This window comes from Pseudomonas sp. RIT-PI-r, assembly GCF_001297015.1.
Taxonomy (GTDB): Bacteria; Pseudomonadota; Gammaproteobacteria; order Pseudomonadales; family Pseudomonadaceae; genus Aquipseudomonas.
Map to the genome: position 1 here is coordinate 230,687 of NZ_LIGE01000023.1, position 115,343 is coordinate 346,029.

Sequence of the window (115,343 nt, forward strand, 5' to 3'; positions counted from 1 at the left end):
GCAGCGGCCGCACTCGCTCGGTTCCGCCACGCGCGCGTTAAACCTGGCGGCCGTTTTACGGTCGATAATCGTCCCAAGTGTCTGATCGAGAGCTGTCCCATGAACACGCCCAACGTTGAAGCGGTGAAACTGGATGAACTGAACTGCTGGCGCATCCGCCACGGTCAGGCCGAAGTGCTGGTGGCCCAGCAAGGCGCGCACATCCTCAGTTATCAGATCGATGGGCAACCACCGATCATCTGGCTCAACGACAAGGCCGACTTCAAGACTGGCAAAAGCATTCGCGCCGGTGTGCCGGTGTGCTGGCCGTGGTTCGGCAAGTTCGAACGCAACCCGCAGAGCGTGCAGGCCATGTACACCGGTGCGCAACCGGCGCCCGCGCACGGTCTGGTGCGGGCGATGGATTGGCAACTGGGCGGCATCGAATCAGAGGCTGACGGCATCAAGGTCGAGTTCAAACTGCCCTACCCCGAGGGTGGCCTGCCGGGCTGGCCGCATCAGGTCGATCTGACCCTGACCCTGCATTTGTCCGAGCAACTGAGCTTCAGCCTCACCAGCCACAACCGCGGCAGTGAAACCGTCAGCCTGAGTCAGGCGCTGCACACTTATTTCGCGGTCAGTGATGTGCGCCATGTGCACGTCGACGGTGTCGATGGTTTGAATTACATCGAAACGCTGGATGACTGGAAAACCAACAGTCAGCAAGGCGATCTGCATTTTGCCGGTGAGACCGACCGCATCTACCTCGATGCGCCGCCACAGCTGAGCATTGTCGATCCAACGTGGGAACGACGCATTGTGCTGACGGCTACCGGCTCACGCACGGCGGTGATCTGGAACCCGTGGATCGATCGCGCGGCGGCATTGGCCGACATGGACAACGATGGCTGGCAGCGCATGTTGTGCATCGAGACGGCGAACGTGATGGATGACATCGTCACGCTCGCACCAGGGGCGAGCCATACCATGGGTGTTAGCGTCGACAGCAAAGCGCTTTAAGATCAAAAGATCGCAGCCTGCGGCAGCTCCTACATTGGAATGCATTTCCCTGTAGGAGCTGCCGCAGGCTGCGATCTTTTGCTTTAGAGATCAGACTCCTGCACCACCCGCACTTTGTCCGCTTCCAGCGCATACGCCGCGTCCGCCAGGTCATTGCTGACCTTCTCGACTTTCAGCGTGCCGGTCACCCACAGCGGCGTGTAGATATCGTCCAGTTTCAAACCCTTCGGATACCGCACCAGCACCAGTTGATTTGGCGGCGGTGGCGGCACGTGGATGCACGCGCCCGGGTACGGCACGAGGAAGAACAGCGTGCTGCGGCCCTTGGCGTCGGACTCCAGCGGCACCGGATAACCACCAATGCGGATGTGTTTGTCGTTCATCGACGCCACGGTTTTGGTCGAATACATCACCGCCGGCAGACCTTTGGCCTGTTTCATCCCGCCCTTCTCGGTGAAGGTGCCGGTGGCTTCCGGGGAGTTGTGGTCGATTTCAGGCATGGCCTCGAGGGCCTTTTGGTCCGACTTGGGCATCAGTTCGAGCCAGTCGGTTTCCGGCAGTTCGCCGGCGTGGGCCAAACCGCTGCCCAGGAAGAGGAGAGTCAACAGAAGACGGCGCATGAAAGTGCTCGGTATAGAAAGGAAGGAACAGTGAATCGCCGAGCATTCTAGCCCTCCCGGCCACTTTGGCAGAGAGGGCTTTGTCGCTTTGGATCAGTTCTTTTTGATCAGGCCGTAGATCACCAGCAACACGATTGCGCCAACCAGTGCGCCGATGAAACCTGCGCCCTCGCCCGCGTGGTAGATGCCCAGAGCCTGGCCGCCGTAAGTGGCCGCCAGCGAACCGCCGATACCGAGCAGGATGGTCATGATCCAGCCCATGCTGTCATCGCCCGGTTTCAGGAACCGTGCCAGCAGGCCGACGATCAAGCCGATAAAGATGGTTCCGATAATTCCCATGGCAATTCCCTCTCAAAGATAGATATGCGAAGCCTAGTCAGACTTTGGCATCCTGCCATGAGAGAACGGCGGCCCCTGAATGGTTCCGCCGCTGCCACATGAAACTGTTTTACTCGGCGATCAGCGCTTCGACCTTGACGATCTGAGCCTGCAGCGTGGCCATGTCGGCGCAGCGCAGATTGGCGTGACCGACCTTGCGCCCGGCCTTGAAGGCTTTGCCGTAGTGATGCAGGTGGCAATCGTCGATGGCGATGACCTTCTCAACCGGCGGAACGACGCCGATGAAGTTGAGCATTGCGCTCTCGCCAACCTTGGCCGTCGAACCCAACGGCAGGCCGGCAACGGCGCGCAGGTGGTTTTCGAACTGGCTGCACTCGGCGCCTTCGGTGGTCCAGTGCCCGGAGTTGTGCACACGTGGGGCGATTTCGTTGGCCTTGAGGCCACCGTCGACTTCAAAGAACTCGAACGCCATGACGCCGACGTAGTCGAGTTGCTTGAGCACCCGGCTCGAGTAGTCTTCGGCCAACGCCTGCAACGGGTGATCGGTGCTGGCCACCGACAGCTTGAGGATGCCGCTGTCGTGGGTGTTGTGTACCAACGGATAGAACCTGGTTTCGCCATCGCGGGCACGCACGGCGATCAGCGAGACCTCACCGGTGAACGGCACAAAGCCTTCCAGCAGGCAGGACACGCTGCCCAGTTCGGCGAAAGTACCTACCACGTCTTCCGGCTTGCGCAGGACTTTCTGGCCCTTGCCGTCATAACCCAGGGTACGGGTTTTCAGCACGGCCGGCAGACCGATCGAAGCCACGGCAGCATCCAGATCGGCTTGCGATTGAATGTCGGCGAAGGCCGGCGTCGGGATGCCCAGGTCCTTGAACATGCTCTTTTCGAACCAGCGATCACGAGCGATGCGCAGGGCTTCGGCGCTCGGATAAACCGGCACAAACTGCGAGAGGAATGCCACGGTTTCGGCCGGGACGCTTTCGAACTCGAAGGTCACCAGATCGACTTCATCGGCCAGTTGGCGCAGATGATCCTGATCGCCGTAATCGGCCCGCAGGTGTTCGCCCAGCGCGGCCGCACAGGCGTCCGGCGCAGGGTCGAGGAAAGCGAAGTTCATGCCCAGCGGAGTGCCCGCCAGGGCCAACATGCGACCCAACTGGCCGCCACCGATTACACCGATCTTCATCTCAACAACCTCAGGCAATACGTGGGTCTGGATTGTCCAGGACGCTGTCTGTCTGCTCGGCACGGAAGGTTTTCAGTACCGCGTGGAACTGTGGATGCTTGGCGCCGAGGATGCTCGCCGAGAGCAGCGCGGCGTTGATCGCACCGGCCTTGCCGATGGCCAGGGTGGCGACCGGAATGCCCGCTGGCATCTGCACGATCGACAGCAGCGAGTCGACGCCCGAGAGCATGGCCGACTGCACTGGCACGCCCAGCACCGGCAGGTGGGTCTTGGCCGCACACATGCCTGGCAAGTGGGCTGCGCCACCGGCACCGGCGATAATCACCTCGATGCCGCGGCCTTCAGCCTCTTCGGCGTACTGGAACAGCAGATCCGGGGTGCGATGGGCAGAGACCACCTTGACCTCGTACGGGATGCCGAGCTTTTCCAGCATATCGGCGGTGTGGCTAAGGGTGGACCAATCGGACTTGGAGCCCATGATCACGCCAACCAGTGCACTCATCGTCGCGCCTCTTCTCTCTGGAGCGCCCGCAGGCGCGTCATAAAACAACAAGCCACGCAGGTTGCGTGGCTTGATTGTACGAAAAATGGCCGGACGTGCCGGCCGAAGGCCGCGCAGTATACCGCAAAGAAAGCAATAAACAGCCCCCGAAACGACCATCTGTCAAATGAGCGAAAGGCCCGGTTTTATTGACCTGAAGGTCAGCGCCGCAACACCACAAATCCCTGTAGGAGTGAGCCTGCTCGCGATGGCGGTGTGTCAGTCACATCATCGTTGAATGTGCAGACGCTATCGCGAGCAGGCTCACTCCTACAAGGGGTCCGCGTAGGGTCAGGAAGCTTGCGCGGCGCCGCCTTCAAGCTTGCGCCACAACAATCGCACGTTGGCTTTGCGTACCAAGGCGCAGCGGTAGAGGCGAATCTCCAGCGGCACATGCCATTGCGGGCCGCCGCAGACCACCAGTTCGCCACGCGCCAGCTCGGCCCGCACGCTCAGTTGCGGCACCCAGGCAATGCCGAGTCCTTCCAGCGCCATGCTCTTCAAGCTGTCAGCCATCGCGGTTTCGTAAATAGTGGTGAAGCGCAACTGACGCTGACGCAGCAAGCCATTCACCGAACGCCCGAGAAACGCCCCGGCGCTATAAGCCAGCAACGGCACGCTCGCTTCTCCTTCCAGATCGAACAGCGGCTTGCCCTCCGCATCCGCCGCACACACCGGCAGCATCTCGGTCTGGCCCAAATGCAGCGAGGGGAAAATCTCCGGGTCCATCTGCATCGCCGCGTCCGGGTCATAGAACGCCAGCATCAGATCGCAGCCGCCTTCACGCAACGCATGCACCGCGTCACCCACGTTAGTTGCGACCAGCCGAGTGGCGATGTTCAAGCCTTCATTACGCAGTTGCGCGATCCAGCGCGGGAAGAAACCCAGCGCCAGCGAGTGAGCGGCAGCGACTTGCATCACTTCGCCCTGCCCGCCTTCCAGATGATGCAAATGACGCAGCACTTCACCGAGCTGTTCGACCACGGTGCGTGCGGTCACCAGAAACAGCTGCCCCGCCGCCGTCAGCTCGATCGGCGTGCGCGAGCGGTTGACCAGGGTCAGCCCCAATGCGGCTTCCAGACTGCGGATCCGCCGACTGAACGCCGGCTGAGTCACGAAGCGCCGTTCGGCTGCCTGCGAGAAGCTGCGGGTGGCGGCCAGAGCACTGAAGTCCTCGAGCCATTTGCTTTCCAGATTCATCACGTCCTCCCGGACACGCACCAAAACAGGTCACACGTCTGCCGCACACGCGGCGTCACACGGGCATTATGCCGAATGTGCATAGGGCAGTGCTTAACAGCATTGGCCCAAAATTTCCCACAAGCCTAGCATTCGCAGCGTTCCGGCACAGACCGGGTCCATATCGAGATGATTTCTATCATGTCCTCCGCTGCATCTTTCCGCACAGAAAACGACCTGCTTGGCGCCCTCGAAGTACCGGCTCAAGCGTATTACGGCATCCAGACCCTGCGAGCGGTGAACAACTTCCGCCTCTCGGGCGTTCCGATTTCGCATTACCCGAAACTGGTTGTCGGCCTGGCAATGGTCAAACAGGCCGCTGCTGACGCCAACCGCGAGTTGGGTCACCTGAGCGAAGCCAAGCACGCTGCCATCAGCGAAGCCTGTGCCCGATTGATCCGCGGTGATTTCCACGAAGAGTTCGTGGTCGACATGATTCAAGGTGGCGCCGGTACTTCCACCAACATGAACGCCAACGAAGTGATCGCCAACATTGCGCTCGAAGCAATGGGTCACCAGAAAGGCGAGTACCAGTACTTGCACCCGAACGACGACGTCAACATGGCGCAGTCGACCAACGACGCTTACCCAACGGCAATCCGCCTGGGTCTGTTGCTCGGTCACGACACCTTGCTGGCCAGTCTCGACAGCCTGATTCAGGCATTCGCGGCCAAGGGCAAAGAATTCGATCACGTCCTGAAAATGGGCCGTACCCAGCTGCAAGACGCCGTGCCGATGACCCTCGGCCAGGAATTCCGTGCCTTCGCCACCACCATGGGCGAAGACTTGGCCCGTCTGAAGACGCTGGCTCCTGAACTGCTGACTGAAGTGAACCTGGGCGGCACCGCGATCGGTACCGGCATCAACGCCGACCCGCGTTATCAAGCGCTGGCGGTACAGCGTCTGGCCCTGATCAGCGGTCAACCGCTGGTTCCAGCCGCCGACCTGATCGAAGCGACTTCCGACATGGGCGCCTTCGTGCTGTTCTCCGGCATGCTCAAGCGTACTGCGGTGAAGCTGTCGAAGATCTGCAACGACTTGCGCCTGCTGTCCAGCGGCCCACGCACCGGCATCAACGAAATCAACCTGCCAGCGCGTCAGCCAGGCAGCTCGATCATGCCTGGCAAGGTCAACCCGGTCATCCCGGAAGCCGTTAACCAAGTAGCGTTCCAAGTGATCGGTAACGATCTGGCGCTGACCATGGCAGCCGAAGGCGGCCAACTGCAGCTGAACGTGATGGAACCGCTGATCGCTTTCAAGATCTTCGACTCGATCCGCCTGCTGCAACGCGCCATGGACATGCTGCGCGAGCACTGCATCGTCGGCATCACCGCCAACGAAGCGCGCTGCCGCGAACTGGTCGAGCACTCGATCGGTCTGGTCACCGCACTGAACCCGTACATCGGCTACAAAAACGCCACCCGTATCGCCGGCCTCGCCCTTGAAAGCGGCCGCGGCGTGCTGGAACTGGTGCGCGAAGAGGGTCTGCTCGACGAAGCCATGCTCGCCGACATCCTGCGCCCGGAAAACATGATTGCTCCGCGTCTGGTTCCGCTCAAAGGCTGAACCGACACGTTACTTGTAGCACCGCTCACCAGGTCGAGGGACTAGACACCTCTCACCTTTTGAGGGCTTGGGGATTTAGTCCCCAAGCCCTTTTTTTTAACTTCTTTGCGGGCAGGACGTTAAATGTTTTGTGTATTTGATACCGCCAAGATCGCAGCCTTCGGCAGCTCCTACATGGATGACGTAAACCTGTAGGAGCTGCCGAAGGCTGCGATCTTTTGATCTTGCAGCACCCTCGTTTCGTCGCTTGCACCACTACCGTGCAGACGGGCGCGCCACTGATCGGTATAGTGCCGCCCCTCTTCGCGTGAGCGGTCGTCGGTAACGAGGCCATAACCCATGCGAAACCCGAACTAATAACAAACCCGCGAAATGGACCGGGACGAAACCTTCGCCTCACCCGTCGTGCCGCGCGCACACCGGTGTAACACGATGTTTCTTCCATCCAGCATTTGCTTACACAATAAACAGCGAGGAAAAATCCATGCTCGAAGTCATTAACGACTTCCTCTCAGGGAAAGTACTGATCGTGCTCATTGTCGGGCTCGGTAGCTACTTCACGATTCGCTCGCGTTTCGTTCAATTGCGTCATTTCTTCCACATGTTCGCGGTGTTCCGCGACAGCCTCAAAGGCAGCGCCGGGCAACTCAGCTCGTTCCAGGCCCTGATGCTCAGCCTTGCCGGCCGTGTCGGTGCAGGCAACATCGCCGGTGTCGGCATCGCCGTGACCCTCGGTGGTCCAGGTGCAGTGTTCTGGATGTGGGTGACCGCTCTGGTCGGCATGTCCAGCAGCTTCTTTGAGTGCACCCTGGCCCAAGTCTACAAGCGCGCCGATGGCGACGGCTTGTACCGTGGCGGCCCGGCCTACTACATCCAGCACGGCCTGAAGCTCAAAGGCATGGCTGTAGTGTTCTCCGTCCTGCTGCTGGTCACCTACGGCTTCGCCTTCATTGGCCTGCAGTCCTACACCGTGACCCACTCGCTGCAGAACGCCTTTGAGTTCAACCCACAACACACCGGTATCGTTCTGGCAGTGCTGCTGGCCATCACCTTCATCGGCGGCATCAAGCGTATCGCCTCGGTGTCCGACCTGCTGGTACCGGTCAAGACCCTGGCCTATATCGGCGTGACCTTGTACGTGATCGGTACTCAGATCGAACACGTGCCGGCCATGCTGGAAACCATCTTCAAGAGCGCCTTCGGCCTCGACCCGGCCTTTGGTGGCCTGCTCGGCAGCGCCATCGTCATGGGCGTGAAGCGTGGCGTGTTCGCCAACGAAGCGGGTCTGGGCAGTGCGCCGAACGTCGCCGCCGTGGCCGCTGTGAAGCACCCGGGCGCGCAAGGCGTGGTTCAGGCCTTCAGCGTGTTCCTCGATACCTTCGTGATCTGCACCTGCACCGCGCTGCTGATCCTGTTGTCGGGCTTCTACACCCCGGGCTTCGAAGGTGACGGCATCGTCCTCACCCAGAACTCGCTGGCCGCTGTGGTTGGTGACTGGGGCCGTATGTTCGTCAGCGTCGCGCTGTCGCTGTTCGTCTTTACCTGCATCCTCTACAACTACTACCTGGGCGAAAACAGCCTGCAGTTCCTTACCCGCAATCGCGCTGCGCTGATGATTTTCCGCGGTCTGGTGCTGGCGCTGGTGGTATGGGGTTCGATGCAGGACCTGTCGACCGTGTTCGCCTTCGCCGACATCACCATGACCTGCCTGGCCTTCGTCAACCTGGTGGCCCTGGCCATGCTGTTCAAGGTCGGCATGCGCGTGATGCGCGACTACGACGCGCAGCGCCGCGCCGGCGTCAAACAGCCGGTGTTCGACTCGAGCAAATTTGCCGATCTGGATCTGGACCTGAAGGCCTGGCCGACCAACCCGTCTGCCGCTGCCGGCCAGACCGATGCCGAGCCGCAAGGCGTGCCTGCAGCGCAACGCTGACAGGTAAATGACGGGCGCATCCCCTGCGCCCGTCAGTTATTGTGATGCAATAACCTGTAGGAGTGAGCCTGCTCGCGATAGCGGTTCATCATTCAACATTTATGTTGGCTGAAAGACCGCTATCGCGAGCAGGCTCACTCCTACAGGAACTCATCGTTTCGGAGAATCCTATGAACCCTTCGACTTATCCCGCCGCCCAACACGTCATGGTGCTCTACACCGGTGGCACCATCGGCATGCAGGCCAGCGCCAACGGTCTGGCCCCGGCGTCCGGTTTCGAGGCGCGGATGCGCGACTACCTGCACAGCCAGCCTGAACTCGTCGTGCCGCAGTGGCGCTTCCGTGAGATGTCGCCGCTGATCGACAGCGCCAACATGACTCCGGCCTACTGGCAGCAACTGCGTGAAGCAGTGGTCGATGCCGTTGACGTGCAAGGCTGCGACAGCGTGCTGATCCTGCACGGCACCGACACCCTGGCCTACAGCGCCGCAGCGATGAGCTTCCAGTTGCTCGGCCTGCACGCCCGTGTGTGCTTCACCGGCTCCATGCTGCCGGCTGGCGTGACCGATAGTGATGCCTGGGAAAACCTCGGCGGCGCACTGGTCGCGCTCGGCCAAGGCCTGGCGCCACGCGTGCATCTGTACTTCCATGGTGAACTGCTGGACCCGACCCGTTGCGCGAAAGTGCGCAGCTTTGGCCGTCATCCGTTCAAGCGGCTGGAGCGTCAGGGCGGCGGCGTGAAAGCCACCTCGATTCCTGCGTCATTGAACTACAACCAGCCGAAACAGCTGGCCAAGGTTGGCGTGCTGCCACTGTTCCCGGGCATAGGCGCCGAGGTTGTCGATGGCCTGCTCGACAGCGGCATTCAAGGTCTGGTGCTGGAGTGCTACGGCAGTGGCACCGGACCGAGTGATAACGCCGAATTTCTCGCCAGCCTCGGCCGCGCGCGCGACAACGGCGTGGTGGTGGTGGCGGTGACGCAGTGCCATGAAGGCGGCGTCGAGCTGGATGTGTATGAAGCCGGCAGTCGGCTGCGTAGCGTCGGCGTGCTGTCGGGCGGCGGCATGACCCGTGAAGCGGCGTTCGGCAAATTGCATGGTTTGCTCGGCGCCGGCCTGGAAAACGCCGAAATACGTCGCCTGATCGAACTCGACCTGTGTGGCGAACTGAGCTGATCGCTCCGACTATCAGGATTAAAACCGCACAGCATATATATCTACCACCATCGCTCGATTGTGCCCCCCTAGCATGAAGCAACCCCGAGGCCTGGCCTCGGGAAGCTCCATCACCAATGCAGGGATGCACGATGATTTCATCCAGCTCAAGCTCCACTCCACAAGCCGTCAGCGACGCCAACCCTATTGAAACGCTGATCACTCAACTCAGTGTCGGACCCAACTTGCGCGATGTCGCGGCCGTCCTGCTGCGCCAGCATTTGCGCGAAATGTATCCCGCGCTGGATCTGGATCCCGGCAGCACAATGGTCGGCAGCCCGGCCTGGGCGCTGAACGACGACCAGATAGTGGCCGGACCTACGGCTTATCAGGCACTCACTGAAATTCTCGCCAACCAGGTCGTGCACGGCATCCCGGCCCTGTATATCGAAGGCGAGCACTTCCTTGCGCAACAACCGATCAGCGAACCTGCGGTACATTTGCCAGTGCGAATCGACGAAATCGCCAACCTGCTCAATTTGCTGGCGCCGATAATGCTCACGGCCTTCCAGGAACAGCAGCTGGCGTTCTGGAACAGCACCGGCGACAGCTCCGGGCCACGCTGGCAGGCGTTGTCCGACACCCTGCGCAAGCTCTGGAACGTCAATCAGATAAAAGGCTGGAGTGATGCTGACTGCGCGATGGCACGCGCGCTTTATCAAACACCGGCGCAAGTCGACAGAAAACCCGACGATCTCTACCAGCTCAACGCATACCTGATCGCCATCAACCTGATCGATGGCGACAACGTCAAGCATCTGAACGAAGTTTCGATGGTCGTGTTGATCGGCAAACAGAAGACCGAGACGGTCATCCTTGCCCATTCATTACTTAACGGTTACCAGAAATTCGACTCTCTGGAAAAGCTCGGAGCAACCTTGCCCGAGCATATCAGTGCCGCCGAAACCTACCGAGATGTGCAATGGCGGTTGCTCGAACCCCCTTGCAGCATTTTCGACTACCAGGCCTGTGCGTTGGTCTCCGTTCAAATCGATGTGATCGGTTCACTGGACTTCTCCGACAGTGTTCCGACTCAGGGCGAGAAACCGTTATCCACGTCGACACCTGAAGTGCATGAGTCCGCGAAGAACAAAAGCCCGGGCCTGGACTGGTTCAGAGACGCCCTTCCCGACTGGCTGAATGACGCTTCCCTGCCGGACCTGAACAACTACTCTCGCCACCTGAAAGATCTGGCCGCGCTTAACAGTCAAAACACGGGAAAGTCCTATCTGGATGGCATCCTGCCGATCAGCGAATACGCGCTGGCCGAACTGAATGCCCTGCATGCAAAAACCCTGCTCGAGCACGCGGAACAATTGCGCACCGCACCGGAACTGGAAACGGCGCTGGAGTCACTCCAGTTGCAGGTAAAAAGTCCGGTGATCTGGGGCACGTTCACCGTTCCGGGAAAGATCGACACCTACAACTTCAGCGTCGTCGATCTGGCATTGCAGAATCTGATCGCGGTTCCTCCTCTGGGCGACAAGACCCTTGTTTCAACGCGTGGCAAGACACTGCCTGCATGGCTGACCGTGGATTATCTGGAAGGTCTCGTCACCCGCGCGGACATCGGTACGACTTACCCGGCCCTGATCAAAAAACAACTGCTCGACAGCACGCCGGCGTCGGCAGCCCGGCAGGCTCTGTTTGCCCGACACTTGCGCATCCAGCTACCGTTGCTGGCCCTGCAGTGCAAGATCCGCAGTGAGGCGGGCATTGATGCGCGTGGATACCGTTACGTCATGGCCGTGCTGGAACCCGACAGTAAAAAACGTCTAGTCGAGAACCAGACCATCGTCATGCGTCCGCTGGCCTTTATCCCCAAACGCAGGACTGACGGCAGCAAGGACGAGGTCGCCAACATGTTCGTGATCGGCCCCGAGGATCCTAGCGCCGGGCCATGCCTGTTGTACCGCCCGATGCTCGACCAACCCCTGAGCCAATATCCGTCAACCAGCAATTTGCTTTACGCCATCCAGCAATCGTTCAGCCTGCGCGACTCGGTGCTGGCCTGGTTGCCGGACAACGCCCGTAGCGACTACGCCAACTATGTTTTCCCCGGCACCTTGCCGTCGCCCTGGACGGTCACCGAGTTTCTGATCGATTCCAGCAAGTTCACTGTCATGAGCGGACCGATCGGTTTGAGCTCGACAAAGCTCGACGGCGACCTCCCCAACGCGCTGTTCAAAGCCAACGCGCAGGCAATGGTCACGCTTGCCGACCGCCAGTCGGTATCCAACAGCGAAAATCGCTGGGCCAGCTTCAAGCGGGCGGGCTGGATACTGTTCAACGGCATCCTGCCGTTTCTCGGGCGCGTCGCCGGCGCTGCCACGTGGATCTGGCAAATCATGGATCAATTGCAGGCACTGAAAGAGGCCCATGAGCAAGACGACAAACCCGCGCAATGGGCAGCGCTCACCGATACGATGCTCAATCTGGCCATGGCGATCACTCTGCATATCGCCGCCCGCAGTCCAAAAAACCCACGACCCCGCCAGGAACCAGCCACTTCAAAACCGACAATAGATCCGCTGCCTTCAGTGCCGACCCGCACCCTCAAGCAACTCGCCAAGGGCGCCCCTCACGAAGTGACAGACTTGCAGCAAACACTGAACATCAGCGGAGCGGTGAATCACAAACCGACAAGCCTGAGCGTGGTGCTGAACCACTTCAAGATCGAGCGTCCACAAGGACTGGGGGCCGCCAGTACGGAAGCAGGTCTCTATCTTCATCTCTATCGCCAGGGTAAAAAATACTACGCACCCGTAGGCAAGGACTGGTACGAAGTCACCGTAGACGATAACGGCACCGTGATCATCATCGATGCGCAAACAGCCGCACGCTCAGGTCCGGCGCTTATCAGCAATCTGCGCGGAGACTGGTTCGTCGATACCCGTTTACGCTTGCTTGGCGGCGGTTCAACAAGCCTGACGCGGGCGGCTGAGGCGGAAGGGCAACGGCAGGCAGACAAACTGCGCACCCGTCTGACAGCCTTCGAAAATCGCAAGGCAACTGCGCAACAAGAACTGGAACAAGCCCATCAGACGATGAGTACGGCCACCACCGAAACGGCGGCGGCTCAGCGCGAGCAATTTCTCAAGACGCTGGAAACACAACGAGCCGCCTATGGCCAGGCCTTGAGTGATCTCCGGGCATTGCATGTGTTTTCGCCAACAGCCGACTATCAGCAAAGATCTCTCGGCTACCTCAAGGCTCAACTTGAACTCACGCATGCCGGTATTCGTGAAGCACTGACCGTGTTCACACCCAAATTGCGCAGCATCCTCGATCATCTCGAGCGTCAGGCCGAAGTCCGCGAAGATCGGCAAATTGCCGAAGCGCAACAGATGGTCGTGCTCAATCAGGACATGATTGCGCGACTCGAGAACATCCAAGCGCGGATGCAAGAACTGAAAACATTCAAAAGGGATGGCTTGCGCCTGATGCAACACACGCGCAGAACACTTCCTGCGTATTCGATCGACGACCTCAAAGCATTGCAGGTGACGCTGGCGCGCAACACGTGCCTGGCCGAGCACTCAGTGAACAGCGCCGCCGATGCCTGGCGTAACCTCGACCATATCGTCGACACCGCCGACATTGCCGTGCAGGCCTTGCGCGACACACTGGGGGAGCGCAGCGTCGCACGGCTCGACGAGCGTATCGACAGCCTCAACGACCTCATCGAGCAATTCAACGTACTCGATGAACGCCTTGCCGACTTGCATACCACCTACGCCGAACAAGTGCTCGAAGCGCCCTTTGCAAGGTTGCGCGGCCAACTCGACCAGTTCAACCGCCACGCCCAACGCAATCTGGTGCTGGTGCTTGAAGAGCGGGACACCTTGAGAACTCAGCCGGTACCACACCCACAACCGCCACGGCCGAAGAAGAAGTTTATCCACACACGCTATAACGGCGTGCTGATCGGCGAGCCACGCCTGACTGAACAGGGGCTGGAAACCGATCTGGTCGACATCAAGTCGCCTCTCACCAACAAGGTGATCGCCACATTCCATCAGAAGCCACCGGGAACCTGGGTTGAACGTTTGAGCAGCGAGTCACCCAAGATCCCGAACCCGGTACTTGAAACCAGTCTGAATAACGGGCAAACCTTGCTCGATACGCTGGCAGCGTTTACTACGCGCATGAATGAGCTCATCAAACAGCCAGGGCGCTCGCCAGTCGGCGTCGAGTTTCTGTTTCATCAACAGGCCCTGCAACTGGAACACATCAGCAGCGCCATTGAGCAGGCACTGACGGACAGCAACGCCACCGAGAGCACCCAGCGTTCGGCTGCAGTTATCAATAAAAAGCTCAGCGATGCCGTCGCAGATCTTTACCAACAGGCCAGCACGGCCTTGCTGAAAATGACCAAGGAGCAACCACCCACGCCAGCGGCTGTTCTCCGACTGCAGGAAAACAACGCGATCACTATCGCGAAGACCGTCAGCCGGCGGCGTCTCAAGGGTAGCAAGACACTCTATCTGGACGAATACACCATCACCGACCGGACTACGCGCAAAGTGCTCTGGTATGCACATTTCCTTTATTCCACCGCATGGGTGCCAAACAAAGCGTTCCTTTATGCGCGCCTCAAGACACCGCAGGAGCAGCAACTGGGGCAGGAAGCCAATAGTATTCGCGGACTGAACGGTGCACAGCGACTGGCCTACTATCGCAGCATGATCGGCCTGGATAAGGCGCAAACGTTGTTTTTCAACAGCGACTGAGTAGCCCGACCAGCCTTGCGAACGCCTGCCAACAAGCGGGCGTCTCGCGCGGCACGCTACTTGCTCGCTTCCTGCAAACCCGAACGGAGGCCCCCATGCTGCACTCCCACCTCACGACTCTCAACGCCGTTTCGCTGATACTCAACACCTTCAAGGCCGAAGGCTTGTCGAGCGACGCGCTACTGGCCGGCAGCGGCATCAGTGCGGCAGATTTGCACCGGGCCGACACACGCATCACCACCAATCAGGAGATGCAGGTCTGCGCCAATGCGGTCGCGCTCAAGCACGATATCGGCCTTGAACTGGGCCGGCGCATGCACGTTTCCTGCTACGGCATTCTCGGTTACGCGCTGCTGACCTGTGCCACCTTCGGTGACGCTTTGCGCCTGGCGATCCGATATCCGGCGTTGCTGGGAACACTTTTCGAACTGAGCCTGGAAGACGATGGCGAGCGCGTCTGGTTCGTCGCGGCGGATTATCGCGAGAGCCCGGCGATGGCGGTGTTCAATGCCGAGTTCTGTCTGGTCTCACTGAAAGTGATTTGCGACGATTTGCTTGGTCATCCCCTGCCGCTACTGGCCACACGATTCGAACACACCGCCCCCGATTACCGCGACAGCTATGCCGAACACTTCGACAGCCCTCTGCACTTCGCGACCAAGGACAACGCGTTCGCCTTCGACCGACGCTGGCTCGATCAGCCGTTGCCGCTGGCCGATGCCATCACTCACCAGGCCATGGAAGAGCGCTGCCGCAAGCAGAATCTGGAGTTCACCGGGCGTCAGGCCTGGCTCGGACGCATCCGTCGGTTACTCAGTGCGCAGTTGAACGCTGCGCCGGGCCTGGAGGGTCTGGCGCAGCAGATGAACTGTTCGCCGCGCACGTTGCGCCGTCACCTCAAGGACATGGGCAGCAGTTACCAGGAACTGCTCGATGAACTGCGCTTTGAACGGGCCAAGCAGATGCTGTGTGAGGATCAACTGCCGATTTACCGTATCGCCGAAACCCTTGGCTTCAGCGAAACCGCGAGTTTTCGCCACGCCTTCGTGCGCTGGAGCGGTGTCGCCCCCAGCCAATTCAGGGCTTGAAAGTCAAAAGATCGCAGCCTTCGGCAGCTCCTACAGGGATCGGTGCAGGAGCTGCCGAAGGCTGCGATCTTTTGATCCTCAGGGGGCGAATTGTGGTCAGTATTTTTGGCCATATCGATCCCATTTTGGCCTTTCCTGCCGTTCTCCGATTCGCTGTGCGCCGCAACACTGGGGGCAACCGAATCAGCCCTGCGGAGAACAACAAATGCTGACGATCTACTCAGACGATCACCACCTGCACCATGGCCGCTGCGAACTCATCGATGGCCAGCTCAAACCGTGCTTCGAAATGCCGTCGCGCGCCGACCACGTCTTGCAGCGCGTACAAAACCAGAACCTCGGCGCGGTCGAGGCGCCGAAGGACTTCGGACTGGAGCCCATCGCGCGCATCCACAGCCGCGACTATCTCGACTTCTTCAAGGGGGCATGGGATCGCTGGACCGAATTCAACACCGACGGTGATCTGCTGCCCTACACCTGGCCGGCACGAACCCTTCGCGCAATCAAACCGACCAGCCTGCATGGCCAGCTCGGCTATTACAGCTTCGATGGCGGCGCACCGATCACCGCCGGCACCTGGCAAGCGGCCTACAGCGCGGCGCAAGTGGCCCTCACCGCCCAGGCGGAAATCCAGCGCGGCGCACGCAGCGCTTTCGCCCTGTGCCGTCCACCGGGACACCACGCCGCCAGCGACTTGATGGGTGGTTATTGCTACCTCAACAACGCCGCCATCGCCGCACAAGCGTTCCTCGATCAGGGCCACAAAAAGGTCGCGATCCTCGACGTCGACTATCACCACGGTAACGGCACGCAGTCGATTTTCTACGAGCGCAGCGACGTGCTGTTCACCTCGATCCACGGTCACCCGGAAGCGGAATTCCCGTTCTTCCTCGGCTATGACGACGAACGCGGAGAAGGCGCCGGTGAAGGCTTCAATTTCAACTACCCGCTGCCGGCCGGTTCTGGCTGGGACGTGTGGAGCGCAGCGCTGGATCAAGCCTGCGAGGAGATCGACCGCTACGGCGCCGACATCATTGTCGTGTCGCTCGGCGTCGACACCTTCAAGGACGATCCAATCTCGCAATTCAAACTCGACAGCCCGGATTATCTGGCGATGGGCAAGCGTATTGCCGCCCTCGGCAAACCGACCCTGTTCGTCATGGAAGGCGGTTACGCTGTGGAAGAAATCGGCATCAACGCGGTAAACGTGCTGGAAGGTTTTGAGCAATGAAAACCCTCACACACCTCATCGCGCCAGCCCTGTGCGCCGCACTCCTGAGCACGGCCGCCCACGCTGAAGAACGCACGTTGCGCGTCTACAACTGGTTCGACTACATCACGCCCAAGGCACTCGAAGACTTCAAAGCGCAGAACACCCAGACCAAACTGGTCTACGACATCTTCGACACCAACGAAGCGCTGGAGGCCAAGCTGCTCACCGGCAACTCCGGCTACGACGTGGTGGTACCGTCCAACGTGTTTCTCGCCAAGCAGATCGAGGCCGGGGTATTCCAGCCGCTGGATCGCAGCAAGCTGCCGAACTGGAACCACCTCGATCCGAAACTGATGAAGCTGATCGAAGCCAACGATGCGGGCAACAAATTCGCCGTGCCGTACATGTACGGCACCATCCTGATCGGTTTCAATCCGGCGAAGGTCAAGGCGGCGCTGGGCGACAATGCGCCGGTGGACAGTTGGGACCTGATCTTCAAGGAAGAGAACATCAGCAAACTCAAGCAGTGCGGTGTCGCCCTGCTCGACTCGCCGTCGGAGATTCTGCCGCTGGCCCTGCAACACTTGGGTCTCGATCCGAACAGCAAGAAGCCGGCGGATTACGCCAAGGCTGAAGCGCTGTTGATGAAGATCCGTCCGTACGTGACTTATTTCCATTCGTCCAAGTACATGGCCGATATCGCCAACGGCGACATCTGCGTGGCAGTCGGCTATTCCGGCAGCTTCTCGCAAGCCGCCAACCGCGCCAGGGAAGCCAAGAACGGTGTGGTGGTCGATATGCGCCTGCCCAAGGAAGGTGCTCCGATCTGGTTCGACATGCTCGCGATTCCCAAGGGCGCGAAGAACACCGAGGACGCCTACACCTTCATCAACTACCTCCTGCAGCCAGCGGTGATTGCACCGGTCAGCGACTTTGTCGGTTATCCGAATCCGAACAAGGACGCCACGGAACTTGTCGACCCGGCGATCCGCAACAATCCCAACCTGTACCCGACGGATGCGGCGATGGGCACGCTGTACACCCTGCAACCGTTGCCCCGTGATGCCGAGCGGGCACGCACCCGGGCCTGGACCAAAATCAAATCAGGGACTTGAGAGCTCTGCCAGAAAAGACCCGCGCACCTGCGGGTCTTTTTTTGCCTGCGATAACTATGTACCACCTGCCGCCACGGCCACTGACCTAACGTGCTGTCGTCCGGCGCTGCGCATCGCAGCGGCCGCAAACGTCAGCCAAGGATATGGTCATGTCAGAGAAACCGGCGCCCAGCGCCATCGATGTACTCAGCCAACTGGTGAGTGGCCCGTCGCTCAGTGAAGTGGCAGCGAACGCCTTGCTTCCTGCCCTAGTAAAGTTATACCCGCAACAGGTCATCGATCCGACATTGGCCATTGTTGCCACGCCGTCCTGGCACTCCGATGGCCGGCAAATCGTCGCGGGGCCTTACCATTTCGAGTCGCTCACCGATGCACTGGTACGGCTGGCCCTGTCTGGCACCGCGATCACGCTCATTGACGGCGAACATTTTCTTACCGAACAACCGGACGTCATGCCTTGTGTCCAGTTACCCGTAGACATCGAAGCGGTTGGCGCCTTGCTCAACGAACTCGCCCCGCTGCTGCTCACGGCGCTGGAAGAACAGCAGATCGACTACTGGAACGAAACCATCAGCCCTTCCGTACCGCGCTGGCACCAACTTTCAGAGACCTTGCAGCAGGTCTGGAACGTCAGCGCCGACAACGGTTGGGATGCCGATCAACGGGCAATGGCGCTAGGCGTTTTCAAGAACCCGGACAAAACCGAACGAGCGCTCGAGGACACCTATCAGACTCGTACCTGTCTGATCGATCTTGATCTGGGCGATACCACCGACCGTAGCCATCTCAATGTCCTCGACACGGCTGTTCTGCTCGGCAGCAAAGGCGAACGGACCATCATCCTCACGCATTCGGTTCCTCAGGGATTCCAGTGCTTCGACAGCTTCACCGACCTGGAAAAGTCCTTGCAGTGGCCTCTGCAGCCCGGCGCCGATGCGCTTCAAGTGCAATGGCGGCTATTCGAGCCAACAGGCAATTTTTTCGATCAGCAAGCCTGCGCGCTGATTGCGCTGGAAGCCCAGGCGATCGGCGAGGTCGACTTTTTCAAAAGTCGAAATGACTCGATTGCTCTCGCCCATCTGGGCAGCGGTGCCAGCCCGGCCGCCGAGTCAAACCTGTCCCGTCGCTTCACCCACACCGAACACGCCCTGCCGTCCTGGCTGGACAATGCCTCGCCCGCAGACCAGACCCGGTATAGCCGGCACCTGCTGGATCTGGTGGCCGTGCAGCAGCAGAATTCGGGCAAGAGTTTTCAGAGCGAAATCCCCGATATCCAGGCCTTTACCCTCGACAAGCTGAAAAAGGCGATCGATCGCACACCGACCCAGGACTTCAAGCTGCAAGACGTGGAAATAACCGATACCAGCGTTGTGGTCTGGGGCACGTTTGTCGCACCGGAGCAACCGCAGACCCTGACCTTGTCCCTGGTTGATCTGGCGCTGCAGAATCTCGCCGGCCTGCCACTGGGCGACCTGTCGGTGCGCTACCGCAACAGTTCGACACCGGTGCCGACATGGATGACCGCCACCTACCTGAAAAACCTGGTCACGTCGGTCGATATCGGCAAGACCTATCCGCAGTTGCTCGAGCAGCGCCTGGTCGAAGACAAAACCCAGGCTGCACGCCTGCAGCAGCTCTACAGTCGTCAATTGCCCGTTGAATTGTCGTTGCTGGCGCTGCAACACAAGATCCGCGGCGAAGCAGGTATCGATGAACAAGGTTATCGCTACGTCGTGGCGGCGCTGGCTGTGGAACCAACGGACAGGCGTGTCGATGGCGAGGATATCGTCGTGCGCCCGCTGGCGTTCGTCAAAAGTGATAAGGCCAGCGATAGCGCAGACGAAGTGCTCAACATGTTCGTGATCGGCCCACGCGATGCGGACAAGGGGCCCTGTCTGCTCTATCGTCCGCTGTTCGATGTACCGCTGCTGCAATACCCGTCAAGGACAAATCTGCTGTATGCGATCAAGCATTCGACCACACTGCGCCAGTCGGTACTGGCCTGGTTGCCGGACAAGGTACGCTTCGATTATTCGCAATACGTTTTTCCCGGAACCCTGCCTTCGGTGTGGACCATTCCGCAACTGTTGATCGATCCAGGCTCGGCAGATGACCGTGCAAACGTGACTATGTCTGGCCAGGTGATCGAGCCGGAAGTATTGGCAAGCCTGTTCAAAACCAACGCCGAGGCACTGATCACTTTGGCCGATCGCGTGTCGGTGTCGAATGTCGAAGCCCGCTGGGCCACACTCAAGCGCGGTGGCTGGGCACTGTTCAATGCGGCGCTGCCGTTTCTGGGGCGTAGCGTCGGTACTGCGGCGTGGATCTGGCAAATAATGGACGACCTGCAAGAGGTCACCGATGCACAAAACCAGCAGCAACCCGTGCCCTGGACCGCGCTGACCGACATCCTGCTGTCGCTGGGCATGGCGCTCGCGCATCGAGCGGCGACACGCAAGCAACCGCAGCGAGCGCCATCCGGCGTTCTCCCCGAGAAAACCCCTCCAGCCAGCAAACCCGCAGCGCCCGCGAGCATTCGCTTCAATCGTCTTGCGGACATCAGTGGCGCTGAACTGCCGGGCAATCACGAGCTGTCGCTGCACGTGCTCGGAGCCCTGGAACAATCGTCTTCGAACCTGGGCACGGTACTCGACAGCCTGAAGGTGAACCGACCGGAACCACTGGCAACAGCCGCGACCGAAGGCCCGTACCGCCATCTTCGCAGCGCCGGGCAAAAGTGGTACGCCAAGGTCGGCGAACGCTGGTTCGAAGTCGGTCTCAATGACAATGAAGATGTGCAGATCATCGACACGCGCCAGCAACCCATGCGCACCGGTCCGCTGTTGCTCGCCAATGCGCGTGGGCAATGGTTTGTCGATTTACGCCTGCGCCTGCGCGCCGGCGGCCTCAACAGTCAACGCCAAAAATTGTTGAAACATAATGCGAAGAAGTTAGAGCAGAAAAAACGCGACATTGCTGTATTCGACGCCGGCCTGGCTGGCAAGCGCAGCGAGTTGGTCAACGTTCGACGCGCCATGCTGGAGGCCACCGAACAAAATGCTGAAAGTGCCCGGCAGACGTTTCTCGATACGCTCGACGCTCAAGCAAAGGAATACAGCGCTAACATCGACAGCCTGAAAGCGCTGAATCTGCTTGAGGCGATACCCAACTACCGCAGCGCAATGCTCGAACGCCTTTCCCTGCAATTGTTCCTCATGCAAGGCTGGATCGACGAGACCTACACGGCATTTCGCGAAAGCCTTGCGCAGACACTGGTGCTGCTTGACGAGGACGCCAGCGAGGCTGCTGCAGACCGCTCCGAACCTTTCGCAAAGATGGCTGAGCTGACGCAGGGCATCATCGACAAAATAGAATTTGCCCACAGCCGTTTCGCCGAGTTGAACCTGCTCGGCAAAGAAGCCGTCGATGTCGCCCGTCAGTACAAAGCCAGGCTGCCCAGTTTCTCGCTGGAAGATTTGAAGATGCTGCAAATCACGTTGGGCCAGGAACTGTGTCTGTCGGCCGAAGCGGGAGAGTTTCGCGAGGGTGCACGTGCCGCCCTGGAAAGCCTCGTCGAGGATGCCTCTCTGAACATTCAGAGCGTAATCGACCTGAGCGCCGAAGAAAGTTTCAATCAGCTCGGTGAGCGCGTTGAGGCGATGAACAATCTGGTGGAACAGTTCGACGTCATCGATCAGAGGTTCGGCGATCTGGTCAGTGAATATCCACAGTACGTGATCAGCGAACGACTGGAGCAAGTGAAGCGCCACGTCGGCGAATTCCATCAGAATGCCGTACAGCACCTGTCCAATCTGTTGCGCGAGCAACGTTTGGTGGAGCCGGTCGCCGGACCATCGAAATCGTCACAGCCCCCCGCGCGTAAAATCATCAAGACCCGCTACAAAGGCACACTGGTCGGTCAGCCAAGGCGCAGTGACGGCGGGCAGGACGGCGATCTGGTCGATGTGGTGGCGCCATTGACCGGTAAAGTGATTGCCACTTTTCACGAAAAAACCCCGGGCAACTGGGTCGAGAGAGTACCTGCCAAACCGGTCGGATTGCCAAGGCCAGGCCCCGGGCTTTCGAAGAGCCTGCAGAGCGCCAGGGAATTGCTCGACGAACTGCCAGCCTTCAGGCAGCGCACCCAGTCACACATGGCACGGGCGCAACGCAATCCCACGGAGATAGAGGAGATCTATTATCTGCACGCCACGCGCCTGCGCGATGCCATGGACAAGATCGACAAAGCACTCACCTCTGGCAATCACGTCGAAAGCAAAACCGCTTCCGCTACCGAAGTGCGTCAGCAACTCGAAAGCGAAGCCACAGCCCTTTATGCCAGGGGTCGAACCGCAAGGATTGAACTTACCAAACAGCAGCCACCGACTGCGGCGCGAGTCGAATGGTTGTACAGCAAGCAAGAAGTGACGATTACTCGATCCACCGAACGCCGCCGGCTCAAAGGCCCACGCAAAGACTATCTGCTCGAATACCCGATTCTCGACAAGCAGGGCGGTAAAGTCCTGTGGTACGCCCATTTCCACTACGCAAACCTTGACGACCCGTTGCCGTCATTCACCGCCGCGCATTTGAAAACCGTCGAGCAGCGTCGGCTGGGCGGTGCCTATGTCGAGCGTGAGGGCCGCAGTAATCAGGAACTGATCGCCATCCACCGCAGCGTCATAAGCCATGCCCAGGCCGCTTCATTGTTCTTTTCCTGATCACTCAACCGGATCAATTGCCCGCCATGTGCGGGCTTTTTTTTCATCCTATATATATCTACCACCCGTGCTGTTGGACGCCTCGCTAATGTCCGTGGCAGGCGGCATTTGCCGCACCGTCCACCTTCTAACCGGTGTCTACCCAATGAGTGAATCTACCCGAACGATCATCGCCCCGCCGCTGCTCAAAAAAAGCCGACTGGTGGAACAGACCAGCGGTGGACCGACCTTGCAAGAGGCTGCTGTAGAGATGCTGCGCAAAGCCCTGAAGAAAAACTTTGCGCAATTGCAGGTCGCTCCGGACGACATCATGTTAATGACTCCTGTCTGGCACCAGCAAGGGCAGAAAATGCTCAGTCACAGCAGCCGATTCGAATCCCTGCCCCACGTATTGGCGCGCTTGGCGTTTACCGGCGAGACTGCCAACTACATAGAAGGTGAACACTTTCTGACGTTGGCGCCCGAGATGGAAGACCCGGTCCATTTACCCGTCGGTATGGATGCGATCAGTGAAATGCTCAACGAAAATGCGCCGGCATTGTTTCTTGCTTTCGCCCAAAACCAGTTGGATTACTGGAACGCCACCGAAGAAGAAATACCGCGCTGGCAACAGCTGGCTGACACCCTGAAAGAAACCCTTGATGTGCAGTCGATCAAAGGCTGGGATACCAACGAATGCAGCCTGGCACGCCATGTCTCGGCATTTCCGGAAAAAGCCTCGCGCGCAACAACCCACGCAGGCCTGTCTGATGTGCGTGCCAGCCTGATCGATCTCGACCTCGCCTTCGAACTCGCGGAGGCCAATCGGACCCGGCATCTGATGGTCGCCGGCGCGCTGGTGTTGACGGCGAAGCTGGGCAGCCGGGAGCTGGTCACGATGTACACCATCGATGAAGGCTTTGAATCGTTCAGCTCGCTGGCGGAGCTGGGCGCCACCCTGCCTGAGCGAATCGACATGGAGCTGAGCGGTCAGACCTTGAAATGGCGACTGTATGAACCCGATGGCAATATCTTTGATGCCTTGGTTCGGGCACTGGTGAGCTGCCAGATCGATTCGATCGACGCACTTGACCCGATGAGCCGCTCGCCGCTGATCAGGTTCATTTCGCCTCAAGAGCACAGTAGCCGTGAGGAGATAGCCGGCGATGGACGCGTTGGACTTCTCGACGAGGCCATCCCCGACTGGCTGATTGCCGGATCACTGGACGATATCCAGACCTACAGCGGATACCTGACGGAATTGGGCAGGCTCAGAGACGCCGACAGCGATGCATTCGACGTCAACAAGATTGCACTTATCGCCGACTATGCCCAACAGCAGATGCGCGAAGCCATTACTGCCGCCAGGCCCGCCAAAGAAACAGCACTACTGCGTCCGGATCAAGTACGGATCACCGTCACCCAGAGCTTTGAGGCCGGCGGATTGACCCTGCCCGATCCCTTCAGCACTCGCGTGCAGACACTTGGCGAATTCGCTCTGCATAACATCCGGCCCTACCTCGCCAAGATCGCCTACGCTGATGCGACGCCCACACCGGGCTGGCTGACCGTGGATCTGCTGGTGCGTCTGGCAGACAAGGTCAACATCGGCGAAAATTATCCGAAACTGATCAAAACCAGTTTGATCGACGATGCGCCACAGTCGCGTCTTTACCAGACCCGCTACTGCCGGCAGTTACCACTGCTGCTGCCGCTGCTGGCGCTGGAATGCAAACTCAAGCGCCAGGGCGATGTCGACGAGCGGGGTTACCGCCAGGTTCGCCAGTTGGTCAAATCGATTGCCGATAACAGCGCCGTCGCTGACTGGCCCGTGCAGATCCGCCCCTTGGCGTTCATGCCGCGCTTTCGTTTGGGCAGCACCCCCGACACCGTCGCGAACATGTATATCATCGGCCCACCTGCGGGTAAGGACGGCCCTTGCCTGCTTTATCGGCCACTGCTGGAACAACCGTTGCGGCAATTCCCCTCTGCGCAGAACATGCTGTATGCGCTCTACCAACCCGGCGAACTGCGCGACTCGGTACTGGCCTGGCTGCCCAACCGATCCTTGAGTTTCGACTACGCCCAATACGTTTTTTCGAGCGGCCTGCCCTCGCCGTGGACCATTACCGAGCTGGCTTTCGAACCCTTCATCCACCTCGATCTGACGGCCGCCGTAAACCTCGCGGACACGCCGCTGAGCGCTGACATTTACACAACCCTGTTCACCAGCCACAGCCAGGCGCTGGCTGATCTTGCCGATCGCCAGTCTACCTCCAATGCCGAGCGCCGCTGGGCGATCCTGGCAGACAGCAGTTGGGCGATTTTTAGCGTCGCTGCCAATTTTCTCAGCGGCCCGGCAGGCACCGCTGTCTGGGTCTGGCAAACCATCGCCCAGATCCAGCAGGCGCAGGATGCCCACGAGCAGGGTGATACGTCTGCTCAATGGTCATCGATCGGTGATGTTCTGCTGACGCTGGGCATTCTGCTTGGGCAACGCATCGCTGTTCGCCGGCTTCGGCTTTCCAGCCCGCGGAGTGAAAAAACAGCGCTCAAGCATGCGTCGGGCACAGAATTGCCCCCTCCTGCGCCGCTGCTACGCAAGGAACCGAAGATTACGCATGACAACACGCCCATCACGACTCCACTGCCCGAGGCTCATCTTTCCCTGTTGGCGCCGGCGAAACTGACGCGCATCGACTCGCAAAGCGCCTTTTTGAAAACCATCGATCATATGAAGGTGACCAAACCCTCCCTCCCCGAAGGAGCGCGTCCCAACGCCGATCATCTCTATGCATCCGAAGGCAAGCTCTATGCCCAGGTTGGCGAGCGCTGGTTTCAAGTCAGCGCACAAGTCGACGAGCCTGTATTCGCCCTTGATCCCGCCGACCCTGCTCATCCGGGTTTGAGCATCCGTTTCGACACGCAAGCTGCTCGCTGGCACTGGGAACTGAGGTTGCGCTTGCGCGGCGGTGGTCCGACCGGGAGGATCGAGGCGTTACGCCGCGAAAAGGCCAAGCGCAAGGCTGACACGTGGCAGGTACTGCATCGGTTCATCGAACAGGAAGCCGGACGCAAGGCCGACCTGAGCGAAGCCTTGGAGCCCCTGAACGAAGCTGACGAGCAAGCACCGCTGTCCGAGGCTGAAATCACGCTCTACATCACCAAGGCCGATGAGCTCGCCAGCTCCTACACCGGGGCGCTGGCGACACTGGAGCAGTGGCGTGAAGCCGGCGGTGCCGGGGGGTTTTATCAATCGCAACTGATGCGCATGACCGTCGAACAGCATCGCTTCCTCAGCGGCTGGATGCGCATGAAGCTGCGCGAATACGCAAAAATCGTCTTGCCACAGATCAACCCGGCAGAGCCAGCGCAAACCCGTTCACGCCAGACCCAGATGACCGCGGGGCGCAACGCCATTGCCGTGAGCGACGAAATGGTCGAACGCCTCGATCAACTGCACGCTTCGCTCGAAAGGCTCAACCATCACTCCGGTGCAACCCAGAACGTCGCGGGTGACCTCAGGAGGCTGCTGCCTTCATTCTCGCGTCGAGATCTGCACGCCAATGAAATCGGTATGTCCATCGAGCTGTCATTGCGCGATGCACCGGACAGCACTCTGGATCCGCTACGGCAACTGATTGTGCCGATTTTCGAGGGCGCCGCCGACGCCGGGCATGGTTTGGCCGAGCGCCGCAACAGGGCACAACCTGCCGAGACACAAGCCGTGGCGGTCGTGAGGCTCAGTGCGCTGGTCGACCGTCTGGCCGATGCCAAACGGCGCCTGCAAGAAGTGTTCGACAGCTCCGCCGCGCAACTGCAAACCGAACGCTTCCTGCGGGTTCAGCAGTTGGTGGAAGGGTTTCATGAGATGGCACGTGAGGCCCTGCTCAAGGCATTGCCGGAACCTGAAGAGCTTCCGCTTGCGGCGATGGCCAGACTCGAACCGACCCCCGCGGCTTCGCGCGCGGTCGGGCGGGTCAACCGGGCACGGCCACAGGTCATCGAACCTCGCAGGGCTGCTCCAGAACCCGCGCCGGTAGTCGAGCAAATGCCTATCGTGCGCGCTCCGGCCAGGCGCATGTTACCTGTAACGGCTCTGGGCGACGAACCGCTGGTGGACAACGCCATGTCGATGATCGCCGGACTCGAAGCGTTCATCAAACGCCTGCGCATCGATGCGCAACGACCCTCGCGAATTCCGGCAGACATGAAAGATCTGTTCGATCAACAGGCCACTCGCCTCGATCAGGCGGCGGTGAGTGTCGATGAAATATTTGCGCGCAGAAGTGCCGATTTTCCGATTGCAACTTTGGCTAGCGAACTGCGCACGGCCGCGACACGTTTGCGCGGCGAAGGCATCAGTATCTACGGCAGTATGCTTACCGGCCGCAGGCCGCGAGAAAGCTATCTGCAGTGGTTACACGAGCACAATCTGGTGCAGATCGTCAAAGACGAGCGTGGCCGCATTCGCACGAAACAACGCAAAGATTTTTTTCAGGAATATCGGATCCTCGATATCAGCCGCCAGAACAAAACCCTTTGGGTCGCACACTTCCATTACGACAAACTGGCTGATCCGGATGAGCACTTCACTGCCGCGCACCTGAAGTTTGCCGACAGTTATCTGCAAAATCTGCCGAGCAAATCACGCCAGGAGCTGGAGCACTTCGATGCGGTGGATAATCTGCTGCGCCGGATCGTCACTCCAGCGGTACGGGATCTGTTTCTTCATCCTCAACAGGCGGGCCCCGCCGAAGCGTAAAACCCTGATGCGGTCACTCACACCAGACACTGCGCAAGCGTGCCAGAGCCGCTTCAATTTGCGGCTCCGGCACCGCGGCGAAGCCCAGTACCAACCCGGCGCACTGCTGCGCCGGCCGAGGTGAGTCGGGTAACCAATAGCTACTCAGGCCATTGACCTCGACACCCACTTGTTCGGCCAGGGCAATCAACTCACCTTCGCGGGCGACGTTCGCCACCGGTACCGTCAGGTGCAAGCCTGCGGCTACCGCCGGCAAGCTGCCAACGTCGGCAATATCTCCCGGCCAATGCGCCAGCAAGCAGTCGCGCCGGCTCAGGGCAGCACGACGCATGCGCCGGATGTGCCGTTGAAAGTGCCCAGCGGCCATGAATTCAGCCATCACCGCCTGAGTGCTCACCTCGGAATGGCGCACATCCACCGCTCGCCGCCTGGCGAAAGCTTCGACCAGCCCAACCGGCAACACCAGATACCCCAGGCGCAATGCCGGAAATGCCACCTTGCCGAATGTCCCGACGTAAATCACACGGCCCTGACGATCCAGCGCCGCCAGCGGGGCCAGTGGTGCGCCGCTGTAACGATACTCGCCGTCGTAGTCGTCTTCGATGATCCAGCCTTGGCTGCGCTCAGCCCAGGCGAGCAGCTCCAGCCTGCGCGCCAGGCTCATCACAACTCCGGTCGGGTACTGGTGGGAGGGGGTGACATAGGCCAGCCGACAATCGGCAACTTCAGCCAATGCGCGACAATTGATGCCCTCTTCATCCACCGGCACGCCATGCAAGCGACCGCCCGCTACCGCAAAGGCGTGACCGGCGGCCCGGTACCCCGGATTTTCGATCCCGACCACATCGCCGGGTTGCACCAGCAGCTGTGCACAAAGGCTAATGCCCTGTTGCGCACCACTGGTGATCAGAATTTGCTCAGCAGAACACTGCATGCCGCGCGAACTACGCAAATAGGCGGCGATCATGCCGCGCAATCGCGCATCGCCTGCCGGATCGCCGTAACACAGTTGCTGTAAATCCGGTTTACGCCAGAAAGCCGCGTTGAGCTTGGCCCATACCTCAAAAGGAAACAGATCAAACGCGGGCACACCGACGCGAAAAGCACGTGGCGGACCACTCGGAGGCAGGGCCAAATGGTTCTTTTCTATACGTGCGAACGTATCGCTGTGGATAACTTTACTGGATGAAAAAACAGGTAAATCCAGCCAATTTGTGGATAAGGCTGTGGGTAAGCCTGTTGAAAACCCTGTGGATACTTTTGTGGATAGTTTTTCCGTCGAGCTTGGCGCTTGGGGTAATTGCGCAACGTAAGTGCCGTCCCCTACTCGCCCCTCGATGAACCCCTCGGCATACAACTGATCGTAGGCGCGCACCACGCTATTGCGAGAGATGGCCAATGCCTTCGCCAGATCGCGACTGGCCGGCAAACGCGTACCGCTGACCAGACGTCCATCCAGCACGCGCAGGCGCAAAGCCTGATAGAGCTGACGACTCAAGCCCTGACGGCGATCGAGCTCGATTCCGGCCGGATTGAATGGCATCGAAAGGGCAGTTTGCTCAGGCATGGCAATGGACCTATGAAATTGGTCATCAATGGCTCTTACAACAGACCAATAGCCTGCCTAGGATGCAGGCATTCGCCAAGGAAAATCTGTCCATGTACACGCCACGCGCCTTTGCCATCGAAGAACTGTCCCAACTGCACGAACTGATCCTCGCCACTCGCCTCGCGATTCTGGTCACCCACGGCGAAAACGGTCTGCAAGCCAGCCATGTGCCGGTGCTGCTGCATTGCAAGCAAGGCGAGTACGGCACGTTGTACGGGCACCTGGCCCGCGCCAACCCACAGTGGAAAGACCTGCGCGACGGCGCCGAAGCCATGCTGATTTTTGCTGGCGCCGACGCCTACATCAGCCCGGGCTTTTACCCGAGCAAAGCCGAACACGGCAAAGTCGTGCCGACCTGGAACTACATCGCCGTGCATGCTTATGGCCACGCCGAAACCTTCAGCGATGGCGGGCGTCTGCTCGACATCGTCAGCACCCTCACCGACCGTCACGAGGCCGGCCGCGCCCAGCCGTGGTCAGTCGACGACGCGCCTGCCGATTACATCGACGGCATGCTCAAAGCCATTGTCGGATTCGCGATTCCTATCGACCGTCTCGAGGGCAAGCGCAAACTCAGCCAGAACCGCAGCGCCGAGGACATTGCCGGCGTGCGCGAAGGCCTCGCTGCCAGCCCCGAAATCAACGACCAAACCCTCGCCCGCTTGATGCGCTAAGGAAATCACCATGAGTCAGATCGAGATTCGCCAGGTCAGCGCCGCCGACCGCGCCGCTTGGTTGCCGCTGTGGCAGGCCTACCTGCGGTTCTACAACACCGAACTGCCGGACGCGGTCACCGACAGCACCTGGCAACGCTTTCTCGACCCGAGCGAACCGACCCACGCGGCATTGGCCTGGGCCGATGGCAAAGCCGTGGGCATGGTGCATTACATCTATCATCGCTCGAACTGGAGCATCGAAAACTCCTGCTACCTGCAAGATTTGCTGGTCGCTCCAGAAACTCGAGGCACCGGCGTAGGCCGTCTGCTGATCGAACATGTTTACGCCACCGCCAAGGCTGACGGCTGCGGCAAAGTGCACTGGCTGACCCACGAAACCAACGCTACCGCGATCCAGCTCTACGAGCGTATCGCCGAACGCCCGGGTTTCATCCAGTTTCGCAAAGCCATTTAAGGAGACGCACGCATGAGCATTTCACCGGCCGACTGGAAAGGCGTCCCCGCCCCCACCGCCCCCCTGCTTGAAGGACGCTTCATCCGTCTGGAACGACTCGACCCGGCGCGTCACGCCGACGAGCTGTTCGCCGCACTCGAAGGCCCCGGTGCCGATCCGAAGCTGTGGGATTATTTGCCCTATGGCCCCTTCCCGGAACGCAACGTTTTCAACACTTGGCTCAACAACCACGCGGCTGCCAGCGACCCGTATTTTTTCGCTGTCATCGACCGCGCCAGCGCTCAGGTGCAAGGCATCCTCAGCCTGATGTCGATCGTCCCGGCCCAAGGTCGCATCGAGATCGGCCACGTCACCTTCGGCGCGCCGATGCAGCGCTCGCCGAAAAGCACGGAGGCGGTTTACCTGCTGGCCAAGCACTCCTTCGATCTTGGCTACCGCCGCCTCGAATGGAAATGCAACAACGGCAACGCCCGCTCCAAGTACGCCGCCGAGCGCTTGGGTTTCAGCTTTGAGGGGGTGTTCCGCCAGCACATGGTGGTCAAGGGCCAGAACCGCGATACCGCGTGGTACTCGATTCTGGATGGCGAGTGGCCGGCGATTGCGGCAGGGTTCGAGCAGTGGTTGTCCGACGAAAATCAGACACCCGACGGGCAGGTGAAAGGCTTGGTTGAGTGCCGTTCCTGATTATCTGAAAGCAAAAGATCGTCCGAACGCGGCCCGAGCCTGCGGCAGCTCCTACACGGGATTGACGTTCACCCTGTAGGAGCTGCCGCAGGCTGAGATCTTTTGATCTGTTTTCAGCCCAGCTTTTGTGCGAGCACCGCAATATGTTCCGGCCCGATCCCGCAGCAACCGCCCAAATGGCTGGCACCGCGCTGTTGCCAATCAATCGCCCAGTGCAAGTAACCCGGTGGATCGAGGTCTTCGCGCAACGGATCGAGTCCGTCATTGGCAGTGGCCTCTTTGGGCTGCGGCGGAAATGCATTGGCGTAAGCGCCAATATGAATGTTCACCCCCAGACGCTCGAAGGTTTCACGTGCCGCGTCGATCGCTGCGCCAATCACTTCCGGCTGACTGCAATTGAACAACAACGTCTCGACGCCCAACTCAGTCGCCACCGCCGCCGCTTCGGCGACCGGCTCACCAGAGCGCAGGCGCGGCACTTCATCGGTGTCTTCATCCTTCAAAGTGAACGACAACCAGAACGGTTTGCCATCCTTCGGCAACCCCGCATGAATGGCTCGCGCCTCGATGATCGAACTCTGGGTTTCCGCCAGCCACAGATCAACATGCGGTGCCAGGCCATTGACCAAGGGCGCCAGCAACTCGTTCACTCGGTCGGCGTTGAACAGATCCGGACGATAGGAGCCAAACAGCGGCGGCAATGAGCCGGCCACCCGCACGGACTTTCCCGATGTCTGCACCGCACGCCGCGCCAGCTCACCGGCCAACGCTGCCAGCGCCTGCCCTTCAGCGGCGAAACGCTCTTCACCAATATGGAACGGCACCACGGCATAACTGTTGGTGGTAATCACATTGGCGCCACTGGCGATGTAAGCCGCGTGTACCGCCTCGACCGCTTGCGGTGCTTCGCTCAATGCCAGCGCCGACCACTCCGGCTGACGAAATGGCGCTCCGGCGCGCTGCAACTCACGGCCCATGCCGCCATCGAGAATAATCGTGCTGCCTGCGCCCATATGCTTTTCACTCATATGCTTATGAAAATAACTCACTATCAGAGTCGTTCTTATAACTATTTAATACGCACCATTCCGTTAAAAACAACCTCTTTTTTACCCAGGGATCGACTGTGAAATTTCAACCGCTACTGGCCCTGGGCCTGACGATTCTGGCCGCCTCCACGCAAGCCTTTGGTGGCACGACGCTGGACCGTATCGAGCAAAAGAAAGAACTGGTCGGGGTGCTGATGGAAAGCTATCCACCGTTCTCGTTTCTCAATGACCAGAATCAACTGGATGGCTTCGACGTGGATGTCGCCAAAGCCGTGGCTGACAAGTTAGGTGTCAAGCTGCGACTGGAAACGCCGTCCTGGGACGTCATTGCGGCCGGCCGCTGGAGCGGACGCTACGACATCTGCATCTGCTCGATGACGCCGAGCAAGGCCCGCGCCGAGGTATTCGACTTCCCGGTCGAGTACTACGCTTCGCCGGCAGTGATCGTGGTCAATGCCAAGGATGAGCGGATCCACGCTGCCAAGGATTTGAGTGGCAAAAAAGTCGGCCTCACCAGCGCGTCCAGTTACGAAAGCTATCTGAACAAGAACCTGGTCATCGAAGGCGCTGAAGACACGCAGTTGCAGTACCCGTTCGACGATGTGCAGATCGCTCCGTACGATACTGACAACGTCGCCTTCCAGGATCTGGGCCTGGGCGCCGGCGTGCGCCTGGATGCCATCCTCACTAACCTCGTCACCGCGCAGCCACGCCTGAACGAAGACAAGCGCTTCAAACTGGCCGGCGCGCCGCTGTATTCGGAGCCGAACTCGGTGGCCATCGAAAAGGGCGATGCGCAATGGGACGCCAAGGTGCGTGAAGTCTTCGCGCAACTGAAACAGGACGGCACCCTGAGCAAGCTGTCGCAAAAATGGATCGGCGCTGATATCAGCCAATGACTTCTTTCCCGACACCGCCACAGCCGCCGCAACCGGTGGCTGAATCACGCCTGCAACGCTTGTTTGGTTTTCGTACGCGGCTGTACCTGACCTGGGCAGCGTTGGTCTGCCTGTTCGCCGGGTTCTTCCTGAGCTTCGACCTGAAGTTCTCGATCATCCTCGACAAGCTGCCCAATCTGGTCGGCTTGCATCTGGCGCCCAACGGCTTTCTGCAGGGTGCGGCGCTGACGCTTTTCCTGTGTCTGTGCTCGATTGTTGCCTCGTCCCTGCTCGGCTTCATCACGGCATTGGCACGCCTGTCGAAAAGCGCGGTGGCATTCGGCATCGCCAGTTTTTACACCTCGTTCTTTCGCGGTACGCCACTGCTCATCCAGATCTTGCTCATCTACCTGGGTTTGCCGCAATTGGGCATCGTGCCCGGCGCCATCGTCGCCGGCATAATCGCCTTGTCATTGAACTACGGCGCCTATCTCAGTGAAATCTTTCGCGCCGGCATCCTCGGGGTCGACTACGGCCAACGCGAAGCATCGCTGGCATTGGGGATGCGCGAGACGGTGATTTTCTGGCGCATCACCCTGCCGCAAGCCATGCGCACGATCATCCCGCCCACGACCAACCAGTTCATTTCGATGCTCAAGGACTCGTCGCTGATTTCGGTGATGGGCGTCTGGGAAGTGATGTTTCTCGCGCAGTCATACGGGCGCTCAAGCTACCGCTATATCGAAATGCTGACGACGGCGGCGATCATCTACTGGCTGATGTCGATTGGACTGGAATTGATTCAGGCACGCATGGAGCGCCACTACGGCAAGGCTTACGAGCGGCGGAGCTAGGGCGATTGGCGCATTGCGGGCGGCTTCGGGTTTTAATGGGGCTCTCGGCGTACCCGCACCACGCCCATTTTCATCCCAAACAATCGGAATATCGAGTCCAACGACCTCAACGTCTGATTACCCTCAGCGTGCTCTATGTGTATCAACGTGCGGACCGAAATTTTGCACATCTTAGCGAATTGGATTTGATGCAGCCCTGTCACCTCCACTCGTAAACGGCGGACGGCTTCGCTGATTTCCAATGTCCCGTCGGCTAGCGCCTCTTGAATGCTTTCGATGAGCGCCATGCGTTCGAGAACTGTCATTACCATTTTCCTCTCCAATCTTCGAGCGCCGCAAAAGGCTCAATAAACATTAATGGCGTGGGGATTCATTGATGTGAGTGCTTCGGCGTTTGAATCAAAACTTACTGCACCTGATGAGAGGAACAGGCAAAAAAACTGCAACAAAATGCAGAAATTAATATGTTTCAGCGCTGAAGATGCAAAACAATGCAGATCAACCACCGACATCATTCTGTAAAAACCCTTCGCTATACAGGACGGCCCGCTTATAACAAAAAGGCCGTCGACCCATGCCGTTCCCGCCCCAGCGTCTGTCCCTCGCCATTGCCCTGTTGGTCACCGCCACAGCAGCCCACGGCAAAACCGTGCAGATCGACACCGCCACCACGGCAGCGCAAGCACTGGGTGGCAGCGACACGCTAACGATTTCGGCGCCGGGCAGTATCACCAACAGCGGCAAGGCCGTGAGCCTGAAAGACAAGACCAGCGATGCGGGTGTGGTGATCGATAACGCCGGCAAAATCGTTTCCACCGGCGGCCGGGCCATCGACAGCAGCGGCGACCTGACCCAGGCGCGCAACTACACAATCTACAACCGCAGTGGCGGGCAGATTCTCGGCGCCAACGACGCCTTGCGCATCGACAGCAACTTCGTCAGCGGCAGCCTGTTGATCGACAACAGCGGCATCATTCGTTCGACCACCGGCCAGGGGCTGGACCTCGATGCGCTGCGCAGTGACGGCGTGAAGACCACGATTATCAACCGCGCCGGCGGGCTGATTCGCGGCGACGCCAGTGACGGCATGAAGACCGGCGCCAACGCGAGCATTTCCAACTACGGCGAGATTTCCACCGGCGATTCGCACAATGCCGACGAGAAGTTCGACGGCATTGATATCGACTCCGCCAGCGGTGTCAGCGTGACCAATTACGGAGTGATTTCCGGTGGCCGTCACGGCATCACTACCGATCTCGGCGCGACGCTGGTCAACTACGGGGAAATCACTGGCCGCAATGGTTCCGGGTTCGGTTCCGACGGCGATGGCACCGTGATCAACCACGGCACCATCACTGGCGCTTACTCAGGCTTGCAAGCGAACGGTGACGGCGATGGCGTGGACATCGACAAGATCGCCCACATTGAAAACTACGGGACCATTCAGGGCATCGGTGCAGGCGGTGTGGACAAGGGCGGTTTCGCCAACGGCAGCGAAGGTATCGCGCTGGGCGGCGGTTACATTCTCAACACCAGCGGCGCGCTGATCAGCGGTGCCGACAGCGCCATTCTGGTTGACGATGGCAGTGGCGGCTCGGGACTGGCGGCGACCACTCTGGAGAACTTCGGCACCATTCAAGGCCTCAACGGTTTCGGCGTGAAGCTGGTCGGCGAATTTGCCGACAACGTGATCAACGGCGGCACCATCAGAGGCAGCAACGGCCTGGCGCTGGACCTGGGCGGCGGCAACGACAGCCTGACTTTGCGCAATGGCAGCCGTTTCGTCGGCATGGTCGATGGCGGCAGCGGTTACGACCGCGTGGTGATGGACGACGCGGCCGGCGGCAGTTTCGGCGCCAGTCGCAACTTCGAATGGCTGGAGGTCAAGCAAGGCGCGTGGACACTCACAGGCAGTGGTGATTTCAGCGACGGCGGCACGGTGCGCAACGGCGCGACACTGATCAACCAGGGTGGTATTGCCGGCAGCCTGACCATCGACGCGGGCGGCGTGTATGCCGGTGGCGGTTCGGTGGGCAGCCTCAACGTCAACGGCACCTTGCGCACCGATACCGGCCTTGGCCGCGCGACCATCATTCACGACTTGAACATGGGCAGCGCGTCCACGCTCGCCTACGGCGTCAATGCCGATGGCAGCAGCGCGCCGCTGCAGGTCGGCGGCATCGCCAATCTGAACGGTGCGACTCTCGCGGTAAATCCCGGCGCCGGTACTTATCCGTGGCAGAGCCAATACACCGTGTTGCAGGCCGCGCAGGTCAACGGCACGTTCGGCAAGGTCACCAGCGATTACGCGTTTCTCACGCCGACGCTTGCCTACACGCCGACCCAGGTTGATCTGACATACACCCGCAACGACGTCGCCTTCAATCAATTCGCGGTCACCGGCAACGGCAGCAACGCCGCCAACAGCCTCGCCTCCATGGGTAAAAACAATGCGCTGTACAACGCGTTGCTCAACACCACTCAAAGCAGCGCCGGCGCGGCCATCGAGCAACTGGCCGGCGCCAGCAACGCCAGCCTGACCAGCGCCACCCTCGGCGCCAGTAGCCAGGTCGGCAGCAGCATGCTCTCGGCCATGCAACAAATGGGCGGCAGTCCGGGTTTGCTGGTCGGTCTCGATCAACGCGAGACGCCCGTGTTGGCAGCCAATGGCGTGCCCTCGGAAGCGCGCAACCTGAACGACCCGAATGCGCGCGGTCGCCTCTGGCTGCAAGGCATCGGCGGCTACGGCAAGCTCGATGGCGAACACGGCAGCAGCGGTCTCGAACAACGCACCAAGGGCAGTGTGCTCGGTGCTGACTGGGCACTGGATTCGGCATGGCGTCTGGGCGTGCTCGGCGGTTATTCGAAAACCGAGCTCGACGCGACCGGCGTCGATGGCAACGTCGAGAGCTGGCATGCCGGTGTTTACGCACTGCATCAGAACGGCCCGATTTCCCTGCGTCTGGGCGCGGCGTACAGCGGCCATCAAGGTGAAAGCAAACGGACCATCGCCTTCAATGGTTTCAGCGACCGACCGAAAGGCGATTACGACGCCGACAGCCAGCAAGCCTTCGCCGAACTGGGTTACGCCATGGGCAGCGGCCGCTTCAGCGCCGAGCCCTTCGCCAGCCTCGGCTACCAGCGCTACCACCGCGACAGCTACCAGGAAAAGGGAGGCGCCGCCGCCCTGCAGGTCGACAGTCAGACGCAAGACAACTTCAGCAGCACCTTCGGCCTGCGACTGGCGCGCCTGAGCAGCCTCGACAATGGTATGAGCGTGACGCCGCGCATGGCCGCCGGATGGAAACACACCTATGGCGATGTCAGCAGTTCGACGCGACAGGCGTTTGTGGTCGGTGGCACGGCGTTCAGTGTCGATGGCAGCTCGCTGGATCGGGACAGTCTGGTGCTCGAGGCTGGACTGGATGTGGGCATTTCCGCGCGGCATACGCTGGGGGTCGGGTACAGCGGCGAGATTGGCAGCGACAGCCGTAACCACGGCTTGATTGGTAATTGGCAGATGAGTTTCTGATGATGAATAGTCGGCGCTGTCTTGGTTGGTTGTAAGAAAAGTCACCGAGCAAACCATGTAAAAACATCCCTTGCGTTTCTGGTGGGAGATTTCTACAAAACCATCCGAAGCTGCCCGCGGAGCTGCGGGAAGTAGCTGACATCGTTTTTTTTGCCAGGCTCCTAGAGTCGAGTCTTCTGTCTAAAGAGGCTCGACTCGATGTTCGCTCAACATACATTCCGCCCTCACCATCTTGCATTGGCAATTGCACTAACCATGGCATGGACCGAAATTTCCATCGCACAACAGCAAGATACTCAGGTCGTCGAAAGCATTATTGAAGACACACCCAAAAAGCCTCGCAAGAGAACGCCAAAACCTGCCACCGATACATCGGCAGCTCCCACAGTGGTGGAGGCGATCGATCAGAAAACGACACCGGCCAGCCCTCCACCACCCGGCACGCCAACGCCAACGCCGGACCGTGTATCGCTTACAGAAGCGCAGATGAGCCAAACGGGTCAGGCGCTCCTCAACAGCATCGAGCAAAAACATTCACCATTGTCAGAACCTCAACCAGGTCAGAATCCTCAGGCACCTGCCCAACTGGAAAAACCCACTCTTCCTGCCACGCCCTCAAACGCCGCGATCACTGCCCTGCTCGACGCCAACCACGCAACGTCCGGTTTGGCCCTCGAACAACTCGCCGCCGGCAGCAATGCCAACCTCGCCAAAGCCACATTGAGCAGCGTCACCCCGGTGAGCGCGAGCATGCTGTCGGCCATGCGCCAATTGGATAACCGCAGCGGCGCCGCTTACAACTACGGCAACTCACCACGCCAGGCCAGCAAAGGTGCGCAAGGCGGGCGGGTGTGGATTCAGGCGCTCGGGCATGGCGGCAGTGTCGACCGCGAGTTCGACAGCACCTTGAAACACGCCACCCAAGGTTTGGTGATGGGCGCCGACTGGCGTCTGAACGAGCAATGGCACTTCGGCTTGCTTGGCGGAAAATCCCAGACCCGCCTCGACGCCCGTCAATACGACGGCGACCTCGACAGCTGGCACCTCGGGGCCTACGCCGTACGTCAGGACGGGCCGCTGGCACTGCGCTTCGGCGCCACCTATGGCAGCCACGACGGCAGCAGCAAACGCCGGGTCGCATTCAACGGCTTCAGTGACCGCCTCAAGGGCAGCTACGACGCGAATACCCAACAAGCCTTTGCCGAAATCGGTTTCAACATCGGTCGCCAGAACCTGACCTTCGAACCCTTCGCCAGTCTTGGGTATCAACGCTATCAACGCGACAGCTACACGGAAAAAGGTGGCGATGCGGCACTGAAAGTATTCGGGCAAACCCGGGACAACCTCAGCACCACGCTGGGCTTTCGCGCAGCGAAAACCGGCCAGTTGAATAACGGCATGAGCCTGACCCCAAGATTCAGTGCGGGCTGGAAACACCTGTACGGCGAGCTCGAGAGTGACACGAGTCAGCAACTGGTCAAAGGTGGCAAGCGCTTCGCGGTGACGGGGGCGGAACTGGATCGCAACAGTCTGGCCGTGGACGCAGGATTGGATCTTGGCCTATCGTCCAACCACACCCTCGGCGTGGGCGTGACCGGTGACTTCGGCACCGAGAGCCGCTCTCACGGCGTGATGGGCCAATGGCGCATGGCGTTCTAACAGACACAACGCTCACTGTAGGAGCTGCCGAAGACTGCGATTTTTTGATGTTGTTTTGGATTAATAAAAACCTAGATCAAGAGATCACAGCCTGCGGCAGCTCCCATAGGGCAAAAATCCAGGCAAAAAAAAGGGGAGCACATGCCCCCCCGAGGTTTAAAGCGTTGGATCGCGGCCGTTATCTCAGCCTTCGATCTCGATCAGAATTTCGCCCGGATTGACTCGATCGCCCTTGGCCACATGAATCGCGGTGACCTTGCCGGCAATCGCCGCCTGGACTTCGGTTTCCATTTTCATCGCTTCGGTGATCAGCACAGCCTGACCGGCCTTGACGGTGTCGCCCTCCTTGACCAGCACATCGACGATGTTGCCGGGCATGGTGGTGCTGACATGGCCCGGTGCCGAAGCTTGCTTGCGCTTGCTGCTGCCACCGCCGACGAATTCGTTGAGCGGTTCGAACACCACTTCTTCCGGCATGCCGTCGATGGACAGGTAGAAGTGACGCTTGCCTTCGGCCTTGACGCCGACACCGGTGATGTCGACGCGGTAGGTTTCACCGTGCACGTCGATGACGAACTCGGTCGGCACGCCTTCGCCCCCCGCCGACGCAACGCTGCCAGCCTCCGGGATCGGCAGCAGCACTTCCGGCGTGAGGGTGCCGGCGGCACGCTCTTCGAGGAACTTGCGGCCGATGTCCGGGAACATGGCGAAGGTCAGCACGTCTTCTTCCGACTTGGCCAATGCGCCGATATCGGCACGCAGCTTGGTCATTTCCGGCTTGAGCAGGTCGGCCGGACGCACATCGATGACTTCTTCGCTGCCGATCGCTTGGCGACGCAGTTTCTCGTTGACCACGCCCGGCGCCTTGCCGTAGCCGCCCTGCAGGTACAGCTTCACTTCGTTGGTGATGGTCTTGTAACGCTCGCCGGCCAAGACGTTGAAGAACGCCTGGGTGCCGACGATCTGCGAAGTCGGGGTCACCAGCGGCGGGAAGCCGAGGTCTTCACGCACGCGCGGGATTTCCGCCAGCACTTCGCCCATGCGATTGAGGGCGCCCTGCTCTTTCAACTGGTTGGCAAGGTTGGAAATCATCCCGCCCGGCACCTGGTTGACTTGCACACGGGTATCGACGGCGGTGAATTCGCTTTCAAACTGGTGGTACTTCTTGCGCACGGCGTAGAAGTACAGGCCGATCTCTTGCAGCAGTTCGAGGTTCAGACCGGTGTCGTACTCGGTGCCCTTGAGCGCGGCGACCATCGACTCGGTGCCCGGGTGGCTGGTGCCCGAAGCGAAGCTGGAGATCGCGGTGTCGATATGGTCGGCGCCGTTTTCGATAGCCTTGAGCTGGCACATGGTCGCCAGACCAGCCGTATCGTGGGAGTGGATGAACACCGGCAGCGATTGCTCGGCTTTCAACGCGCGAACCAGTTCACCGGTAGCGTAAGGGGTCAGCAGACCGGCCATGTCCTTGATCGCCACCGAGTCGCACCCCATGGCTTCCATCTGCTTGGCTTGCGCCACGAACGCATCGATGGTGTGCACCGGGCTGGTGGTGTAGGCGATGGTGCCTTGGGCATGTTTGCCAGCCGCTTTCACCGCTTCGATGGCCACGCGCAGGTTACGCACGTCGTTCATCGCGTCGAAGATACGGAACACGTCGATGCCATTCACCGCAGCCTTGGCGACGAAGGCTTTGACCACGTCGTCGCTGTAGTGGCGGTAGCCGAGCAGGTTCTGCCCGCGCAGGAGCATTTGCAGGCGGGTGTTAGGCAGCGCCGCGCGCAGTTGGCGCAGACGCTCCCACGGGTCTTCTTTCAGAAAGCGAACACAGGCGTCGAACGTCGCGCCGCCCCAGCATTCCAGCGACCAGTAGCCGACTTTGTCGAGCTTGTCGCAGATCGGCAGCATGTCTTCGGTGCGCATGCGGGTGGCGAGCAGCGATTGGTGAGCGTCGCGCAGGATGGTATCGGTTACGAAGATCTTCTTGGACATTGTTGTATTCCTCACAGGCCTGCGTGGGCGGCGATGGCGGCGGCGATGGCCAGGGCCAGCTCTTCGGGTTTGCGCTTGATCGAGTAGTTGGTCAGTTCCGGGTGGCTTTCAACGAAGCTGGTATTGAACTGGCCGCTACGGAATTCCGGGTTGCGCAGGATTTCCTGGTAATACGCGGCGGTGGTCTTCACGCCTTGCAGACGCATGTCGTCCAGCGCGCGCAGGCCACGGTCCATCGCCTCTTCCCAGGTCAGCGCCCAGACCACCAGTTTCAGGCACATCGAGTCGTAGAACGGCGGAATGGTGTAGCCGGTGTAGATTGCCGTGTCGGTGCGCACGCCCGGGCCACCGGGGGCGTAATAACGGGTGATCTTGCCGAAGCTCGGCAGAAAGTTGTTCTTCGGGTCTTCGGCGTTGATGCGGAACTGCAACGCGAAACCCCGGTGCTGAATGTCTTCCTGCTTCACCGACAGCGGCAGGCCGGAGGCGATGCGGATCTGCTCGCGGACGATGTCGATCCCGGTGATTTCTTCGGTGATGGTGTGTTCCACCTGCACCCGGGTGTTCATCTCCATGAAGTACACCTCGCCCTCGGCGAGCAGGAACTCCACGGTACCGGCGTTCTCGTAACCCACCGCCTTGGCCGCACGCACCGACAGGTCGCCGATGTAGGCACGCTGTTCTGGAGTCAGTTGCGGGCTCGGGGCGATTTCGATGAGCTTCTGGTTGCGACGCTGGATCGAGCAGTCGCGCTCGAACAGGTGCACGACGTTGCCGAAGCTGTCGCCGAGAATCTGCGCTTCGATGTGCTTGGGGTTAACGATGCATTTTTCCAGGAACACTTCGGCAGAACCGAAGGCCTTGGTCGCTTCGGAAATCACCCGAGGGAAATTCTGTTCGAGCTCTTCGCGACTGTTGCAGCGACGGATGCCGCGCCCGCCACCACCGGAGGTGGCTTTGAGCATGACCGGGTAACCAATGCGGTCGCCCTCGGCCAAGGCTTCTTCGATGTCGGCGACATTGCCTTCGGTGCCCGGCGTGACCGGCACACCGGCCTTGATCATGCTGCGGCGCGCTTCGGTCTTGTCGCCCATGCGGCGAATGACTTCTGCCGACGGGCCGATGAATTTGATTCCGCGTTCAGCGCAGATGTCTGCCAGTTCGGCGTTCTCCGAGAGGAAACCGTAACCCGGGTGCAGTGCATCACAGCCGGTTTCAACCGCCAGGTTCACCAGCTTGCGCGGGTTCAGGTAACCGGCCAGTGGCTCGGCACCGATGCTGTGGGCCTCGTCCGCACGCTTCACATGCAAGGCATGGCGGTCGGCGTCGGAAAAAATCGCAACCGAGCGAATGCCCATTTCGGCGCAGGCTCGCACGATTCGTACGGCAATCTCACCACGGTTGGCGATCAGGATCTTTGTTATCACTTGGAGGTTCCCTTGAGCCGGTGGCACCACGACCTGCTAGACCCAGGTCGACGCGTGACCAAATGTTTCAATTTAGTCGCAGGTCCACACTAGCGCTCATGAGGGATTAACAAAAATGAATAAAAATTGGGTCATGCATAAGTAAAGACTTATAGTTGAAACATTCGCCAGCCGTCAGAGCCGATAAAAAATGCGTAAGTCCTTGATGCGTATGACATTGCGTCAATTGCAGATCTTCAATGAAGTGTGTGATTTACGCTCTTACAGCCGCGCAGCCGAGGAAATGTCCCTCACGCAACCTGCCGTGAGCCTGCAGATTCGTCAGCTGGAAGAGCTGATCGGCCAGCCATTATTCGATTATGTCGGCAAAAAACTCTACATGACCGAAGCCGCTGAAGCACTTCAGCGCGCCAGCCGGGACATTTTCGGGCGCCTGGAAAACCTCGATATGCAGCTCTCGGACATGCAGGGATCGCTGCAAGGTCAGCTGAAACTGGCGGTGGAGTCCAGCGCCAAATATTTCGTCCCGCACCTGTTCGCCGCGTTCAAACGCCAGCATCCGGAAGTGAATCTGCAACTGACCGTGGTCAACCGTGGCCAAGTGATCCGCCGACTTTCCGATAACCGCGATGACTTGGTAATCATGTCGATGGTGCCCCAGGACATGGGCCTGGAATTTCTGCCGTTTCTCAACAATCCGATTGTTGCCGTGGCGCGCCCGGATCACCCGTTGGCGCACATGGGCCCGCTGCGCTTGCAGGACCTTGAGCCTTACACGCTGCTGATCCGCGAACCCGGCTCGGGCACACGCCTGGCCTGCGAAGAGTATTTCAAAGAGAAGCGCGTGCACTTCACTCAGACTCAGGAAGTCGCTTCGGCCGAAGCACAGCGCGAATGCGTGCAGGCGGGTCTGGGCCTGGCGCTGTTGACGCGCCACGCCCTGAACCTGGAGCTGGCGACCGGCGGACTCGTCGAGTTGCCGGTCGAGGAACTGCCGCTGCTGCGTAGCTGGTGCCTGGTGCAAGCGAAAGCCAAACGCTTGTCACCGGTGGCGCACGCCTTCCTGGCGTTCATCCGCAGCGAACGCGTGCAGATCAGCGCGCTGGTTGAGCGCTTCGACGGGAAGCTGCGGGTGCTGCCTGCCAGTGAGTGATGTCGGGAAAGTCGCCGATTTCAGCTTGAAGCTGGCGCAGCTCGAAGCGATCTTCGATAGCGCGGCGAAATTCCATGCGGCGCTGGTCTTCCTGCTGACGACGGGTTTTCGCGGCGCTGTTGCGTTCTTCGTAAGGCTGAGCCATTTCGAGTCTCCCAAGGCGATTACGGGAGTTTCACGATAGGCGGGAGGGATGACGGTTTGATGAAAGCTGCCGTCAAAAAAGCAAAAGATCGCAGCCTCCGGCAGCTCCTACATTGATCCGTGTAGGAGCTGCCGAAGGCTGCGATCTTTTGATCTTAATCATCCAGGGCTTTGGCGGCTTTTGGCGACAAGCGCAGGCTGCGCAGACTGCGCTTGACGCTCTTGAGGTGATTGACCAGGCTCGGCCCGCGCGCCATGGCCACGCCCATCGCCAGCACATCGATCACCACCAGGTGGGCGATACGCGAAGTCAGCGGCGTATAGATTTCGGTGTCTTCATGCACATCGATCGCCAGATTGACGGTCGACAATTCGGCCAACGGCGTCTGGCTCGGGCACAGGGTGATCAGCGACGCACCGCTCTCACGAACAAGGTTGGCGGTGATCAGCAAATCCTTGGAACGCCCGGACTGCGAAATACAAATCGCCACATCGGTCGGCTTCAGGGTTACCGCCGACATCGCCTGCATGTGCGGATCGGAATACGCCGCTGCGGTCAGCAGCAATCGGAAAAACTTGTGCTGCGCGTCCGCCGCTACTGCGCCGGAAGCACCAAAGCCGTAGAACTCGACCCGCTGCGCCTGCGACATCAGCGTCACCGCGCGCTGCAACTCAATCGGATCGAGCTTCTCGCGAACTTCCATCAGCGTGTGCAACGTGGTGTCGAAAATCTTCAGGCTGTAGTCGGCGACCGAGTCGTCTTCGTGGATCGCGAACTGGCCGAAGCTGGCACCGGCGGCCAGGCTTTGCGCCAGTTTGAGTTTCAGATCCTGGAAGCCGGAGCAACCGATGGCGCGACAGAAGCGCACAATGGTCGGCTCACTGATGCCGACGCTGTGGGCCAGATCGGCCATGGAACTGTGCATCACCGCCGCAGGGTCAAGCAGCACGTGGTCGGCGACCTTGAGCTCCGACTTGCGTAACAGGTGACGTGACTGGGCAATGTGTTGCAGCAGATTCAAGGGGCTGGACTCTTCTTATGGGCAAGGATGTAGCACGCTTGTAGTTATACTACATGAATTGGCTTTTTGCCTGCTCAATGCGTAACTCCATGTCCCCATATCAGGCGCGATGAGCTGCATGTAGCCCTTAAAACGGTTTTTCCTGCTCGCGCAAAAGCCCGGCCAGCGCGGCAGCCTCCACCGGACGGCTGATCAGATAGCCTTGTACTTCATCGCAACGCTCGACGCGTAAAAACTCCAGCTGATCCTGGCGCTCGACACCTTCCGCCACCACCTTCAGCGACAAGCCATGGGCCATGGCGATGATCGCCCGGGTAATCGCCGCATCCTCGCTGCCCTCGCCCAATCCACGAATGAACGCCTGATCGATCTTCACGTAATCCACCGGAATGCGCTTGAGGTAACTCAGCGACGAATAGCCGGTGCCGAAGTCGTCGATGGCCAGTTTCACCCCCAGATCACGCAACTGCTGGAAAGTGGCGATGATGTGTTCAACGCTGTCGAGCAACTGGCTTTCGGTCAGTTCCAGCTCAAGGTAGTGCGGCGCCAGCCCGGTTTCCTCCAACACCTGGCGCACCAGACTGACCAGTTTGCCCTGACGCAGCTGATGCACCGACAGATTCACCGAAACGCGGATCGGCGCAAGCCCCTGACGTTGCCATTCGCACGCCTGCCAACACGCCTGGCGCAGGACAAACTCGCCGATCGGCCCGATCAGTCCGGTTTCCTCGGCCAGCCCGATGAAATCTCCCGGTGGTACTCGGCCCATGGTCGGATGATCCCAACGCACCAGCGCTTCGGCGGCATTCAGCCGTCCCGATTCCAGACACAGTTTGGGCTGATAGAACACCTTCAGCTGCTTTTCCTCGATGGCTTTGCGCAACTGATTTTCCAGCTGCAAGCGCTCAAGGGTGCTGGCCTGCAAGCTGTCGGTGTAAAACTGGAAGTTGTTACCGCCCAAGTGTTTGGCGTGTTGCATGGCCATGTTCGACTGGCTGACCAGCGCGGAAATTTCTCGGGCATTGTCCGGCAGCATGCTGATGCCCATTGAGGCGCTGACCACCAACTCATGCCCTTCGACCGTCAGTGGCAGGCGCAACTTGCTCGACAACCGCGTGGCGACCCGGGCCAGACTCGACAGGTTGCCGTAGGCATCGAACAGCACCGCAAACTCATCACCGGACAATCGGGCAATGGTGTCGGCTTCCGGTAAAGCGTTGACCAGCCGTCGCGCCATTTTCTGCAGCAACTGGTCGGCAATCTCATGGCCGAGGCTGTCGTTGAGCAGTTTGAAGCGATCCAGATTGATGTGCAGCAGCGCCAGACTGCGACGGCCCTGACGCGAACGCTGATGCGCTTCATGCAAGCGTTCGCGGAACAGTGAGCGGTTGGCCAGACCGGTGAGTTCGTCGTAATGGGTCAGATAGCGCATGCGCTCTTCGGATTCGCGTCGTGCCGACAGATCGGCGAAGAAGCCAACGATATGACTGACATTTCCCCGACCGTCACGCACCGCGTTCAACTGCAGCAATTGCGGATACAGTTCGCCGTTCTTGCGCGTTTCCACCAACTCGCCCTGCCAACTGCCGTGCTGCTCCAAGGCATGACGGATTGCCACGTAATGGCGGCGGGCATCGCGACTGCACGGCAATTCGACGACGTTGCGCCCGAGCATGTCTTCGATGTCATAACCGGTGACACGACTGAAGGCCTGGTTGATCGCGATCAGCGCATAGTTCGGATCGAGGATCACGATGCCTTCGCTGGCCGCCTCGAACACCGTCGCCGCCAGGCGCTGCTGTTCTTCCAGGCTTTTGTTGGCGCTGATGTCGCGCCGGGTACCAACCATGCGGATCACTCGACCGCTGTCGCTGCGCTCAACCGCACGGCCACGGTCTTCGATCCACACCCAATGGCCATCGCTGTGACGCACACGGTATTCGATCTGATAGTCCTCGGTACGCCCTTTCAAATGTTCTATCAGCGCGTATTTCAGCGTCGGGACATCGTCGGGATGCAGACGTGGCTTGAGGTCGCGCAACAGCGCCGTGACGTATTCCGGAGCGAGGCCGAACAGTTCCTGAATCTGCGTGTGGTGGACTTCGTCGGTTTGCAGGTTCCAGTCCCACAGCCCCAACTCACTGGCCTTCAACGCCAGCGCCAGCCGCGCTTCGCTTTTACTCAGGGCCTGATTGGCTGCGTCCAGTTCACGGCTGCGCTGGGCGACGCGGTCTTCGAGCTCTACCTGAGCTTCACGCAGCTTGCCCTCGGCACAGCGTCGATGTTCGATTTCCCTGGCGAGTTCCTGGTTGAGTTGCTCGCTGCGTGACTGGGTCTGCTGCAAGTGTTCGATCAGGTGCTGGTTCTGGAAACGTCGCAGTAAACCGCGATCGATCAGCCGATTGACCTGCCATGCGACCACGCTCAGCGAGCCGAGCAGGATCAAGCCGAGCCAGCCCCAACCGCGTGCCTGTTCGTCGCCACCCCAGAACAGGTAGCCGATCGCCGGCAACAGACAGGGCAAGGTAAAGGAGAGAAACGCTGGCAGGCTCACCGCGTAGGCAACGCTGGCCGACAGGGTTGCGGCGCCAATCAGGCCGAACACCCAAGCCTGTTGGATGAAGTTGTCGGCCGGCACCAAGGCGATGCCGGCACCGGCCAGGGTCAGGCCGGTCATGGTCGAACCCAGCAGAAACATCCGCCGCCAGATCGGTTGTGCCTGCCGGTCAGGGATTGCCGAGTCGAATGCCGCCACCTGAATCACCCGCAACGCCACCAGCGAAAGCAACCACACCAGCCAGACGCTGACCACGAAGTAGCGCTGCGGGCTCCAGAGCAAAGCGGCGCAGACCAGACCATTGATCAACATGAACAGAGTGGGCAACAACGAGCCCTGATACAGCAGGCGCGTGCGCTCGACCGCGATTTCGACGGCATAGTGCTTGCGGATAACCCGGGGTTCCACAGAGGGGCCCGACAGTTCGGCGCTGAGGGTCATGGGCAACGTTCTTGTTCTTATAAGGAGGGCGTGCGCCCGAAACGTGGACGGAGCATACACAAGCCGATCCCGTTGCCAAACTGCTCCTGATCATAATTTCAGCGAAACTTTTCCGCCCTTTACCACCTGCGAAACCCTTGGAGCTCGGCGGGCCGATGCCTGTAGGCAGTGACCGACCGGTCGTCATCGACAGGAGTTTCATCGGCTAATGCAAAGCTCGGTTTGCCCGGGCCTGCGGCGCACCCTAGAATGCCCCGATGCGCGATGATCTCTCCCTTCTGCTGAACTCCCTCAACGATGCCCAACGCCAGGCCGTAGCGGCCCCCGTTGGCCGTCAGTTGGTCCTGGCCGGTGCTGGCTCCGGTAAAACCCGAGTGCTGGTGCACCGTATCGCCTGGTTGATCCAGGTCGAAAACGCCTCGCCCCACTCCATCCTGTCGGTGACCTTCACCAACAAGGCCGCTGCCGAGATGCGTCACCGCATCGAGCAGTTGCTGGGCATCAACCCGGCTGGCATGTGGGTCGGCACCTTCCACGGCCTCGCGCACCGCTTGCTGCGGGCGCACTGGCAGGAAGCGGGCCTGAGCCAGACTTTCCAGATTCTCGACAGCGACGATCAGCAACGGCTGGTCAAGCGGGTGATCCGCGAACTGGGCCTGGACGAGCAACGCTGGCCAGCCCGTCAGGCACAGTGGTTCATCAACGGCCAGAAAGACGAAGGCCTGCGTCCACAACACATTCAGGCCAGCGGTGATTTGTACCTGGCGACCATGCGCGGCATTTACGAAGCCTACGAGGCAGCGTGTCTGCGTGCCGGCGTGATCGATTTCTCCGAACTGCTGCTGCGCGCCCTCGACTTGTGGCGCGACCATCCGGGCCTGTTGGCGCACTACCAGAAGCGCTTCCGCCATATTCTGGTGGACGAGTTCCAGGACACCAACGCCGTGCAGTACGCCTGGTTGCGCCTGCTCGGCAAGGGCGGCGACAGTCTGATGGTGGTCGGCGACGACGACCAGTCGATTTACGGCTGGCGTGGCGCGAAGATCGAAAACATTCATCAGTATTCTTCCGACTTCGCCGACTCGGTGACCATTCGTCTGGAGCAGAATTACCGCTCCACCGCTGGCATCCTCAAGGCTGCCAACGCCCTGATTGCCAACAACACCGGCCGCCTCGGTAAAGAGCTGTGGACCGACGGCGGCGACGGCGAAGCAATCAATCTGTACGCCGCGTTCAACGAACACGACGAAGCACGCTACGTTGTCGAAACCATCGAAAGCGCGCTGAAAACCGGCTTGGCGCGCAGCGATATCGCGATCCTGTACCGATCCAACGCCCAATCACGCGTTCTGGAAGAAGCGTTGCTGCGTGAGCGTATTCCGTATCGAATCTATGGTGGTCAGCGCTTCTTCGAGCGTGCGGAAATCAAGAACGCCATGGCCTACCTGCGTTTGCTCGAAGGTCGCGGCAACGATGCAGCGCTGGAACGGGTGATCAACGTGCCGGCCCGTGGCATCGGCGAGAAAACTGTCGAAGCGATCCGCGATCACGCCCGCCACAGCGATGTGTCGATGTGGGAAGCGATGCGTCAACTGGTCGCCAACAAAGGCCTGACCGGTCGCGCGGCCGGTGCGTTGGGTGCGTTTATCGAACTGATCGAAAACCTCGCCGCCAAGTGCATGGAAATGCCGCTGCATTTGATGACGCAAACCGTCATCGAGCAGTCGGGCCTCATTGCCTACCATGAAGCGGAAAAAGGCGAGAAAGGCCAGGCCCGGGTGGAAAACCTTGAGGAACTGGTCAGCGCCGCGCGCAACTTCGAGAACACCGAAGAAGACGAAGAGCTGACGCCACTGGCGGCGTTCCTCGGCCACGCTTCGCTGGAGGCTGGTGACACTCAGGCCGACGAGCACGAAGACAGCATTCAGCTGATGACCCTGCACAGCGCCAAAGGCCTGGAATTCCCTTACGTGTTCCTTGTGGGCATGGAAGAAGGCCTGTTCCCGCACAAGATGAGCCTGGAAGAACCGGGGCGTCTTGAGGAAGAACGCCGTCTGGCTTACGTCGGCATCACCCGGGCGATGCAGAATCTGGTGATGACCTATGCGGAAACCCGTCGCCTTTATGGCAGCGAAACCTACAACAAGGTCTCGCGTTTCGTACGCGAGGTACCGAAAGGCCTGATTCAGGAAGTGCGTTTGTCGAACAGCGTCAGCCGTCCGTTCGGCGGTAACCAGTCGATGAGCGGCAGCAACCTGTTCAGCGGCAGCGAAATTCCGGAAACGGGTTTCAGTCTTGGTCAGGCGGTACGCCATTCGATCTTTGGTGATGGCGTGATTCTCAACTTCGAAGGTGCCGGTGCGCAGGCACGCGTGCAGGTGAACTTCAGCGAAGGCAGCAAGTGGCTGATGCTGGGTTATGCCAAGCTGGAAGCGATCTGACGCCGATTCAGCTTTTCTGTGGGAGCGAGCCTGCTCGCGAATGAAGTCACCGCGGTTGATCTGCCAGACCGCGATGGGGCTTTCGCGAGCAGGCTCGCTCCCACAGGGTTCGGTGCTCTGAGCCAATAATCCCGCTGAACCAATCCCCTTTTCCTACAGACAAAAGTACATAGGCTGATTGCCTCGCGAAGCTGAACGCAACCTGTCAGGCAAAAGCCCGAAACACTCTCTCGCTAGCCAGTAACACTTCAGCTGTGCAACATGGCGCGCGTGTCTCCACAAACGGGAATTCCCTTTATGAAACGTTTTCTTAGCATCGCCATGGCGTTGTGCATCGGCCTGACGATGAGCCTCGACGCCAACGCCAAGCGCTTTGGTGGTGGCAAAAGCGCCGGCGCTGCGCCGACGCACCAGACCAGCCAGATGGCTCCTTCTTCTCCAGGCGTGGGCGGCGCCGCTGCAACGGCGGGTGCTGCCGGTGCCGCAGGCGCTGCAGCCAAGGCCGGCGGTGCTTCGAAATGGCTCGGCCCTCTGGCCGGTATCGCTGCGGGTGGCCTGCTCGCATCCATGTTCATGGGCGGCGGCTTCCAGGGGATGCAGATCTTCGACATCCTGATCATGGCTGTGATCGCGTTCGTGATCTTCCGCTTCATCGCCGCACGTCGACGCAAGCAGCAGGAGCAATTCGCTCCGGCCGGCGCGCCGATGCAGCGTGAAGTGTTCGAGCAGAAGCCTGCTGCCATGGGTTCGATCTTCGGCGGTTCGGCTGCGCCTGCTGCCGCTCGTCCGGTGATCAACGCGCCGGCCTGGTTCAACGAGCAGAGCTTCCTAGAAGCTGCGCGTAGCCACTTCCAGTCGCTGCAGCAGCACTGGGACGCCAACGAGATGGACAAGATCGCCGAGTTCGTGACCCCGCAAATGCTCGAGTTCCTCAAGCGTGAGCGTGCGGATCTGGGCGACGCGTTCCAGTCGACCTACATCGACAACCTCCAGGTGCAACTGGATGGCGTGGATGACCGTGCCGACAAGACCATCGCCACCCTGACCTTCAACGGTGTGTCGAAGTCTTCGCGCTTCGACCAGGGCGAAGTGTTCAGCGAAAGCTGGAACATGGAACGTCCGCAGGGCGAGAACCAGCCTTGGCTGGTCGCCGGTATCCGCCAGAACGGCTGATCCCCTCGCACGCTTTACTTGCTGTCATAAAAAACCCCAGCTTCGGCTGGGGTTTTCTATTTCGCGGTTGCATCTATAGCGAGCTACTGTATAAACCGGCCCATATAAACCGCGCCATTCAAGCAAGAGGATCCCGGACGTGGAAGAAATCATCGAACAACTGCGTGAAGCCAACGAACCCGTGCCGGTTCCTTTGGAACTGCCTGACGAAGACCAATTGGTGGAAGTCGAAGAAGAACTCTTCATCAACATTCCCTTCGTCTTCAAAGAGTTTTTGCTGACCGTCAGCGACGTGGTGTACGGCAGCCTGGAGCCGGTGACCGTCACCGACCCGCAATCGCACACCTATCTGCCGGACGTTGCGGCCAATGCGTGGGACATCGGCGTACCGCGTGACCTGATCCCGATCTGCCAGGACGGTGAAAACTACTACTGCGTCGAAGAAGACGGCACCGTGGTGCTGTGGTCCGGCGAAGAAGAGCTGATAACCGAAGAATCCTGGGAATCGGTATGGCACTGGGCGCGGGACGTCTGGCTGGAAAGCTGATCGGCCAAACGCCCCGGCGGGTCAATGCCCCGACGACTCCTTGTGGTTGTCGAGGGTTTCCAGCAGCGCTACCTGCATCCGCGTGTGCACGCGGATGAACCAGCGCCAGAGCAGCGCCGCCACGGCGGCCGCCACCACGGCGATCAGCATCAGCAACTTGTTGGTCGGCAAGATACTGGCCGACAGGGCTGCCAACAGCAGGAAAATCACCAGCAGCGAGAGAATCGGGATCACCTCGGAGATCACCCGGCGCACTCGCTGCGTGTGCCGCCCCGCCATCTCCGGCTTTACGCCCATCTCTGCCAGAAGCATCGACAGCGCCTTGAGCTTGCGATACGCCGCTATCAAAAACGGCAACGACAGCAGCAACGCTCCGCCCCAGATCAACGCCTTCTGCCAGCTCGGATCGCTGATCCAGTCCTGCAGCCACAGTGAAATGCGCTCGGCGAAATACGCCCCGGCGAAGAAGATCGCAATCACCAGCGCCAGATTCACCCCGACCTGCAGCAGGATCTTGCGGATAATCGACGCCAGCATCGCGCCCTCACCTTGCGGCTGGATGCTGCGCAGCCATTCGCCGTACATGCCGAGGACTCGACCGAGAGGCTTGGGCACTGCCGCCGACAGCTTGATCGACAGCGGATCTGCCGCACGGATCAGGTACGGCGTCAGCAGCGTGGTAATTACCGAAACCGCCACGGCCACGGGATAAAGGAAGTTACTGGTGACCTGCAAAGTCATGCCCAGCGCGGCGATGATGAAGGAAAATTCGCCAATCTGTGACAGTCCCATCCCGACGCGCAGTGAGGTACGTCCGTCATTGCCGGCGATAAACGCCCCAAGGCCGCAGGACAACATCTTGCCGAGTACCACGGCGACGGTGATCACCGCGATCGGCCACGCGTATTCGAGCAGAATCATCGGGTCGAGCATCAGGCCGATGGCAACGAAGAAGATCGCGCTGAACAAGTCGCGAACCGGCTCGATCAGACGTTCGATCTTCAGCAGTTGCCGCGACTCGGCCATGATTGCACCGATCAGGAACGCGCCGAGCACCATGCTGTATTCAAGCTTGACCACCAGCAGGCAAAAGCCGAAACACAGGCCCAGCACAGTGATCAGCAACATCTCGTTGCTTTCGAATTTGGCCACGTAAGCCAGCAGACGCGGCACCAGCAGGATGCCGATGACCAACGCAACGATCATGAACAGCGACAGCTTGCCGACCGTGGAGAACACCTCGCCGGAGCTGACCGTACCGCTGACGGCGATGCTTGAGAGCAGCGCGATGATGCCGATGCCGAGGATGTCTTCGACGATCAGCACGCCGAAAATCAGCTGCGCAAAACGCTCGTTCTTCATCTTCAGGTCATTGAGTGCCTTGACGATGATGGTGGTCGAGGAAATCGCCAGAATCGCGCCGAGGAACAGCGAGTCCATGGTGTTCCAGTCGAACCAACGGCCTATTTCGTAGCCGATCCAGATCATCAGGACGATCTCGAGGAACGCCGCGATAAACGCCGTCGCGCCGACCTTGAACAGCTTGCGCAGGCTGAACTCCAGCCCCAGACAGAACATCAGGAAAATCACCCCCAGCTCGGCGAGGGTCTTGATGGTTTCTTCGTCGTGGATCAGGCCGAACGGCGGCGTGTGCGGACCGATAATGAAACCGGCGACGATATAGCCAAGCACCACCGGCTGTTTGAAGCGGTGGAACAACACGGTCACCACACCCGCGACCAACATGATCACTGCCAGATCCTGAATAAAACTGATGGCATGCATGGCGTGGGCTCCTTGAATGACGAGGCTCGCAGTCAGACGTCAGAAAAGTCTGAGCGAGCGAAGTAAAAATCCGCTTTTCGTGTGGGAATTGCCCTTGAGAGGGGCTTTTGCAGGTTAACACCGCGACTTCCGCCTGGAAGGCGGTGCAATATATGGAAACAGATCGATTCCGGCGTGACGGCGGCCAGTCGCCCGGCGTCCCGATAACGGTGCTTTCGAAAAGCGACCAGGCACCCGTAGAGGTGCTTCCAGAAATCAGCCTTGATCCGTGAGAACGTTATGGAACCCGGAAACGCCCAGCTGTCGATGACGGTACTGATGACCCCCGACATGGCCAACTTCTCTGGCAATGTCCACGGCGGCACCCTGCTCAAATACCTCGACGAAGTGGCCTACGCCTGTGCGAGCCGTTACGCCGGCCGCTATGTGGTGACCCTGTCGGTGGATCAGGTGATTTTCCGCGAGCCGATTCATGTCGGCGAACTGGTGACCTTCCTCGCTTCGGTCAACTACACCGGCAACACGTCGATGGAAGTCGGCATCAAAGTGGTGACCGAGAACATCCGTGAGCGCTCGGTGCGCCACACCAACAGCTGCTTCTTCACCATGGTCGCGGTGGATGACCAGCGCAAGCCGGCCCCCGTGCCGCCGCTGCAACCGCAGAACAGCGAAGACAAGCGTCGTTATATGCAGGCGCAGCAGCGTCGGCAGATTCGTCAGGAGCTGGAGAAGCGGTATCAGGAGATCAAGGGCGACGCCTGAGAATTGTAGCGTTAAGAAATCGCTATCGCGAGCAGGCTCACTCCTACATTGGAATGCGTTTCCCTGTAGGAGTGAGCCTGCTCGCGATTGGATTCAACGCGGTATTACAAACTGATTGCAGTAGCTTCGAACTTCACCCGCGGATGCGCAATCCGATCCTGCGCTCGCACCAGCTGCAGCTCATAACTGGCACAGGCCTGAGTCTCCAGCAACACCTCGTGCACCGCCGCCGCCGTGAATTCGAACGCCGCCACCAAACTGTCGCCCAGCAGCACCCGCGCCAGGAACAGGCCAGAGGTCAGATCGCCCACACCCACCGGCTGACGCGGAAAAGCCAGCAGCGGACGGCGCAGATGCCAGCTGCCTTCAGCCGTTACCAACAACATCTCGAAACCATCTGCCGGTTTACCCGGGTAATCCAGATGCTTGACCAGCACCGCTTTCGGCCCACGCGCCAGCAGCGCCCGCGCCATCGCCAGGCAATCGAACAGCGACTGCGGTTTGCGCCCGGAGAAGCTGTCCAGCTCCAACTGGTTCGGGCACATGATGTCCGCCACGGCCGCCGCTTCTTCCAGCAGGAAATCACTGACTTCGGTCGGTACGCTGCAGCCTTTCTCCGGATGGCCCATCACCGGATCGCACAGATAAAGTGCTTTGGGATTGACCGACTTGATGCGCTGCACGCCACTGAGAATCGCCCGGCCCTGCGCCGCGCTGCCGAGGTAACCGGACAGCACCGCATCGCAGTTGCCCAGCTCGCCAATTGCCGCGATGCCTTCGACCAGTTCGGGAATCTGCTGCGGTGCCAGAACTTCGCCAGCCCACTGGCCGTATTGGGTGTGGTTGGAAAACTGCACGGTATTGAGCGGCCAGACATTGACCCCGACCCGCTGCATCGGAAAAACCGCCGCGCTGTTGCCGGCGTGGCCGAACACGACGTGGGACTGAATGGCGAGCAGATGAGGCGTACGTTTCATTCGGGGCATTCCGTAAAACGATTGAAATTCAAGCCGCGCAGTATGCGACGAAACGCAGCCTGTACGACAGACCGGCGACGCAGTTAAGCTGACGTTATCTTTTGGAGTTTGATGTTGATGCTGACCCTCGAAAACATCTTTGTGTTGATGCTGTTCGCCGCTGCCGGCGCGTGGCTATGGCACAACCACGGCTTGCGCGAGCGGGCGCTGGAGCGGGTCAAACAGCATTGTCTGAACGTGCGCGTGGAGTTACTCGACGGCAACGTTGCACTGAAGAAGATCGGTTTCATCAAGGACGCCAATGGCCGCCGGCGACTGGCGCGGGTGTACAACTTCGAATTCACCGTGACCGGCGAAACCCGACATAACGGCACCATCACCCAGTTTGGCGCGCACAGTGCGCAGATCGAACTGGCGCCCTACCCGGCTCCGTTTGACGATACGCCGCCGGTGGTTGAAGTGCACAAGCCGCGCGCCGAAGTCATTGAGCTGAGTCAGTGGCGGCAGGAACATACCAAGTGGAAGCCTTGAAGGATCAAAAGATCGCAGGCTGCGATCTTTTGCTCTAACTTTCCCGACACCCCGACAAACCCGGCTGCAGCTCATCGATGTTTTGCGGATCGACGAAGATAAGCTCAATCCGCGAATCCTTTCGCCATTCGCTCGCCTGCCAACTCAACTCGGCATTATCCAGGGCATTCGCAGACACCCAGCCCTTCGCGCTGTGGATAACCAGTTTCGCCCGCTGCCAATTGAGGCTGGTCAGCCAGTCAGCAATGCGTTGCTTGTCGAATATCTGCTCCGGATGCCAACGCCAACCAATGCTCCAGCCACCCTCCTGCGCCTGACTCAGGCAGATCGGCAACGTCGGATCGCTCCAGACAGCGGGCATTTGTCCTAAGCCCCTGGGCACGGCCAGGTTATCCACACCGCTGACCGCTTTTGCGGCGAGGCCCGGCAGTTCGCTGAGCGATAGCTGCGCCTGTTGCGTCCAGATCAGCGGAACTGCCGGCAACTGGCTGGCGATTTTTGCCCGGGTCGTGTCATCAAGATTTTCAGCCTTGTTCAACAACATCAGGCCAGCGGTTTCCAAGGCTTCCCGCTGTGCTGCCGGCAGCGCTTTCCCCGCCTGAAGCGCCTGAGCATCCAGCACCAGGACACACGGCTGCACTGCCAGTACACCCAGCCATGGCGCCTCACTCAACTGTTTGAGCAACTGCGCCGGGTGCCCCAGCCCGGACGGTTCGATGAACAGCCGATCGGGTCTCGCCTTGCGCAGCAAACGCCCAAGGCCGATCTGAAACGGCGCGCCATTGACGCAACACAAGCAGCCCCCGGCCACTTCGCCCAGTGCGATACCATCGGCGTCACTGGTCAGCAGCGCGGCGTCGAGGCCGATCTGGCCGAATTCATTGATCAGCACCGCCCAGCGCTCACCTTCTGGCCGCTGGGCCATGAGCTGGCGAATCAGGCTGGTCTTGCCGGCGCCCAAAGGGCCAGCAATGACATGGGTAGGAATGTTCTGCAACATGGCCGGGAGCTTTCTTGGGAGATTCGAAGATGCGTTGGATGGGATGGTCGTTGCTGTTGACGCTGCTGTCGAGTGAAGCGTGGGCACAGGCTTGCGTGGTGCACAGTCAGGGCGAGCGGCTCGACGTCAAAGTCTGTCAGCAGAACCGCAATATTCCGCAGAAACTGTTCAACGACGGCTTCTGCCAGCCAACGCTGGCCGGGCAGAAAGTCGAGGTGCAATACGTCGATAAGTGCCCCAGCGGTGCGTTTGGCGTGTGCAGCAACGCGCAAGTCGCCAATATGCCTTATCGCCAGGACATCCACTACTACGGCGTCGCCACCGATGCGGCGTATTTGCAGCCGTATTGTGAAGGCCAGAGTCAGGGTTCGTGGCTCAAGCCTTGAGACGCTAGCCAAGCCAGTCGAGGGTCAGTATCAAACGACGTTGGCCCGCGGCCGGTTGTGGCGAACGGTGGATCAGACCGAAACCCTCATTTCCGTGCCATTTTTCGCCTTTCAACAGCGCGACATCGCCACTGCCGAGTTGCTGAATTTGCGCGTGGGGCTCAGCGTTGGTCTGCCCCAGTTGCTGGCGATCCATCACGCCTTCCTTGAGCCATTGGCTGCCGACGCCGGCGTACGTGGTGATCAGCCGAACGGGCACGTGATCGACATGGAAACGCGGACACATGGCTTTATCGAGCACCCGCAGGCGCAGGCCGATCCGCTTGGCTCCCAGCAAACAGGCAAAGGCGCTGACCAGCCATTTCAGGTCGGCAATAAAGCCTTCATAGCCTTCCAGATCACGGAAGCCTGAAGCCAACCCGGTCAGGTCCGGTTCGGCGTCCTCGCTCACCAACTCCAGGCATAACGATTCCGCCAAGGGTTCGTTGAGCGACAGCAATAACTGAGCGAATTCGCTGATGTGCAACGGCAGTTGCCGCTGCCACACGGCAAGGTTGGTGTCGTCGTCCAGAATTCGCGTCAACGTCTTTGGCGTCGGCCCTTGGTGCTGATAACGCGTGCGGTTTTGCAGCAGTTTGAGGGCTAGCATCAGGCAGCCTCTTCATGCCAAGGGCCGAACGGATCCACCAGCAATCGCCAACCCTCTACGCCGAGCGCCATTTCTTCATCGGTGAGCAGGCAGTCATCCAGTTCGTCGGAGAGCTGTAGGAAATCGATGTTTTGCCCGATGAAAATCAGCTCCTGACGGCAGTCTCCTACGCTCGGCGTCCAGTTCTCCATGATCGCAGCAGTGCTTTCCTGATCCTGAGGCCACTGGATCTTCGGCACGAAACGCCACCAGCGCCCTGCAAAACCGTGGCGCATCAAGCCGCCGGCCTGCGACCAGCTACCAGCGTCGCTAGGTTTGCTCGCCAGCCAGAAGAAACCTTTGGAGCGCAGCAGCTTGCCGTTCAGCCATGGGCGATCGATGAAGTTGAAGAAACGTTGCGGATGAAACGGGCGGCGCGCACGGTAGGCCGTCGAGGCGATGCCGTATTCGTCGGTTTCCGGTACGTGCTCACCGCGCAACTCCTGCAGCCAGCCCGGTGCTTGCGCGGCTTTCTCGAAGTTGAAACGACCGGTATTGAGGATCTTCTCCAGCGGCACCTCGCCCATCACCATCGGAATGATTTCGGCTTGAGCGTTGAGGCGTTTGAGGATGGCGATCAACTCTTCACGCTCGGGCTGGCTGATCAGGTCGATCTTGCTGATCAACAGCACGTCGGCGAACTCGATCTGTTCGATCAACAGGTCGGTGATGGAGCGCTCGTCTTCCTCGCCAAGCATCTCGCCTCGGGAGGCCAGGCTTTCCGCCGCCTGGTAGTCCGGCAGGAAGTTCACACCGTCGACTACAGTAACCATGGTGTCGAGACGTGCGATGTCAGAGAGGCTTTGGCCGTGTTCATCGCGGAAGGTAAAGGTTTCTGCAACGGGCAGCGGTTCGGAAATCCCGGTGGATTCGATGAGCAAATAGTCGAAACGACCTTCACGGGCGAGTTTGCTGACTTCTTCGAGTAAGTCCTCACGTAACGTACAGCAGATACAGCCGTTGCTCATTTCGACGATTTTTTCTTCTGCGCGGTTCAAGCTGACATCGCGCTGGACTTCGCGGCTATCGATGTTGATCTCACTCATATCATTAACGATGACCGCTACGCGAAGACGTTGGCGATTACGTAGTACGTAATTCAAAAGTGTACTTTTTCCGGCACCCAAAAATCCTGAAAGTACGGTCACAGGCAATTCGGCTGACATTGGATAATCCTCTTGAAAGGGCAGCCGATTGGCGCTTTTACTAGCGCTTGGCGTTTATGCGCTTCTCACGAGGCTTCGCTGAAGGAAAACGCTGAAAATCGGCCCGCTCAGGCTTGGTTAAGTTTTATGTTATAGTATAACAGTATAAATAAACCAGCCCTTCCCTTGTCCTGAGCGACAAACCGCAGGAGGCTGAGCCAACTCCACCTCGGAAATCGTGATGAAAACTGCGCTGAAATGCTCCCTGCTGGGCCTCGGCATGTTGATGTTCGGCAACGCATGGGCGCAGCTACCGCCACTCGCGACCTGCACCCGCAGCGCCAACCTGCTCGCGTGTGTGGATGCCGATGGCAATGCATACAGCGTCAACACCGTCGGCACCACCCTTTACCTGCGTGGATTTGAAAAGAATGCTCAGCGTTATTGGGCACAAACCAACAGCCGTTTCGGTCAACTGACGTTTTTCACGGGCATCGCTTCGGACGGTGAAGCCTGGGTTGGCTATACCCGACGCGTGGGCTGGACAACCATTAACCGCTTTTCCAGCTCGGGCGGCGGCAGCGCGAAGTTCACTTGTAGCCGCCTGACCGGATGCTAGACCCGCGCCATCTGCTGCTCCTGCTGCCAAGCCAGATAGCTGTCGATCGGTGGATTTTTTTCGAAATACCGCTGCAGACCTTCGAATAAGCCGTTTGCCACGGCTTGTTGATGTCGAGCAGTAACTAGTCGCTGACTGTCGCGCACGTTGGAAATGAAGCCGGTTTCCACCAGAATCGACGGTACGTCTGGCGACTTCAACACTGCAAATCCAGCTTGTTCCACGCGTTTCTGGTGCAGGGTGGTGATGCCAGCCAGACTTCCCAATACCGTGTTACCAAGCTGCAAACTCGCAGCAATTGTCGCGTTCATCGACATATCGAGGATCACCCCGGCAAGCATCGGATCCTTATCCTTGAGATTGAGCAGACTGGTAGCACCGAGCAGATCCGCGCCGTTTTCTCGTTGGGCCATAAAACGCGCCGTGGCCGATGTCGCGCCACCTTCAGACAGGCAATACACCGAGGCTCCCGAAGCCGTCAGCCGTGGCGCCGCGTCGGCATGCACCGAGATGAACATGTCCGCCTTGTGCTGACGGGCAATCTCCACACGCTTGCGCAAAGGGACAAAAAAATCGTCATTGCGCACCAGTTTCACGTCGAATCCTTTCTCTTTTTTCAGGCGCTTGGCGAGTAGCTGAGCGATGGCAAGCACCACATCCTTTTCTCGTTCGCCCTTGGCGCCGACTGCGCCAGGATCCTTTCCGCCATGCCCTGGGTCGACGACAACGATGATGTCGCGCTTCGGATGAATGCCGATTTTGGGTGTTTCACGTGGAACCATTGGCGCAGTCGGTGCGGATTTTTCGCTGACCAGATCCAGAACCAAACGATGACTTTGGCCATCCTGCGGCGCCAAAAGGAAGCTGTTCAGCAGTACCGGATCGCTCAGGTCGAGCACAATCCGCGTATCTCCTTGACCAAAAGGCCCGGATCGAATTGAACGAATGACTGTGCCATTAAGCGCCAAGTGACTGAAATCACCGTTCAAGCTTGCACCTGACACATCAATGATCAGCCGCTCTGGAGCACTGAGGGTGAAGATTTTGTAGTGCACGGGCCCAGTCAAATCGAAGACCAGTCGTAGCTTTTTATCTGAGCGCCAAAGTCGTGCGCTGCGAATTTGCGTGGCGCAAGCACTGAAGGGAAGAGTAAAAGCCGCGCTGGCCAAAATCAGGTTGAGCAAATGACGTCTGTGCATATGAAAGCCTGTTCATGAAAAAGGCATCGTGGTCTGAATTGTTATAATGTAACATCCAATTCAATCAACACGATGGTCCCGAACATGAATTCGCTGACACTCCCGGATATCGCCGCGCAGTCCGCTCGCCAAGCCCTACCACTCGAATGGGTGGGCATGCATGGCATTGCATTGCCTGTTTTGTTGGAAGGACAACGTTTGACTGCCAAGGCTGATGCGGGGGTTAGTCTTGATAACGGTGAGGCACGGGGCATTCATATGTCGCGACTTTATCTGGCATTGGAAGCGCTTGAACAACAGAGCCTTTCCCCTGCTCTACTGCACCAGGTCCTCAAGCGTTTTCTGGACAGCCATGAAGATCTATCCAACTGTGCCTATCTGAATATTCACACCGATCTGCTGCTCAAAAGACCTGCATTGATCAGTCCATTGTCGGGTTGGAAGTCCTACCCCACGACCATTTCGGCCAGCCTGAAAAACAAGATGTTCCACGTGGAACTCAAAATCGAAGTGCGCTATTCCTCAACTTGCCCCTGCTCCGCTGCCTTGGCGCGACAGTTGATCCAGCAACAATTCATCGACGACTTCGCCAACAAAGACCTTCAACATGCGGACGTTCTGGCTTGGCTCGGCTCCACTCAAGGCATCGTCGCTACGCCTCACAGCCAACGCAGCACCGCTGAGCTGCATCTACACCTCGACGAGTTCGTCGACGAGTTACCACTGAGCGTAATCATCAATGACGCCGAAGCGGCACTCGGCACCGCCGTTCAAACCGCCGTGAAACGTGCGGATGAGCAAGCCTTCGCCCTCGCCAACGGGCAAAACCTGATGTTCTGCGAAGATGCCGCCCGACGGTTAAATCTCGCACTTCGCCGCACACCCGGAGTGAATCAATTCCACCTGCGAGTTATCCACGCCGAAAGTCTGCACGCCCACGACGCCGTCGCCGAAAGCCATTGGCAGCGTGAGCAAGCATGATCCGCTGCCAATCCCTGAGCTGGGGCGCCCCGGGCCAACCGCTCACTGCCACCCTGAATCTTGAGTTAGAAAGCGGCAGCCTCACGGCCATCATCGGCGCCAACGGCTGCGGCAAGAGCAGTCTTTTGAAAGTCATTGCAGGGCTGCAAAAGCCTTTGGCGGGCAGAGTCAGTCTGAGTGTTCCACGCCAAAGCGGATTGTCATTCCTCCCCCAGCAACAGCATCTCGACCGCCAATTCCCCATCAGCCTTGAAGAGTTGATCGCTGCCGGTTTCTGGGGACGCCGACTCTCAACTCAACTGCGCGCACAACGCCTCAAAAACGCACTGGATAATTGGCACCTGAGCGGTCTCGAACGACGCCCACTCATGGCCCTCTCAGGCGGCGAGTTACAACGCGCCCTGCTCGCTCGCTTGAGTCTGACCGACGCCCCCGTCCTGCTTCTTGACGAACCCCACGCCGCCCTCGACGAACTTGGCCAGCAACTGCTCTGGCAACACCTCCACGCCTGGCACAACGAAGGCCGAACACTCGTCGTCGTCTGCCACGACCTCGCTGCCGTGCGCCAACACATTCCACAAACCTTGCTGATCAAAAACCGCGAATGCGTGTACGGCGCCAGCGTTGAATTGATCCAGCAAACCTCACACACAAAGGTCGCCTGATGCTCGCCGCCGTCCACTTATGGCAACCGTTCAACGAGTTCGTGTTCATGCGCCGCGCCCTGCTGGGTGGTTTGGTATTGGCCTGCAGCACGGCGCCATTGGGTGTGTTTTTAATCCTGCGACGGATGAGCCTGATTGGAGACGCAGTGGCCCACGGCATCCTCCCGGGCGCCGCATTGGGATTCTGGTTTGCTGGTCTGAGTCTCCCCGCATTGACATTCGGCGGTCTCGGCGCCGGCCTGAGCATGGCTGGTCTTGCTGCCTGGATTACCCGCCGCACCGGTCTGCGCGAAGACGCGAGCCTCGCTGCGATCTACCCGATCTCCCTCGCCAGCGGCGTGCTGATTCTGGGTATCGCCGGCAAACGCCTCGACCTTCTCCATCTGCTATTTGGCTCGGCATTGGCTGTCGACGGCCCGACGCTCACCGGCATGTTGTGGGTTTCGGGATTCAGTCTGATCGCCATGACGCTGATCTACAAACCACTGTTACTGGACACTCTCGACCCGCTGTTCCTGCGAACCGTCAGCCGCCTCGGCCCAATTGCCCACGGCGTATTCCTGACTTTGGTGGTGCTCAATCTGGTGATCGGTTTCCAGGCCATCGGCGCGCTGATGGTGGTTGGACTGATGATGCTCCCCGCTGCCGCTTCGCGATTCTGGAGCCGTCGTCTGCCGATGCTGATCGCGATTTCCACGGTCATCGGTTCTCTCTCGGTCTGGTTCGGCTTGCTGCTGTCGTTCTATTACTCGCTGCCAAGCGGCCCGGCCATCGTGCTGGTCGCGGGCGTGGGTTATCTGCTGTCGGTGGTGTTCGGGCCGGTTCACGGTTTGTTACGCCGCCCGCCTTTGCTCACATCCCAATGAGGTGTTTCCCGATGCGCGCTCTACTCGTGTTGTTCAGCTTGATGCTGTCGATGTCATTGTCGGCGGCGGAAAAATTACCGGTGGTGACCAGCTTCAGCATCCTCGCCGACATGGTGCATCAAGTCGGCGGTGAGCATATTCAGATCACCAACATGGTCGGCCCGGACGCTGACGCTCACACCTACGAGCCGACACCGGACGATGCCAAAGCGTTGCTTGGCGCAAAATTGATCATCAAGAACGGTCTCGGTTTCGAGCCCTGGCTGGATCGACTGGTGACCAGCACCGAGACCAAAGCCACCGTCATCAGTGCCAGCCATGGCGTGATTCCCCGATCACTGGATGAGGACGGCGAAACCGTTCCCGACCCGCACGCCTGGCACAACCTGGCGAATGCCGAGTTGTACGTCGCCAACATCACCAAGGCACTGACCGCTGCCGACCCGGCGAACAAGGCCGACTACGAACGTAACAGCAAAGCCTATCTGAAGCAGATCTACGCCTTGCTCGCCGAAGCCAAAACCAAACTCGGTTCGTTGCCACCGGGCAACCGCAAGATCGTCACCAGCCATGATGCGTTTGGTTACCTCGGTCAGGCCTATGGCATTGACTTCATGGCGCCCCAAGGTTTGTCCACCGAGCGCGAACCCTCGGCCGCCGAAGTCGCTGCGCTGATCACGCAGATTCGCCAGGCCAAGGTCAAAGCGGTGTTCATGGAAAACATCAAGGATGCGCGTCTGCTCAAACAGATTGCCGATGAAAGCGGCGCACACATCGGCGGTACGCTGTACTCGGATGCCCTCGCCACGAATGGTCCGGCCAGTACTTTCACTGGCCTGTTCGAATACAACCTCGACACCCTATACGACGCGCTGAGCCGACCATGATCCGCAAGAATCCTTCAGGCGATTTACCGCAAATTGCCGAGTCGGCCTACGTCGATAAAACCGCAATCATCTGCGGCAAAGTGGTGATTGGCGAGAACGTCTTCGTCGGCCCCTACGCAGTCATTCGCGCAGACGAAGTGGACGCCACGGGTGAAATGGAGCCGATCACCGTTGGCGCCAATTCGAACATCCAGGACGGCGTGGTGATTCACTCCAAATCCGGCGCGGCAGTCACCATCGGCGAATTCACATCCATCGCGCACCGCTCGATCGTGCATGGCCCGTGCGTGGTCGGCGATCGCGTGTTCATCGGTTTCAACAGCGTGTTGTTCAACTGCGTGGTCGGTGACGGCTGTGTAGTGCGGCACAACTCGGTGGTCGATGGCAGGGATTTGCCCGACGCGTTTTACGTGCCCTCCACCACCCGTATCGGCCCGAACACCGACCTCTCGCAATTCCCGCCAGTGAGCGTCAGCGCCTCGGAGTTTTCCGAAGACGTGGCGCGCACCAATGTCGATCTGGTGCGTGGCTACAAAGCCTTGCAGAACGAGTTCTGAACCATGAGCAGCGTACTGATTCGCAACGCCAGGCTGATCAACGAAGGGTGCGAATTCGACGCTGATCTATTGGTCAGCAACGGGCGCATCGTCAAGATCGCGCGCAGTATCGAAGGCGAAAACGCCACGGTGGAAATCGACGCGAAAGGCCAATGGCTGCTGCCGGGGATGATTGATGACCAGGTGCATTTTCGTGAGCCGGGTGCTCCGGCCAAGGGCAGCATTCACACCGAGTCGCGCGCGGCAGTTGTCGGCGGCATTACCAGTTTCATGGACATGCCCAACACAAACCCGGCCACTCTCACCCTCGAAGCATTGGCGGATAAAAAGCGCCGGGCGGCGATCAACTCAGTGGCCAATTACGGCTTTCACTTTGGCGTAAGTCGAGACAACCTCGACACGGTAGCCGCACTCAATCCGTGCGAAGTGGCCGGCGTGAAAGTGTTCATGGGCGCCTCGACCGGCAACATGCTGGTAGATGATCCGCAGATCCTTGAGCGACTGTTTGCCGGGGTGCCGACCATTCTGTTGGCTCACTGCGAACACACACCGAGCATCGACGCCAACGCCGCCAATCTGCGCGAGCTGTTCGGTGAGCGCATCCCGCCCGCCGCTCACCCGATGATCCGCAATGCCGAGGCGTGTTATCGCTCCTCTTCATTGGCGGTGGAACTCGCCAAACGTCACGGCACGCGCCTGCATGTATTGCACCTCACCACTGAGCGCGAATTGGCATTGTTCGAGGACAAACCGTTGGCGCAAAAACGCATTACCGCTGAAGTCTGCCTGCACCATTTGCTGTTCGATGATCGCGACTATCCAAGCCTCGGCAACCTGATCAAATGCAATCCGGCGATCAAGAGCCAAGCTGATCGCGATGCCCTGCGTGAAGCATTGAACAGCAACCGGCTGGATGTCATCGGCAGCGATCACGCGCCGCATACCCGGGAAGAAAAGCAGCGCCCTTATTCGCAGGCGCCTTCTGGGTTGCCACTGGTGCAGCATGCTTTGCCGGCATTAATGGAGCTGGTCGCAGACGGTGTTCTGCCAATCACGACGCTGGTGGCAAAGACCAGCCATCGCGTCGCGGATCTGTTTGCAATTCCGGATCGGGGTTATTTGCGCGAAGGGTATTGGGCGGATCTGGTGTTGGTCGAGCCGCAGACAATGAAAGTTGATCGGCAACCGATTCTGTCGCAGTGCGGATGGACGCCGTTTGCCGGGCGCAGCTTTCGGCATCGGGTGAGTGTGACAATTGTGTCGGGGCAGATTGCCTGGCGGGAGGGTCGGGTGAACGAGGGGTGTCGCGGGCTGGCGCTAAGATTTATGCGCTGATTCAAAAACCCTGTAGGAGCTGACGAGTGCAACGAGGCTGCGATCTTTTGATCTTGTTTTTACCATCAAGATCAAAGGATCGCAGCGTGCCGCAGCTCCTACAGGGGATGTTTTAGGCGCGGGGTTTAACGGCGCCGCAATCCTGGCCCAGCCAGACAGCACGGGTTTCCAGGCTGCCCTTCTGATTGATCCCGATCGCGTTGAACGTGCCGTTGGCCACGGTGGTGAACTCGCGATCACTGAGGAACGTCGCCACCCCGGTGCCCTGCGCTTTCGGGCAACTGAAGCGGAATTTCCACTGGTTGCCGGTGCGGTCGGTGATCTGCTGTTTGCAGCCCGATTGCGGATCGGCCAGCGGGATATCGTTGGTCGCCACCTGTTCGGGCGTCAGACACGCGCGAATACCTTTGCCGCCGATATTGATCCCGTTCTTCTCCAGCGCCGCGCGCTGTTGCGGGGTCATCTGCCCTTGCAGCTGACCGAGGATCGATTGCACATCCATCGGCTGGTCATCGACCTTGACGTTGCTCGATGTCATTTCCCACAGCCCCGGCTGCAGCATCTGCGCCTGCGCAACCACCGGCAATGCCAAACCCAGGCCCAGCGCCAAACCCAGCAGACGAACGTTCATCGAAAAACTCCTGATCAGTAGTGGCCGTTAGACGTCGGCCGGTTGCTTCGGTTCATGCACCAATTAAATAGCGACATTCGCGACAGAACATGGTCTGTTAAGCATTGAATCTTCCGGAGCAAGGCTGCCCCATGGATTATTTTGGACCGCACATTTTCGGTTATCTGATCGCCCTGATACACACCCTCGGCTTGATCGCCGCCGTTCATGCGGTGCTCACCGTGCGCACAGCTCAAGGCTCGATCGCCTGGGCATTGTCGCTGATCTTCATTCCCTACCTCACGCTAATTCCGTATCTGGTGTTCGGTCGCAGTACCTTCGATGGTTATATCAAGGCGCGGCGCCAGGCCAACGAACAGATGCGTCAGGCGATCTCCGAACTGAACTGGCGCCCATGGGTGGAAGAAGCCCTCACCGCGCGCGCCTCCAGTGCCTACGCCTCGTTACGCGCAATGCCCAAACTGGGGCGTATGCCGTGCCTGGCCAACAATGAAGTGCAGCTATTGGTGAACGGCACCGCCACGTTCGATGCGATTTTTCAGGCGATCGATCAGGCGAAAGAAGCCGTGCTGATCCAGTTTTTCATCATCCACGACGATCGACTTGGCCAACGCCTGCGCGATTTGCTGCTGAAGAAAGCCGCCGCAGGCGTCTCGATTCACTTGCTCTACGACGGCATCGGCAGCCACGCCCTGCCCCATAGTTATGTGCAGACACTGCGCGATGGCGGCGTCGAAGTGAAAGCCTTCGCTACACGCAGCGGCTGGCTCAATCGCTTTCAGGTCAATTTCCGTAATCACCGCAAAATCGTCGTGGTCGATGGCGTGGTGGGATTTGTCGGCGGGCATAACGTCGGCGACGAATACCTGGGCGAGAAACCACCGCTGGCTCCGTGGCGCGATACCCACGTCAAAGTCCGTGGCCCGGTGGTGGCGTGCATGCAGGAGTCGTTCGCCGAAGACTGGTTCTGGGCCGCACGCACCCTGCCGCCGCTGATCCTGCCTGATGAATACCCTGACGACGGCGTGCTCTGCCAACTGCTTGCCAGCGGCCCGGCAGACGCCTACGAAACCTGCTCGCTGTTCTTCGTCGAGGCGATCCATGCGGCGACCGAACGGGTGTGGATCACCAGCCCGTATTTCATCCCCGATGAAGCGGTGTTCGCCGCGCTGAGACTGGCGGTACTGCGCGGCGTCGATGTGCGGTTGCTGCTGCCGTCGCGCCCCGATCACCGCATCGTCTATGCCGCCTCCAGCCTTTATGCCTTTGAAGCGGTGCGTGCAGGCGTGCGCGTGTTCCGCTATGAACCTGGGTTCCTGCATCAGAAAGTGGTGTTGATCGACAGCGAAATCAGCGCCATCGGCAGCGCAAATCTGGATAACCGCTCGTTCCGCCTGAACTTCGAAGTGATGCTGCTGACGGTCGACAGCGACTTTGCTGCCAGCGTGGAACAGATGCTCAATCAGGATTTCGAGCAGTCCTACGAAATCGCCAAAGAAGAAAGCCGGGAGATCCACCGCCTGCAACAACTCGGCATGCGGATCGCCCGGCTGATTTCACCGATTCTCTGAACCCCCTCTCCCACACGGAGAGGGAAGCCGCTTATGGGTTATAGATGTCGTCCCGTGTCCATGGCAGTTCATGGCTGCCATCCGCGTGCGCCTTGACCGCGAGGATCTGGTGCAGATTGATCCAGCCGCGCGCAAACGCGTAGGCGCAACCAGCCAGATACAAACGCCAGATGCGCAGGGCCTGATCCGGCACCAGTTTGCCCGCGGCTTCAAGGTTGTCCTCCAGCCGCTCGCTCCAGTGATCCAGCGTGCGCGCGTAGTGCAGGCGCAGACTTTCGACGTCGACAATCTCCAGCCCCGCTTCGCTGATCTCCGCTGAAATCATCGACAGGTGCGGCAACTCGCCGTTGGGGAACACATACTTCTCGATGAATTCCCCGGCACCGCGTCCCACCGGACGGCCATCGGTGTGCTTGGCGGTGATGCCGTGGTTCATCACCAGCCCGCCCTCCTTCACCGCGCCGAACAGGGTCTTGCAGTACTCGGCCAGATTGGCGTGACCGACGTGTTCGAACATGCCGACGCTAACCACCTTGTCGAAGCGCCCGTCTTGGGGCAGATCACGATAGTCGAGCAGTTGCAGTTCGATCTGGTCTTCCAGGCCCTCGGCTTTGACTCGCTCGCGCGCCAGTTCCAGTTGTTCCTTGCTCAGGGTGATGCCGAAGACTTTCGCCCCGAACTCTCGCGCGGCATACCGCGCCAGCCCGCCCCAACCGCAACCGACATCCAACAGGTATTCGCCCGGCTGCAAACGCAGCTTGCGGCATAAATGACGGAATTTGGCTTGTTGCGCCTGCTCGAGGGATTCGCTGCCCGTTTCGAAATACGCGCAGGAATACGCCATGTCGCTGTCCAGCCAGAGCTGGTAGAACGCGTTGGACAGGTCGTAGTGGTAGGAAATGGCTTTGGCGTCGGTTTCCTTGTCGTGCAAGGCCCGCACCGGCTGATTGTCGTCATCGTCGCCGAGCAATGCATTACTCAATTCGTCGCAGACCCGGATGACTTCGCTGATCGAGCCCTCCAGTTCAAGCTTGCCTTCGACGAATGCCGCTCCCAGCGCATCAAGGCTTGGGTGGGTGAACTGGGTGACCATCTGCGGGTCCTTGACCACGATGGTGACGCTGGGCGTCGGCCCCAGATTGAACTCATGGCCGTCCCAGAGTCGCAGGCGAAGCGGCAGCTGCAGATTCTGTAAGGCCGGTGGAAGTTGCGCGAGCATGGAAAATCCCCCTTGTTTCAGACCGTCAGATCTGAGGCTAGACCATCCTGGAAAAATAGCAGGCTATCGATTTGATTAGCCAAAACTATCGTTGCAGACGCTCCAGCAAGCCTTCCTGAAACTACTGTTTCAACCCGCTAACAGCTTGCAGCGGCGCGCCCTCACCCTAAATGACTGCTAACGCGGCGCACAGTTCAGCCAATGCAGCGTAGGGGTCGAAGAGTTCAAACGATTTCCTCCTTGAGCTTGAGCAGCGGCTCCTGAAAACGCAGCAATCGCCCGGCGTTGCCGAGTACCAGCAACGTACTGAGGTTATGCAACAACGCAGCGATCATCGCCCCGGCAGCACCGAGCCAGCCAAATGCCGCAAACACGACGATCACCAGCGTCCAGCCCAGACCGATGATGACGTTGACCTGCAGCGTCCTCCGGCATTGACGGCTGAGGCGTACGCAGGTGCCGAGGCGGCGCAGGTCGCTGCCGATCAGCACAATGTCCGCCGAGGCCAGTGCGATGTCCGCCCCGCCCGCGCCCATTGCCACGCCGACCACGCCTGCCTTTAACGCCAGCGAGTCATTGATGCCGTCACCGACCACCATCGGCCGGAAGCCGTTGTCGATTTCCTTGAGCACCCGATTGAGTTTGTCTTCCGGCAAGGCTTGCGCTTCGATCTCGTGCAAACCGACGTCCCGTGCCAGCGACTGAGCCACGCTGTGCCGATCCCCCGTCAGCAACAGTTGTCGACCCAGCCCCAGTTCACGCAACTCAGCAAGGGCAAAGCGGGCTTCCGGTTTGACGCTATCGGCCAGCAGCAGCCAGGCCAGGAACTCACCGTTCAGGGCCAGTCCGGCAATCGGCCCGTCGTGTTCGGGCACCGTGGTGGTGGTGACGCCAAGTTGCGCGAACAGTTCCGGTCGCCCGAGCGCCGCTTCGCCCTGCCCGGTCATGGCAACGACACCGAGGCCCTGGCGCTCGTGAATGTCGGCTAAAGGCACACAGTGCTCCGGGCTGACCAACCCGACCAATGCGCGACTGACCGGATGACTGCTGGCCGCGCCGAGGCTGGCGGCCAGCGCCATCACGGTAGCGTTGTCCGCTTGAGCACTGTTGATCGATTGCAGGCGCAAAGTGCCGTAAGTCAGCGTGCCAGTCTTGTCGACCACCAGCGACGTGAGGTCAGCCAGTTCCTCAAGAAACGCCGAGCTGCGGATCAGAATCCCATGCCGCGCCGCGACCGCCACACCGGCAATCGCCGTGGCCGGTGCCGACAACACCAGCGCACACGGGCACGCCGCGACCAACACCGCGAGCATCGCTTGTGCGTCGTTGGTGACGAACCAGGTCACCGCAGCGAGCAGCAACACCAGCACCATGTAGCTACCGGCATAACGTTCGAGCAAACGGGTGATCGGCGGTTTCGAGCGTTCGGCGTTTTGCATCAGCGCGATGACTTTGCCCAGGGTCGATTCATCACCCGTGCGGGTCACTTCGATGCGCAGCAGGCCATCAAGGTTGATCGCACCGCCGAACACCGTCATGCCGACGCTCGCCTCGACGGGCACTGATTCGCCGGTAATCGAAGCCGTGTCGAGACTCGCCTGACCGGACAACACCCGCCCATCTGCCGGCACCCGATCACCTGCGCGCACCTCGACGCAATCGCCGGACTTCAGTGTGCCGTTGTCTACTTCGATGATCGAACCATCCGCCTGAACTCTGCGCGCGTGGCTGCGCGTCAGTTGGCCGAGCGCATGAATCGCCTCCTGCGAACCGATGACGCTGCGCTCCTCCAGCACGTGGCCGAAGATCATGATGATCGGCAACAACGCCGCCGTCAGCAGATCGCCGGTCGCCCAGGCACCAAGCATGGCCAAGGCAATCAGTTGGTCGGTGATGCCGTGCAGGCTCGGATAGCGCAGGCTGTACCACGCCGAGCGCATTACCGGCACGGCGACTAATAAAGAAGCAAAACCCAGCAGCAATTGGCTGACACCGGTTTGCTCCGGCACCAGCCAACGCCAGATCAAACCCAGACCCAACAGGCCCAACGCAAGCATGGCGAGTGTCAGTTGCCGAGCGGCGCGGCGTTGTTCGGCCGAGGACAACAGGCTCGGTGCGGCGGTGGTCGCAGTCATTGACTGGCTCCCTGAATGATCAAACGGGAATCGTCTTTCGGATCGACCGTGGTCACTGATCCGGCCTGGCCGAGAATCTTCGGCATGCGCTCGCGATAAAGGCGCAGGAGCATTTGCGCATCGGTGCTGCCGGCCAGACTCGACACCGTGGCCGTATCAGCCGAGGCTTTGGCCAAGCGTTCACCGGCTTGCGCGTGAGCCACCTGCAGCGTGCGGTCGGCTTGTTCATTCGCCGTCTGAGTGAGTTTCTCGGCGTCGGTGCGCGCGTTGGCCACGGCTTTGTCGGCTTGCTGGCTGGCGGTCAACACTGCGTTGAACGCGCTTACGGCAGGGTCAGGCAGACTCGATTGCACATCGACCCGCGCCACTTCGATGCCGATGCCCTGCCCGCTCGCCTTCAACTCGGCGAGGCGTTTGTTGATGCCTTGCACCAGATCACCGCGCAACCTTTCACGGCGTTCCGCCGCTTGATTATCTGCGCCGATCAATTCCGGGCGAGCGACCAGAATGGTGTCCAGATCCCGTGCCGCCGTCAGTGCCACGGTGCTGCGGGTGACCAATCGATCCAGTGCTGGCAGCACATGATCGGCCTGCAAGACGAAGTCGTAAGGGTCGGTGACTTTGTAAAAGACCCGCACATCCAGTTGCACCACGCCGGCATCACCGGTCAATAAATAACCAGATCCGGCCAGCGCATCGCTCAACGGTGTGGCGAACGAAGCGACGCGATCAGCCTTCAGCGCCTCATCGCTGCGCAACAGGTTTTCCACTCGGCGTTCTATCACTCGATCCGCTGCTGGGAGCAAAACCACCTGTTCAAAGGGCTGCGGCCACGCCAACAGCAGACCGGCGTTTTGCACGCGATCGAGTGCGCCAAAGTGCAAAACCAAGGCGCGATTTTGCGGGTCGATCTGCCGCACATTGGAGAATGCCCACGCGAGCGCGGCCAGCACCGTCACTGCGTACAGGGCAAAAAACGCTAAACGACCAGCCTGAATCCACGGACTGTTCAGCGCATGTGTTCCACGTGGAACTTCTTCACTCATGGCTGCGATCCGGGTTTGCTGTCGAGTGTCGGCGGGCCGTCGACCAGCACGCGGAATGGCGCGGCGTCGGTGCGCAGAATTAGTTTGGTGTCTGGCGTGACAATGGTGCCGAGGGTGTCCAGCGAGCGCAGCAAGTTGTACAGCTGCGGAGAACTGGCGTAGGCACGGCCGTAAATCTGCGCGGCTTCAACGCGAGATTGCGCTTCGATTTCGGCAGCTTTCACCGTGGCATCGGCTTGCACAATTCGCGCATCGCGTTCGGCTGCGGAGCGGATTTGTGCCGCCTCACGTTTGCCGATCGCCGTGCGTTCGGTGGCGATGGTTTCACGCTCGGCGCGCATGCGATCGACCGTGGCTGTGAGCGTCACTGACGGCAAGGTCAACCGTTCGATACCGACTTGCACAACACGTACGCCATAGGTCGCGAGCAATTGCTGATCGATCTGTTGGCGCAACTGCGCTTCGAAATCAGCGATGCGCACCTGGCTGGCATCGGTATTGACCAGATTCGCCAAATCGAAACTGCTCGCCGTGGTTTCCAGTGCCGAGCCGACAAAGGTGCGAATCTGCCGTGCCGCTTCGTCAGGCTGGTTCTGCACCGCGCGCATAAAACGCTGCACGTTGTCCGGATCCCCCTGCACCTGCCACGCCACGTAAGCCTGAACGATGATGCGCAAACCGTCGCGGGTGCCGACATCCTGCAAGCCGCTGGACGTCGTACGCAGACGCAAATCGACCGGGATCGCCGCCTCGAACGGCGCCGGCCAGCGCCAGCTCAAACCCGGATCAAGCAGGACCCGCGACGGATTACCGAAGCGGGTAATGACCGTCGCCTCGCCGGAACGCACTTGCACCAGGCTCGCCGCTGCGATGGCGAACGCCACCAGCAACACCGCCCAGCCCATGCGCCGCCACGGGAAAGGCCCCGCCTCCTCCGGCGCGCCGTGGTGATGGTGCCCATGATGGTGATGATGTCCGCCGTGGCCATGATCGTGGCCGCTGTGATCATGCGATTCGTGTGGATGCGACTGGCTCAATGGGCGACTCCTGGTTGAGCGGTGGTGCGCGCGGGCGTCGGGTCAGCCGGCAGCGTGAAGGTCCGCAGGTCGATGGTCGGCGCATTGCTGCTGCCGCCGAGACGATGATCGAGTACCAGCAATTTGGCTTTGCTTAGGCCTTGGCTGAGCTGACCGAGGTATTGCTCCAGCACGAAGGCCTGACCGGCACTGGCGTAGGCTTTTTGTTCGGCGCTGAATTTCAGATCCGCCGCCTGCGCCGTGGCACTGGTTTCGCGGGCATTGGCGCTGGCCTGATCGCGAGCGAGGCTGGCCTGCAATTGCGCCTGATTACTGGCTTCGGCCGCTGCGCCCCGCTCGCGGGAGATCACCGCCTGCGCGCCGATCTGCGCCGCCTGCACCGCGTGATAAGCATTGGCGGCACCGGCCGGCGGGTGAATGGCTTCGACGACCGTGGCGAGTATTTCCACGCCACTGTTGAGTTGCTGCAGATCACGTTGCACCGCACGACCAATCTCCTCGCCCAACCCTACCCGGTCTTCACCGAGCAAACCGTCGAGCGTGCGCGAGGCAAAGTCGTGCACCAGAATCCGGCTGGCGGTGCTGCGGATTAGTGTTGGTACATCGGCACTGTTGTAGGTTGCGGCCAGCGCCGCCTGATCAGTCAGGCCGATGCGATAGACGAAGCGCACGTCCATGTTGACGATCTGAAAGCTCTGCTGATCGCCACGGCTGCTGGCGATGACTTGCGACTTGTCATTGACGTGACTGGCATCCCACAAGCGATTAGCGGTGAACGGCGCCGGGCCTTCAGCAGGATCGACTTGTGGCGGGACTGGATTTTCGCCGACGCTGGTTGCCAGGTCATGCACCACGCCGGTTTCGACGATCAACACGCGGCCCAGCGGCCACGGCAAACCCGTATGCAACCCGGGGCCGAACACCTGCACCGGTTTGCCGAATCGCTCATAAATGCCGCGACCCTGCAGGGGGATTTCATGGATGCCGGTGAGCAACCAGCCCACCGCTGCGACAAACGCCAGCACCGGCAAAAATGCTCGGCGCATGTAACTGAACGCCCAGATCTGCCGCAAATCGATGCCAAAGCGGTTGTGCAATTCATGCTGCAACGCGAGCAAAGGTTGTGGCGGCCAGCGCAGCATATCGGCAACAAAACTGCGCGCCAGCAGGGTCGGTTCAAGCTGTTCGCGGCGCGGACTGAAGATAGAAAGAACGGCGCGCAATAGCAGCTCGATCGCTACCAGTCCCGGCAAGATACCCATCAAACCAGCGACACGAACCGGCCACACGGCGTTCTCACCGGCGAACAACAAACACAACGCGCCGAGCACCAGACTGATGATCGCCACGCGCGTCAGTTGCGCCAATGCACCCGATTCCGGCCATTGCGCAGGATTTTCCTGAGCGAGTTGGCGCTCCAGCACCAGTAAGCCGAACGCCAGCAGTAATGCCAGCGCCGCCCCCACCGTGGCGGACAATCCAACCGCAGCGGCAGGCAATGACAGGTTCCACACCTGTTCAATACTCAGCGACACCAGTACGGCCCAACCGCCCAACCACAGCGTCGCAGCACCGATCTGGCCGAGCACGTGCAAACTGCGCTGACTGAGATGATCCAAGAGCCGCTCGTACCAACCTTCAGGCGCAGACTGTTGATCTTCGCCAATCGGTGTCAGCCCGACAGGATTTATCACCCGCGCACGCCACTGCGTCACCCACCACGCCGATTGCAGCCCGGCGACCAGCACCAGCAACGCCGCGCTCTGATTGACCAACAGCGGCAGCCACAATGATTGCGGCGCAAACAACCCGACAAAAAACGCCAACATCCAGCCCGCCCCGGCCAATCCACCAAGGGCAAACGCCCAGCGCCGTAGTCGTCTGCCCTGCGTGGCCGCCTGCTGAAAGCGCGGCAGTCCGGTCACTTGCGTGCCTTCTACCTCCAGATCAACTTGCATATCACCCCAATGTCTTTAGCTCGCTGTGCATAGCGTTACGATATAACGAAAAGCGTGAAATATTCGTACACAATTACGCGTATTCAAAGACGCGCAACCTGTCGCTTGCCTGAAGCCTTGACCGAAATGTCCGGGAGCGCACATATTACGTTCGTAATTTTTATCGACAGCTACTTTTAGCGATCCGCATCCATCAATCAGGAGCAAGCGCATGAGCAACTATGACGTAGTGATTCTGGGCGGCGGTCCCGGTGGTTATAACGCGGCGATTCGCGCCGGCCAGTTGGGCCTCAAGGCCGCCTGCGTGGAAGGCCGGGCGACCCTCGGCGGCACCTGCCTGAACGTCGGTTGCATGCCGTCCAAAGCCCTGTTGCATGCGTCAGAGCTGTACGACGCGGCCATGGGTGCAGAGTTCGCCAACCTCGGCATCGAGGTCAAACCGACGCTGAACCTCGCGCAAATGATGAAACAGAAAGACGAGAGCGTGAGCGGCCTGACCAAAGGCATCGAGTTTCTCTTTCGCAAGAACAAGGTCGACTGGATCAAGGGCTGGGGCCACATCGATGGGCCGGGCAAAGTCACGGTCACTGACGCTCAAGGCAGCAAAGTCGAGCTGACCGCCAAAGACATCATCATCGCCACTGGCTCCGAGCCCACTCCTCTGCCCGGCGTCGAGATCGACAACCAACGCATCCTCGACTCCACCGGCGCGCTGTCGCTGAGTGAGGTGCCCAAGCATCTGGTGGTGATCGGTGCCGGCGTGATCGGCCTGGAGTTGGGTTCGGTATGGCGCCGCCTCGGCGCGCAGGTGACCGTGGTCGAATACCTTGACCGCATCTGCCCCGGCGTCGATGGCGAGGCAGGCAAAACCCTGCAACGCTCGCTGAGCAAACAGGGCATCGCCTTCAGGTTGAGTTCGAAAGTCACCAGCGCAACAGCTTCGGCCAACGGCGTGCAGCTCAGCGTCGAGCCCGCAGCAGGCGGAACTGCTGAACTGATCGAAGCGGATTACGTGCTGGTGGCCATCGGTCGTCGCCCGTACACCCAAGGCTTGGGCCTGGAGAACGTTGGCTTGAGCACCGACAAGCGCGGGATGCTTGCCAACAAACAGCATCGCACCGAAGCCGCTGGCGTCTGGGTGATCGGCGATGTGACGTCCGGGCCAATGCTTGCGCACAAGGCGGAAGATGAAGCGATGGCCTGCGTCGAGCAGATCCACGGCAAGGCCGGCGAGGTCAATTACGACCTGATCCCCAACGTCATCTATACCAAACCGGAATTGGCCAGCGTTGGTAAAACCGAAGAGCAGCTCAAGGCCGAGGGCCGCGCGTATAAGGTCGGCAAGTTTCCGTTCACCGCCAACAGCCGGGCGAAGATCAACCATGAAACCGAGGGCTTTGCCAAAGTCCTCGCCGACGAGCGCACGGATGAAGTACTCGGCGTGCATCTTGTGGGACCGAGCGTGAGTGAAATGATTGGCGAATATTGTGTGGCGATGGAGTTCAGTGCGTCGGCGGAGGACATTGCGCTGACGTGCCACCCGCATCCGACACGCTCGGAAGCGTTGCGCCAGGCGGCGATGAATGTCGAGGGGATGGCGACGCAGATGTAGAAAATCAAAAGATTGCAGCCTTCGGCGGCTCCTACATGGAATGCGCCCCCCTGTAGGAGCTGCCGAAGGCTGCGATCTTTGCTTGTCAGGCCGGAAGATGTCCGAGCGGCAACGCCCCCGGCGTCTTCACCGTATGAATCGCAAAGTTGCTGCGAATGTCGCTCACCCCCGGCAACTTCAACAGGCAGCCACTGAGAAAGCGGTCATACGCGCGCAAATCCGGCACCACCACTTGCAGCAGAAAATCCGATTCACCCGACACCAGAAACGCTGAAATCACCTCCGGCAATGCCGTCACCGCTGCGTAAAAAGCCTCGGCCTGTTCATCGTTGTGGCGCTCGACCTTGACCCCGACAAACACCGTCAGCCCCAAACCGACTTCGTCACGATCCAGATTGGCCTGATAGCCGCGAATCACCCCCGCCTCTTCCAGCATCCGCACCCGGCGCAAACACGGTGAAGCCGACAAGCCGATTTCATCCGCCAGTTCGACGTTGCTCAGGCGCCCGTCCCGTTGCAGGGCGGCGAGGATTTTGCGGTCGAAGGCGTCCAGTTTCATGGTTGGCAGATCTCGATAGTATCGTGCGGAAAACCAGCAGGTTATGCCAAATCCAACAGCTTTTGAAGCCGACTACGCAAGCACCTGCCCTACCCTTCAGCCCTAGACTGGCCCTACCGAATCGACAACGAAAGGACTGACCCGTGGCGAGTCTCTGGCTGTTTTTCCTGGCATTGGCGGTGGTTTTTCTGCTGCCCGGCCCAGACATGATCCTGCTCCTGCAAACCGGTGCGCGTCAGGGCCGCGGTGCGGCATTGGCCACCGCGATAGGGCTGGCGGTTGCCCGGGGTTGTCATGTGGCGTTAGCGGCGTTGGGGTTGGCGGCGTTGTTCAAAGCAGCGCCGTGGACGTTCGAAGTGGTGCGGCTGGCAGGGGCGGCGTACCTGCTGTGGATCGGCATTCAATGCCTGCGCAGCACACTGTTGCCGGACCTGACCACAGCCGATGTCGCCGATACCCATGACCAATGGCGCGAAGCGATCCGTCGCGGTTTGCTGACCAACCTTCTCAACCCCAAAGCCCTGCTGTTCTGCTCGGTGCTGCTGCCACAGTTCATCGTCGCCAACGGCGCACCGGTGCTGAGCCAGTTTGCCATGCTCGGCGCTCTGCTGGTCGGCATCGGTCTGTTGTTCGATTGCGCTTACGCCTTGACCGGTGCAGCGCTGGGCCGTTGGCTGCAACACAGTCCAACGGCGCAACGGGTTCAACAATGGCTGTTCGGCAGCCTGTTGATCGGCTTTGCGGTGCGCCTGACCTTCGTCCAGCAGGCTTAGCCTTTACGGGCCTTGCGCTGGCGACGCGTGATCAATAGCAACGTAGCAGCGCTGACCAACACCATCGCGCCGATCTGCACTGGCCACTTGTACGGCCGTAGCGAGGAGCGCGCGGCATCGGTGACCTGGGTGACGTAGCGCTTATCGGCGTTTTCGAAATCCGGATACGGGCATTGATTACCGAAATCCACCGCCCACGGCACGAACGGGCCTTCCTTGACGTAACGCTGATACAGCGCACTTTGATCTTCCAGGCTGCTGTTCCAGCCCGCTGCGTTGCACAGCACGGCGGCAAACGCCTGACTGGTGTGCGGCAGATTGTCGGCGGCGCGACTGGCGAGTTCGGTGGTGACAAAACGATAGTGATAACGCTGATCCGGTTTCGCTTCGCTGGCCTGCTGACGTTTTACTTCGGACTCAGAAACCAGCGGGCCGACTTTCAGCTCGGCGCCTTCCAGTGAATAGTTGCCACCAAACGTGGCGTAGTCCGGCGCCATCTCGTAACCGAGAATGTCCATGCCCCACTCCCGCGCCGTCCACGCCGCGTTATACAGCGCACCGGCGCGTTTGGTCGGCCACCACGCCGAGTCGGCTTTCAAGCGTTGCTGACCGTAAAGCCGAGCCTTGTTTTGCAGGTCTGGATTATCGAAATAGCCGACCGCATCGGCGTAATGCCCTTCGCGCAGCAAGCGCCGACCGAGCAAATTGCGCAAGCTGGCAGCGACGGGCAACGGCACGTAGTTATCGCGCTCCTGCTGAGTCAGCGCAGGTGGCGCCGGCACGTTATCGTCGACGTATTTTTTCAGCTCATCGACGGTCAACACGCGCTCGGCCACCGTCGCTGCATCGAACCAGTAAGTGCTGTTGCTGCGATACAGCTGCACGAACGCTTGCAGGTATTCGCCGCGCTGCAGGGCGAGAATCGCGCTTTCACCTTCGACCCGGCATTTCGGCTGCAGGCTCTCGTAGGCCCAGTCCGGAGTGCGGCGATAACCCCAATCTTCTTTCTGCGGGAAGGCTTGCGCGGCTTTCGAGTAGGCAGCAGCAGCGCCATTTTTATCGCCGTCACGCACCGCCAGTTTCGCTCGCAGCCACCACGCGAGTCCGCCGTCGCCGGCGTTTTCGAGGAAGGCCTTGGCGCCCACGTAATCGCCCTGTTGATAACTCATCGCCGCCAGACGATCAGCATTTTCCAGGCTGCCACGGGTGCTGTTTTGCAGCAGCTTCACCAGTTTCTTTTCGTTCGGCGGTTCGTCGCCAAACGACCAGCCCTGGCGACTGACCAAGGACGCCGTGACCAGTTGCTGCACCGATTTGTGCTGAAGCAATTCGGCCAGTTCGGCCTCGGGCAATTCCGCCAGTTCATTCATCAATTGCTTGAGCGAGGTGTAACCCACGGCGGAACCGTGCAGATTCTGCGCTTCATACAATTCGATGGCGCCGTTCCAGTCGCCCGCAGCGCGCACCACCCGCGCTTCTTCGCCGAGACTGGCGACGCCCAATTCCAGCGGATCGCTGAAACCGTCGATGCTCAGTTGCCGGGCCTGACGGAACGCATCACGCGATCGCTCCAGCGCAACCACCTTATCTCCGGCCTCGCTGCTCATGGCGAACAACGTACGCCCGAGAGAATACGCAGCCCAGGTGCTGCGAAGCGGACGCTGATCAGCCGGCAGCGCCAGCAGCTTGTTGAAATATTCGACGGCGAGTTGATGATTGCCCGTGGCAAACGCGACTGCGCCGGCCACGTACAAACGGATTTCCGCCGGCAGGCTCGCGCCCTGCACCTCGACCTGATGCGCATCGGTCAGCCCGCGCAGTTGCTTGACCAGCACTTGCTGCTCGGCGCTCAAACCCAGCTGTTCGGCTTTCTCCCGCGCCTCGGCAGCTTCGTTTTCTTCGCCGTACATATCGTTGGGATTGTGCGTCGCAGCCGTAACGTTCTTCAGCCCGGCAATGGCTTTGCCGAGGCGACTGAGTTCGAAATTGAAGTTGCCCTCCGGCAGATCGGCCAGGGTTTGCCCGCGATTGTCGAGCAGGCGCATCGGGAAGTCGGGGCCGCAGGCCAGCGCCGACCCCAGCGGCACGCAGAGGCTCAGACAGAGCAGATGGCGGGGCCAGTTACGGGTCAACATGCGAACCTCCTTGATCAATATGTGCACAGCGCGCCCAACCGATGGCGCGTTGTCCGCCCGCTGGCAAGCGGCCGTCGCGCAGGCGGGTGAAGGTAAGCAGATCCGGGCCTTGTTGCAATGCATAACCGGCGAGCGCATCGGCGCCTTCACAGCTTTTCGCCTTCAACGTTATTTTCGCCGGCCAGGCACTGTCGAGGTTACCGGGGTTGTCGAGTTTGATGTCGTAGAGACCGTTGTGTTCGCTGAATGTCACGCCGAGCCGGCTGACCAATTGTTCGCCCCGTGCCACGGCGCGCAACGTGGTCAGGCTCCAGGCGCGACGATCATTGGCCAGCGGCAGGCGAAACCAGATCAACCCGGCCAGATGCGCTGGCGGCTCGTTTCGCAAGGTCTTGCCCAGTTGCCGCAATTGCAGGGGATCGGCGAGCAGCTCCCGACGCTCGCCACCGCGCTCGAGCTGCACTTCGCTTTCCACCAGCGGCGCCCCCCCGTCATCCGGCAACAGCGCCACACCGTAGGCCGGCAGCGCGAGATAAAACGGTTTATCGGTGATTCGCGCCCAGGCCTTGGCCCACTTCAACGCCTGATCAGGATCAAACAGGCCCCGGCGCGGATCGCTGACGGCGTGGACTTGCAGCACGCTGCTGTCGACGGTTTGCAGAAGTGCAGGCAGTTGCGCACTGTCGAGCCAGGCCGGCAGTGCAGTGATGCTCAGTGGCAGGGTCGTCGGCAATGCCGAGCGCAGATGTTTGAGGAATTCGGCGTAATCCGGCAAACGGGCGTTACCGGCATCGTGATCGATTTCGACGCCACTCAGCGTCAGACCCAGGGCCTGCCAATCGGCGAGCAGTTGAAGGATGTGCGTGGTGAGTTGATCCTGATCCAGCGACTTGAGCTGGCCGTCGAGACGGATCACCGCAATCAGCGGACGGCCATCGGCTTTCAATAGCGGTGCGTCTATCAGCGCCCTGCTCCATCCGGCATTCGGGAAGGCTTGCAGCGCGAGCACGCGCAGTGTCGAGAAGTCAGCATGGCTGTCGCGCAATGCGGCCTCATGGGCCGGCATCCATTGGCGTTGCCAGATGTAGAGTTGTTGGTCGAGGGGTGGCGCGTCGTGCTGCTCGCAACCCGAAAGCAACAATCCCAAAAGCAGCCCGACAATAAAGCGCATACCTTCCCAACCCCTGACACCACCAGGCTGCAAGGTTACACAAAAACCCCGTAGGAGCTGTCGAGTGAAACGAGGCTGCGATCGTTTGATCTTGTTTATAGAATCAAGACCAAAAGATCGCAGCGTGCCGCAGCTCCTACAGAGCTGTCGCAGGTTTACGCGCGATGATCACCTGGCTTTTCGCAACCACCGCATCCAGCGCCTGCTTGATCTGCGCGCCACGCGGCGAGTTCAGCACCGCTTGCCAGGTGTCGGCCCAGTGATTGAGCAAAGGATGATCCGGGTTGCTGAAATCGACCTTGGCTTCCCAGAACAGCAACATCCACATCGACCAGTAAAAACCGTATTGGCTGTGGCTGATGATCTCCAGCCCCGCCTCGCTGACCATCGCCTTGAACTGCTCTTCGCTGATGATGCGAATGTGGTTGGGTTTCTGGAAATACTCGGCGGCGGCGATGTCTTTCTGCAGGTCTTCGGAACTTGGGTGCGGCACGCTCAGTAAATACAGCGCACCGGGTTTGCCCACGCGCACCAGCTCCGCGAGAAACTGCGCCGGATCGTCGACGTGCTCGATGACCTCGGTGGAGACCACACGCGTGGCTGTGGCATCGGCAATCGGCAGCGGATTACAGTCGGTGACATGGCATTCGACATCCCGCGCCGGCGTGTCACTGAGCCGCTGGCGGGTCGCTTCGACCTTGGCTGCATCGATGTCAGCGATGATGATCTTCGCCCCGCGCATGCCGCAGAAATGCACGTTGCCGCCGTCGCCACAGCCGACGTCGAGCAGCGTGTCATCGGCAGTCACCGGGAAGCCTTTGAACAGCTCGCCGGTTTCCTGATTGAACCAGCCGCTGAGCATCGCATCGTGCAGGCCGAGCATGTACGGATCGGTCTTCTCGGCAGTCGCGACAGGCTGCGCGGGGGCCGGTGCAGGCGTGCCCGCCGTGAGTTTCTTCAAAAGGCTCAGCATGAGGTGGCTCCAGAGGATGGGACGGCGGTTCGCGAAGTACCGAGGCGTTTGACCAGCGCGGCGCCGCGATTGCGCATGGGCATTTCGATGAAGCGGTAATTCAGTTCACTGAGCAGCACGATCAGACCGAACGCCAGCAACAGCGTGATGATCGGGTGCCCGGCCGGGCTCGGCAGACCGGCGGTTTGCAGGCGGAAGATCAGTTCGCGTACCAGTTGATAGGCCGGAATATGGATCAGGTAGATGCCGTAGGAACGACTGCCAATCCAGGCCAGTACACGCTGAACGCCAGCGACGGGCATCAGATAATCGCGGTTGTATGACGCGATCCATACCAACAGCGCGCTGAGGACAGCGATCGAACCGATGCGGTAGTTAGCGAAGGTGAAACGGTCAGTGGCCATGAAGCTCAACAACGCTCCAATCACGATCAACGCCGAAATCCCGGCCCACGGTCGACGCAAGAACGTCGGTTGCCAGCGCTGATAGCTCGGCTGCGCGCTCCACATGGCAAGCAAGACGCCGAGCGCCAGTGCATCGGTGCGCACCACCATCAACAGCGGCGTGCGCACGGTGAACAACTGCACCGCGACCAGCGCCAGCAAAGCCCAGACCAGATGCTTGCGGCACAGCACGATCAGCAGCGGGAACAGCAGGTAAAACTGCTCCTCCAGCGACAGACTCCAATAGACGAAACTGCTGCCATATTCGTAGTGAAAGAAGCTGTCGGAAAAGCGGAAGTTGGCGTACTGAAAGACCCCCGCCAGTGTCGCTTGCAGGTTGGCGGACAGCGTACCGAACGCCCCGGAACGATTGACGAACAGGCACGCCAGCAACATCAGCGCCAGCCATAACCAGGCGGACGGCAACAGACGAAAGGCCCGGCGCAGCCAGAAATTGCGCGTCTGTTGCCAATACTCCTGGCGCGTAGTGCAACCTTGCAGCGCCGGAATCAGGCTGCGGGCAATGATAAACCCGGAGATGGCGAAAAACAGATCGACGCCCCACCACGGCTGCGCCCAGCCGTGGATTTTTTCCAGCAAGGGCACCGGATCGGTGAACAGGCTGCCCTGCAGGTGATGGAACAGCACGCCCAGCACCGCAATGGCGCGCAGGACTTCGATGTCCATGATCCTCTTGCTGTTCATGCTCGCGGGGTTTCCACGAGGGTCGCGTTGAGTTCGAACATCTGCGCGAAGAACGCCTGCAAACGCTGCTCGGCCACCGCCTGACTGCAGAATCCTTGCAGGCTGCTGACCGCTTGCGCCGACATCTGTGCATAACGCGCCGGGAGATTTTTCGCCACCTCGTAACTGGCCTGATAGGCCTGGCACAACGACGCCCAGTTGGTCACATAACGCAAGGTACGGAAGGCTTTGCGCGGGTCGTGCGGCCAGGCTGTGAGTTCGTCGGTGGATTCGATCAGGAACGCATTATCGGCGCTCAGGTAATCGATCATCGCCGTAGTACGTGGCGCCACCGCCGGTTTGCCGCAGGACATGAACTCCATCAACGGCAGGCACTGGCCTTCGCCATAGGAGGTGTTCACCACGTAGCGGGTCGCTTGCACCAGGCGCTCGTAATCGGGGTCGGCGAGATAGCCGTAGATCAGCACGATGCGGCAGCGATAGGACTGGTTCTTGTACAAGTGATGGAGGATGTCGCCGAGGGCTTCTTCGGCATCGTGATGGGTGAGCTTGAGCACCAGCGTGGCGTCTTCGACATCGCGAAAACTCACGCAGAAAGCACTGAGCATGTCTTCCCAGTTCTTGCGCCCATCGCCGGGGTTGAACACCGAGGTGTACACCACGCCGTCGAGCAGCAGCTCCTGTTCGGTGATCGGCGCGGCGAAATCGATACCTTTGCCACGGCGTAAATGCTTGGGTCCGAATGCATTCAGGTCGAGGGTCCGACTGTCAGCAACCAGCCCCTTGATCTTCAGGCGAAACGACTCGCTCGGCACTTGCCCCTGCAACTGCGCCCCCCGTGCGGCGAAGCGATCCCACACCGGCGCAGGTACGGCGACGATCGGGTAGTCGGCGTCCATCGCCTCACGCACCGCGTTGACCGTGTAGCTGGAATGGGTGATCGCCGCGCCACAGGCGCGCAGCACGGCACGCCAGTCATTGCGCGGTTCACCGGCAAACGCTTCGTTAGGGATGGTGCTGAATTCCCAGGCAAACACCGGCAACGTCGGACACGCCAGATGCACCGGAGTGCGATGCGGTGGCGAGAACGACAGGAACACACAAGGCTCGCCCCGGCTCAGGCATTCCAGGTACAGCGCATCGACCTCGCGCTGTGGATCAACGACCTCCACCACCCGCCCGAGGCGTTCGAGCACCGGCCGGTATTCCTTGAGCACGAAGTAATAGCTGTACTCTGAACGCCCGAGATTCTGCACGATGGTGTGCTGGTTGGTTTCCGAATGAATGATGATCAGCATGAGGCGTTGTCCGTCACTGGCGCGGCGTCTGTAGTGTTCGGTGCCAGCCCGAAAAAATCCGCCATGCGCTTTTGCACCGGGGCAAAGGCGCAGTAATCGTGCATTCGCTGTACGGCGGCGGCCGACATCCGCTGGTAATCCTGCGGCTGTGCCTTGGCCACCCGGTAGCTCTGCTCGTAGGCGTTTTTCAGCGAACCCCAGTCCGGGCGGTAACGCAGGGTGCGGTAAATGATCCGCGTGTCCTGCGGCCAGATGGTCAGCTCCTCGCTGGAGCCGACCACGAACGCCACCGCATCATCGATGTAATCCTCCATCGCCGTGTGATCCGGTGCGATCACCGGTTTGCCGCTGGACATGAATTCCATCAACGGCAGACACAACCCTTCACAGCGCGAAGCATTCACGTAGAAACTCGCGGCCTGGTAGAGCCCGGCGTACTGCGCATCGTCGAGGTAACCGTGCATGACCACCACACGGCAGGCGAACGGCGTGAGTTGCGCGAGCAAGGTCATCAATTCGCTGTAGTAGGACGCCAGATCGTTCTGGGTGATTTTCAGCACCAGTGTCGCATCGGGCGTTTCACGAAACGCCCAGCAGAACGCGGTGATCAGTTGGTGCCAGTTCTTGCGGCCATCCTTGGGATTGAACACGGTGACGTAGACCACACCGTCGACCCGGGTTTCGACCACCGACGTGGTGTCCGGCAGATCCAGCGGTGACGGCTCGATGATTGGCAGCGGTTGTGGACCGCAAATGGCCGGCAGACGTTGTTCGAGCCAGCCGTGAAGATTGTCTGGAAACAGATCGCGAAGGCCTTCCCAGTACCAGTTTTGCAGAAACTTTACTCGCGGTACCGGCTCTGCCTGCTCACGGCCCAGGTCCAGCGCCCACAGGCGCAGGTAATGCCGGGCAATCACCAGACGTCGCTTGAACGTCAGCGGTGGCGGGCGCGCGGCTTCGAGTTCGGCGGCCAGCGCGGCCTCTTCTTCAGCGGTCAGCGGCGTCGGGATCAGCGCATCGGCTGACAGGCCCAGCGTGCGTGTATCGAAAATGCAGCCCTTGATGGCCAGCGTGGCGCCCGGATTGACCGGCACAGGCACATGCTGCCGACGGATTGCCGCGAAGTTTTCCCACAGCGGCGTCGGTAGCACCAACACCGGAAAGTCTTCGCCCATGGCCCGGCGAATGGCGCGCGCGGTGTGGCTGGACAGGGTGATCACCCGGCCTTGGCGCGCAAGCATCTGCGTCCAGTCCTGACGCGGATCGTTGTCCCACTGCTCATTGGGGATCGAATCGAACTCCCACGCCACCACGCAAATCGTCGGGCACTGCAGATCGACCGGGGTTTTCTGCGGCGGGGTGAACGACAGGAAGACACTGTCTTCGCCGGCGGCGAGCAGTTGTTGATAGAGCGTATCGACTTCGGCGGTGGATGCCACCACATGCACGCGCCCAAGGCTTTCCAGCACCGGACGATACGCCTTGAGCACGAAGTAATAGCTGTATTCCGGACGCCCCAGGCTTTGGCTGATGGAGCTGTCGTTAATGTCCGAGTAGAGAATGAAATTCATGGCATCCCACGATGAAACTGCCGTCCTGGCACCTTCATGCTATGACGGCCAAGCCTCGGATCAAGTCGGCAGTGCCGCTCTCGCCCTAGGTCATGGAGCACGTCTTCGTTCTTGTTTTAGTGGTCGGTTTCACCCTGCATCACGACCCCGGAATCAACCCCGGGATTGTCGCGACGAGGGGCATTCTAAACACATCCGTTGAGGATTCGTGAACCATCCGGCGAGAATAAATCGGGCTACGCTGACGAGAACTGACCGGTCACGGTTGGACCTGTTGAAATTGCCGCGCAATTGGCACAGATTGGCAACCAAACAACTACAACAATGACTTCGCCCGTCGTCCCATCGGTTTTTCTACCGGTCTGACAGACATCCCCTTAAAGCCTGTGGGAAAGTGGCGCAAGTTCAAGACCAAGGGGTCGCTGTTTGAAAAAGCGTCTGTTCGTCACGGGTCTCAGTGGATTCGTGGGACAACATATTCAGTCTCGTCTGGCATTGCCTGATTCGTCGTGGGAGCTGCTGCCTGCCGCTGCGCCCTACGACCTGACAGATCCGGACAGCCTCATCGACCTGTGGCCGCAACTGCCCGACGCCGTCATTCATCTGGCCGGGCAAACATTTGTCCCGCAAGCCTTTCGTGACCCGGCGGGCACCCTCGAAATCAATCTGCTCGGCACCCTCAATCTGCTGCAGGCGCTCAAAGCTCGCGGCTTTCAGGGCACCTTCCTGTACGTCAGCTCCGGCGATGTCTACGGTCAGGTCGGCGAAAACGCCTTGCCGATCACCGAACAACAACCGCCCTGCCCGCGCAACCCTTACGCGGTGAGCAAACTGTCCGCGGAGTTTCTCAGCCTGCAATGGGGCCTGAGCGAAGGCTGGCCAGTGCTGGTCGCGCGGCCGTTCAATCACATCGGTACCGGGCAGAAAGACAGTTTTGTCATTGCCAGCGCTGCCCGCCAGATCAGCCGGATCAAGCAAGGTCTGCAAGCGCCGCAACTGGAAGTCGGCGACATCGACGTGACACGCGACTTCCTCGATGTTGGCGATGTCGTGTCGGCGTACTTCGCGCTGCTGGAAAAAGGCACGCCGGGGCAGGTCTACAACATTTGCTCGGGGCGCGAGCAAAGCATCCGCAGCCTGATCGAACAGCTGGGCGATCTGGCCGAGGTCGAGATGCAACTGGTTCAGGATCCAGCGCGCATGCGTCGCGCCGATCAGCGCCGCGTTTGCGGCAGCCACGCAAGACTGGCGAAAACCACAGGATGGGCGCCAGAAATCACCACACAACAATCCCTGCGGGCGATCCTGTCCGACTGGGAGATGCGAGTACGACAAGAATGACAAAAAGTGCACTGATCACAGGGATCACCGGCCAGGACGGCGCGTATCTGGCCAAGTTGCTGCTCGACAAGGGCTACAAGGTTCATGGTCTGGTCGCACGGCGCAGCAGCGATTCGCGCTGGCGCCTGCGCGAGATGGGCGTCGAAGCCGACATCGTCTACCTCGACGGTGACATGGCCGATGCCTGCTCGGTGCAGCGCGCGGTCATCAAGTCGGCGCCGGCCGAGGTGTATAACCTCGCCGCGCAAAGTTTCGTCGCAGCTTCCTGGGATCAACCGGTGACCACCGGCATCGTCGACGGTCTGGGGGTTACCCATCTGCTCGAAGCGATCCGTCAGTTCAGCCCGCACACACGCTTCTATCAGGCCTCGACCAGCGAAATGTTTGGCCTGATCCAGGCCGAGCAACAGGACGAGAACACGCCGTTCTATCCGCGCAGCCCCTATGGCGTGGCCAAGCTGTACGGCCACTGGATCACCGTCAACTACCGCGAAAGCTTCAACCTGCACGCCAGCAGCGGCATTCTTTTCAACCACGAATCGCCACTGCGCGGCATCGAATTCGTCACCCGCAAGGTCACCGACGCCGCCGCCCGCATCAAGCAGGGCAAACAGCACGAACTGGCCTTGGGCAACATCGACGCCAAGCGCGACTGGGGCTTTGCCGGCGATTACGTCGAGGCCATGTGGCTGATGCTGCAGCAGGACAAGCCTGACGATTTTGTCGTCGCTACCGGTGTCACCACCACGGTGCGCGAAATGTGTCGCATCGCCTTTGATCACGTCGGCCTGAACTACCGCGACTACGTGAAGATCGACCCGGCGTTTTTCCGCCCGGCCGAAGTCGAAGTGCTGCTCGGCAATCCGGCCAAGGCACAACGCGTGCTGGGCTGGAAGCCGAAAACCGACCTGGATACCTTGATCCGCATGATGATGGATGCGGACATGAAACGCGTCGCCAAGGAGTAGGCCATGCTGATCCCCGTGATTCTGTCCGGCGGTGCCGGCACCCGTTTGTGGCCGGTGTCCCGCGAGGGCCATCCCAAGCCGTTCATGACCCTGCCCGACGGTGAGTCGCTGCTCGGCAAGACCTACCAGCGTGCCGCCGCGTTGCTGGACGGCCGGGGCGACATTGTCACGGTGACCAACCGCGAATATTACTTCCAGAGCAAGGATCACTATTGCGCCGCCCACGTGTCGCGCCATCGCGGACACTTCCTGCTGGAGCCGACCGGGCGCAACACCGCCCCGGCCATCGCCGCCGCGGCGCTTTCGTTGCAAGCGCTGCACGGTGATGACGCGATCATGGTGGTGATGCCCGCCGACCATTTGATCGTCAATCAGGACGCACTGAAAACCGCGGTCGAGCACGCAGTCAATCTGGCCAAGGACGGTTACCTGGTGACCTTCGGGGTGATCCCGACCGCACCGGAAACTGGCTTCGGCTACATCGAGACCGGCGCACCGCTGGACGCCAAAGGCGCAGCGAAAGTGCAGCGCTTCGTCGAGAAACCCGATCTGCAGACCGCCACGCATTATCTGGAGAGCGGCAACTTTCTGTGGAATTCGGGCATGTTCTGCTTCACCACCGCGACCGTGATTGCCGAACTGCAATTACACGCGCCCGAACTGCTGGAGCAGACCCGCGCCTGTATGCAAGCCAGCGCTGCGGTGGAAACGGTCGGCTGCCTGCAACAGGAACTGTCGCCGGCGCTGTTCGCCGAAATCACCGACATCTCCATCGATTACGCCTTGATGGAGCGCTCGGAAAAAGTCGTCGTGGTGCCCGCCGGTTTCGACTGGAGCGACATCGGTTCCTGGGGCGCCGTCGCGGCGCTGGTGCCGGCCGATGCCGACAACAACCGCGCCAGCGGCGAAGCGATCTTCATCGACAGTCACAACAACTTCGTCCAGAGCGAAGGTCGTCTGGTGGCCACGGTGGGAGTGGATAACCTGATCGTGGTCGACACCGCCGACGCCGTGCTGGTGGCCCACGCCGACCGCGCCCAGGATGTGCGCCGGGTGGCCAAGCAACTCAAGGACAAATCCCACGAAGCCTATCGCTTGCATCGTACGGTCAGCCGACCGTGGGGCACCTACACCGTTCTGGAAGAAGGCCCGCGCTTCAAGATCAAACGCATCGTGGTCAAACCCGGCGGCAAGCTGTCCCTGCAAATGCACCATCACCGCAACGAACACTGGGTGGTGGTCGAAGGCATGGCCAAGGTCACCAACAACGGCACCGGCACGCACCTGGTGGCGAAGAACGAATCGACGTTCATTGCCGCCGGCCACAAGCATCGCCTGGAAAACCCCGGCGTGATCGATCTGGTGATCATCGAAGTGCAAAGCGGCGAATACCTGGGAGAGGACGACATCGTCCGCTTCGAAGACCATTACGGCAGGACGGTTTGAATGCTGCTTTCCCTGTATCGCTCGTTGCGCAGCTACCGTGGCTTCATCCTCGGTAGCGTGCAACGAGAGTTTCAAGCGCGTTACCGCAATTCGCTGTTCGGCGCCCTGTGGCCGATCTTCAATCCGCTGTCGATGATTGTCGTGTACACGGTGATTTTCTCGCACATCATGCGCGCGCGCCTGCCGGGTGTGGACGACAGCATGGCCTACAGCGTTTACCTTTGCGCCGGCCTGCTGGCCTGGGGACTGTTCTCCGAAATCACCTTGCGCAGCCAGACGATGTTTCTCGATAACGCGAATCTGCTGAAGAAAATCAGCTTCCCGCGGATTTGTCTGCCGGTGATCGTGCTGATCAACTCCGGGATCAACTTCACGATCATCATCGCGCTGTTTCTGGGCTTCCTGCTGGTAACGGGACGCTGGCCGGGCATGGTCTTGCTGGCGTTGCTGCCGCTGGTGGCGCTGCAAATGATGTTTTGCGCCGGATTGGGCATGATCCTCGGTGTGCTGAATGTATTCTTCCGCGATGTCGGCCAGCTCTTTGCGATCTGCCTGCAGTTCTGGTTCTGGCTGACGCCGATCGTTTACCCGATCACGATCCTGCCGGAATGGGTACAACGCCTGTTGCAACTCAATCCATTGACCAACCTGTTCAGCAGTTATCAGAACCTGTTCCTCTATGGTCAGTGGCCGGTCTGGGGTTCGCTGCTGCCGATCTTCGTCACCGGCAGCGTTTTCTGTCTGATCGGGCTGCGCCTGTTTCGTCAACGCGTCGGCGAAATGGTGGATGAACTCTGATGGGACATATTCGTGTCACCGGCCTGAGCAAGGCCTATAAACAATACCCGAACCGCTGGGCCCGCCTGGCCGAGTGGTTGATTCCCTTTTCGCCCATTCGTCATCACCAGCACTGGGTGCTGCGCGATGTCGAATTCGAGATCGCTCCCGGTGAAGCGGTGGGCATCGTCGGCGCCAACGGGGCCGGCAAAAGCACCTTGCTGAAGATGATCACCGGCACCACCCAGCCCACTGGCGGCACGATCGAACTCCAAGGTCGGGTTGCGGCGCTGCTGGAGCTGGGCATGGGTTTTCACACCGACTTCACCGGACGCCAGAACGCAATCATGGCCGGGCAGTTGCTGGGCATGCAGCTCGAAGAAATCGAAGCGCTGATGCCCGAGATCGAACACTTCGCCGAAATCGGTGAAGCCATCGATCACCCGGTGCGCACCTATTCCAGCGGCATGCAGATGCGCCTGGCGTTCAGTGTGGCCACCGCCCGGCGCCCGGATATTCTGATCGTCGACGAAGCGTTGTCGGTGGGCGATGCCTACTTCCAGCACAAGAGCTTCGAGCGCATCCGCAGCTTCCGCAAGGCTGGCACCACCCTGTTGATCGTGTCGCACGACCGCTCGGCGATTCAGTCGATCTGCGATTCGGCGATCCTGCTCAAGGACGGACGCATGGCCATGTACGGCAAACCCGAAGCCGTGCTCGATTATTACAACGCCCTGATGGCCGAACGCGAAGGCCAGGTCGTGCGCCAGGAAATGCTCGCCGGGGGTGAAGTGCAGACCGTCTCTGGCACCGGTGAGGCGGCGATCCTCGGCGTGCGCATGCTCGACGAAAACGAGCGCAGCATCGACGCCGCCGAAGTCGGGCAAGCGGTGGTGCTGGAAGTCCAGGTTGAAGTGCGCAAGGACATCGAGCGCCTGGTGCTGGGCTTTATCCTCAAGGATCGCTTGGGGCAGATGATGTATGGCATCAATACCCACCGACAGGGCAAAGCCCTCACCGATCTGCGCGCCGGCGAACGCTTTACCTATCGCTTCGCCTTCATCATGGGCCTGGGCAAAGGCAACTATTCGGTGTCGCTGAGCCTGTCGCGTCTGGACTCGCACCTGGATCGCAACTTCGAGTGGCGCGACTACGGCCTGGTGTTCCACGTGATCAACAATCGCCACGAAGATTTCGTCGGCTGCTCCTGGCTCAACGCCCAGACCACGATCACTCGGCAAACCGAAGCCACGCCTGTCGAGCGCACGTCATGACCCGCTTGCTGGTGGAATGCACGCACGTGTTCAAGCACCCGAAGGTCAACTCGGGCATCCAGCGCGTGGTGCGCAACGTCATCAAGCAATTGCCTGCGAGTGCCGACGGCGTCGAATGCATGCCGGTGATCCTGCTCAATGGCCAACTCTATCGCGTGCAGCGGCTGGCACCGTTGAACACCCCGGTGTTCAACGCCCTGGCGACGTTCGGCGAACGCCTGCAACGCCTGGCGCATCGCTTCTGGCAATGGCACCAGCGCCTCGACAGCCAGTGCAGCGCGAAATCGGTGCGGCGTGTGTTGTATGTCGCCTATCGCCTGACGTCGTTCGGCGTATTCGGTTTACCGCTGCGCTTGATTGGCGCCATCAACCACACGCAACTGCTCAAACGCTGCTCGCCGCTGCAACATCAGCCCGGCGATCAACTGGTGCTGCTGGATTCGTCCTGGCACTCGGATTTTTTTGCCCACGCCGAACAACTCAAACGCGACGGCGTCGGCATGATCGCGGTGATCTACGACCTGATTCCGCTGACCCATCCGCAGTTCTACGACACACGGCTGGTGCAGGTTTTCAGCGAATGGTTCGACTGGATCAGCCACACCGCTGACGGTTACATGGCGATCTCCGCCACGGTGCGTGATCAGGTGCGCGAGGAACTGCAGCGCCGCATCGGTCCCGCACAGGCTGACAAGCGCTGGTTCGACTTCTTTCATCTCGGCTCCGAACTCGACCTGCGCAGCAGCGAAGAAACGGTCGAGCCCCGCCTGAGCAAAATATTCGCGACATCCGAGCCGGTGTTCCTGATGGTCAGCACCATCGAACCGCGCAAGAATCACGGTTATCTGCTCGACGCCTTTGAACGCGCCTGGGCCGCCGGCTCGAACGCCCGGTTGTGCATCGCCGGGCGCATCGGCTGGAAGTGCGACGCCTTGCTTGAGCGCGTGCGCAAGCATCCCGAGCTGAATCAACGCTTGTTCATGTTCAATGATCTGAGCGACACCAGCCTCGAACATGCCTATGCCCATGCCAGTGCGCTGGTGTTTCCGTCGTTCGTCGAGGGCTTCGGCTTGCCACTGGTCGAAGCCATGCAGCGCGGTCTGCCGGCGATGGGCAGCGACATCGCGGTGTTCCGCGAGATCGGCGGCGAGTTCATGGCGTATTTCGATCTGCTAGACCCACAAAGCCTTGCTGATCTGATCAGCGCTTTCGAAAGCAGCGACCAGTTCCCCGCCGCCCGCGATGTGGCTGACTGGGCCTGGATCGATTGGCGCGAGGCCAGCGAGCAATTGGCCGAACGCAGTGTGCGCCATGTCCTTGAAGCGCCAGCGGCGCAAGCGAGGCAGCATGCGCATTGCCCTTAACGCACGGATTCTGCAGGCACCGCGCACCGGCATCGGCCACTACGTCGCCGAACTGGTCAACGCGTTGCGCAGCGAGACCGATGTCGAGGTCATGCTGTTCCACGGCTGGGGCTGGAGTTCGGCGCTGCCGGAAGCGGCCATGCCCGGTTATTCGCGCCTGACCCCGTTGCTGCGGCAGATTCCCGGGGCTTATCAGGCACGGCGCTGGCTGGAGCAGAAACGTTTCGACCAAGGCTGTGCCCAGGACATCGATCTTTATCACGAGCCGAGTCTGTGGCCGCTGGCCTTCAATGGCCCGACCGTAATCACCCTGCACGACCTGACACATCTGCATTTCCCCGACACCCAGCCGCCGGCGCGGCTCAAGGAAATCGAGCGGCGCCTGGCCGCCGGTGTAGAGCAGGCGCGGCTGATCCTGACCGACTCGCAGGCCATTGCCGACGAGGCGCAAGCCTGGTTCGGTTTGCCCGCCGAGCGCTTTGTCGTGGCGCCGCTGGGCGTGGCGGAGCGCTTCCGTCCGCGTGAACCGCAGACCATCGACGCGGTACTCAAGGCGCATGCCGTTGAGTACCGTGAGTACTTTCTGTGTGTCGGCACCCTCGAACCGCGCAAAAACCTCGGCTTGGCCCTGCGCGCGCACGCCTTGCTGCCAGACGCCGTGCGCCAGCGCTTTCCGTTGCTGATCGTCGGCATGGCGGGCTGGGAGCGCGAACAGTTCAGCGAACCGTTGCGCCTGGCCTTGGCGAGCGGGCATGTATGCCTGCTCGGTTACCTGCCGGACGAACAGGTGGCACAACTGCTGGCCGGGGCCCGGGCGCTGATTTTCCCCTCGTTGTATGAAGGTTTTGGCCTGCCGGTACTGGAGGCGATGGCCAGCGGCACGCCAGTGGTCATTACCCGCTCTTCAGCCATGCCGGAAGTGGCGGGGCCAGCGGGCAACTATATTGAAGCTGACGATGCAGACGGCTTGCGTGACGCAATGAGCCGACTGATCGACGATCAAGCACATTGGCAGGCATGCCGAGAAGCCGGATTGCAGCAGGCACGGCTTTTTTCCTGGGAGCGTTGTGCACAGGCCACGGCCAGTGCCTACCGCCAGGCCATGGGAGGTTGAATGCGCGTACTTCATTTCTTCAAGACTTACCTGCCTGACTCGGTCGGCGGCATCGAACAAGTGATCTACCAACTGTGCGAGAGCGGCGCCAAACATGGCATCGACGGCCAGGTCCTGACCCTCAGCGCCGACCCGACCCCGCCTGTGGTGCAACTCGGTCACCACGAAGTGCACCGCGCCAAACTGGATATTCAGTTCGCCTCCACCGGATTTTCCTGGAGCGTGTTCAAGCAGTTTCGCGAGATGGCCGCCGAAGCCGACGTGGTCAACTACCACTTTCCCTGGCCGTTCATGGATCTGGTGCATTTCGCCAGCGCCATGGACAAACCGAGCGTGGTTACCTACCACTCGGACATCATTCGCCAGAAGCACCTGCTCAAACTCTATCGTCCGCTGATGAACCGCTTCCTCGCCAGCGCCGACCGCATTGTCGCGGCATCGCCCAACTACCTGCACACCAGCGATGTGCTGCAGCAATTTCAAGACAAGACCCGGGTAATTCCGTATGGCTTGAACAAGGCAGGTTATCCACAGGCCGATACTGAGCGCATGAACCGTTGGCGGCAGCAGCTTGGGGATAAGTTTTTCCTGTTTGTCGGGGTGATGCGTTATTACAAGGGCCTGCATATTCTGCTCGATGCCTTGAAGGACGTGGATTACCCGGTGGTGATCGTTGGCGCCGGACCGCTCGAGCTGGAACTGCATGCCCAGGCAACAGCGCTGGGGCTGCGCAACATCCATTTCCTCGGGCGTTTGGGCGATGAAGACAAAGTCGCGCTGTTGCAACTGAGCTATGCGATTGTCTTCCCTTCGCACCTGCGTTCCGAAGCCTTCGGTATTTCGCTGCTTGAGGGCGCGATGTACGGCAAACCGATGATCTCCAGCGAAATCGGCACCGGCACCAGTTACATCAATATCCACAACGAAACCGGTCTGGTCGTGCCGCCGAGTAATCCACAGGCGTTTCGCGAGGCGATGCGCACCCTGTGGGACGATCCGGTGCGCGCTGCGGCGATGGGCGTGAAGGCTGAGGCTCGATATCGGCAGTTATTCACAGCTGACGAAATGGGCCGCAAGTGGATGGAGTTGTATCAGGAGTTGCTGGAAGAAAAATCCCTGTCCTACGCCTGATTTCAGACCCAACCACATTGCCAATGTGGGAGCGAGCCTGCTCGCGAAAGCGTCGGGTCAGCCAACATCATCGTTGCTGACAGACTGCATTCGCGAGCAGGCTCGCTCCCACAAGGTTGTTTTCGGTTACAGATCCAAAACCAATGGTTGGCTACTCTGCGCCGGCACCGCGCAACAGATCAGCACATGCCCGGCTTGCGGAATATCCGCTGGCGGCTGTGGATAATTCACCGCACCGCTGACCAGTCGGGTCTTGCAGGTGCCGCACGACCCTCCCCGGCAACTGAACTCCGGACGTAGTCCACGACTTTCCGCCAGCTCCAGCAAACTGCCGCCGTCCGGCTGCCAGCGCGCCTCTTTCGCCGAGCGCTCGAACACCACCGGCACCGACGTGGTGGCGGCGGGCGGTTGCTCGATGACGATGGCGTCCGGGTCGGCCTGACGTTTAAGCGTCGAAGGGCCAAAGGTTTCCGCATGAATCTGCGCATCACGCACATCCAGTTCGCGCAGGATGTCGTACAGTCCTTGGGTAAAACCACCAGGGCCGCAGAGAACAAAATCGAGCTGGTCGAAATCCTCGGCATCCAGCAGGTTCCTCAGCACCGTGCCGTCAATTCGGCCCGGCAGATCAAAATCCTCGCCCTCTCGTAGCTCGGCTTCCGGCTGGCTGAGCAAACGCAGGATTCGCACGGAGTCGCCAGCCGTTTCAAGCAAACGATCCAGTTCCTTGCGAAACGGCTGATCCGCCAGATTGCGCGAACTCTGCAGCAATAGCGTCGGACGAATTCCCCGCGTGCGTAAGCCTTGGTACACCACCTCGCGCAGCATCGACAGCAACGGCGTGATTCCCACGCCGGCCGCCAACAGCACCAAAGGTCGGTGCTCCAGCGGTGCCACGGTGAAATGTCCTTGCGGCGCCCGCGCTTCCAGCACATCGCCAACGCGAATCTGCTCATGCAGGTGCGACGAAATCAGGCCTTCGCGCTTGACGCTGATCCGGTAGAAACCATCCGATGGCGCGCTCGACAGGCTGTAAGTGCGGATATGCACCTCACCATCGATCGTGAAGCGCAGCGGCAAATGCTGGCCGGCGAGAAACACCGGCAAACCGGCACCATCGGTGGGCTCGAGATAGATGGAACGGATGCTGCGGCTTTCTGCTTCAATCCTCGCCACGCGCAGTGGTCGCCATTGGTTGCCCAGTGCCTGCGCCTGCAACCGCGCGTCCGCCTCGGCCCAGTTGCCAGTCAACAGACTGGTCGGCGACATGCCGTCGAAGCGCCAGCGCAACGCCAACGCTGCGGGGCGCCGCACCAGTTTTTCCACCTCGAAAGTCCACAGGCGCTCAGCCCCTTGAAACGCTTCGATCTGCGGGTCTTCCAGAAGGATCTCGGTTCGCCCGCTGAGTTGCAGCACATCGCCTGTGGCAAAGTCGATGAACAACAGACCAGCCTTGGGATTGAGCAGCAGATTGCCGAGGGTGTTGAAGTGCAGATTGCCGGCGAAGTCGGGGATGGTCAGACGATTGCCGTCCACCCGTACGAAACCGGCCTGGCCGCCCCGGTGTGAAACATCCACCGCACGCTCGCCGGCGGTATCTACATAGCTGGCGACAAAGAACGTGTCGGCCCCGCTGATCAGCGCCGTGGCCGCGTCATCGAGCGCGTTCAGGTGCTCAGCCGGACGAGTCTGCGGATCCGTCAGCGGCACCCGCTGAAACTGCCGCAATTGGATATATTGCGGGCAATTGCCAAAGGCCTGATCCACGCTCACCTGAAAACCCTGCGCGCTCAGCTTGCCAACATGGCCATTGAGGCGATTGCGCCGGCGGGTGTGCAACTCAATGCCGAGCAAACCGATCGGCTCGCCATTGCGCAATTGCGCCGGGTCATCCGCCGCGACCTGACTGGCGAAGTGCAGATGCTCAGGATCCGGCGAATGGGCAAACCCCGGTGCGCCTTCGAGCACACTGGCCCAGGGCCGCCCATCGGCATCAACGGCGCCGTACAGCAGGAAGGGCAATTGCTGATAGAACTCACGGTGCTGGTCCGGCATCCAGGTGCGAATAACCTTACGCCCGAAAGCTTCCATACGTTCGGCGACGCCGACATGGGCCTGTAACTGTTGCTCGCCAGCGTGCCACGGTGAACGTTCCATCACGACCTCTCCCCTGCACCGGCGGCGCAGTGTGGATTGCGAAAATCAGGCAGTGGTTTGCAGCCCGGCGACAGTGCGAGGCATGCCAACAAAACCGGGCAAGGCTTCGACCCGGGCCAGCCAGGCGCGAACGTTGCCGTAGTCAGCCAACGACACGTTGCCTTCCGGCGCGTGGGCGATGTAACTGTAGGCGGAGACGTCGGCAATGGTCGGTTCGTCGCCGGCCAGAAACGCGGTTCTGCCCAATTCGACGTCCATCACCTTGAGCAGGTTGTGCGCTCGGGTGATCGCCTCTTCGGCATTCAGTTGCGCGCCAAACACTGTGACCAATCGCGCTGCAGCGGGTCCAAAAGCAATCGGCCCGGCGGCGGCGGACAACCAGCGCTGCACCCGTGCGGCGCCGACCGGGTCGGTTGGCAGCCAACGACCGTGGCCGTATTTTTGCGCCAGGTACACCAGAATCGCATTGGAATCGGCCAGCACCACGCCGCCGTCATCGATTGCCGGTACCTGACCAAAACTGTTGATCGCCAGATACGCGGGCTGCTTGTGCTCACCCTTGGCCAGATCGACGAAGATCAGCTCGGTCGGCAATTGCAGCAGGGACAGCATCAACTCGACGCGATGAGCGTGGCCGGAACGCGGGAAGTTGTAGAGTTTGATCGCTTGCATGGTCGACTCCGCTGAACAGGGGCGCCGCTGCGGGGATGAGAGCGCCGATGCAGGCCATCATCTACCCACTTCGAAAAGAACAGAATCACCAGCAAACGCAATCGATTATTTCATCTCATGCAATAACGCCGCATTTTTCAACGCGGGATGTTCGCGCAGAGCCGTTACCGTGAAATCAACGAAACTGCGGATCCGCGCCGGGGCCTTGCGCCCCCCCTGATACACCACATGGATCGGCAGTGGCGGCAGTTCGAATCCAGCGAGGACGATTTCCAGTTCACCGGAGGCAATCTTGCTCGCTACTTGATAGGACAACACGCGGGTCAAACCAAGGCCCATACAAGCGGCGGTAATCGCTGCCTGATTGGCGGTCACGATCAGCCGCGGCTCAGGTCGCACGTTGAGCGGTTCGCCCGCGTCGAGAAACGGCCAACTGCGTTGCTGGCCAATCGCGGAGGTGGCCACCACCGGCGCTCCCGCCAGTTCCAGGGGATGAACCGGCCGACCGCGCTCGGCGAAATATTTCGGCGAACCGCAGATGACCCGTCGAACCTCGCCAACCCGAATCGCGTGCTGATTACTGTCCGGCAGGTCACCGATGCGCACCGCCACATCAATGCCCTCTTCAACCATGTTGACGATGCGATCAACCAGCACTGCATTGATCGTGACATCCGGGTACTGCGCCAGATAACCCGCCATCACCGGCGTCACAAATAAATCACCGAACAACACCGGCGCCGTCACCGTCAACTGTCCACGCGGCTGCGCATGACTGCCCGCAGCCGAATCCTCGGCTTCCTGTACCTCAGCGAGGATCCTGCGACAATCCTCCAGATAACGCTGCCCCGCTTCGCTCAAATGCACGCTGCGCGTGGTCCGGATCAGCAACTGCGTGCCGATGCGCAACTCTAACGCCGCCACCGCCCGGGTGACGCTGGCTGCCGACAAGCCCAAACGCCGAGCGGCGGCGGAGAAGCCTTGCTCTTGGGCGACGTTGGTGAAGATGTGCATTTCCTGAAAACGGTCCATGGGGTCGACCCTCACATCAAAAATCAAAAGATCGCAGCCTGAGGCAGCTCCTACAGGTGAAATACGATTCCCGTGTAGGAGCTGCCGCAGGCTGCGATCTTTTGCGTTTAATTCAATTGTGGATAACTTATTCCACCGTCACCGACTTCGCCAGGTTACGCGGCTGATCGACGTCCGTGCCCTTGAGCACAGCCACGTAGTACGACAGCAACTGCAGCGGAATCGTGTAAAGGATCGGCGAGAGGATGTCGTGAATGTGCGGCATCTGCACCACGTGGGTGCCTTCGCCGTTGGTCATCCCGGCTTTCTCGTCAGCAAACACGATCAGTTCGCCGCCACGGGCACGGACTTCCTGCAGGTTGGATTTGAGTTTTTCCAGCAATTCGTTGTTCGGTGCAACGGTAACCACCGGCATGTCGTTATCCACCAGTGCTAGCGGGCCGTGTTTCAGTTCGCCGGCCGGGTAGGCTTCAGCGTGGATGTAGGAGATTTCCTTGAGTTTCAAGGCGCCTTCCATCGCTACCGGGAATTGCGCACCGCGACCGAGGAACAAGGTGTGGTTCTTCTCGGCGAACAGTTCGGCGATTTTTTCCACAGTGCCGTCCATGGCCAGGGCCTCGCCGAGGCGGGTTGGCAGGCGACGCAGTTCTTCGACCAGACGCGCTTCAACACCGTCGGCCAGAGTGCCGCGCACTTGGCCCAACGACAGAGTCAGCAGCAACAGACCGACCAGTTGCGTGGTGAACGCTTTGGTCGAGGCCACGCCAATTTCGCGGCCGGCCTGGGTTAACAGGGTCAGGTCCGATTCCCGTACCAGCGAGCTGATGCCGACGTTGCAGATCGCCAGGCTGGCGAGGAACCCCAGCTCCTTGGCGTTGCGCAGGGCAGCGAGGGTGTCGGCGGTTTCACCGGACTGCGAAATGGTCACGAACAAGGTGTCCGGCTGCACCACGACTTTGCGGTAGCGGAATTCGCTGGCGACTTCGACCTGGCACGGAATGCCGGCCAGTTCTTCCAGCCAGTAACGGGCAACCATGCCGGCGTGATAACTGGTGCCACAGGCGACGATCTGTACGTTACGGACCTTGGCGAACAGCTCGGCGGCTTGTGGGCCGAAGGCTTGAACCAATACTTGATCGTTGCTCAGGCGACCTTCGAGGGTGCGCTGTACAACCGCCGGTTGCTCGTGGATTTCCTTGAGCATGTAGTGACGGAACTCGCCTTTATCGGCGGCTTCGGCACCGTCGGTGTACTGCACGGTCTGGCGCTCGACGGCTTTGCCATCGACATCCCAGATCTGCACGTTGTCGCGGCGAATTTCGGCGATATCGCCTTCTTCCAGGTACATGAAGCGGTCGGTCACCTGACGCAGGGCCAGTTGGTCGGAAGCGAGGAAGTTCTCGCCCAGACCCAGACCGATGACCAGCGGGCTGCCACTGCGGGCGGCGACCAGACGATCCGGCTGCTTGGCGTTGATCACGGCCAGACCGTAAGCACCGTGCAATTCCTTGACGGTCGCTTTAAGCGCAACGCTCAGATCTGGCTGATCCTTGAGTTTGTGGTTGAGCAGGTGAGCGATGACCTCGGTGTCAGTGTCCGAGGTGAACACGTAACCCAGCGTTTTCAGTTGCTCACGCAGGGCTTCGTGGTTTTCGATGATGCCGTTGTGCACCACAGCGATCTCGCCGGAGAAATGCGGATGGGCGTTACGCTCACAGGGTGCGCCGTGGGTGGCCCAACGGGTGTGGGCAATACCGAGACGACCCACCAGCGGGTGCTCGGCCAACGCGGCTTCGAGCTCGCTGACCTTGCCCGGGCGGCGCATGCGCTCAAGGGTTTCGTCGTTGGTGAAGACCGCGACACCGGCACTGTCGTAGCCGCGATATTCGAGACGCTTGAGGCCTTCGAGCAGGATGGCCGTGATGTTACGTTCTGCAACTGCGCCGACAATTCCACACATGCTTATTTCTCCTGACTGACAGCCGCGCAAATCACGTTGATACCGCGGGCTTGTATCTGATCGCGTGCGTCATCGGGCAGGCGATCATCGGTAATTAGGGTATGGACACTGCTCCATGGCAGCTCCAGGTTGGGAATCTTGCGACCGATCTTGTCGGCCTCGACCATGACAATGACTTCCCGCGCCACGTCAGCCATGACCCGGCTCAAACCGAGCAGCTCATTGAAGGTCGTGGTGCCGCGTACCAGATCGATGCCATCGGCGCCGATGAACAACTGGTCGAAGTCGTAAGAGCGTAGTACTTGCTCGGCGACCTGGCCCTGAAAGGATTCCGAATGTGGATCCCAGGTGCCGCCGGTCATCAACAGCACCGGTTCGTGCTCGAGTTCGCTCAGGGCGTTGGCGACGTGCAGGGAGTTGGTCATCACCACCAAGCCTGGCTGTTGGCCAAGTTCCGGGATCATTGCAGCGGTGGTACTGCCGCTGTCGATGATGATCCGCGCGTGTTCGCGGATGCGTTTCACCGCCGCGCGGGCAATCGCCTGTTTGTATTTGGAAACGCTCTGCGCAGTTTCCGCGACCAGTTCCTGCGGCATGGTGATCGCCCCACCGTAGCGGCGCAGCAGCAGGCCATGGCTTTCAAGCGCAGCAAGATCCTTGCGAATCGTAACTTCGGAGGTTTCGAAGCGCTTGGCCAGTTCATCCACACTGACTTCGCCCTGCTCGTTGAGCAAGGCGAGAATGTTGTGACGGCGTTGTGGCGTGTTGCGTTTCGACATGGCGACCTAAGTTTCGATTCGAAAGATAACGGAAGCAATCAAAACCTATCGGCCCAAAATCGTCAAGCGGAAGTCAGACTTTTTTGAACACGACGCAAACAAAAATGTGGGAGCGAGCTTGCTGGCGAAGGCATCGTGTCAGCCAACATCAATGTTGAATGATCTACCGCATTCGCGAGCAAGCTCGCTCCCACATTGAATTTCGTCGCTAAAAGAAACTGTGGATAACTCAGCTCTTCTTGATCTTCTCCGGCCGCTTCCAGCCATCGATATTCTTCTGCCGCGCGCGACCAACCGCGAGTTGGGCGTTATCCACATTCTGCGTAATGGTTGAACCCGCTGCCGTGGTTGCACCGTTGGAGATATCCACAGGAGCGACCAACGAGTTGTTCGAGCCGATGAACACGTCCGCACCCAACACGGTTTTCCACTTGTTGGCGCCATCGTAGTTACAGGTGATGGTGCCGGCGCCGATGTTGGTGCGTGCACCGATTTCGGCGTCGCCCAAATAGGTCAAATGACCGGCCTTGGCGCCCTCGCCCATGTGCGCGTTCTTCAACTCGACAAAGTTACCCACATGCGCGCGCGCTTCGAGCACGGTGCCCGGACGCAGACGCGCGAACGGACCGGCATCGCTGCCCTCGCCCAGAACAGCGCCTTCAATATGACTGTTGGCCTTGATCACCACGCCTTTGCGCAGGGTACTGTCCTTGATCACGCAGTTCGGGCCGATCACCACATCGTCTTCGATAACCACCTTGCCTTCGAGGATCACGTTGATGTCGATCAGCACGTCGCGACCGACGGTCACTTCACCACGCACATCGAAGCGCGCCGGATCACGCAGGGTTACGCCTTGTGCCATCAAACGGCGGCCGGCGCGCAACTGGTAATGACGCTCCAGTTCGGATAGCTGCTTGCGATCGTTGGCGCCCTGCACTTCCATCGCATCGTGCGGTTGCTCGGTAGCTACGACCAGACCATCGTTGACTGCCATTTCAATCACGTCAGTCAGGTAGTACTCGCCCTGAGCGTTATTGTTCGACAGGCGGCTCATCCAGTCGGCCAGATGATTGGCCGGGACGGCGAGAATGCCGGTGTTGCCTTCGGTGATAGCGCGCTGTGCTTCGCTGGCATCTTTATGCTCAACGATGGCCGTGACCTTGCCATCGGCATCGCGAACAATGCGGCCATAGCCGGTCGGGTCATCCAGCTCAACGGTGAGCAAGCCCATTTGCCCGGGCACCACTTGTTTGAGCAGACGTTGCAGGGTTTCGACTTCGATCAGCGGTACGTCACCGTAAAGGATCAACACCGTGTCGGCGGTAATGAACGGAACAGCCTGAGCGGTGGCGTGACCGGTGCCGAGCTGCTTGTCCTGCAGGACGAAATTCAGGTCATCAGCGGCCAGACGCTCACGCACCACATCGGCACCATGGCCGATGACGACATGAATACGTTGCGGATCCAGTTGGCGGGCGCTGTGGATAACATGACCCAGCATGGAGTCGCCGGCAATCGGGTGCAGCACCTTCGGCAGGGCCGAACGCATACGAGTGCCTTGACCGGCCGCGAGGATAACGATTTCAAGAGACATGACTGGCTACCAATCCTGGGTGGTCAGCAACTGCGACCGGGTTTCGGGAATTCGGAAAAGAAAAAAGGGTAGCCGAGGCTACCCTTTTTTATCAATCGCACAACAAGCGGCTGACGGATTAACCGCCAAACTTCTTGCGGATCTGCTGGACGGTGCGCAGCTGAGCTGCAGCCTCGGCCAGACGTGCGGACGCAGCTCCGTAGTCGAAATCTGCGCTCTTCTCGTGCAGAGCAGCCTCGGCAGCCTTGAGAGCTGCTTGAGCCTGAGCTTCATCCAGGTCGGCGGCACGTTGCACGGTATCGGCAAGCACCTTGACCATGTTCGGCTGAACCTCGAGGAAACCACCGGAGATGTAGAACACCTCGGCTTCCCCGCCTTGCTTGATCAGGCGGATCGGACCTGGCTTCAGATTAGTGATCAGCGGCGCGTGACCCAGAGCGATACCAAGATCACCCAGTGCACCGTGCGCAATCACCATCTCGACCAGGCCGGAAAAGATTTCCCCTTCCGCGCTGACGATATCGCAATGGACTGTCATAGCCATCTGATTGCCTCAACCTAAATGAGCGCCCGTTGCCGGGCGCCGGGATTACAGTTTCTTGGCTTTCTCGATCGCTTCTTCGATGCCGCCAACCATGTAGAACGCTTGTTCTGGCAGGTGGTCGTAGTCACCGTTGAGGATGCCTTTGAAGCCAGCAATGGTGTCTTTCAGGGAAACGTATTTACCCGAAGCACCGGTGAAGACTTCAGCCACGAAGAACGGCTGCGACAAGAAGCGCTGGATCTTACGAGCACGGTTTACCAACTGCTTGTCGGCTTCCGACAGCTCGTCCATACCCAGGATCGCGATGATGTCCTTCAGCTCTTTGTAACGTTGCAGAACGTACTGAACGCCGCGAGCGGTGTCGTAGTGGTCCTGGCCGATTACGTTCGGGTCCAGCTGGCGCGAAGTCGAATCCAGTGGATCTACCGCTGGGTAGATACCCAGGGAAGCGATGTCACGGGACAGAACGACGGTGGCGTCCAAGTGGGCGAAGGTGGTCGCTGGCGACGGGTCGGTCAAGTCATCCGCAGGTACGTATACCGCTTGGATCGAAGTGATCGAACCTTCCTTGGTCGAAGTGATACGTTCTTGCAGAACGCCCATCTCTTCAGCCAGGGTCGGCTGGTAACCTACTGCCGAAGGCATACGGCCCAGCAGTGCGGATACTTCAGTACCGGCCAGGGTGTAACGATAGATGTTGTCGACGAACAGCAGAACGTCGTTACCTTCGTCACGGAACTTCTCGGCCATGGTCAGGCCGGTCAGTGCTACGCGCAGACGGTTACCCGGCGGCTCGTTCATCTGACCGTAAACCAGTGCCACTTTGTCCAGAACGTTGGAATCCTTCATCTCGTGGTAGAAGTCGTTACCCTCACGAGTACGCTCACCCACACCGGCGAACACGGAATAACCGCTGTGCTCGATGGCGATGTTACGGATCAGTTCCATCATGTTTACGGTTTTGCCTACACCGGCACCACCGAACAGACCGACTTTACCGCCTTTGGCAAACGGGCAAACCAGGTCGATAACCTTGATGCCGGTTTCCAGCAGGTCGTTGCCGCCTGCCTGTTCAGCGAACGAAGGCGCTGGACGGTGAATGCCCCAACGCTCTTCGGTGTCGATCGGGCCAGCTTCGTCGATCGGGTTACCGAGGACGTCCATGATCCGGCCCAGGGTCGCTTTACCGACCGGTACGGAGATGGCTGCGCCAGAGTCGGTAACTTCCAGACCGCGCTTCAAGCCCTCGGTGGAACCCATCGCAATGGTACGAACCACGCCGTCGCCCAGCTGCTGCTGAACTTCCAGAGTGGTGCCGGCATCGCTTTTGACTTTCAAAGCGTTGTAGATGCTCGGTACGCTGTCGCGTGGAAATTCCACGTCGATAACGGCGCCGATGATTTGAACGATACGTCCGCTACTCATAGCTGGATCCTCTGAATATTTGAACCGTTAAACCGCGGCAGCGCCGCCGACGATTTCCGAGATCTCTTGGGTGATCGCAGCCTGACGCGCCTTGTTGTAGATCAGCTGCAAATCGCTGATCAAATCACCGGCGTTGTCGGTAGCGTTCTTCATCGCGATCATCCGCGCAGCTTGTTCAGCCGCGTTGTTCTCGACCACCGCCTGGTAGACCTGCGACTCAACGTAGCGGACCATCAAGCCGTCAAGCAGCTCTTTGGCATCCGGTTCGTAGAGATAGTCCCAGTGGTGCTTGAGATCCTGATCCGGGGTGGCCACCAGTGGAATCAATTGCTCCACGGTAGGCTGTTGCGTCATGGTGTTGATGAACTTGTTGGACACCACGGACAGGCGGTCAATACGGCCGTCCAGGTAGGCATCCAGCATCACCTTGACGCTGCCGATCAAGTCATTGATCGACGGCTCTTCACCCAGGTGGCTGATAGCTGCAACGACGTTACCGCCGAAGTTGCGGAAAAAGGCCGCACCCTTGCTACCCACGACACACAGATCAATCTCGACGCCGTTTTCGCGGTTTACCGCCATGTCCTTGACCAGGGCCTTGAACAGGTTGGTATTCAAGCCGCCGCACAGACCACGGTCACTGCTCACCACAACATAACCAACGCGCTTGATTTCGCGATCGATCATGAACGGGTGGCGGTATTCCGGGTTGGCGTTGGCCAGATGCCCAATAACCTGGCGGATACGCTCCGCATAAGGACGGCTAGCAGCCATGCGCATTTGTGCCTTGCGCATTTTGCTGACCGCCACTTTTTCCATGGCGCTGGTAATCTTTTGCGTGCTTTTGATGCTCGCAATCTTACTGCGAATCTCTTTTGCGCCTGCCATGTAACACCTATCAGGTTAGCAAGCGGGAGCCTCGCGGCTCCCGCTGCGGCTTACCAGGTTTGGGTGGCCTTGAACTTCTCGATACCGGCTTTCATGCCAGCGTCGATTTCGTCATTGAAGTCACCTTTAACGTTGATCTTGGCCATCAAATCGGCGTGATCGCGGTTGAAGAAAGCAATCAGCGCTTGTTCGAAGCTGCCGATCTTGGCGATTTCAATGTCAGTCAGGAACCCACGCTCAGCGGCATACAGCGACAGCGCCATGTCAGCGATCGACATTGGTGCGTATTGCTTCTGCTTCATCAGCTCGGTAACGCGCTGACCATGCTCAAGTTGCTTACGGGTCGCTTCGTCCAGGTCAGAAGCGAACTGGGCGAATGCCGCCAGTTCACGGTACTGAGCCAGAGCGGTACGGATACCACCGGACAGCTTCTTGATGATCTTGGTCTGAGCGGCACCACCCACACGGGATACCGAAACACCGGCGTTCACTGCAGGGCGGATGCCCGAGTTGAACATGGCCGATTCCAGGAAGATCTGACCGTCGGTGATCGAAATCACGTTGGTCGGAACGAACGCGGAAACGTCGCCAGCCTGGGTTTCGATGATCGGCAGTGCGGTCAGGGAACCGGTTTTGCCGGTCACTGCGCCGTTGGTGAACTTCTCTACGTATTCTTCCGAAACGCGGGATGCGCGCTCCAGCAGACGGGAGTGGAGATAGAACACGTCGCCTGGGTAAGCTTCACGGCCTGGTGGACGGCGCAGCAGCAGGGAAATCTGGCGGTAAGCCACTGCTTGCTTGGACAGATCGTCATAAACGATCAGCGCGTCTTCACCGCGGTCGCGGAAGAATTCACCCATGGTGCAACCGGAGTACGGTGCCAGGAATTGCAGCGCAGGAGATTCCGAAGCACTGGCAGCCACGATGATCGTGTTGGCCAGGGCGCCGTTTTCTTCCAGCTTGCGAACCACGTTGGCGATGGTCGATTGTTTCTGACCAATAGCTACGTAGACGCAGAAAATGCCGCTGTCTTTCTGGTTGATGATCGCGTCGATCGCCAGAGCGGTTTTACCGATCTGACGGTCACCGATGATCAGCTCACGCTGGCCACGGCCGACAGGGATCATGGCATCGACAGCCTTGTAGCCAGTCTGTACAGGCTGGTCTACCGACTTACGCCAGATCACGCCCGGAGCAACTTTCTCGACCGCGTCGGTCTCGGTGTTGCCCAGTGGACCTTTGCCGTCAACAGGGTTACCCAGTGCGTCGACTACGCGACCCAGCAGTTCCTTACCAACCGGAACTTCGAGGATGCGGCCGGTGCACTTGGCGCTCATGCCTTCAGCCAGAGACTGGTAAGCGCCCAGTACAACGGCACCTACGGAGTCTTGCTCCAGGTTGAGGGCCATACCGTAGACGCCGCCCGGAAACTCGATCATCTCGCCGTACATTACGTCGGCCAGACCGTGAATCCGCACGATGCCGTCAGATACGCTGACGACAGTGCCTTCGTTACGGGCTTGGGAGGTCACATCGAGCTTGTCGATGCGGCCCTTGATAATTTCACTTATTTCGGAAGGATTGAGTTGCTGCATTGCTCTGCTGCCCCTTCAAACTCAAGATTTCAATGCTTCGGCAAGTTTCGCGATTTTGCCGCGAATCGAGCCATCGATAACCAGGTCGCCGGCGCGGATGACGACACCACCTATAAGGGCAGCATCCTCCGCAACTTGCAGGCGCACTTCCCGGTTGAGTCGTGCACTGAGAACCTTGGCGAGTTTGTCTTGCTGTTCTTGGTTCAATGCAAAAGCACTGGTCACTTCAACGTCTACCGACTTCTCTTGTTCGGCCTTGTACAGGTCGAAAAGAGCGGCAATCTCCGGCAGAAGCGGGAGACGGTCGTTTTCGGCAACGACATTGATGAAGTTCTGTGCCTTGGCATCAAACTTGTCGCCGCACACGTCAATAAACGTGGCGGCCTTTTCTGCGCTCGTCAGTCGCGGGGCCTTGAGCACGCGCTGCATGGTGTCATCTTGTGACACCGCTGCAGCCAGGCCGAGCATGGCTGACCAATTGGCCAGTTGCTGGTGGGCCTGAGCGTGCTCGAAGGCCGCCTTAGCGTAAGGTCGGGCCAACGTGGTCAGTTCTGCCATGATCGCCCTCGCTTAGATTTCAGCAGCCAGTTGGTTAACCAGCTCTGCGTGCGCGTTTTGATCGATTGTGGCACCCAGGATCTTCTCGGCGCCGCCGACAGCCAGCAAGCCCACTTGGGCACGCAGCTTGTCTTTGACACTGTTCAGTTCCTGTTCGATCTCGGCTTGAGCCTGAACCTTCACACGGTCAGCGTCGACACGGGCCTTTTCAACGGCCTCTTCGACAATCTGGTTACCGCGTTTCTTGGCTTGCTCGATGATTTCAGCTGCCTGAGCTTTCGCTTCGCGCAGTTGCTGACCCGCTTTTTCTTGGGCCAACTCCAGGTCGCGAGCTGCACGGCTGGCAGCGTCCAGACCATCAGCGATCTTCTTTTGACGTTCGTGCAGAGCAGCGATGACCGGAGGCCATACATACTTCATGCAGAACAGTACAAAAATCAGGAACGCAACGGACTGGCCAATCAGGGTCGCATTAATGTTCACGCCAACACCTCGCAGTTACGTTGTCCATCACACCAAATTACCCGGAATATCCGAGTAATTAGCCAGCGATCTGACCAACGAACGGGTTCGCGAAGGTGAAGAACAGCGCGATACCAACACCGATCATGGTTACGGCGTCGAGCAGACCGGCAACGATGAACATTTTAACTTGCAGCATTGGAACCATTTCTGGCTGACGCGCTGCGCCTTCCAGGAACTTGCCGCCCAGCAGGCCGAAACCAATTGCGGTACCCAGTGCGCCCAGGCCGATCAACAGTGCAACAGCGATAGCGGTTAGACCAACTACAGTTTCCATCTTTCCTCCCGACTTTTACGTCGTATGGTTTAGGTTTTTTAGATTAAAGCGGTAAAACAAATCGTTTCAGGTGCCCTGTGAAGAGCCCCTTCCCGTTTGACCGGGAAGGACATCAGACTAGTCGAGACTGGCCTTAATGGTTTTCTTCGTGCGCCATCGACAGGTAGACGATGGTCAGCATCATGAAGATGAACGCCTGCAGCGTGATGATCAGGATGTGGAACACAGCCCACGCCCACTGCAGAACAACGCCCAGGCCGCTCAGCCAGAGCAGACCGCTGCCGAACATCACAGCGATCAGAATGAACACCAGCTCACCGGCATACATGTTGCCGAACAGACGCAGAGCCAGAGAGATCGGCTTGGCGATCAGGGTCACGAATTCCAGCAGGAAGTTCACCGGGATCAGCAGGGCTTGAACGAAGATGTTCTTGCTGCCGAACGGGTGCAGGGTCAGTTCGCCGATGAAGCCGCCGATGCCCTTGACCTTGATGCTGTAGAAAATGATCAGTGCGAAAACCGACAACGCCATGCCCAGGGTCGCGTTCGGGTCGGTGGTCGACACGGCGCGGAACGGGATGTGGTGATCACCGGTGATCAGGATGGCCAGCTGAGGAATCCAGTCGACCGGGATCAGGTCGACGGCGTTCATCAGGAACACCCAGACGAAGATGGTCAGTGCCAGCGGTGCAATCACCGGGCTACGGCCATGGAAGCTGTCTTTCACGCTGCCATCGACGAATTCGACCAATACTTCAACGAAGTTCTGCAAAGCACCCGGCTGACCCGAAGTCGCTTTCTTTGCCGCCATGCGGAAAAGAAAAACGAAGATCAGACCCAACGCGACCGACCAGCCGAGAGTATCGACGTGGAAAGCCCAGAAGCCCATTTCCTTGGCTTCTGCTGCGGTGTGGGCAAAGCCCCAGCCGCCGTTAGGTAGCTGACCGAAGGTCAGGTTCTGCAAGTGGTGCTGGATATAGCCCGAAGCGGTTGTTTCTGCCATGGTTGCCTCAAACGCCCTAAGGTCTCGAAAGTCTTGTTCTCATCAGCAGGGGAGCGAACCAGCTGACCGACTGAGTCAGCACGAACACGCCGAATACAGCTATCGGCGCCAGTGGCTTCACACCTGCAAACACCAGTGCAAAGAGCACTGCCGTCAAAATCAGTTTGCCTGCCTCGCCGGCATAAAATGACCGGACGATGGACTGGGCTGCTCGGGCGCCGGAAAACCGAAATGCCTTGTGAGCGAAATAAACATTGGGCAGCAAGGCTATCAGGCCTCCGCAAAGTCCCGAGTATCCGGCAACGACTCCGTGCCATTGCCAGAGCGCCAAAGCGGCAATCAGCAAAATGACAAATTGAGCCATTAACACCGGAAAAACCGCCAGGCGATGGAACGGCAGGCGGTTTGGCTTGCGGGTTTCCATCACTATTGCTCTCCAATGGTCGGCTGCCAGAATTCAATAACTTGGCATAATTTGTGCCGACAAAATGCGCGCAGAGTATAGGGGCGGTTCTGCCCCTATTCAACTGTCAGGTAGTGATTTCCGACTGCGCGCTACATGAGGAAATGTTTCAGCGGATGTGTGCGAGCACACCTTGAAGCTCATCGAGGGAGTTGTAACCGATCACCAACTGACCCTTTCCCTTCTTGCCGTGGCGAATCTGCACCGCAGAGCCTAGGCGCTCGGCCAGACGCTGTTCGAGACGGGCGATATCCGGGTCGGGTTTGGTCGCTTCCACAGGCTCCGGTTTGCCACTCAACCATTGACGAACCAGTGCCTCAGTTTGGCGCACGGTAAGGCCGCGTGCGACAACATGTCGCGCCCCTTCCACCTGTTGATTGTCCGGCAGACCGAGCAAAGCACGGGCATGGCCCATTTCCAGGTCGCCGTGGGAGAGCATGGTTTTGATGACTTCAGGCAGTGCAATCAGACGCAACAGGTTAGCCACAGTAACTCGGGACTTACCCACAGCCTCGGCAACCTGTTGCTGAGTGAGCTGGAATTCCTGCTGCAAACGCTGCAGGGCCACAGCTTCTTCGATCGGGTTGAGGTCTTCGCGCTGGATGTTCTCGATCAGCGCGATGGCGATTGCGGTTTCATCCGGGACATCACGAACCATGGCAGGGATGGTTTCCTGCCCGGCTTGCTGACTCGCGCGCCAGCGGCGTTCACCGGCGATGATTTCAAAGCGACCACCGCCAATCGGGCGTACCACGATCGGCTGCATTACGCCTTGAGCCTTGATCGACGCTGCCAGTTCTTCCAGCGCCTGCGGATCCATGTCCCGGCGCGGTTGATATTTGCCACGCTGCAGCAGGTCCAGTGGCAAGTGCTGCAATTCACGGGTGTCAGCTTGCGCCGCTTGTTCTTCCAGCGCGCTGACGGTCGGACCACTCAGCAGTGCATCCAGTCCACGTCCGAGACCTCGTTTCTTGACGGCCATGGGGATTCCTTAATTTGCCTGAGCGGCGGCGATGCGTGAGTTTTTGCGCTGACGACGAACCATCTCGCCGGCCAGGGCCAGATAAGCCAGGGCGCCACGCGATTGCTTGTCGTAGGCCAGCGCCGGCATGCCATAGCTCGGCGCTTCAGCCAGACGGATGTTGCGCGGGATCACCGTGTCGTAGAGCTGCTCGCCAAAGTGTTCCTTGAGCTGCGCCGAAACGTCGTTCATCAGGCTCAGACGCGGGTCGTACATCGTCCGCAACAGACCTTCGACTTTCAGGTTAGGGTTCAGCAGTTCAGCGATGCGCTTGATGTTATCCACAAGGTCACTCAAGCCTTCGAGCGCAAAGTACTCGCACTGCATGGGGATGATTACCCCGTCAGCGGCGACCAGTGCGTTCAGCGTGAGCATCGACAGCGACGGCGGGCAGTCGATCAGAATGTAATCGTAATTTTCACGGATCGGCGCCAGCGCGCTGCGCAGACGGCTTTCCTTCATCTGCATTTCCAGCAGCACTACTTCCGCAGCCGTCAGGTCGCGGTTGGCCGGCAGCAGTTGGTAACCGCCGTGCTCGGAATAGTGCATGGCCTGGGCCAGATCGCATTCGCCGATCAGCAGGTCGTAGACCGAGTTTTCCAGGCCGTGTTTATCCACACCGCTACCCATGGTGGCGTTGCCCTGTGGATCGAGATCGATCAACAGCACCCGGCGCTTGGTCGCGACCAGGGATGCTGCGAGGTTGATGCAGGTGGTGGTCTTGCCCACACCACCCTTTTGGTTCGCTATCGCGAATACCTTAGCCATTCTTGCTTGTGTTCCCAATCATGCCGTGCGGCGCAGTATCAGCAGATGGCGTTGGCCTTGGCAACCGGGTACGGCCAGGGCGTGTTCGCTATCGAGTTTGAAGTCTGCCGGCAATGCTACCAGCTCATCGGCCGGATGAACGCCCTTCATTGCCAGCCAGCGTGTATCGGCGTCGCCCAAGTGGCGAGTCCAGTTGGTGAAGTTTTCCATGCTGCTGAACGCCCGGGAAATGATCCCGTTGAACGGCTGCGCAGGCTGGAAGGCTTCGACACGACTGTGGATAACTTGCAGGTTATCCAGTTTCAGTTCGAGTTTGACCTGGGTGAGGAAGCGGGTTTTCTTGCCGTTGCTGTCCAGACAGGTCACTTGCGAATCCGGATACAGGATCGCCAACGGGATCCCGGGCATGCCGCCGCCGCTGCCGACGTCGAGCCAGCGACCGTTTTCGATGAACGACATCACGCTGAGACTATCGAGCAAGTGCCGCGACACCATTTCGTCCGGATCGCGCACGGCTGTCAGGTTGTAGGCCTGGTTCCATTTGATCAACAGGGCCAGATAACCCAGCAGCAACTCGTGCTGGGTTTCAGTGAGATTGACACCGAGCTCGCGGGCTCCTGTGGATAACTCTTCGGCGTGTTGCGAAGTGACCTTAGAACTCAAGCGCTTTGCTCCAACTGACGGCCCGCGCCGCGTTTTTTCAAATGAATCATCAACAGCGAAATCGCTGCCGGGGTCACACCCGGGATCCGCGAAGCCTGGCCTAGCGTCTCTGGTCGAGTCGCGCCGAGCTTGCTCTGGATCTCCTTGGAGAGACCGGAAATGTTGGTGTAATCGATATCCACAGGCAATTTCGTGTCTTCACTGGCGCGCAGACGGGCGATTTCGTCCTGTTGACGGTCGATGTAACCGGCGTATTTGGTCTTGATTTCAACCTGCTCGGCGACCTGTGGGTCTTCGGCGCCATTGCCGGTCACCTCGACCAGACCAGCGTAGTCGATTTCCGGACGGCTCAAGAGGTTGAGCAAGTTGTATTCGTGGGTCAGCGGTGTGCCGAATTTCTCGGCAATCGCATCGCCCTGCTGCGTGTTCGGGCGAACCCAAGTGCTTTTCAGGCGCTGCTCTTCGAGTTCGATGCTTTCGCGTTTCTTGCAGAAGGCTGCCCAGCGCGCGTCATCGACCAGACCGAGCTCGCGACCTTTTTCGGTCAAACGCAGGTCGGCGTTGTCCTCGCGCAGGATCAGGCGGTATTCGGCACGGGACGTGAACATGCGGTACGGCTCTTGGGTACCGAGGGTGATCAGGTCGTCGACCAATACACCGATGTACGCTTCATCGCGACGCGGGCACCAGGCTTCTTTGCCCTTGGCACGCAGTGCCGCGTTCGCACCAGCGAGCAAACCTTGGGCCCCGGCTTCTTCGTAACCGGTGGTGCCGTTGATTTGTCCGGCAAAGAACAGACCGCCGATGACTTTGGTCTCGAGGCTGTACTTCAGGTCGCGCGGATCGAAGTAGTCGTACTCGATCGCATAACCCGGACGCACGATGTGCGCGTTTTCCATGCCACGGATCGATTGCACGATCTGCAATTGCACGTCGAACGGCAAGCTTGTGGATATCCCGTTCGGGTATAGCTCATGGGTGGTCAAACCTTCCGGTTCGATAAACACCTGATGGCTTTCTTTGTCGGCAAAGCGGTGGATCTTGTCTTCGATCGATGGGCAATAGCGCGGGCCGATGCCTTCGATTTCACCGGCAGCGGAATACATCGGCGAACGGTCTAGGTTCGCCGCGATGATTTCGTGGGTGCGGGCGTTCGTGTGAGTAATCCAGCAACTGACCTGGCGTGGATGCTGTTCTTTGTTGCCCATGAACGACATCACCGGGATCGGCGTAT

The 115,343-nt window shown here is 59.7% G+C and carries 94 protein-coding genes (2 of these 94 running past the window's edge); 43 read left to right on the top strand and 51 right to left on the bottom strand.

Annotated elements, in window-relative coordinates:
- Window positions 1-41, top strand: the 3' end of a protein-coding gene (locus tag AK821_RS10635; protein WP_003229628.1) for an acyl-CoA thioesterase. The gene continues 364 nt to the left of window position 1, outside the view; the window shows 41 of its 405 coding nt (coding positions 365-405); its start codon lies beyond the left edge, outside the window; the stop codon is at window positions 39-41.
- 58 nt (window positions 42-99) lie between these two features.
- Window positions 100-999 (top strand): D-hexose-6-phosphate mutarotase, encoded by a 900-nt coding sequence (locus AK821_RS10640; RefSeq protein WP_064389608.1) that lies wholly within the window; start codon window positions 100-102, stop codon window positions 997-999.
- Between the two features lie 83 nt (window positions 1,000-1,082).
- Here AK821_RS10640 and AK821_RS10645 read toward each other — a convergent pair whose 3' ends face one another.
- From AK821_RS10645 to AK821_RS10665, 5 genes are all read right to left on the bottom strand, one after another.
- Window positions 1,083-1,619: a DUF3299 domain-containing protein gene (locus AK821_RS10645; RefSeq protein ID WP_007920225.1), complete on the bottom strand. Its 537-nt coding sequence runs from the start codon at window positions 1,617-1,619 to the stop codon at window positions 1,083-1,085.
- Window positions 1,620-1,712: 93 nt separating this feature from the next.
- A complete protein-coding gene (locus AK821_RS10650; RefSeq protein WP_007920223.1) occupies window positions 1,713-1,958 on the bottom strand; it encodes a GlsB/YeaQ/YmgE family stress response membrane protein in 246 nt (81 codons plus the stop codon).
- A 109-nt stretch (window positions 1,959-2,067) separates the two neighbouring features.
- Window positions 2,068-3,150, bottom strand: a complete 1,083-nt coding sequence (locus tag AK821_RS10655; protein ID WP_064389609.1) for a 5-(carboxyamino)imidazole ribonucleotide synthase — start codon at window positions 3,148-3,150, stop codon at window positions 2,068-2,070.
- Between the two features lie 10 nt (window positions 3,151-3,160).
- The gene (gene purE / locus AK821_RS10660) at window positions 3,161-3,652 is read right to left on the bottom strand and encodes a 5-(carboxyamino)imidazole ribonucleotide mutase (protein WP_007954291.1); all 492 of its coding nucleotides are present in this window, start codon (window positions 3,650-3,652) and stop codon (window positions 3,161-3,163) included.
- Window positions 3,653-3,982: 330 nt separating this feature from the next.
- The gene (locus AK821_RS10665; protein WP_064116481.1) at window positions 3,983-4,891 is read right to left on the bottom strand and encodes a LysR substrate-binding domain-containing protein; all 909 of its coding nucleotides are present in this window, start codon (window positions 4,889-4,891) and stop codon (window positions 3,983-3,985) included.
- A 180-nt stretch (window positions 4,892-5,071) separates the two neighbouring features.
- On the opposite strand from AK821_RS10665, the gene aspA reads away from it, so the two are divergent.
- From aspA to AK821_RS10710, 9 genes are all read left to right on the top strand, one after another.
- Window positions 5,072-6,496, top strand: a complete 1,425-nt coding sequence (gene aspA / locus AK821_RS10670; protein ID WP_064389610.1) for an aspartate ammonia-lyase — start codon at window positions 5,072-5,074, stop codon at window positions 6,494-6,496.
- A gap of 484 nt (window positions 6,497-6,980) precedes the next feature.
- Window positions 6,981-8,429, top strand: coding sequence for an alanine/glycine:cation symporter family protein (locus AK821_RS10675; protein WP_064389611.1), 1,449 nt, complete (start codon window positions 6,981-6,983; stop codon window positions 8,427-8,429).
- Window positions 8,430-8,599: 170 nt separating this feature from the next.
- Window positions 8,600-9,604 (top strand): asparaginase, encoded by a 1,005-nt coding sequence (locus AK821_RS10680; protein WP_064389612.1) that lies wholly within the window; start codon window positions 8,600-8,602, stop codon window positions 9,602-9,604.
- Between the two features lie 131 nt (window positions 9,605-9,735).
- Window positions 9,736-14,376 (top strand): hypothetical protein, encoded by a 4,641-nt coding sequence (locus tag AK821_RS10685; protein ID WP_082355431.1) that lies wholly within the window; start codon window positions 9,736-9,738, stop codon window positions 14,374-14,376.
- A gap of 95 nt (window positions 14,377-14,471) precedes the next feature.
- Window positions 14,472-15,464 (top strand): AraC family transcriptional regulator, encoded by a 993-nt coding sequence (locus AK821_RS10690; protein ID WP_064389613.1) that lies wholly within the window; start codon window positions 14,472-14,474, stop codon window positions 15,462-15,464.
- 205 nt (window positions 15,465-15,669) lie between these two features.
- A complete protein-coding gene (locus AK821_RS10695; protein ID WP_064389614.1) occupies window positions 15,670-16,695 on the top strand; it encodes a histone deacetylase family protein in 1,026 nt (341 codons plus the stop codon).
- A complete protein-coding gene (locus AK821_RS10700; RefSeq protein WP_064389615.1) occupies window positions 16,692-17,792 on the top strand; it encodes a polyamine ABC transporter substrate-binding protein in 1,101 nt (366 codons plus the stop codon). The genes AK821_RS10695 and AK821_RS10700 overlap by 4 nt, the downstream gene beginning before the upstream one ends.
- A 149-nt stretch (window positions 17,793-17,941) precedes the next feature.
- A complete protein-coding gene (locus AK821_RS10705) occupies window positions 17,942-22,513 on the top strand; it encodes a dermonecrotic toxin domain-containing protein (protein WP_064389616.1) in 4,572 nt (1,523 codons plus the stop codon).
- Window positions 22,514-22,658: 145 nt separating this feature from the next.
- A complete protein-coding gene (locus tag AK821_RS10710) occupies window positions 22,659-27,257 on the top strand; it encodes a dermonecrotic toxin domain-containing protein (RefSeq protein ID WP_064389617.1) in 4,599 nt (1,532 codons plus the stop codon).
- A gap of 13 nt (window positions 27,258-27,270) precedes the next feature.
- Here the strand turns inward: AK821_RS10710 and pdxR are convergent, their stop codons facing one another.
- Entirely contained in the window at window positions 27,271-28,824 is a 1,554-nt protein-coding gene (gene pdxR, locus AK821_RS10715; protein WP_064389618.1) for a MocR-like pyridoxine biosynthesis transcription factor PdxR, read from the bottom strand.
- A 92-nt stretch (window positions 28,825-28,916) separates the two neighbouring features.
- Here pdxR and AK821_RS10720 point away from each other — a divergent pair, with 92 nt between their 5' ends.
- From AK821_RS10720 to AK821_RS10730, 3 genes are read left to right on the top strand one after another with little or no spacing between them, the layout of a single operon-like run.
- On the top strand, window positions 28,917-29,540 hold the full coding sequence (locus AK821_RS10720) for an FMN-binding negative transcriptional regulator (protein ID WP_064389619.1): 624 nt from the start codon (window positions 28,917-28,919) through the stop codon (window positions 29,538-29,540).
- Between the two features lie 10 nt (window positions 29,541-29,550).
- Window positions 29,551-29,997 carry a GNAT family N-acetyltransferase gene (locus AK821_RS10725; protein ID WP_064389620.1) on the top strand — a complete coding sequence of 149 codons (447 nt, stop codon included), beginning with the start codon at window positions 29,551-29,553 and terminating at the stop codon, window positions 29,995-29,997.
- 12 nt (window positions 29,998-30,009) lie between these two features.
- Window positions 30,010-30,681 carry a GNAT family N-acetyltransferase gene (locus tag AK821_RS10730; RefSeq protein WP_064389621.1) on the top strand — a complete coding sequence of 224 codons (672 nt, stop codon included), beginning with the start codon at window positions 30,010-30,012 and terminating at the stop codon, window positions 30,679-30,681.
- Window positions 30,682-30,794: 113 nt separating this feature from the next.
- Here AK821_RS10730 and AK821_RS10735 read toward each other — a convergent pair whose 3' ends face one another.
- Entirely contained in the window at window positions 30,795-31,694 is a 900-nt protein-coding gene (locus AK821_RS10735; protein ID WP_064389622.1) for a homocysteine S-methyltransferase family protein, read from the bottom strand.
- A 113-nt stretch (window positions 31,695-31,807) separates the two neighbouring features.
- Here AK821_RS10735 and AK821_RS10740 point away from each other — a divergent pair, with 113 nt between their 5' ends.
- Together AK821_RS10740 and AK821_RS10745 are read left to right on the top strand one after the other, a co-directional pair.
- Complete coding sequence (locus tag AK821_RS10740; protein ID WP_064389623.1) at window positions 31,808-32,629, top strand: ABC transporter substrate-binding protein; 822 nt, start codon at window positions 31,808-31,810, stop codon at window positions 32,627-32,629.
- A complete protein-coding gene (locus tag AK821_RS10745) occupies window positions 32,626-33,462 on the top strand; it encodes an amino acid ABC transporter permease (RefSeq protein WP_064389624.1) in 837 nt (278 codons plus the stop codon). The genes AK821_RS10740 and AK821_RS10745 overlap by 4 nt, the downstream gene beginning before the upstream one ends.
- 32 nt (window positions 33,463-33,494) lie before the next feature.
- Here AK821_RS10745 and AK821_RS31010 read toward each other — a convergent pair whose 3' ends face one another.
- Window positions 33,495-33,773, bottom strand: a complete 279-nt coding sequence (locus tag AK821_RS31010; protein WP_064389625.1) for a helix-turn-helix domain-containing protein — start codon at window positions 33,771-33,773, stop codon at window positions 33,495-33,497.
- A gap of 263 nt (window positions 33,774-34,036) precedes the next feature.
- On the opposite strand from AK821_RS31010, the gene AK821_RS10755 reads away from it, so the two are divergent.
- Window positions 34,037-36,994 carry an autotransporter outer membrane beta-barrel domain-containing protein gene (locus AK821_RS10755; protein ID WP_064389626.1) on the top strand — a complete coding sequence of 986 codons (2,958 nt, stop codon included), beginning with the start codon at window positions 34,037-34,039 and terminating at the stop codon, window positions 36,992-36,994.
- Window positions 36,995-37,480: 486 nt separating this feature from the next.
- Window positions 37,481-38,653 (top strand): autotransporter outer membrane beta-barrel domain-containing protein, encoded by a 1,173-nt coding sequence (locus AK821_RS10760; protein WP_442965586.1) that lies wholly within the window; start codon window positions 37,481-37,483, stop codon window positions 38,651-38,653.
- Window positions 38,654-38,836: 183 nt separating this feature from the next.
- Here AK821_RS10760 and oadA read toward each other — a convergent pair whose 3' ends face one another.
- Together oadA and AK821_RS10770 are read right to left on the bottom strand one after the other, a co-directional pair.
- On the bottom strand, window positions 38,837-40,645 hold the full coding sequence (gene oadA / locus AK821_RS10765) for a sodium-extruding oxaloacetate decarboxylase subunit alpha (RefSeq protein ID WP_064389628.1): 1,809 nt from the start codon (window positions 40,643-40,645) through the stop codon (window positions 38,837-38,839).
- Between the two features lie 11 nt (window positions 40,646-40,656).
- A complete protein-coding gene (locus AK821_RS10770; protein ID WP_025112637.1) occupies window positions 40,657-42,072 on the bottom strand; it encodes an acetyl-CoA carboxylase biotin carboxylase subunit in 1,416 nt (471 codons plus the stop codon).
- Window positions 42,073-42,262: 190 nt separating this feature from the next.
- Here AK821_RS10770 and AK821_RS10775 point away from each other — a divergent pair, with 190 nt between their 5' ends.
- Entirely contained in the window at window positions 42,263-43,225 is a 963-nt protein-coding gene (locus tag AK821_RS10775; RefSeq protein ID WP_016984010.1) for a LysR family transcriptional regulator, read from the top strand.
- Here AK821_RS10775 and AK821_RS29450 read toward each other — a convergent pair.
- From AK821_RS29450 to AK821_RS10790, 3 genes are all read right to left on the bottom strand, one after another.
- Entirely contained in the window at window positions 43,167-43,370 is a 204-nt protein-coding gene (locus AK821_RS29450; RefSeq protein WP_077575111.1) for a PA3496 family putative envelope integrity protein, read from the bottom strand. The genes AK821_RS10775 and AK821_RS29450 overlap by 59 nt on opposite strands.
- 154 nt (window positions 43,371-43,524) lie before the next feature.
- On the bottom strand, window positions 43,525-44,391 hold the full coding sequence (hexR, locus tag AK821_RS10785; RefSeq protein WP_008078846.1) for a transcriptional regulator HexR: 867 nt from the start codon (window positions 44,389-44,391) through the stop codon (window positions 43,525-43,527).
- A gap of 127 nt (window positions 44,392-44,518) precedes the next feature.
- Entirely contained in the window at window positions 44,519-47,389 is a 2,871-nt protein-coding gene (locus AK821_RS10790; protein WP_064389630.1) for a putative bifunctional diguanylate cyclase/phosphodiesterase, read from the bottom strand.
- A gap of 257 nt (window positions 47,390-47,646) precedes the next feature.
- Here AK821_RS10790 and uvrD point away from each other — a divergent pair, with 257 nt between their 5' ends.
- The 3 genes from uvrD (at window position 47,647) to AK821_RS10805 (ending at window position 51,550) form a co-directional block, all read left to right on the top strand.
- Window positions 47,647-49,830, top strand: a complete 2,184-nt coding sequence (gene uvrD / locus AK821_RS10795; protein ID WP_064389631.1) for a DNA helicase II — start codon at window positions 47,647-47,649, stop codon at window positions 49,828-49,830.
- 297 nt (window positions 49,831-50,127) lie between these two features.
- Window positions 50,128-51,003 (top strand): Tim44 domain-containing protein, encoded by an 876-nt coding sequence (locus tag AK821_RS10800; protein ID WP_064389632.1) that lies wholly within the window; start codon window positions 50,128-50,130, stop codon window positions 51,001-51,003.
- A gap of 139 nt (window positions 51,004-51,142) precedes the next feature.
- Window positions 51,143-51,550: an SMI1/KNR4 family protein gene (locus tag AK821_RS10805; protein ID WP_008078852.1), complete on the top strand. Its 408-nt coding sequence runs from the start codon at window positions 51,143-51,145 to the stop codon at window positions 51,548-51,550.
- Window positions 51,551-51,571: 21 nt separating this feature from the next.
- Here AK821_RS10805 and AK821_RS10810 read toward each other — a convergent pair whose 3' ends face one another.
- The gene (locus AK821_RS10810; RefSeq protein ID WP_064389633.1) at window positions 51,572-53,335 is read right to left on the bottom strand and encodes a cation:proton antiporter; all 1,764 of its coding nucleotides are present in this window, start codon (window positions 53,333-53,335) and stop codon (window positions 51,572-51,574) included.
- Window positions 53,336-53,614: 279 nt separating this feature from the next.
- Here AK821_RS10810 and AK821_RS10815 point away from each other — a divergent pair, with 279 nt between their 5' ends.
- The gene (locus AK821_RS10815) at window positions 53,615-54,097 is read left to right on the top strand and encodes an acyl-CoA thioesterase (RefSeq protein WP_041073853.1); all 483 of its coding nucleotides are present in this window, start codon (window positions 53,615-53,617) and stop codon (window positions 54,095-54,097) included.
- A gap of 104 nt (window positions 54,098-54,201) precedes the next feature.
- On the opposite strand, the gene pdxY is transcribed toward AK821_RS10815, so the two are convergent.
- Window positions 54,202-55,074 carry a pyridoxal kinase PdxY gene (gene pdxY / locus AK821_RS10820; RefSeq protein ID WP_064389634.1) on the bottom strand — a complete coding sequence of 291 codons (873 nt, stop codon included), beginning with the start codon at window positions 55,072-55,074 and terminating at the stop codon, window positions 54,202-54,204.
- A gap of 117 nt (window positions 55,075-55,191) precedes the next feature.
- On the opposite strand from pdxY, the gene AK821_RS10825 reads away from it, so the two are divergent.
- On the top strand, window positions 55,192-55,605 hold the full coding sequence (locus AK821_RS10825; RefSeq protein ID WP_064389782.1) for a DUF3301 domain-containing protein: 414 nt from the start codon (window positions 55,192-55,194) through the stop codon (window positions 55,603-55,605).
- A 34-nt stretch (window positions 55,606-55,639) separates the two neighbouring features.
- Here AK821_RS10825 and AK821_RS10830 read toward each other — a convergent pair whose 3' ends face one another.
- Window positions 55,640-56,605, bottom strand: a complete 966-nt coding sequence (locus AK821_RS10830) for a CobW family GTP-binding protein (protein WP_064389635.1) — start codon at window positions 56,603-56,605, stop codon at window positions 55,640-55,642.
- 29 nt (window positions 56,606-56,634) lie between these two features.
- Between AK821_RS10830 and AK821_RS10835 the strand changes: the two genes are divergently transcribed.
- Window positions 56,635-56,991, top strand: coding sequence for a hypothetical protein (locus AK821_RS10835; RefSeq protein ID WP_064389636.1), 357 nt, complete (start codon window positions 56,635-56,637; stop codon window positions 56,989-56,991).
- Between the two features lie 4 nt (window positions 56,992-56,995).
- On the opposite strand, the gene AK821_RS10840 is transcribed toward AK821_RS10835, so the two are convergent.
- Window positions 56,996-57,640 carry a DUF1826 domain-containing protein gene (locus tag AK821_RS10840; protein ID WP_064389637.1) on the bottom strand — a complete coding sequence of 215 codons (645 nt, stop codon included), beginning with the start codon at window positions 57,638-57,640 and terminating at the stop codon, window positions 56,996-56,998.
- A complete protein-coding gene (gene zigA / locus AK821_RS10845) occupies window positions 57,640-58,845 on the bottom strand; it encodes a zinc metallochaperone GTPase ZigA (RefSeq protein WP_064389638.1) in 1,206 nt (401 codons plus the stop codon). The genes AK821_RS10840 and zigA overlap by 1 nt, the downstream gene beginning before the upstream one ends.
- 220 nt (window positions 58,846-59,065) lie before the next feature.
- On the opposite strand from zigA, the gene AK821_RS10850 reads away from it, so the two are divergent.
- Window positions 59,066-59,443 carry a hypothetical protein gene (locus AK821_RS10850; RefSeq protein WP_064389639.1) on the top strand — a complete coding sequence of 126 codons (378 nt, stop codon included), beginning with the start codon at window positions 59,066-59,068 and terminating at the stop codon, window positions 59,441-59,443.
- Here AK821_RS10850 and AK821_RS10855 read toward each other — a convergent pair.
- Window positions 59,440-60,642: an N-acetylmuramoyl-L-alanine amidase gene (locus AK821_RS10855; protein WP_064389640.1), complete on the bottom strand. Its 1,203-nt coding sequence runs from the start codon at window positions 60,640-60,642 to the stop codon at window positions 59,440-59,442. The genes AK821_RS10850 and AK821_RS10855 overlap by 4 nt on opposite strands.
- Before the next feature lie 84 nt (window positions 60,643-60,726).
- On the opposite strand from AK821_RS10855, the gene folE2 reads away from it, so the two are divergent.
- Genes folE2 through AK821_RS10885 form a run of 6 tightly spaced genes read left to right on the top strand, consistent with a single transcriptional unit; the run spans window position 60,727 to window position 65,933 of the window.
- The gene (gene folE2 / locus AK821_RS10860; RefSeq protein ID WP_064389641.1) at window positions 60,727-61,623 is read left to right on the top strand and encodes a GTP cyclohydrolase FolE2; all 897 of its coding nucleotides are present in this window, start codon (window positions 60,727-60,729) and stop codon (window positions 61,621-61,623) included.
- Window positions 61,620-62,288, top strand: a complete 669-nt coding sequence (locus AK821_RS10865) for a metal ABC transporter ATP-binding protein (RefSeq protein WP_064389642.1) — start codon at window positions 61,620-61,622, stop codon at window positions 62,286-62,288. Before folE2 ends, AK821_RS10865 begins: the two co-directional genes overlap by 4 nt.
- Window positions 62,288-63,154, top strand: coding sequence for a metal ABC transporter permease (locus AK821_RS10870; protein ID WP_064389643.1), 867 nt, complete (start codon window positions 62,288-62,290; stop codon window positions 63,152-63,154). Before AK821_RS10865 ends, AK821_RS10870 begins: the two co-directional genes overlap by 1 nt.
- Before the next feature lie 11 nt (window positions 63,155-63,165).
- Window positions 63,166-64,041, top strand: coding sequence for a metal ABC transporter substrate-binding protein (locus AK821_RS10875; RefSeq protein WP_064389644.1), 876 nt, complete (start codon window positions 63,166-63,168; stop codon window positions 64,039-64,041).
- Window positions 64,038-64,598: a gamma carbonic anhydrase family protein gene (locus AK821_RS10880; RefSeq protein ID WP_064389645.1), complete on the top strand. Its 561-nt coding sequence runs from the start codon at window positions 64,038-64,040 to the stop codon at window positions 64,596-64,598. Before AK821_RS10875 ends, AK821_RS10880 begins: the two co-directional genes overlap by 4 nt.
- A gap of 3 nt (window positions 64,599-64,601) precedes the next feature.
- On the top strand, window positions 64,602-65,933 hold the full coding sequence (locus AK821_RS10885) for a dihydroorotase (protein WP_064389646.1): 1,332 nt from the start codon (window positions 64,602-64,604) through the stop codon (window positions 65,931-65,933).
- 112 nt (window positions 65,934-66,045) lie between these two features.
- Here the strand turns inward: AK821_RS10885 and AK821_RS10890 are convergent, their stop codons facing one another.
- Window positions 66,046-66,564, bottom strand: a complete 519-nt coding sequence (locus AK821_RS10890) for a DUF3617 domain-containing protein (RefSeq protein ID WP_034152149.1) — start codon at window positions 66,562-66,564, stop codon at window positions 66,046-66,048.
- Between the two features lie 131 nt (window positions 66,565-66,695).
- Here AK821_RS10890 and cls point away from each other — a divergent pair, with 131 nt between their 5' ends.
- Window positions 66,696-68,135: a cardiolipin synthase gene (gene cls / locus AK821_RS10895; protein ID WP_008078877.1), complete on the top strand. Its 1,440-nt coding sequence runs from the start codon at window positions 66,696-66,698 to the stop codon at window positions 68,133-68,135.
- Between the two features lie 31 nt (window positions 68,136-68,166).
- Here cls and cfaB read toward each other — a convergent pair whose 3' ends face one another.
- The 5 genes from cfaB to hflK (AK821_RS10920) form a co-directional block, all read right to left on the bottom strand.
- Window positions 68,167-69,354 carry a C17 cyclopropane fatty acid synthase CfaB gene (cfaB, locus tag AK821_RS10900; RefSeq protein ID WP_064389647.1) on the bottom strand — a complete coding sequence of 396 codons (1,188 nt, stop codon included), beginning with the start codon at window positions 69,352-69,354 and terminating at the stop codon, window positions 68,167-68,169.
- 224 nt (window positions 69,355-69,578) lie between these two features.
- Window positions 69,579-71,489, bottom strand: coding sequence for a heavy metal translocating P-type ATPase (locus AK821_RS10905; protein WP_064389648.1), 1,911 nt, complete (start codon window positions 71,487-71,489; stop codon window positions 69,579-69,581).
- The gene (hflK, locus tag AK821_RS10910) at window positions 71,486-72,535 is read right to left on the bottom strand and encodes a protease modulator HflK (RefSeq protein WP_064389649.1); all 1,050 of its coding nucleotides are present in this window, start codon (window positions 72,533-72,535) and stop codon (window positions 71,486-71,488) included. The genes AK821_RS10905 and hflK (AK821_RS10910) overlap by 4 nt, the downstream gene beginning before the upstream one ends.
- Window positions 72,532-73,572 (bottom strand): protease modulator HflC, encoded by a 1,041-nt coding sequence (hflC, locus tag AK821_RS10915; RefSeq protein WP_064389650.1) that lies wholly within the window; start codon window positions 73,570-73,572, stop codon window positions 72,532-72,534. Before hflC ends, hflK (AK821_RS10910) begins: the two co-directional genes overlap by 4 nt.
- Complete coding sequence (hflK, locus tag AK821_RS10920; protein ID WP_064389651.1) at window positions 73,569-75,530, bottom strand: protease modulator HflK; 1,962 nt, start codon at window positions 75,528-75,530, stop codon at window positions 73,569-73,571. Before hflK (AK821_RS10920) ends, hflC begins: the two co-directional genes overlap by 4 nt.
- A 211-nt stretch (window positions 75,531-75,741) precedes the next feature.
- On the opposite strand from hflK (AK821_RS10920), the gene lpdA reads away from it, so the two are divergent.
- Entirely contained in the window at window positions 75,742-77,142 is a 1,401-nt protein-coding gene (gene lpdA, locus AK821_RS10925; RefSeq protein ID WP_064389652.1) for a dihydrolipoyl dehydrogenase, read from the top strand.
- Between the two features lie 85 nt (window positions 77,143-77,227).
- Here lpdA and AK821_RS10930 read toward each other — a convergent pair whose 3' ends face one another.
- Window positions 77,228-77,701 carry an Lrp/AsnC family transcriptional regulator gene (locus tag AK821_RS10930; RefSeq protein ID WP_053125245.1) on the bottom strand — a complete coding sequence of 158 codons (474 nt, stop codon included), beginning with the start codon at window positions 77,699-77,701 and terminating at the stop codon, window positions 77,228-77,230.
- A gap of 143 nt (window positions 77,702-77,844) precedes the next feature.
- On the opposite strand from AK821_RS10930, the gene AK821_RS10935 reads away from it, so the two are divergent.
- Window positions 77,845-78,474, top strand: a complete 630-nt coding sequence (locus AK821_RS10935; RefSeq protein WP_064389653.1) for a LysE family translocator — start codon at window positions 77,845-77,847, stop codon at window positions 78,472-78,474.
- Here AK821_RS10935 and AK821_RS10940 read toward each other — a convergent pair.
- From AK821_RS10940 to AK821_RS10965, 6 genes are all read right to left on the bottom strand, one after another.
- Window positions 78,471-80,609 carry a hypothetical protein gene (locus AK821_RS10940; RefSeq protein ID WP_064389654.1) on the bottom strand — a complete coding sequence of 713 codons (2,139 nt, stop codon included), beginning with the start codon at window positions 80,607-80,609 and terminating at the stop codon, window positions 78,471-78,473. The two genes, AK821_RS10935 and AK821_RS10940, sit on opposite strands and share 4 nt — an antisense overlap.
- Window positions 80,596-81,780, bottom strand: coding sequence for a DUF3142 domain-containing protein (locus AK821_RS10945; RefSeq protein WP_064389655.1), 1,185 nt, complete (start codon window positions 81,778-81,780; stop codon window positions 80,596-80,598). The genes AK821_RS10940 and AK821_RS10945 overlap by 14 nt, the downstream gene beginning before the upstream one ends.
- 136 nt (window positions 81,781-81,916) lie before the next feature.
- Window positions 81,917-82,753, bottom strand: coding sequence for a class I SAM-dependent methyltransferase (locus AK821_RS10950; protein WP_064389656.1), 837 nt, complete (start codon window positions 82,751-82,753; stop codon window positions 81,917-81,919).
- Complete coding sequence (locus tag AK821_RS10955) at window positions 82,747-83,901, bottom strand: acyltransferase family protein (RefSeq protein ID WP_064389657.1); 1,155 nt, start codon at window positions 83,899-83,901, stop codon at window positions 82,747-82,749. Before AK821_RS10955 ends, AK821_RS10950 begins: the two co-directional genes overlap by 7 nt.
- Window positions 83,898-85,199: a glycosyltransferase gene (locus AK821_RS10960; protein WP_064389658.1), complete on the bottom strand. Its 1,302-nt coding sequence runs from the start codon at window positions 85,197-85,199 to the stop codon at window positions 83,898-83,900. Before AK821_RS10960 ends, AK821_RS10955 begins: the two co-directional genes overlap by 4 nt.
- Window positions 85,193-86,770, bottom strand: a complete 1,578-nt coding sequence (locus tag AK821_RS10965; protein WP_064389659.1) for a glycosyltransferase — start codon at window positions 86,768-86,770, stop codon at window positions 85,193-85,195. Before AK821_RS10965 ends, AK821_RS10960 begins: the two co-directional genes overlap by 7 nt.
- 426 nt (window positions 86,771-87,196) lie before the next feature.
- Between AK821_RS10965 and AK821_RS10970 the strand changes: the two genes are divergently transcribed.
- From AK821_RS10970 to AK821_RS11005, 8 genes are read left to right on the top strand one after another with little or no spacing between them, the layout of a single operon-like run.
- On the top strand, window positions 87,197-88,111 hold the full coding sequence (locus tag AK821_RS10970) for a GDP-mannose 4,6-dehydratase (RefSeq protein ID WP_064389660.1): 915 nt from the start codon (window positions 87,197-87,199) through the stop codon (window positions 88,109-88,111).
- Window positions 88,108-89,079, top strand: coding sequence for a GDP-mannose 4,6-dehydratase (gene gmd / locus AK821_RS10975; protein WP_064389661.1), 972 nt, complete (start codon window positions 88,108-88,110; stop codon window positions 89,077-89,079). Before AK821_RS10970 ends, gmd begins: the two co-directional genes overlap by 4 nt.
- 3 nt (window positions 89,080-89,082) lie before the next feature.
- The gene (locus tag AK821_RS10980; RefSeq protein ID WP_064389662.1) at window positions 89,083-90,525 is read left to right on the top strand and encodes a mannose-1-phosphate guanylyltransferase/mannose-6-phosphate isomerase; all 1,443 of its coding nucleotides are present in this window, start codon (window positions 89,083-89,085) and stop codon (window positions 90,523-90,525) included.
- Window positions 90,526-91,323, top strand: a complete 798-nt coding sequence (locus AK821_RS10985) for an ABC transporter permease (protein ID WP_064389663.1) — start codon at window positions 90,526-90,528, stop codon at window positions 91,321-91,323.
- Window positions 91,323-92,576, top strand: coding sequence for an ABC transporter ATP-binding protein (locus AK821_RS10990; protein ID WP_064389664.1), 1,254 nt, complete (start codon window positions 91,323-91,325; stop codon window positions 92,574-92,576). Before AK821_RS10985 ends, AK821_RS10990 begins: the two co-directional genes overlap by 1 nt.
- Window positions 92,573-93,940, top strand: a complete 1,368-nt coding sequence (locus AK821_RS10995) for a glycosyltransferase family 4 protein (RefSeq protein ID WP_064389665.1) — start codon at window positions 92,573-92,575, stop codon at window positions 93,938-93,940. Before AK821_RS10990 ends, AK821_RS10995 begins: the two co-directional genes overlap by 4 nt.
- Complete coding sequence (locus AK821_RS11000; RefSeq protein WP_064389666.1) at window positions 93,924-95,054, top strand: glycosyltransferase family 4 protein; 1,131 nt, start codon at window positions 93,924-93,926, stop codon at window positions 95,052-95,054. Before AK821_RS10995 ends, AK821_RS11000 begins: the two co-directional genes overlap by 17 nt.
- Complete coding sequence (locus AK821_RS11005; RefSeq protein ID WP_064389667.1) at window positions 95,055-96,185, top strand: glycosyltransferase family 4 protein; 1,131 nt, start codon at window positions 95,055-95,057, stop codon at window positions 96,183-96,185.
- A gap of 126 nt (window positions 96,186-96,311) precedes the next feature.
- Here AK821_RS11005 and AK821_RS11010 read toward each other — a convergent pair whose 3' ends face one another.
- From AK821_RS11010 to mnmG, 19 genes are all read right to left on the bottom strand, one after another.
- The gene (locus tag AK821_RS11010; protein WP_064389668.1) at window positions 96,312-98,342 is read right to left on the bottom strand and encodes a pyridoxamine 5'-phosphate oxidase family protein; all 2,031 of its coding nucleotides are present in this window, start codon (window positions 98,340-98,342) and stop codon (window positions 96,312-96,314) included.
- A gap of 45 nt (window positions 98,343-98,387) precedes the next feature.
- Entirely contained in the window at window positions 98,388-99,014 is a 627-nt protein-coding gene (locus tag AK821_RS11015; protein WP_064389669.1) for a glutathione S-transferase family protein, read from the bottom strand.
- Between the two features lie 105 nt (window positions 99,015-99,119).
- Window positions 99,120-100,046, bottom strand: a complete 927-nt coding sequence (locus AK821_RS11020; protein ID WP_064389670.1) for a LysR family transcriptional regulator — start codon at window positions 100,044-100,046, stop codon at window positions 99,120-99,122.
- 127 nt (window positions 100,047-100,173) lie between these two features.
- A complete protein-coding gene (glmS, locus tag AK821_RS11025; RefSeq protein ID WP_064389671.1) occupies window positions 100,174-102,006 on the bottom strand; it encodes a glutamine--fructose-6-phosphate transaminase (isomerizing) in 1,833 nt (610 codons plus the stop codon).
- Between the two features lie 2 nt (window positions 102,007-102,008).
- Window positions 102,009-102,785 carry a DeoR/GlpR family DNA-binding transcription regulator gene (locus tag AK821_RS11030; RefSeq protein ID WP_064389672.1) on the bottom strand — a complete coding sequence of 259 codons (777 nt, stop codon included), beginning with the start codon at window positions 102,783-102,785 and terminating at the stop codon, window positions 102,009-102,011.
- A 229-nt stretch (window positions 102,786-103,014) separates the two neighbouring features.
- Window positions 103,015-104,382, bottom strand: coding sequence for a bifunctional UDP-N-acetylglucosamine diphosphorylase/glucosamine-1-phosphate N-acetyltransferase GlmU (gene glmU / locus AK821_RS11035; protein WP_064389673.1), 1,368 nt, complete (start codon window positions 104,380-104,382; stop codon window positions 103,015-103,017).
- Window positions 104,383-104,500: 118 nt separating this feature from the next.
- Entirely contained in the window at window positions 104,501-104,926 is a 426-nt protein-coding gene (locus AK821_RS11040) for a F0F1 ATP synthase subunit epsilon (RefSeq protein WP_007954164.1), read from the bottom strand.
- Between the two features lie 45 nt (window positions 104,927-104,971).
- The gene (gene atpD, locus AK821_RS11045; RefSeq protein WP_016984062.1) at window positions 104,972-106,351 is read right to left on the bottom strand and encodes a F0F1 ATP synthase subunit beta; all 1,380 of its coding nucleotides are present in this window, start codon (window positions 106,349-106,351) and stop codon (window positions 104,972-104,974) included.
- 27 nt (window positions 106,352-106,378) lie between these two features.
- Entirely contained in the window at window positions 106,379-107,239 is an 861-nt protein-coding gene (gene atpG / locus AK821_RS11050; RefSeq protein WP_007911960.1) for a F0F1 ATP synthase subunit gamma, read from the bottom strand.
- A gap of 50 nt (window positions 107,240-107,289) precedes the next feature.
- Window positions 107,290-108,834: a F0F1 ATP synthase subunit alpha gene (gene atpA, locus AK821_RS11055; protein WP_016984064.1), complete on the bottom strand. Its 1,545-nt coding sequence runs from the start codon at window positions 108,832-108,834 to the stop codon at window positions 107,290-107,292.
- Between the two features lie 21 nt (window positions 108,835-108,855).
- Entirely contained in the window at window positions 108,856-109,392 is a 537-nt protein-coding gene (locus tag AK821_RS11060; RefSeq protein WP_007911956.1) for a F0F1 ATP synthase subunit delta, read from the bottom strand.
- 12 nt (window positions 109,393-109,404) lie between these two features.
- Entirely contained in the window at window positions 109,405-109,875 is a 471-nt protein-coding gene (locus AK821_RS11065) for a F0F1 ATP synthase subunit B (RefSeq protein ID WP_003229781.1), read from the bottom strand.
- A 58-nt stretch (window positions 109,876-109,933) separates the two neighbouring features.
- Window positions 109,934-110,191: a F0F1 ATP synthase subunit C gene (gene atpE, locus AK821_RS11070; protein WP_003097235.1), complete on the bottom strand. Its 258-nt coding sequence runs from the start codon at window positions 110,189-110,191 to the stop codon at window positions 109,934-109,936.
- 133 nt (window positions 110,192-110,324) lie between these two features.
- Window positions 110,325-111,194 carry a F0F1 ATP synthase subunit A gene (gene atpB, locus AK821_RS11075; protein WP_008084413.1) on the bottom strand — a complete coding sequence of 290 codons (870 nt, stop codon included), beginning with the start codon at window positions 111,192-111,194 and terminating at the stop codon, window positions 110,325-110,327.
- Window positions 111,195-111,210: 16 nt separating this feature from the next.
- Window positions 111,211-111,618, bottom strand: a complete 408-nt coding sequence (locus tag AK821_RS11080; RefSeq protein WP_008084411.1) for a F0F1 ATP synthase subunit I — start codon at window positions 111,616-111,618, stop codon at window positions 111,211-111,213.
- A gap of 148 nt (window positions 111,619-111,766) precedes the next feature.
- Window positions 111,767-112,639 (bottom strand): ParB/RepB/Spo0J family partition protein, encoded by an 873-nt coding sequence (locus tag AK821_RS11085; protein ID WP_034152184.1) that lies wholly within the window; start codon window positions 112,637-112,639, stop codon window positions 111,767-111,769.
- Window positions 112,640-112,648: 9 nt separating this feature from the next.
- The gene (locus AK821_RS11090; RefSeq protein ID WP_064389674.1) at window positions 112,649-113,446 is read right to left on the bottom strand and encodes a ParA family protein; all 798 of its coding nucleotides are present in this window, start codon (window positions 113,444-113,446) and stop codon (window positions 112,649-112,651) included.
- Window positions 113,447-113,464: 18 nt separating this feature from the next.
- A complete protein-coding gene (gene rsmG, locus AK821_RS11095) occupies window positions 113,465-114,109 on the bottom strand; it encodes a 16S rRNA (guanine(527)-N(7))-methyltransferase RsmG (RefSeq protein WP_007911906.1) in 645 nt (214 codons plus the stop codon).
- On the bottom strand, window positions 114,106-115,343 hold the 3' portion of the coding sequence (gene mnmG, locus AK821_RS11100; protein ID WP_053125290.1) for a tRNA uridine-5-carboxymethylaminomethyl(34) synthesis enzyme MnmG. 661 nt of this gene lie beyond the right edge of the window; the window shows 1,238 of its 1,899 coding nt (coding positions 662-1,899); the start codon falls outside the window, past its right edge — the gene reads right to left on this strand; its stop codon occupies window positions 114,106-114,108. Before mnmG ends, rsmG begins: the two co-directional genes overlap by 4 nt.

Bases quoted from the DNA above. Each gene is read 5' to 3' on its own strand.
- AK821_RS11040 (WP_007954164.1), bottom strand. From the start codon at position 104,926: ATGGCTATGACAGTCCATTGCGATATCGTCAGCGCGGAAGGGGAAATC.
- AK821_RS10905 (WP_064389648.1), bottom strand. From the start codon at position 71,489: ATGACTGCGACCACCGCCGCACCGAGCCTGTTGTCCTCGGCCGAACAA.
- AK821_RS10690 (WP_064389613.1), top strand. From the start codon at position 14,472: ATGCTGCACTCCCACCTCACGACTCTCAACGCCGTTTCGCTGATACTC.
- aspA (WP_064389610.1), top strand. From the start codon at position 5,072: ATGTCCTCCGCTGCATCTTTCCGCACAGAAAACGACCTGCTTGGCGCC.
- purE (WP_007954291.1), bottom strand. From the start codon at position 3,652: ATGAGTGCACTGGTTGGCGTGATCATGGGCTCCAAGTCCGATTGGTCC.
- glmU (WP_064389673.1), bottom strand. From the start codon at position 104,382: ATGTCTCTTGAAATCGTTATCCTCGCGGCCGGTCAAGGCACTCGTATG.
- AK821_RS10965 (WP_064389659.1), bottom strand. From the start codon at position 86,770: ATGAATTTCATTCTCTACTCGGACATTAACGACAGCTCCATCAGCCAA.
- AK821_RS10950 (WP_064389656.1), bottom strand. From the start codon at position 82,753: ATGCTGAGCCTTTTGAAGAAACTCACGGCGGGCACGCCTGCACCGGCC.
- AK821_RS10995 (WP_064389665.1), top strand. From the start codon at position 92,573: ATGACCCGCTTGCTGGTGGAATGCACGCACGTGTTCAAGCACCCGAAG.
- AK821_RS11060 (WP_007911956.1), bottom strand. From the start codon at position 109,392: ATGGCAGAACTGACCACGTTGGCCCGACCTTACGCTAAGGCGGCCTTC.
- hflK (WP_064389651.1), bottom strand. From the start codon at position 75,530: ATGCAAGTTGATCTGGAGGTAGAAGGCACGCAAGTGACCGGACTGCCG.
- AK821_RS10850 (WP_064389639.1), top strand. From the start codon at position 59,066: ATGAAAACTGCGCTGAAATGCTCCCTGCTGGGCCTCGGCATGTTGATG.
- AK821_RS10720 (WP_064389619.1), top strand. From the start codon at position 28,917: ATGTACACGCCACGCGCCTTTGCCATCGAAGAACTGTCCCAACTGCAC.
- atpG (WP_007911960.1), bottom strand. From the start codon at position 107,239: ATGGCAGGCGCAAAAGAGATTCGCAGTAAGATTGCGAGCATCAAAAGC.
- pdxR (WP_064389618.1), bottom strand. From the start codon at position 28,824: ATGCCTGAGCAAACTGCCCTTTCGATGCCATTCAATCCGGCCGGAATC.
- AK821_RS11080 (WP_008084411.1), bottom strand. From the start codon at position 111,618: ATGGAAACCCGCAAGCCAAACCGCCTGCCGTTCCATCGCCTGGCGGTT.
- uvrD (WP_064389631.1), top strand. From the start codon at position 47,647: ATGCGCGATGATCTCTCCCTTCTGCTGAACTCCCTCAACGATGCCCAA.
- AK821_RS10875 (WP_064389644.1), top strand. From the start codon at position 63,166: ATGCGCGCTCTACTCGTGTTGTTCAGCTTGATGCTGTCGATGTCATTG.
- zigA (WP_064389638.1), bottom strand. From the start codon at position 58,845: ATGTCAGCCGAATTGCCTGTGACCGTACTTTCAGGATTTTTGGGTGCC.
- AK821_RS10830 (WP_064389635.1), bottom strand. From the start codon at position 56,605: ATGTTGCAGAACATTCCTACCCATGTCATTGCTGGCCCTTTGGGCGCC.
- cfaB (WP_064389647.1), bottom strand. From the start codon at position 69,354: ATGCTCGCGCAACTTCCACCGGCCTTACAGAATCTGCAGCTGCCGCTT.
- AK821_RS10865 (WP_064389642.1), top strand. From the start codon at position 61,620: ATGATCCGCTGCCAATCCCTGAGCTGGGGCGCCCCGGGCCAACCGCTC.
- AK821_RS11085 (WP_034152184.1), bottom strand. From the start codon at position 112,639: ATGGCCGTCAAGAAACGAGGTCTCGGACGTGGACTGGATGCACTGCTG.
- AK821_RS10835 (WP_064389636.1), top strand. From the start codon at position 56,635: ATGCGTTGGATGGGATGGTCGTTGCTGTTGACGCTGCTGTCGAGTGAA.
- AK821_RS10790 (WP_064389630.1), bottom strand. From the start codon at position 47,389: ATGACCCTCAGCGCCGAACTGTCGGGCCCCTCTGTGGAACCCCGGGTT.
- AK821_RS10985 (WP_064389663.1), top strand. From the start codon at position 90,526: ATGCTGCTTTCCCTGTATCGCTCGTTGCGCAGCTACCGTGGCTTCATC.
- AK821_RS10700 (WP_064389615.1), top strand. From the start codon at position 16,692: ATGAAAACCCTCACACACCTCATCGCGCCAGCCCTGTGCGCCGCACTC.
- AK821_RS10945 (WP_064389655.1), bottom strand. From the start codon at position 81,780: ATGCGCTTTATTGTCGGGCTGCTTTTGGGATTGTTGCTTTCGGGTTGC.
- AK821_RS10645 (WP_007920225.1), bottom strand. From the start codon at position 1,619: ATGCGCCGTCTTCTGTTGACTCTCCTCTTCCTGGGCAGCGGTTTGGCC.
- gmd (WP_064389661.1), top strand. From the start codon at position 88,108: ATGACAAAAAGTGCACTGATCACAGGGATCACCGGCCAGGACGGCGCG.
- AK821_RS10640 (WP_064389608.1), top strand. From the start codon at position 100: ATGAACACGCCCAACGTTGAAGCGGTGAAACTGGATGAACTGAACTGC.
- AK821_RS10990 (WP_064389664.1), top strand. From the start codon at position 91,323: ATGGGACATATTCGTGTCACCGGCCTGAGCAAGGCCTATAAACAATAC.
- AK821_RS10650 (WP_007920223.1), bottom strand. From the start codon at position 1,958: ATGGGAATTATCGGAACCATCTTTATCGGCTTGATCGTCGGCCTGCTG.
- atpD (WP_016984062.1), bottom strand. From the start codon at position 106,351: ATGAGTAGCGGACGTATCGTTCAAATCATCGGCGCCGTTATCGACGTG.
- cls (WP_008078877.1), top strand. From the start codon at position 66,696: ATGGATTATTTTGGACCGCACATTTTCGGTTATCTGATCGCCCTGATA.
- AK821_RS10885 (WP_064389646.1), top strand. From the start codon at position 64,602: ATGAGCAGCGTACTGATTCGCAACGCCAGGCTGATCAACGAAGGGTGC.
- AK821_RS10655 (WP_064389609.1), bottom strand. From the start codon at position 3,150: ATGAAGATCGGTGTAATCGGTGGCGGCCAGTTGGGTCGCATGTTGGCC.
- hflK (WP_064389649.1), bottom strand. From the start codon at position 72,535: ATGAGTGAAGAAGTTCCACGTGGAACACATGCGCTGAACAGTCCGTGG.
- AK821_RS11000 (WP_064389666.1), top strand. From the start codon at position 93,924: ATGCGCATTGCCCTTAACGCACGGATTCTGCAGGCACCGCGCACCGGC.
- pdxY (WP_064389634.1), bottom strand. From the start codon at position 55,074: ATGAAACGTACGCCTCATCTGCTCGCCATTCAGTCCCACGTCGTGTTC.
- AK821_RS10810 (WP_064389633.1), bottom strand. From the start codon at position 53,335: ATGCATGCCATCAGTTTTATTCAGGATCTGGCAGTGATCATGTTGGTC.
- AK821_RS10735 (WP_064389622.1), bottom strand. From the start codon at position 31,694: ATGGGCGCAGGCAGCACGATTATTCTCGATGGCGGCATGGGCCGTGAG.
- AK821_RS10980 (WP_064389662.1), top strand. From the start codon at position 89,083: ATGCTGATCCCCGTGATTCTGTCCGGCGGTGCCGGCACCCGTTTGTGG.
- AK821_RS11020 (WP_064389670.1), bottom strand. From the start codon at position 100,046: ATGGACCGTTTTCAGGAAATGCACATCTTCACCAACGTCGCCCAAGAG.
- AK821_RS10800 (WP_064389632.1), top strand. From the start codon at position 50,128: ATGAAACGTTTTCTTAGCATCGCCATGGCGTTGTGCATCGGCCTGACG.
- AK821_RS10955 (WP_064389657.1), bottom strand. From the start codon at position 83,901: ATGAACAGCAAGAGGATCATGGACATCGAAGTCCTGCGCGCCATTGCG.
- AK821_RS10760 (WP_442965586.1), top strand. From the start codon at position 37,481: ATGAGCCAAACGGGTCAGGCGCTCCTCAACAGCATCGAGCAAAAACAT.
- AK821_RS10695 (WP_064389614.1), top strand. From the start codon at position 15,670: ATGCTGACGATCTACTCAGACGATCACCACCTGCACCATGGCCGCTGC.
- AK821_RS10930 (WP_053125245.1), bottom strand. From the start codon at position 77,701: ATGAAACTGGACGCCTTCGACCGCAAAATCCTCGCCGCCCTGCAACGG.
- AK821_RS11090 (WP_064389674.1), bottom strand. From the start codon at position 113,446: ATGGCTAAGGTATTCGCGATAGCGAACCAAAAGGGTGGTGTGGGCAAG.
- AK821_RS10710 (WP_064389617.1), top strand. From the start codon at position 22,659: ATGAGTGAATCTACCCGAACGATCATCGCCCCGCCGCTGCTCAAAAAA.
- AK821_RS10870 (WP_064389643.1), top strand. From the start codon at position 62,288: ATGCTCGCCGCCGTCCACTTATGGCAACCGTTCAACGAGTTCGTGTTC.
- AK821_RS10725 (WP_064389620.1), top strand. From the start codon at position 29,551: ATGAGTCAGATCGAGATTCGCCAGGTCAGCGCCGCCGACCGCGCCGCT.
- AK821_RS11010 (WP_064389668.1), bottom strand. From the start codon at position 98,342: ATGGAACGTTCACCGTGGCACGCTGGCGAGCAACAGTTACAGGCCCAT.
- AK821_RS10840 (WP_064389637.1), bottom strand. From the start codon at position 57,640: ATGCTAGCCCTCAAACTGCTGCAAAACCGCACGCGTTATCAGCACCAA.
- AK821_RS10775 (WP_016984010.1), top strand. From the start codon at position 42,263: ATGCGTAAGTCCTTGATGCGTATGACATTGCGTCAATTGCAGATCTTC.
- AK821_RS10880 (WP_064389645.1), top strand. From the start codon at position 64,038: ATGATCCGCAAGAATCCTTCAGGCGATTTACCGCAAATTGCCGAGTCG.
- AK821_RS11030 (WP_064389672.1), bottom strand. From the start codon at position 102,785: ATGTCGAAACGCAACACGCCACAACGCCGTCACAACATTCTCGCCTTG.
- AK821_RS10940 (WP_064389654.1), bottom strand. From the start codon at position 80,609: ATGTTGACCCGTAACTGGCCCCGCCATCTGCTCTGTCTGAGCCTCTGC.
- AK821_RS10705 (WP_064389616.1), top strand. From the start codon at position 17,942: ATGTCAGAGAAACCGGCGCCCAGCGCCATCGATGTACTCAGCCAACTG.
- AK821_RS11015 (WP_064389669.1), bottom strand. From the start codon at position 99,014: ATGCAAGCGATCAAACTCTACAACTTCCCGCGTTCCGGCCACGCTCAT.
- lpdA (WP_064389652.1), top strand. From the start codon at position 75,742: ATGAGCAACTATGACGTAGTGATTCTGGGCGGCGGTCCCGGTGGTTAT.
- AK821_RS10745 (WP_064389624.1), top strand. From the start codon at position 32,626: ATGACTTCTTTCCCGACACCGCCACAGCCGCCGCAACCGGTGGCTGAA.
- AK821_RS31010 (WP_064389625.1), bottom strand. From the start codon at position 33,773: ATGGTAATGACAGTTCTCGAACGCATGGCGCTCATCGAAAGCATTCAA.
- AK821_RS10855 (WP_064389640.1), bottom strand. From the start codon at position 60,642: ATGCACAGACGTCATTTGCTCAACCTGATTTTGGCCAGCGCGGCTTTT.
- AK821_RS11005 (WP_064389667.1), top strand. From the start codon at position 95,055: ATGCGCGTACTTCATTTCTTCAAGACTTACCTGCCTGACTCGGTCGGC.
- AK821_RS10730 (WP_064389621.1), top strand. From the start codon at position 30,010: ATGAGCATTTCACCGGCCGACTGGAAAGGCGTCCCCGCCCCCACCGCC.
- AK821_RS10680 (WP_064389612.1), top strand. From the start codon at position 8,600: ATGAACCCTTCGACTTATCCCGCCGCCCAACACGTCATGGTGCTCTAC.
- AK821_RS10685 (WP_082355431.1), top strand. From the start codon at position 9,736: ATGATTTCATCCAGCTCAAGCTCCACTCCACAAGCCGTCAGCGACGCC.
- folE2 (WP_064389641.1), top strand. From the start codon at position 60,727: ATGAATTCGCTGACACTCCCGGATATCGCCGCGCAGTCCGCTCGCCAA.
- AK821_RS10960 (WP_064389658.1), bottom strand. From the start codon at position 85,199: ATGCTGATCATCATTCATTCGGAAACCAACCAGCACACCATCGTGCAG.
- atpA (WP_016984064.1), bottom strand. From the start codon at position 108,834: ATGCAGCAACTCAATCCTTCCGAAATAAGTGAAATTATCAAGGGCCGC.
- AK821_RS10825 (WP_064389782.1), top strand. From the start codon at position 55,192: ATGCTGACCCTCGAAAACATCTTTGTGTTGATGCTGTTCGCCGCTGCC.
- AK821_RS10665 (WP_064116481.1), bottom strand. From the start codon at position 4,891: ATGAATCTGGAAAGCAAATGGCTCGAGGACTTCAGTGCTCTGGCCGCC.
- AK821_RS10675 (WP_064389611.1), top strand. From the start codon at position 6,981: ATGCTCGAAGTCATTAACGACTTCCTCTCAGGGAAAGTACTGATCGTG.
- AK821_RS10755 (WP_064389626.1), top strand. From the start codon at position 34,037: ATGCCGTTCCCGCCCCAGCGTCTGTCCCTCGCCATTGCCCTGTTGGTC.
- AK821_RS10815 (WP_041073853.1), top strand. From the start codon at position 53,615: ATGGAACCCGGAAACGCCCAGCTGTCGATGACGGTACTGATGACCCCC.
- atpB (WP_008084413.1), bottom strand. From the start codon at position 111,194: ATGGCAGAAACAACCGCTTCGGGCTATATCCAGCACCACTTGCAGAAC.
- glmS (WP_064389671.1), bottom strand. From the start codon at position 102,006: ATGTGTGGAATTGTCGGCGCAGTTGCAGAACGTAACATCACGGCCATC.
- AK821_RS10890 (WP_034152149.1), bottom strand. From the start codon at position 66,564: ATGAACGTTCGTCTGCTGGGTTTGGCGCTGGGCCTGGGTTTGGCATTG.
- oadA (WP_064389628.1), bottom strand. From the start codon at position 40,645: ATGTCCAAGAAGATCTTCGTAACCGATACCATCCTGCGCGACGCTCAC.
- AK821_RS29450 (WP_077575111.1), bottom strand. From the start codon at position 43,370: ATGGCTCAGCCTTACGAAGAACGCAACAGCGCCGCGAAAACCCGTCGT.
- atpE (WP_003097235.1), bottom strand. From the start codon at position 110,191: ATGGAAACTGTAGTTGGTCTAACCGCTATCGCTGTTGCACTGTTGATC.